Annotated in this window: 96 protein-coding genes, 2 tRNA genes, 3 pseudogenes and 1 riboswitch (1 of these 102 cut by a window edge); of the genes and pseudogenes, 58 read left to right on the forward strand and 43 right to left on the reverse strand. The window is 71.2% G+C overall.

Annotation, left to right across the window (positions count from 1 at the left end; genetic code table 11):
* Nucleotides 1–172 precede the first annotated feature (172 nt).
* Together AB0L95_RS05690 and AB0L95_RS05695 are read left to right on the forward strand one after the other, a co-directional pair.
* On the forward strand, nt 173–802 hold the full coding sequence (locus tag AB0L95_RS05690; RefSeq protein WP_365157397.1) for a SigE family RNA polymerase sigma factor: 630 nt from the start codon (nt 173–175) through the stop codon (nt 800–802).
* Nucleotides 799–1,137 carry a hypothetical protein gene (locus tag AB0L95_RS05695; RefSeq protein ID WP_365157400.1) on the forward strand — a complete coding sequence of 113 codons (339 nt, stop codon included), beginning with the start codon at nt 799–801 and terminating at the stop codon, nt 1,135–1,137. The genes AB0L95_RS05690 and AB0L95_RS05695 overlap by 4 nt, the downstream gene beginning before the upstream one ends.
* 257 nt (nt 1,138–1,394) lie before the next feature.
* On the opposite strand, the gene AB0L95_RS05700 is transcribed toward AB0L95_RS05695, so the two are convergent.
* Complete coding sequence (locus AB0L95_RS05700; RefSeq protein WP_365157403.1) at nt 1,395–1,709, reverse strand: hypothetical protein; 315 nt, start codon at nt 1,707–1,709, stop codon at nt 1,395–1,397.
* A 168-nt stretch (nt 1,710–1,877) separates the two neighbouring features.
* On the opposite strand from AB0L95_RS05700, the pseudogene AB0L95_RS05705 reads away from it, so the two are divergent.
* Together AB0L95_RS05705 and AB0L95_RS05710 are read left to right on the forward strand one after the other, a co-directional pair.
* A pseudogene (locus AB0L95_RS05705) lies at nt 1,878–2,995 on the forward strand (DUF4158 domain-containing protein); the annotation flags it as partial.
* Nucleotides 2,996–2,999: 4 nt separating this feature from the next.
* Nucleotides 3,000–3,203, forward strand: a complete 204-nt coding sequence (locus AB0L95_RS05710) for a Tn3 family transposase (RefSeq protein WP_365157406.1) — start codon at nt 3,000–3,002, stop codon at nt 3,201–3,203.
* Here the strand turns inward: AB0L95_RS05710 and AB0L95_RS05715 are convergent.
* Complete coding sequence (locus AB0L95_RS05715; protein WP_365157409.1) at nt 3,193–4,179, reverse strand: alpha/beta hydrolase; 987 nt, start codon at nt 4,177–4,179, stop codon at nt 3,193–3,195. The two genes, AB0L95_RS05710 and AB0L95_RS05715, sit on opposite strands and share 11 nt — an antisense overlap.
* 143 nt (nt 4,180–4,322) lie before the next feature.
* Here AB0L95_RS05715 and AB0L95_RS05720 point away from each other — a divergent pair, with 143 nt between their 5' ends.
* On the forward strand, nt 4,323–4,928 hold the full coding sequence (locus tag AB0L95_RS05720; RefSeq protein WP_365157412.1) for a helix-turn-helix transcriptional regulator: 606 nt from the start codon (nt 4,323–4,325) through the stop codon (nt 4,926–4,928).
* Nucleotides 4,929–4,973: 45 nt separating this feature from the next.
* Here the strand turns inward: AB0L95_RS05720 and AB0L95_RS05725 are convergent.
* A pseudogene (locus tag AB0L95_RS05725) lies at nt 4,974–5,969 on the reverse strand (Tn3 family transposase); the annotation flags it as partial.
* A gap of 143 nt (nt 5,970–6,112) precedes the next feature.
* Between AB0L95_RS05725 and AB0L95_RS05730 the strand changes: the two are divergent.
* Both AB0L95_RS05730 and AB0L95_RS05735 read left to right on the forward strand, forming a co-directional pair.
* The gene (locus AB0L95_RS05730) at nt 6,113–7,909 is read left to right on the forward strand and encodes an ABC-F family ATP-binding cassette domain-containing protein (RefSeq protein WP_365157415.1); all 1,797 of its coding nucleotides are present in this window, start codon (nt 6,113–6,115) and stop codon (nt 7,907–7,909) included.
* Nucleotides 7,910–8,205: 296 nt separating this feature from the next.
* Nucleotides 8,206–8,913 carry a LuxR C-terminal-related transcriptional regulator gene (locus AB0L95_RS05735; protein ID WP_365157774.1) on the forward strand — a complete coding sequence of 236 codons (708 nt, stop codon included), beginning with the start codon at nt 8,206–8,208 and terminating at the stop codon, nt 8,911–8,913.
* Between the two features lie 76 nt (nt 8,914–8,989).
* On the opposite strand, the gene AB0L95_RS05740 is transcribed toward AB0L95_RS05735, so the two are convergent.
* Entirely contained in the window at nt 8,990–9,298 is a 309-nt protein-coding gene (locus AB0L95_RS05740; RefSeq protein WP_365157418.1) for a hypothetical protein, read from the reverse strand.
* Between the two features lie 21 nt (nt 9,299–9,319).
* A complete protein-coding gene (locus AB0L95_RS05745; RefSeq protein WP_365157421.1) occupies nt 9,320–11,020 on the reverse strand; it encodes a sodium:solute symporter family protein in 1,701 nt (566 codons plus the stop codon).
* A gap of 201 nt (nt 11,021–11,221) precedes the next feature.
* Between AB0L95_RS05745 and galT the strand changes: the two genes are divergently transcribed.
* The 3 genes from galT to galK are packed head-to-tail and all read left to right on the forward strand — an operon-like array spanning nt 11,222 to nt 14,415.
* Nucleotides 11,222–12,295: a galactose-1-phosphate uridylyltransferase gene (gene galT, locus AB0L95_RS05750; RefSeq protein WP_365157424.1), complete on the forward strand. Its 1,074-nt coding sequence runs from the start codon at nt 11,222–11,224 to the stop codon at nt 12,293–12,295.
* Nucleotides 12,292–13,260 (forward strand): UDP-glucose 4-epimerase GalE, encoded by a 969-nt coding sequence (galE, locus tag AB0L95_RS05755; protein ID WP_365157427.1) that lies wholly within the window; start codon nt 12,292–12,294, stop codon nt 13,258–13,260. The genes galT and galE overlap by 4 nt, the downstream gene beginning before the upstream one ends.
* Nucleotides 13,261–14,415 carry a galactokinase gene (galK, locus tag AB0L95_RS05760; RefSeq protein ID WP_365157430.1) on the forward strand — a complete coding sequence of 385 codons (1,155 nt, stop codon included), beginning with the start codon at nt 13,261–13,263 and terminating at the stop codon, nt 14,413–14,415.
* Here the strand turns inward: galK and AB0L95_RS05765 are convergent.
* Nucleotides 14,345–14,851, reverse strand: a complete 507-nt coding sequence (locus AB0L95_RS05765; protein ID WP_365157777.1) for a GNAT family N-acetyltransferase — start codon at nt 14,849–14,851, stop codon at nt 14,345–14,347. The genes galK and AB0L95_RS05765 overlap by 71 nt on opposite strands.
* 250 nt (nt 14,852–15,101) lie before the next feature.
* Between AB0L95_RS05765 and AB0L95_RS05770 the strand changes: the two genes are divergently transcribed.
* Complete coding sequence (locus AB0L95_RS05770) at nt 15,102–15,869, forward strand: response regulator transcription factor (RefSeq protein WP_365157433.1); 768 nt, start codon at nt 15,102–15,104, stop codon at nt 15,867–15,869.
* On the opposite strand, the gene tamR is transcribed toward AB0L95_RS05770, so the two are convergent.
* Nucleotides 15,828–16,325, reverse strand: coding sequence for a MarR family transcriptional regulator TamR (gene tamR / locus AB0L95_RS05775; protein ID WP_365157435.1), 498 nt, complete (start codon nt 16,323–16,325; stop codon nt 15,828–15,830). The genes AB0L95_RS05770 and tamR overlap by 42 nt on opposite strands.
* A gap of 165 nt (nt 16,326–16,490) precedes the next feature.
* Here tamR and AB0L95_RS05780 point away from each other — a divergent pair, with 165 nt between their 5' ends.
* Both AB0L95_RS05780 and AB0L95_RS05785 read left to right on the forward strand, forming a co-directional pair.
* A complete protein-coding gene (locus AB0L95_RS05780) occupies nt 16,491–17,300 on the forward strand; it encodes a trans-aconitate 2-methyltransferase (RefSeq protein ID WP_365157438.1) in 810 nt (269 codons plus the stop codon).
* 3 nt (nt 17,301–17,303) lie between these two features.
* Nucleotides 17,304–17,675: a glyoxalase gene (locus AB0L95_RS05785; RefSeq protein ID WP_365157441.1), complete on the forward strand. Its 372-nt coding sequence runs from the start codon at nt 17,304–17,306 to the stop codon at nt 17,673–17,675.
* Here the strand turns inward: AB0L95_RS05785 and AB0L95_RS05790 are convergent.
* The 3 genes from AB0L95_RS05790 to AB0L95_RS05800 form a co-directional block, all read right to left on the reverse strand.
* Nucleotides 17,662–18,276, reverse strand: a complete 615-nt coding sequence (locus tag AB0L95_RS05790; RefSeq protein ID WP_365157444.1) for a Uma2 family endonuclease — start codon at nt 18,274–18,276, stop codon at nt 17,662–17,664. The genes AB0L95_RS05785 and AB0L95_RS05790 overlap by 14 nt on opposite strands.
* Nucleotides 18,277–18,375: 99 nt before the next feature.
* Nucleotides 18,376–19,050: a TetR/AcrR family transcriptional regulator gene (locus tag AB0L95_RS05795; protein ID WP_365157447.1), complete on the reverse strand. Its 675-nt coding sequence runs from the start codon at nt 19,048–19,050 to the stop codon at nt 18,376–18,378.
* Nucleotides 19,047–20,057 (reverse strand): fatty acid desaturase, encoded by a 1,011-nt coding sequence (locus AB0L95_RS05800; RefSeq protein WP_365157450.1) that lies wholly within the window; start codon nt 20,055–20,057, stop codon nt 19,047–19,049. The genes AB0L95_RS05795 and AB0L95_RS05800 overlap by 4 nt, the downstream gene beginning before the upstream one ends.
* A 360-nt stretch (nt 20,058–20,417) precedes the next feature.
* Between AB0L95_RS05800 and ppc the strand changes: the two genes are divergently transcribed.
* Nucleotides 20,418–23,150: a phosphoenolpyruvate carboxylase gene (ppc, locus tag AB0L95_RS05805; protein ID WP_365157453.1), complete on the forward strand. Its 2,733-nt coding sequence runs from the start codon at nt 20,418–20,420 to the stop codon at nt 23,148–23,150.
* Between the two features lie 89 nt (nt 23,151–23,239).
* Here ppc and AB0L95_RS05810 read toward each other — a convergent pair whose 3' ends face one another.
* The 7 genes from AB0L95_RS05810 to AB0L95_RS05840 all read right to left on the reverse strand — a co-directional run bounded on the left by AB0L95_RS05810 (nt 23,240) and on the right by AB0L95_RS05840 (nt 28,946).
* Nucleotides 23,240–23,731 carry a hypothetical protein gene (locus AB0L95_RS05810; protein ID WP_365157456.1) on the reverse strand — a complete coding sequence of 164 codons (492 nt, stop codon included), beginning with the start codon at nt 23,729–23,731 and terminating at the stop codon, nt 23,240–23,242.
* Nucleotides 23,732–23,796: 65 nt separating this feature from the next.
* The gene (pth, locus tag AB0L95_RS05815) at nt 23,797–24,399 is read right to left on the reverse strand and encodes an aminoacyl-tRNA hydrolase (RefSeq protein WP_365157459.1); all 603 of its coding nucleotides are present in this window, start codon (nt 24,397–24,399) and stop codon (nt 23,797–23,799) included.
* A 69-nt stretch (nt 24,400–24,468) separates the two neighbouring features.
* On the reverse strand, nt 24,469–25,062 hold the full coding sequence (locus AB0L95_RS05820; protein WP_365157462.1) for a 50S ribosomal protein L25/general stress protein Ctc: 594 nt from the start codon (nt 25,060–25,062) through the stop codon (nt 24,469–24,471).
* A 246-nt stretch (nt 25,063–25,308) separates the two neighbouring features.
* Complete coding sequence (locus AB0L95_RS05825; protein WP_365157464.1) at nt 25,309–26,283, reverse strand: ribose-phosphate diphosphokinase; 975 nt, start codon at nt 26,281–26,283, stop codon at nt 25,309–25,311.
* A 144-nt stretch (nt 26,284–26,427) separates the two neighbouring features.
* A complete protein-coding gene (gene glmU, locus AB0L95_RS05830) occupies nt 26,428–27,873 on the reverse strand; it encodes a bifunctional UDP-N-acetylglucosamine diphosphorylase/glucosamine-1-phosphate N-acetyltransferase GlmU (RefSeq protein ID WP_365157467.1) in 1,446 nt (481 codons plus the stop codon).
* A gap of 122 nt (nt 27,874–27,995) precedes the next feature.
* Nucleotides 27,996–28,071 (reverse strand) — tRNA-Gln (locus tag AB0L95_RS05835).
* 14 nt (nt 28,072–28,085) lie between these two features.
* Entirely contained in the window at nt 28,086–28,946 is an 861-nt protein-coding gene (locus AB0L95_RS05840) for a hypothetical protein (protein ID WP_365157469.1), read from the reverse strand.
* A gap of 166 nt (nt 28,947–29,112) precedes the next feature.
* On the opposite strand from AB0L95_RS05840, the gene AB0L95_RS05845 reads away from it, so the two are divergent.
* Nucleotides 29,113–30,432: a histidine kinase gene (locus tag AB0L95_RS05845; RefSeq protein ID WP_365157472.1), complete on the forward strand. Its 1,320-nt coding sequence runs from the start codon at nt 29,113–29,115 to the stop codon at nt 30,430–30,432.
* 46 nt (nt 30,433–30,478) lie between these two features.
* Here the strand turns inward: AB0L95_RS05845 and AB0L95_RS05850 are convergent, their stop codons facing one another.
* Together AB0L95_RS05850 and AB0L95_RS05855 are read right to left on the reverse strand one after the other, a co-directional pair.
* Entirely contained in the window at nt 30,479–30,973 is a 495-nt protein-coding gene (locus AB0L95_RS05850; RefSeq protein WP_365157475.1) for an SUKH-3 domain-containing protein, read from the reverse strand.
* Between the two features lie 78 nt (nt 30,974–31,051).
* The gene (locus tag AB0L95_RS05855; protein ID WP_365157478.1) at nt 31,052–31,552 is read right to left on the reverse strand and encodes a YwqJ-related putative deaminase; all 501 of its coding nucleotides are present in this window, start codon (nt 31,550–31,552) and stop codon (nt 31,052–31,054) included.
* 264 nt (nt 31,553–31,816) lie between these two features.
* Between AB0L95_RS05855 and AB0L95_RS05860 the strand changes: the two genes are divergently transcribed.
* The 3 genes from AB0L95_RS05860 to AB0L95_RS05870 all read left to right on the forward strand — a co-directional run bounded on the left by AB0L95_RS05860 (nt 31,817) and on the right by AB0L95_RS05870 (nt 36,546).
* Nucleotides 31,817–32,845 carry an SMI1/KNR4 family protein gene (locus AB0L95_RS05860; RefSeq protein WP_365157480.1) on the forward strand — a complete coding sequence of 343 codons (1,029 nt, stop codon included), beginning with the start codon at nt 31,817–31,819 and terminating at the stop codon, nt 32,843–32,845.
* Between the two features lie 9 nt (nt 32,846–32,854).
* Nucleotides 32,855–35,353 carry an SUKH-4 family immunity protein gene (locus AB0L95_RS05865; protein ID WP_365157483.1) on the forward strand — a complete coding sequence of 833 codons (2,499 nt, stop codon included), beginning with the start codon at nt 32,855–32,857 and terminating at the stop codon, nt 35,351–35,353.
* A gap of 308 nt (nt 35,354–35,661) precedes the next feature.
* Nucleotides 35,662–36,546, forward strand: coding sequence for a cellulose-binding protein (locus AB0L95_RS05870; RefSeq protein ID WP_365157486.1), 885 nt, complete (start codon nt 35,662–35,664; stop codon nt 36,544–36,546).
* 78 nt (nt 36,547–36,624) lie between these two features.
* Here AB0L95_RS05870 and AB0L95_RS05875 read toward each other — a convergent pair whose 3' ends face one another.
* The 4 genes from AB0L95_RS05875 to AB0L95_RS05890 all read right to left on the reverse strand — a co-directional run bounded on the left by AB0L95_RS05875 (nt 36,625) and on the right by AB0L95_RS05890 (nt 42,631).
* Nucleotides 36,625–38,205 carry a cation acetate symporter gene (locus tag AB0L95_RS05875; RefSeq protein WP_365157780.1) on the reverse strand — a complete coding sequence of 527 codons (1,581 nt, stop codon included), beginning with the start codon at nt 38,203–38,205 and terminating at the stop codon, nt 36,625–36,627.
* A gap of 80 nt (nt 38,206–38,285) precedes the next feature.
* Complete coding sequence (locus AB0L95_RS05880; protein WP_365157488.1) at nt 38,286–38,729, reverse strand: DUF485 domain-containing protein; 444 nt, start codon at nt 38,727–38,729, stop codon at nt 38,286–38,288.
* 210 nt (nt 38,730–38,939) lie between these two features.
* The gene (locus tag AB0L95_RS05885) at nt 38,940–40,982 is read right to left on the reverse strand and encodes a ricin-type beta-trefoil lectin domain protein (RefSeq protein WP_365157491.1); all 2,043 of its coding nucleotides are present in this window, start codon (nt 40,980–40,982) and stop codon (nt 38,940–38,942) included.
* Between the two features lie 152 nt (nt 40,983–41,134).
* The gene (locus AB0L95_RS05890; RefSeq protein ID WP_365157494.1) at nt 41,135–42,631 is read right to left on the reverse strand and encodes an MFS transporter; all 1,497 of its coding nucleotides are present in this window, start codon (nt 42,629–42,631) and stop codon (nt 41,135–41,137) included.
* Nucleotides 42,632–43,089: 458 nt separating this feature from the next.
* On the opposite strand from AB0L95_RS05890, the gene AB0L95_RS05895 reads away from it, so the two are divergent.
* From AB0L95_RS05895 to AB0L95_RS05910, 4 genes are all read left to right on the forward strand, one after another.
* Nucleotides 43,090–43,878: an ABC transporter ATP-binding protein gene (locus tag AB0L95_RS05895; protein ID WP_365157497.1), complete on the forward strand. Its 789-nt coding sequence runs from the start codon at nt 43,090–43,092 to the stop codon at nt 43,876–43,878.
* On the forward strand, nt 43,875–46,454 hold the full coding sequence (locus AB0L95_RS05900; RefSeq protein ID WP_365157499.1) for an FtsX-like permease family protein: 2,580 nt from the start codon (nt 43,875–43,877) through the stop codon (nt 46,452–46,454). The genes AB0L95_RS05895 and AB0L95_RS05900 overlap by 4 nt, the downstream gene beginning before the upstream one ends.
* A gap of 231 nt (nt 46,455–46,685) precedes the next feature.
* On the forward strand, nt 46,686–50,228 hold the full coding sequence (mfd, locus tag AB0L95_RS05905; RefSeq protein WP_365157502.1) for a transcription-repair coupling factor: 3,543 nt from the start codon (nt 46,686–46,688) through the stop codon (nt 50,226–50,228).
* A 192-nt stretch (nt 50,229–50,420) separates the two neighbouring features.
* The gene (locus AB0L95_RS05910; protein WP_365157505.1) at nt 50,421–51,185 is read left to right on the forward strand and encodes an HNH endonuclease family protein; all 765 of its coding nucleotides are present in this window, start codon (nt 50,421–50,423) and stop codon (nt 51,183–51,185) included.
* An 87-nt stretch (nt 51,186–51,272) separates the two neighbouring features.
* On the opposite strand, the gene AB0L95_RS05915 is transcribed toward AB0L95_RS05910, so the two are convergent.
* On the reverse strand, nt 51,273–52,022 hold the full coding sequence (locus AB0L95_RS05915; protein WP_365157507.1) for a hypothetical protein: 750 nt from the start codon (nt 52,020–52,022) through the stop codon (nt 51,273–51,275).
* 724 nt (nt 52,023–52,746) lie between these two features.
* Between AB0L95_RS05915 and AB0L95_RS05920 the strand changes: the two genes are divergently transcribed.
* From AB0L95_RS05920 to AB0L95_RS05930, 3 genes are all read left to right on the forward strand, one after another.
* Nucleotides 52,747–54,786, forward strand: coding sequence for an N-6 DNA methylase (locus AB0L95_RS05920; RefSeq protein ID WP_365157510.1), 2,040 nt, complete (start codon nt 52,747–52,749; stop codon nt 54,784–54,786).
* Between the two features lie 235 nt (nt 54,787–55,021).
* On the forward strand, nt 55,022–55,588 hold the full coding sequence (locus tag AB0L95_RS05925) for a hypothetical protein (protein ID WP_365157513.1): 567 nt from the start codon (nt 55,022–55,024) through the stop codon (nt 55,586–55,588).
* Nucleotides 55,589–55,626: 38 nt separating this feature from the next.
* A complete protein-coding gene (locus AB0L95_RS05930) occupies nt 55,627–57,108 on the forward strand; it encodes a protein kinase (RefSeq protein ID WP_365157783.1) in 1,482 nt (493 codons plus the stop codon).
* 92 nt (nt 57,109–57,200) lie between these two features.
* Here the strand turns inward: AB0L95_RS05930 and AB0L95_RS05935 are convergent, their stop codons facing one another.
* The gene (locus AB0L95_RS05935; protein ID WP_365157516.1) at nt 57,201–57,644 is read right to left on the reverse strand and encodes a hypothetical protein; all 444 of its coding nucleotides are present in this window, start codon (nt 57,642–57,644) and stop codon (nt 57,201–57,203) included.
* Between the two features lie 270 nt (nt 57,645–57,914).
* Between AB0L95_RS05935 and AB0L95_RS05940 the strand changes: the two genes are divergently transcribed.
* From AB0L95_RS05940 to AB0L95_RS06005, 14 genes are all read left to right on the forward strand, one after another.
* Nucleotides 57,915–58,871, forward strand: a complete 957-nt coding sequence (locus AB0L95_RS05940) for a hypothetical protein (RefSeq protein WP_365157518.1) — start codon at nt 57,915–57,917, stop codon at nt 58,869–58,871.
* A gap of 38 nt (nt 58,872–58,909) precedes the next feature.
* Complete coding sequence (locus AB0L95_RS05945; protein ID WP_365157521.1) at nt 58,910–60,640, forward strand: insulinase family protein; 1,731 nt, start codon at nt 58,910–58,912, stop codon at nt 60,638–60,640.
* Nucleotides 60,641–60,930: 290 nt separating this feature from the next.
* Nucleotides 60,931–61,758: a glycoside hydrolase domain-containing protein gene (locus tag AB0L95_RS05950; protein ID WP_365157524.1), complete on the forward strand. Its 828-nt coding sequence runs from the start codon at nt 60,931–60,933 to the stop codon at nt 61,756–61,758.
* Between the two features lie 213 nt (nt 61,759–61,971).
* Nucleotides 61,972–62,625 (forward strand): SurA N-terminal domain-containing protein, encoded by a 654-nt coding sequence (locus tag AB0L95_RS05955; RefSeq protein WP_365157527.1) that lies wholly within the window; start codon nt 61,972–61,974, stop codon nt 62,623–62,625.
* A 91-nt stretch (nt 62,626–62,716) separates the two neighbouring features.
* Entirely contained in the window at nt 62,717–63,799 is a 1,083-nt protein-coding gene (locus tag AB0L95_RS05960) for a nucleoside triphosphate pyrophosphohydrolase (protein ID WP_365157530.1), read from the forward strand.
* A 141-nt stretch (nt 63,800–63,940) separates the two neighbouring features.
* Nucleotides 63,941–65,260, forward strand: a complete 1,320-nt coding sequence (locus AB0L95_RS05965; protein WP_365157533.1) for a cytochrome P450 — start codon at nt 63,941–63,943, stop codon at nt 65,258–65,260.
* 178 nt (nt 65,261–65,438) lie between these two features.
* Nucleotides 65,439–66,539: a transglycosylase family protein gene (locus AB0L95_RS05970; protein ID WP_365157536.1), complete on the forward strand. Its 1,101-nt coding sequence runs from the start codon at nt 65,439–65,441 to the stop codon at nt 66,537–66,539.
* Nucleotides 66,540–66,749: 210 nt separating this feature from the next.
* Nucleotides 66,750–66,917, forward strand: a riboswitch (cyclic di-AMP (ydaO/yuaA leader).
* Between the two features lie 4 nt (nt 66,918–66,921).
* Nucleotides 66,922–67,626, forward strand: coding sequence for a transglycosylase family protein (locus AB0L95_RS05975; protein WP_365157539.1), 705 nt, complete (start codon nt 66,922–66,924; stop codon nt 67,624–67,626).
* A 299-nt stretch (nt 67,627–67,925) separates the two neighbouring features.
* On the forward strand, nt 67,926–69,212 hold the full coding sequence (gene eno / locus AB0L95_RS05980) for a phosphopyruvate hydratase (protein WP_365157786.1): 1,287 nt from the start codon (nt 67,926–67,928) through the stop codon (nt 69,210–69,212).
* A gap of 100 nt (nt 69,213–69,312) precedes the next feature.
* Nucleotides 69,313–69,789, forward strand: coding sequence for a septum formation initiator family protein (locus tag AB0L95_RS05985; protein ID WP_365157541.1), 477 nt, complete (start codon nt 69,313–69,315; stop codon nt 69,787–69,789).
* Between the two features lie 136 nt (nt 69,790–69,925).
* Complete coding sequence (locus AB0L95_RS05990; protein WP_365157544.1) at nt 69,926–70,561, forward strand: DUF501 domain-containing protein; 636 nt, start codon at nt 69,926–69,928, stop codon at nt 70,559–70,561.
* The gene (locus AB0L95_RS05995) at nt 70,558–71,499 is read left to right on the forward strand and encodes a Ppx/GppA phosphatase family protein (protein WP_365157547.1); all 942 of its coding nucleotides are present in this window, start codon (nt 70,558–70,560) and stop codon (nt 71,497–71,499) included. The genes AB0L95_RS05990 and AB0L95_RS05995 overlap by 4 nt, the downstream gene beginning before the upstream one ends.
* Nucleotides 71,500–72,173: 674 nt before the next feature.
* Entirely contained in the window at nt 72,174–73,553 is a 1,380-nt protein-coding gene (locus AB0L95_RS06000; RefSeq protein WP_365157550.1) for an NAD(P)/FAD-dependent oxidoreductase, read from the forward strand.
* 274 nt (nt 73,554–73,827) lie between these two features.
* Entirely contained in the window at nt 73,828–75,120 is a 1,293-nt protein-coding gene (locus AB0L95_RS06005; RefSeq protein WP_365157553.1) for a cyclopropane-fatty-acyl-phospholipid synthase family protein, read from the forward strand.
* Nucleotides 75,121–75,212: 92 nt separating this feature from the next.
* Here AB0L95_RS06005 and AB0L95_RS06010 read toward each other — a convergent pair whose 3' ends face one another.
* Nucleotides 75,213–77,741 (reverse strand): FtsX-like permease family protein, encoded by a 2,529-nt coding sequence (locus AB0L95_RS06010; protein WP_365157556.1) that lies wholly within the window; start codon nt 77,739–77,741, stop codon nt 75,213–75,215.
* A gap of 99 nt (nt 77,742–77,840) precedes the next feature.
* Nucleotides 77,841–78,611 carry an ABC transporter ATP-binding protein gene (locus AB0L95_RS06015; RefSeq protein WP_365157559.1) on the reverse strand — a complete coding sequence of 257 codons (771 nt, stop codon included), beginning with the start codon at nt 78,609–78,611 and terminating at the stop codon, nt 77,841–77,843.
* Nucleotides 78,612–79,039: 428 nt separating this feature from the next.
* Between AB0L95_RS06015 and AB0L95_RS06020 the strand changes: the two genes are divergently transcribed.
* A tRNA-Leu gene (locus tag AB0L95_RS06020) sits at nt 79,040–79,125 on the forward strand.
* A 133-nt stretch (nt 79,126–79,258) separates the two neighbouring features.
* On the opposite strand, the pseudogene AB0L95_RS06025 reads toward AB0L95_RS06020, so the two are convergent.
* Nucleotides 79,259–79,432: pseudogene (locus AB0L95_RS06025) on the reverse strand (hypothetical protein); the annotation flags it as partial.
* Between the two features lie 186 nt (nt 79,433–79,618).
* Nucleotides 79,619–80,671, reverse strand: a complete 1,053-nt coding sequence (locus AB0L95_RS06030; protein ID WP_365157561.1) for an alpha/beta hydrolase — start codon at nt 80,669–80,671, stop codon at nt 79,619–79,621.
* A gap of 472 nt (nt 80,672–81,143) precedes the next feature.
* Here AB0L95_RS06030 and AB0L95_RS06035 point away from each other — a divergent pair, with 472 nt between their 5' ends.
* Nucleotides 81,144–82,031 (forward strand): Bax inhibitor-1/YccA family protein, encoded by an 888-nt coding sequence (locus AB0L95_RS06035; RefSeq protein ID WP_365157564.1) that lies wholly within the window; start codon nt 81,144–81,146, stop codon nt 82,029–82,031.
* A 93-nt stretch (nt 82,032–82,124) separates the two neighbouring features.
* On the opposite strand, the gene AB0L95_RS06040 is transcribed toward AB0L95_RS06035, so the two are convergent.
* Nucleotides 82,125–82,352, reverse strand: coding sequence for a DUF4287 domain-containing protein (locus AB0L95_RS06040; RefSeq protein WP_365157567.1), 228 nt, complete (start codon nt 82,350–82,352; stop codon nt 82,125–82,127).
* A gap of 101 nt (nt 82,353–82,453) precedes the next feature.
* Between AB0L95_RS06040 and AB0L95_RS06045 the strand changes: the two genes are divergently transcribed.
* Entirely contained in the window at nt 82,454–82,765 is a 312-nt protein-coding gene (locus AB0L95_RS06045) for a hypothetical protein (protein WP_365157570.1), read from the forward strand.
* Nucleotides 82,766–82,836: 71 nt separating this feature from the next.
* On the opposite strand, the gene AB0L95_RS06050 is transcribed toward AB0L95_RS06045, so the two are convergent.
* The 3 genes from AB0L95_RS06050 to AB0L95_RS06060 form a co-directional block, all read right to left on the reverse strand.
* Nucleotides 82,837–83,649 (reverse strand): hypothetical protein, encoded by an 813-nt coding sequence (locus tag AB0L95_RS06050; protein WP_365157572.1) that lies wholly within the window; start codon nt 83,647–83,649, stop codon nt 82,837–82,839.
* 273 nt (nt 83,650–83,922) lie between these two features.
* Nucleotides 83,923–85,143: an acetyl-CoA C-acetyltransferase gene (locus AB0L95_RS06055; RefSeq protein ID WP_365157575.1), complete on the reverse strand. Its 1,221-nt coding sequence runs from the start codon at nt 85,141–85,143 to the stop codon at nt 83,923–83,925.
* Between the two features lie 294 nt (nt 85,144–85,437).
* Complete coding sequence (locus tag AB0L95_RS06060; RefSeq protein ID WP_365157578.1) at nt 85,438–86,469, reverse strand: SGNH/GDSL hydrolase family protein; 1,032 nt, start codon at nt 86,467–86,469, stop codon at nt 85,438–85,440.
* A 177-nt stretch (nt 86,470–86,646) separates the two neighbouring features.
* Between AB0L95_RS06060 and AB0L95_RS06065 the strand changes: the two genes are divergently transcribed.
* The gene (locus AB0L95_RS06065) at nt 86,647–88,035 is read left to right on the forward strand and encodes a cystathionine beta-synthase (RefSeq protein WP_365157581.1); all 1,389 of its coding nucleotides are present in this window, start codon (nt 86,647–86,649) and stop codon (nt 88,033–88,035) included.
* Between the two features lie 368 nt (nt 88,036–88,403).
* On the opposite strand, the gene AB0L95_RS06070 is transcribed toward AB0L95_RS06065, so the two are convergent.
* On the reverse strand, nt 88,404–88,838 hold the full coding sequence (locus AB0L95_RS06070) for a hypothetical protein (RefSeq protein WP_365157789.1): 435 nt from the start codon (nt 88,836–88,838) through the stop codon (nt 88,404–88,406).
* A gap of 478 nt (nt 88,839–89,316) precedes the next feature.
* Here AB0L95_RS06070 and AB0L95_RS06075 point away from each other — a divergent pair, with 478 nt between their 5' ends.
* Nucleotides 89,317–90,159 (forward strand): MurR/RpiR family transcriptional regulator, encoded by an 843-nt coding sequence (locus AB0L95_RS06075; protein WP_365157584.1) that lies wholly within the window; start codon nt 89,317–89,319, stop codon nt 90,157–90,159.
* Nucleotides 90,160–90,238: 79 nt separating this feature from the next.
* Complete coding sequence (locus AB0L95_RS06080) at nt 90,239–90,823, forward strand: hypothetical protein (protein WP_365157587.1); 585 nt, start codon at nt 90,239–90,241, stop codon at nt 90,821–90,823.
* Between the two features lie 29 nt (nt 90,824–90,852).
* Here AB0L95_RS06080 and AB0L95_RS06085 read toward each other — a convergent pair whose 3' ends face one another.
* From AB0L95_RS06085 to AB0L95_RS06105, 5 genes are all read right to left on the reverse strand, one after another.
* The gene (locus AB0L95_RS06085; RefSeq protein ID WP_365157590.1) at nt 90,853–91,227 is read right to left on the reverse strand and encodes a hypothetical protein; all 375 of its coding nucleotides are present in this window, start codon (nt 91,225–91,227) and stop codon (nt 90,853–90,855) included.
* Between the two features lie 17 nt (nt 91,228–91,244).
* Nucleotides 91,245–91,763, reverse strand: coding sequence for a roadblock/LC7 domain-containing protein (locus AB0L95_RS06090; protein ID WP_365157592.1), 519 nt, complete (start codon nt 91,761–91,763; stop codon nt 91,245–91,247).
* Between the two features lie 40 nt (nt 91,764–91,803).
* Nucleotides 91,804–92,793: a hypothetical protein gene (locus AB0L95_RS06095; protein ID WP_365157595.1), complete on the reverse strand. Its 990-nt coding sequence runs from the start codon at nt 92,791–92,793 to the stop codon at nt 91,804–91,806.
* Nucleotides 92,790–93,188 carry a hypothetical protein gene (locus AB0L95_RS06100; RefSeq protein WP_365157598.1) on the reverse strand — a complete coding sequence of 133 codons (399 nt, stop codon included), beginning with the start codon at nt 93,186–93,188 and terminating at the stop codon, nt 92,790–92,792. Before AB0L95_RS06100 ends, AB0L95_RS06095 begins: the two co-directional genes overlap by 4 nt.
* A 225-nt stretch (nt 93,189–93,413) precedes the next feature.
* Entirely contained in the window at nt 93,414–94,802 is a 1,389-nt protein-coding gene (locus AB0L95_RS06105) for a diaminopimelate decarboxylase (RefSeq protein WP_365157602.1), read from the reverse strand.
* 272 nt (nt 94,803–95,074) lie between these two features.
* On the opposite strand from AB0L95_RS06105, the gene hutU reads away from it, so the two are divergent.
* From hutU to hutI, 4 genes are all read left to right on the forward strand, one after another.
* Entirely contained in the window at nt 95,075–96,739 is a 1,665-nt protein-coding gene (gene hutU / locus AB0L95_RS06110; RefSeq protein WP_365157604.1) for a urocanate hydratase, read from the forward strand.
* Between the two features lie 68 nt (nt 96,740–96,807).
* Nucleotides 96,808–98,016, forward strand: coding sequence for an allantoate amidohydrolase (locus tag AB0L95_RS06115; protein WP_365157792.1), 1,209 nt, complete (start codon nt 96,808–96,810; stop codon nt 98,014–98,016).
* Complete coding sequence (locus tag AB0L95_RS06120; RefSeq protein WP_365157607.1) at nt 98,013–99,347, forward strand: formimidoylglutamate deiminase; 1,335 nt, start codon at nt 98,013–98,015, stop codon at nt 99,345–99,347. Before AB0L95_RS06115 ends, AB0L95_RS06120 begins: the two co-directional genes overlap by 4 nt.
* A gap of 35 nt (nt 99,348–99,382) precedes the next feature.
* Nucleotides 99,383–100,558 (forward strand): imidazolonepropionase, encoded by a 1,176-nt coding sequence (hutI, locus tag AB0L95_RS06125; RefSeq protein WP_365157610.1) that lies wholly within the window; start codon nt 99,383–99,385, stop codon nt 100,556–100,558.
* Nucleotides 100,559–100,561: 3 nt separating this feature from the next.
* Here hutI and AB0L95_RS06130 read toward each other — a convergent pair whose 3' ends face one another.
* The gene (locus AB0L95_RS06130; RefSeq protein WP_365157613.1) at nt 100,562–102,115 is read right to left on the reverse strand and encodes an RICIN domain-containing protein; all 1,554 of its coding nucleotides are present in this window, start codon (nt 102,113–102,115) and stop codon (nt 100,562–100,564) included.
* A gap of 192 nt (nt 102,116–102,307) precedes the next feature.
* The gene (locus AB0L95_RS06135) at nt 102,308–103,237 is read right to left on the reverse strand and encodes an RNA polymerase sigma factor SigF (RefSeq protein ID WP_365157616.1); all 930 of its coding nucleotides are present in this window, start codon (nt 103,235–103,237) and stop codon (nt 102,308–102,310) included.
* A gap of 250 nt (nt 103,238–103,487) precedes the next feature.
* Between AB0L95_RS06135 and AB0L95_RS06140 the strand changes: the two genes are divergently transcribed.
* From AB0L95_RS06140 to AB0L95_RS06155, 4 genes are all read left to right on the forward strand, one after another.
* The gene (locus AB0L95_RS06140; RefSeq protein ID WP_311700371.1) at nt 103,488–103,856 is read left to right on the forward strand and encodes an STAS domain-containing protein; all 369 of its coding nucleotides are present in this window, start codon (nt 103,488–103,490) and stop codon (nt 103,854–103,856) included.
* Nucleotides 103,857–104,106: 250 nt separating this feature from the next.
* Entirely contained in the window at nt 104,107–104,649 is a 543-nt protein-coding gene (locus tag AB0L95_RS06145; RefSeq protein WP_365157619.1) for an ATP-binding protein, read from the forward strand.
* Nucleotides 104,650–104,842: 193 nt separating this feature from the next.
* Nucleotides 104,843–105,523 carry an LPXTG cell wall anchor domain-containing protein gene (locus AB0L95_RS06150; RefSeq protein ID WP_365157621.1) on the forward strand — a complete coding sequence of 227 codons (681 nt, stop codon included), beginning with the start codon at nt 104,843–104,845 and terminating at the stop codon, nt 105,521–105,523.
* A gap of 110 nt (nt 105,524–105,633) precedes the next feature.
* Complete coding sequence (locus AB0L95_RS06155; RefSeq protein ID WP_365157624.1) at nt 105,634–106,665, forward strand: hypothetical protein; 1,032 nt, start codon at nt 105,634–105,636, stop codon at nt 106,663–106,665.
* A 63-nt stretch (nt 106,666–106,728) separates the two neighbouring features.
* On the opposite strand, the gene AB0L95_RS06160 is transcribed toward AB0L95_RS06155, so the two are convergent.
* Nucleotides 106,729–108,225, reverse strand: a complete 1,497-nt coding sequence (locus AB0L95_RS06160; RefSeq protein WP_365157627.1) for an oligopeptide:H+ symporter — start codon at nt 108,223–108,225, stop codon at nt 106,729–106,731.
* Between the two features lie 574 nt (nt 108,226–108,799).
* On the opposite strand from AB0L95_RS06160, the gene AB0L95_RS06165 reads away from it, so the two are divergent.
* Both AB0L95_RS06165 and AB0L95_RS06170 read left to right on the forward strand, forming a co-directional pair.
* Nucleotides 108,800–109,477, forward strand: coding sequence for a response regulator transcription factor (locus AB0L95_RS06165; protein WP_086747411.1), 678 nt, complete (start codon nt 108,800–108,802; stop codon nt 109,475–109,477).
* A 199-nt stretch (nt 109,478–109,676) separates the two neighbouring features.
* Nucleotides 109,677–110,954 carry an ATP-binding protein gene (locus tag AB0L95_RS06170; protein ID WP_365157630.1) on the forward strand — a complete coding sequence of 426 codons (1,278 nt, stop codon included), beginning with the start codon at nt 109,677–109,679 and terminating at the stop codon, nt 110,952–110,954.
* Between the two features lie 63 nt (nt 110,955–111,017).
* On the opposite strand, the gene AB0L95_RS06175 is transcribed toward AB0L95_RS06170, so the two are convergent.
* Nucleotides 111,018–111,560 (reverse strand): GtrA family protein, encoded by a 543-nt coding sequence (locus AB0L95_RS06175; protein ID WP_365157632.1) that lies wholly within the window; start codon nt 111,558–111,560, stop codon nt 111,018–111,020.
* A gap of 252 nt (nt 111,561–111,812) precedes the next feature.
* On the opposite strand from AB0L95_RS06175, the gene AB0L95_RS06180 reads away from it, so the two are divergent.
* The 3 genes in view from AB0L95_RS06180 to AB0L95_RS06190 are tightly spaced (at most 5 nt apart) and all read left to right on the forward strand, a layout consistent with a single transcriptional unit that may run on beyond the window.
* On the forward strand, nt 111,813–112,952 hold the full coding sequence (locus AB0L95_RS06180; RefSeq protein ID WP_365157635.1) for a 5-(carboxyamino)imidazole ribonucleotide synthase: 1,140 nt from the start codon (nt 111,813–111,815) through the stop codon (nt 112,950–112,952).
* Complete coding sequence (gene purE / locus AB0L95_RS06185; protein ID WP_365157638.1) at nt 112,949–113,479, forward strand: 5-(carboxyamino)imidazole ribonucleotide mutase; 531 nt, start codon at nt 112,949–112,951, stop codon at nt 113,477–113,479. The genes AB0L95_RS06180 and purE overlap by 4 nt, the downstream gene beginning before the upstream one ends.
* 5 nt (nt 113,480–113,484) lie before the next feature.
* Nucleotides 113,485–113,813, forward strand: partial view of a dipeptidase gene (locus tag AB0L95_RS06190; RefSeq protein WP_365157641.1) — the 5' end (the start) only. 853 nt of this gene lie beyond the right edge of the window; only the first 329 of its 1,182 coding nucleotides appear in the window; the start codon lies at nt 113,485–113,487; its stop codon lies off the right edge, out of view.

Consider the following 113,813-nt stretch of genomic DNA (forward strand, 5'->3'; position numbering starts at 1 on the left):
CGTGCCCTCCACCCCGGGGAAGCAGACGTCCACCGACACCGACCCGACTCCGGTCCCGGGTGACGCGAACGGCAAGCCCTACCCGGGCAACACCGGCCGCTGAGCCGCCGACCCTAGGCGTGGGGGCCGGACCGGAGCCGGCCCCGCCGTACCCCTGATCTGAACGAGGACGATGCAGCTCACCCTTGCCCCGCCCTGGTGGGCCCGGCTACTGCGCCGCGCCCGGACCACCCCGTCTCCGGCGTCGGGCGCGCCGCACCCCGGCCGACGATTCCGGCACCTGCGTTCGGTGGCCGACCGGGACGGCGAGGAAGATTCCCCCACACTCGCCGATCTGTACCGGACCCGGCGGCTCGACATGGTCCGGCTGGCGGCCTTCCTGGTGGACGACCTGCACACCGCCGAGGACGTCGTCCAGGATGCCTTCGCCGCCGTCTGCCGTCGGCACGGCGAACGGCTGGACGACCTCCAGGACGCGCACGCCTACCTCCACACCGCGGTGGTCAACGCCGCCCGCTCGGTGCTGCGTCGGCGGCGCACAGCGCGCGCGTACACCCCGCCGTACGAGGGCCCGGGGGCGCCGGTCGACGAGCTGCTGCTGCTCGCCGAGGAGCACCGGCAGGTCTTCGACGCGCTGGCACAGCTCACCGAACGCCAGCGCGAGGTACTCGTCCTGCGTTACTGGTCCGACCTGACCGAGGCGCAGATCGCCGAGACCCTCGGCGTGTCCCGTGGCACCGTCAAGTCGACCGCGAGCCGCGCGCTCGCCACTCTGGAAAAGCTTTTGGAGGTGGACCGATGAGTAATCGGGCGCCGCTCGAGGAACGGCTGCGTGCCGCGCTCGAAGCGCGCGGGCGGCTCATCAGCGCCCACGACCTGTCACCGGCCCGCCCGCCCACCGGAAGGACCTGGGGCACACGCCGGATCCGGCGGGTGCTGTCCATTGCCGTCGCCGCCACCGCGGCGGCCGCAGCCGCCGTCGTCCTCCTGCTGTCCTCCCACACCCCGGACCACCCCCGCCCGGCACCGCCCGCACAACATTCCACCCCCACCGTCGCCCCTACCTCCACCGTCCCGCATCCAGTGCCCTCCACCGCCCCGGACCCGGTGCCCTCCGCCGTCGCGTCCGGGCCCTAAAGGCGCAGAACGGCCGTACCGACCTTGCTGCGCCGACGCACTCAGTCCCTACCGGCGACAGCCCGTCCGCCACTCGCGAGGTGGCGGACGGGCCGTGCGTGTCGACCGCGTCCTGCTGCCGCGATCACCAAGGCCGGCCGTGAGGTGCCATCGGCCCGGGCCGGCCTGCTCCGAAAGACAGGCCCCAGGTGAACGACAGTTCTGATCGTGTCCCCGGGGCAGATCACGATGCTCCTTCGGGACCGCCGACTGGAGTGTCATGAATCGTTCCTGATAGACCCGCGTCGACCAGGTAACCCCTGTGGCATCCGTCGGCTTTGTGCCGATGCTGGCGTGATGATGATGGATGCTACGAACGCGCTGGCTGCGATCAGGGCTCTGGAGACGCAGAGGTCTGTGCCGCTGGTGTCGTCAAGGGCGGTGACGTTGATGCCGGTCTCCGGGATGTCGCTGTCGATCGCCGCGACGCGGCTGCCGCAGGTCGGGCAGAAGCCGCGCTTCGCCTCGCCTTCGAAGGTCTCGCACCAGGTCGGCTTGCTCTCGCCGGTCCAGGTGACCGTCGCGAAGCCCACCCACCACGTCGCCGGGGTGCCGCCGAGCTTCCGGCAATGCTCGCAGGCACAGGTGGGGATCGTCCGGGATAGCGGATGCCTCGTACACGGGGGTTGAGGAACATCGGAACGAAAACCGGCGCTAAGCCCCTGGAGGGCCTGAAAGCGCTTTGACCTGGGCTTCGGCTTAGGGAGTTCGCCGAGGCGGAGGCGGAGCTGCGGGGGTGGGTGGACGCGCGGGCCTGGACGACCGGGGAAGGCCCGAAGGCGCTGTTCGACGCGGCGGTGGGGTGGCTGCGCGAGCGGCGGGTGCTGCTGCCCGGGGTGACGACGCTGACCCGGCTGGTGGCCGCGCCGTGAGGGAGGTGGCGAATCAGCGGCTGTGGGACACCCTTTACGGTCTGCTTAGTACTGGTCAGCGGGCGGTGCTCGACTCCCTGCTGACGGTGCCGCCGGGCGCCCGGGTGTCGGAGTTGGACCGGCTGCGCCGGGGTCCGGTGCGGATCTCCGGGCCCCAGATGAAGTGGGCGCTGGAGCGGGCGGATGCGATCGCCGCCTTCGGGATGGCTGAGGTGGACGTGTCCGCGCTACCGCCGCGGCGGCTCGCGGAGTTGTCGCGGTACGGGATCGATGGCAAGGCGTCGCTGCTCAAGCGGCACGGTGATTCGTGGCGCCTGGCGGCGCTGCTGGCCACCGCCGTCTATCTGACGTCCCGGGCGGTCGATGACGCCCTGGACCTGCTCGAAGTGCTCATTGCCACGAAGCTGTTGGCCACGGCGGAGCGGGAGACGGCGAAGGAGAAGCTGAAGAGCCTGACGAGGGTGGAGCGGGCTTCGGCGAAGCTGGCCGCCGCGTTTCAGATCGTGTTCGACACCACGAGCGAGCAGGTCGACACGGACCCCGGGGAGAGCAGTCCGCCCGAGGTGGAGACGCTGGAGGCGATGTGGGAGCGGATCAAGCAGGTCGTGCCGCGTCATGAGTTGGCGGCGGCGATCGCCGCGCTGTTCGAGCTGACCCCGCCGCTCGACTCCGACGCGGACGAGGCATGGCGGACCCAGCTCGTCACCCGCTTTGGCACCGTGCGGCCGTTCCTGAGGCTCCTGGTGACGGTGGTCGATTTCGGCGCCACCCCGGAGGGCCTGCCTGTCCTCACCGCCCTGAAGTCTCTGCCGGATCTCATGGGACGCAAGAAGGTCGGTCCCGCCGAGGTCGACACCGGGCTGCTCACCGGCTCCTGGCGGCGGCTGGTGCTGTCAGCGCCGCACCTGGAGCCGAGCACGGCGGACTGGAAGGCGTACGCGTTCTGTCGGCTTGCTCACTCTCGCCGGGTTCGCGTACGCGCCGCAGCTCGCTGACCTGCCGGATCAGAAGATGTGGCGCATCGACCGCCCCGCCGACTACGGCGCTTTCCAGGACGCGGCCCGTGGCCGGGTAGACCTCGCCCGGATCGAGCGCCAGTGGGAGCACATCTTAGGCACCCCAAGCCCCGGCCGCGCCTGGCGGTTCAACCCGTGAGGGTGTTGAGCCAGCCGGTCAGCAGGCGGTTGATCTCATCGGGGCGTTCCTGCTGGATCCAGTGGCCGCAGCCCTCTACGAGGTGGGAGGCGGTCAGGCCGGGGAGGGTGGTGGGGAAGGCGTCGATAGCGTCGGACATCCAGGTGGTGGAGGCGTCCAGGGCGCCGCCGATGAACAGGGACGGCTGCTTGATCGGGGCTCCGCGGTGGGGGGCGAGGTCCTCCCAGTCGCGGTCCACGTTGCGGTAGCGGTTGAGGGCACCCGTCAGGCCCGTGCGCTCGAACTCTCCGGCGTAAACGTCGAGGTCGTCCTCGGCCAGCCAGGCCGGGAGGATGCCGGCGGGAAAACGGTCACGCAGCTGGCCGCCGTGGGCGACGAAGTGCGGGTCGGGCTCGCCCTGGGCGGGCATGGTGTCGGCGGACAGGGCGGCGTAGAAGCCCGCGAGCCAGCCCCGCACGTCAGGCTCGATCTCCGTCTCGGCGCGGCCGGGCTCCTGGAAGTAGGAGACGTAGAACTCCTGCTCGGGGCCGCCGATCTGGCCGAAGATATCGGTGGGGCGGGGGCCGCCGGGTGGCGCGTACGGGACGCTCAGCAGGGCGACGGCCCGGAAGACCTCGGGGTGGAGCAGGGCGGAGGCGGCGGCGATGTTGGAGCCCCAGTCGTGGCCGACGACCACCGCGTTCTCCTCGCCGAGGGCGTGCACGAGGGCGACGTTGTCCTCCACCAGGTCCAGCATCCGGTAGGCATCGGTCTCCGCAGGCTTGGAGGAGCGGCCGTAGCCGCGCACGTCGAGCGCCACCGCCCGGTAGCCGGCCGCGGCGAGGGCCGGGAGCTGGCGGCGCCAGGAGTACCAGGACTCGGGGAAGCCGTGCACGAGCAGGACCAGCGGGCCGGTGCCCTGCTCGACCAGGTGCAGGCGCCCGGCAGGGGCCTCGACGGTGCGGTGGCGGAGTGCGGCGGACGGCTCGGGCTGCATGGGGCCTTCTCTCGGTTCGCGGGTGGACGCAGGTACGCATCGATCATGCGGCGCAGCGACCGTCCACCGCGATTACCCTTGCCACTCTGGCAAACTTGCAGGACAGGATGGTGGAGCGGCACGTCCGGAAGGGGGCAGAGCGGGTGACAGGCGACGACGTGGCCGACATGCTGGCGGCGATGGGCCCCCGGCTGCGGGCCGCACGCGAACACCGCGGCTCCACGCTCACCGGCGTCAGCTGCGCGACCGGCATCTCCCCGAGCACGCTGTCGCGGATCGAGACCAGCCGACGCAAGCCCACCCTGGAAGTGGTGCTGCAGTTGGCGAAGGAGTACGGCGTCTCCCTGGACGAGTTGGCCGGCACCGCTCCCGCCGCCGAGCCCCGCACCTCCGCGCTCCAGCGTTTCGGCGACGACAAGGCGGTGCTGCCGCTGACCCGGTACGTCGGGGGCCTGCACGCCCACAAACACGTCCTACCCGCCGTCCAGGAGCCGCCCGCGCGGCCCCGACAGGTCTCCCACGACGGCTGGGAATGGCTGTGCGTCCTGTACGGGCGGCTGTGGCTCGCACTCGGCGACCAGGACCTCGTCCTGAGTGCCGGGGACGTCGCCGAGTTCGACACCCGCAATCCCCATGGGGTCGCGAACGCCGGCCCCGGCGGCCCGGTCGAGTACCTGATCATGTTCGGGCCGCAGGGAGAGCGCCTGCGACCGCGCACCCCGCCCGCCCCCGGCCCCAGGGCCCGGTAGCAAGCAGCGAACGAACGGCCTGACGTCCCGGATAGGCCCAGGATGTCAGGCCTCTTCCTCGTCGTCCTCAGCGGCGTCGGGGTCGCGGAAGGGGCGCAGGCCCTGGCCGGGGCCGCTGGCCTTGATGTTGAACAGGTAGCGGCCCAGGAAGTTGATGTGCCGGTCCTTGAGCGGGGAGAGCCGGGCGACGTCCTCGTCCTTGACGGCGTGGCCCTCGGCGCGGAGCCGGGCAACAGCAGCGTCCAAGTAGCGGGTGTTCCACAGCACGACGGCATTGAGAACGAGACCCAGACTGGCCAACTGATCCTCTTGGCCCTCGCGGTACGCCTGTCGGATCTGGCCCCGGCCGCCGTGGCAGATCGCGCGGGCCAGGCGGTGGCGGGACTCCTGCACGGTAAGCTGCCGGTTCATGAGCCGCCGGTAGGTGTCGTCCACCGGGTCGACCAGGGCGAGCAGGTGCATGGTCTTGTCGATCCGCCCGTACTCGGCGAACGCAGCCCCCAGCGGGGTGGGGTGGCCCTCACGGCCGAACATCCGCAGCAGGTCGTAGGTCCGGACCTGGTTCGTGATGAGCGACCCGGCGACCCGGAGCATGTCCGGCCAGTGCGTGGCGATCCGCTTGAGGTTGACCTTGTTGCAGGCGACGGCCTCCAGCGGCCCGTACCCGGCGGCCGGCGTCTCCCCGTCGTCGGGCAGGTCGGCCCGCCAGAACCGCTGGTCTTCCAGGTCCCGGAAGCGCGGGGCGAAGCGGAAGCCAAGCATCTTGTACAGGCCGAAGGCCATGTCCGAGTACGAGGCGTTGTCGGTTGCGACCATCTCCGGCTTCACCCCGCCGTCGAGGTTCAGCAGGGTGTCCGGGTGCGCCGCTCGGAGACATGGCCGAAGGCGTCGAGGAACCCGGGCCAGGAATGGACCTCGAACAGCAGGTCCGGCAGCTCGATCCGGGGAGCATCAGGTCGTCCACGGTGTAGCCGTCCATCGGCGGGGCATCGGCCAGCGAGACTGCTCGGTGGACTCGGCAATCATGGTTCCTCCCATGGACGGGATCCTGCGGCCTGCGCTCCCACCGCAGTCGCCGGTCACCGACCATGTCACCACAAAGAGTGACGGATCCCTCGCGCACCGTCCTCCGCCCTGGAGGCCCTACGCTTGAAGGCTGACCGACCCCCGCGAGCAGGAGTGAAATGGCCGTCAACCTGGTCAATGTCGAGAACGCCAGCAAGGTGTACGGCACCCGTGCCCTGCTCGACGGTGTCTCGCTCGGCGTGTCCGAAGGCGACCGGATCGGGGTCGTCGGACGCAACGGCGACGGCAAGACCACCCTGATCCGGATGCTCGCCAAGCTGGAGGAGGCCGACTCCGGGCGCGTCACCCACTCCGGCGGGCTGCGCCTCGGCGTGCTCACCCAGCACGACTCCCTCGACCCCGCCGCCACCGTCCGGCACGAGGTCATCCGGGACATGGCCGACCACGAGTGGGCGGGCAACGCCAAGGTCCGGGACGTCCTCACCGGTCTGTTCGGCGGGCTCGACCTGCCCGGCTTCCCGCAGGGCCTCGACACCGTCATCGGCCCGCTGTCCGGCGGCGAGCGGCGCCGTATCGCGCTCGCCAAGCTGCTGATCGCCGAGCAGGACCTGATCGTCCTCGACGAGCCCACCAACCACCTCGACGTCGAGGGCATCGCCTGGCTCGCGAACCATCTGCGCGAGCGCCGCTCCGCGCTGGTGTGCGTCACCCACGACCGCTGGTTCCTCGACCAGGTCTCCACCCGGATGTGGGACGTGCAGCGCGGCACGGTCCACGAGTACGAGGGCGGCTACTCCGACTACGTCTTCGCCCGTGCCGAGCGCGAGCGCATCGCCGCCACGGAGGAGGCCAAGCGGCAGAACCTGGTCCGCAAGGAGCTGGCCTGGCTGCGGCGCGGTGCGCCCGCCCGCACCTCCAAGCCCCGCTTCCGCGTCGAGGCCGCCAACGAGCTGATCAAGGACGTGCCGCCGCCCCGGGACAGCAGCGAGCTGATGAAGTTCGCCTCCTCCCGGCTCGGGAAGACAGTCTTCGACCTTCAGGACGTCACGGTGCAGGCCGGGCCCAAGGTGCTGATGAAGCACATCACCTGGCAGCTCGGTCCCGGCGACCGCATCGGTCTGGTCGGGGTGAACGGCGCCGGCAAGACCTCCCTGCTGCGTGCCCTGGCCGACGCCGCACGCAGCGAGGGGGAGCAGCAGCCCGTCGGCGGCCGGGTCGTCGTGGGCAGGACCGTCAAGCTCGCCTATCTGTCGCAGGAGGTCGCCGAACTCGACCCGAGCTGGCGGGTCCTGGAGGCTGTGCAGCAGGTGCGGGAGCGGGTCGACCTCGGCAAGGGGCGCGAGATGACCGCGGGGCAGCTGTGCGAGACGTTCGGCTTCACCAAGGAGAAGCAGTGGACGCCGGTGGGCGACCTCTCCGGTGGTGAGCGTCGGCGGCTTCAGCTGCTGCGCCTGCTGATGGACGAGCCGAACGTACTGTTCCTCGACGAGCCCACCAACGACCTCGACATCGAGACCCTCACCCAGCTCGAGGACGTGCTCGACGGCTGGCCCGGCTCGATGATCGTGATCTCCCACGACCGGTTCTTCGTCGAGCGCACGACCGACAAGGTGTACGCCCTTCTCGGCGACGCCACGCTGCGGATGCTGCCGCGCGGCATCGACGAGTACCTGGAGCGGCGGCACCGCATGGAGGAAGCGGCCGCGACCCCGGCGCCCGTGGCCGCGAAGAGCGCCGTCTCAGCCGCCGACGCCCGTGCCGCCAAGAAGGAACTCCAGCGGATCGAGCGGCAGCTGGACAAGCTCTCCGAGCGGGAGACCAAGCTCCACGAGCAGATCGCCGAGTCCGCGACAGACTTCGAGAAGGTGGCCAGGCTGGACGCCGAACTACGGGAGCTCGTCGGCGAGCGGGAGGAGCTGGAGCTGCGCTGGCTCGAAGTCGCCGAGGACGCCTGAGCGTTCCCGTGATCCGGCCGGCGCGCCCGCTTCGGCGTGAAGGAGCGCGCCCGGCGCGCGCAAGGAGGGCCTCGCTCCAGTTCAGGGGCGGGGTCCTGCACGTACCCCCCAACAGGCGCGAATGCGCTGGATTTCGGTAATCCGGGGCGCTTCTCACCGGTAAGGGAAGCGCAACGTCGAACAAGCGTGTAGCTTCCGGGGACATGGAGGGCGGGGGATGCGCCGGGGGGCCTCTGTCCGAGCGGGCCAGTGGGCATCCATAGTGGGCATCCATGGGGGGACTGGGGGGTTGCTCGATGGGAGTGCGGCTCATGGTGGTCGACGACCACCGGCTGCTCGCCGAGGCACTGGCCTCGGCGTTGAAGCTGCGGGGGCACCGGGTGCTCGCCGCGGCGGCACCCGCCGCGGGCGCGGCGGAACTGGTGATCACCAGGGCACCGGAGGTGTGCCTGCTGGGCACGGCGGCGCCCGCCGAGCCGGGGGTCTTCGACCCGGTGGTGCGCATCAAGCGGGAGCGCCCGCAGGTGGCGGTGCTGGTCCTCGGGCCGGTGCCGAACCCGCGGGGCATCGCGGCCGCGTTCGCCGCCGGCGCCGCGGGCTACGTACGCCACGACGAGCGCATCGAGGGCGTCGAGCGGGCCATCATGAAGGCGCGGGCCGGTGAGGCGGCCGTGGCGCCGCAGCTGTTGCAGGGCGCGTTCAGCGAGCTGCTCAACCCGGCGGCGCAGCCGGACGACGAGGGCCAGCGGCTGCTGCAGATGCTCACCCCGCGCGAGGTGGAGGTCCTGGTGCGGGTGGCGGACGGCGAGGACACACGGCTGATCGCGGCGGGGATGGGGATAGCCCCGTCGACGGCCCGGACCCATGTCCAGCGGGTCCTGATGAAACTGGGCGTCGGTTCCCGGCTGGAGGCGGCGGCCCTCGCGGCGAGGACCGGCCTGCTGGACCGGGCGGGCCCACCACCGGCGGCCCCGCCGGGAACGGGCCCCGGGGCTCCTCGGTAGCCGGGCGGTCAGGCCTCCCGGCAGGAGGGAAGAACGGGGCCGGGGTCCCGCTCGGAACCCCGGCCGGCCGTCCGGGTCACTCGGACGGCTTCTCCTCCGTCAGCGGCGGGGTCGGCGGAGCCGTCGGGCGCAGCTTGAGCCAGACCAGGAAGAACAGGCCGAGCAGCAGCATGCCCAGGCCCGTCCACAGATTGATGTTGACGCCCTCGGCCTTGGCGATCTCGGCGTCGGAGGCCGTGAAGCCCGCGATCGTGACGATGACGCCGTAGATCACGAACAGGCCGCCGATGATGCGGCGCAGGTCGAAGATGCGGGCCGCGGTCGCGGACTTGCCCTCCAGCTCGGTGACTTGGCGCTGGACGTCGTGCTCGGGGTACTCGGACATGGTTTTTCCATCCTCCCGCGGTCAGATCGAGAACGGGATGTAGCAGGCGGCGGCGATGACGACCGCGCCCCAGCCCAGCAGGGCCGGCTTGCGGTACCAGGCGTCGTCGCCCGCGGCGGGCGGCTCGGCCATGCCGGGGGACCTGGTGCCGTAGACGAGACCCCGCAGGCTCTCCTCCGACTTGGGCGCGGTGAACAGCGACACCGCCACCATGACCACCGCGCCGGCCACGAAACCGGCGATCGCGGAGACGAAGTTGGCGCCCTGGTCGGAGGGGATGCCGATGATGCCGTGCTTGTAGATGACGAAGTAGTTCACCATCGCGGTCACCGTGCCGGCGAGCAGGCCCCAGAAGCCGGACTTCGCGGACGCGCGCTTCCAGAACATGCCGACGATGAACACCACGAACATCGGCACGTTGAAGAAGGAGAACAGCGTCTGCAGGTAACTCATGATGTTCGAGAACGACGACGCCAGGAACGCCGTGCCGACCGACGCCAGCACGCCGACGGCCGTGATGAGGCGGCCGAACCGTACGTAGTACGCGTCCTCGCGGTCCTTGACCACGTACTTCGCCCAGATGTCGTTGGTGAAGACGGTGTTGAAGGACGAGACGTTGGCCGCCATGCCGGCCATGAAGGCGGCGAGCAGTCCGGTCACCGCGATGCCGAGCACGCCGTTGGGCAGCAGCTCCTGCATCAGGTACGGGATGGCGTCGTTGTACTGCAGGCCGGAGCCGGGGGTGCCGATCTTGGGGACCAGGGCGGCGGCGACCAGGCCCGGGATCATCACCAGGAACACGATGAAGATCTTCGGGAACGCGGCGATCAGCGGGGTGCGCTGGGCGGCGGAGAGGTTCTTCGCGGACAGGGCGCGCTGCACCTCGGCGAAGTTGGTCGTCCAGTAGCCGAAGGACAGCACGAAGCCGAGGCCGAGGACGATCGTCAGCCAGTTCGCGCCCAGCGGGTTGGCGTGGCCGATGCCGGTACCGCCCCACGCGGTGACGAAGTCATGGCCATGGGTCGCGCTGAGCTTGTCGGTCAGCCCGCCCCAGCCGCCGACCTTCTTCAGACCGAGCACGGTGAGAGGGATGAGGGCCGCGAGGATCACGAAGAACTGCAGCACCTCGTTGTAGATCGCGGACGACAGACCGCCGAGGGTGATGTAGGCGAGGACGAAGAAGCCGGCGACCACGATCGCCACCCACTGGGGCCAGCCGAGCAGCGCCTGGACGACGATCGCGAGGGCGTAGAGGTTCACCCCCGCGATCAGGATGGCGGCGAAGGCGAACAGGGCGGAACTGAGCAGATGGGCCGACTTGTCGAAGCGGAGCAGCAGGAACTCGGGGACCGAGCGGACCTTCGAGCCGTAGTAGAAGGGCATCATCACCAGGCCCAGGAACACCATGGCCGGGATGGCGCCGATCCAGTACCAGTGCACGGTGTAGGCACCGTACTGGGCGCTGTTGGCGGCCATGCCGAGGATCTCGGTGGCGGCCAGGTTCGCCGAGACGAACGCGAGACCCGTGATCCAGGCGGGCAGGGACCGCCCGGAGAGGAAGAAGTCGAGGCTGGTCTTCACGGAGCGGCGCGCGGCGAGGCCGATGCCCAGGACGACGGCGAAGTAGATCCCGAGGATCGTGTAGTCGAGGCCGTTGGTCGGGAGCCGTAGGCCGGCTGCCAGAAGTGTGGGGCCGGCGGCCGGATATGTGGGGGTCTGCATGATGACTCGCTTCGTTGCGTGAACCAATCAGTGCGGAACCTACGCCTCGGCGTTCGATATTTGAACACTTTTGATGATGCTCTTTGTTGGATTGTGATGTTGACTGGCGTGGTCGGTTGTGGTTTGTTGTGTTGGGTTATGTTTGAAGGGCGGATCCGAGTGGATGAGGCGCCCGGCCGCGCAGCAGAAAGGCAAGGTGTCGTGAAGAAGACCCCGACCCGGCTGGCCGACGGTCGTGAACTCATCTACTACGACCTGCGCGACGACGCCGTCCGGGACGCGGCCGACCGCCGGCCGCTGGAGCGGACCGTCACCACCTCGGAGATCCGCCGCGACGCGCTGCTCGGCGACGCGGTCGCCATCGCCTCGCACCGCCAGGGCCGCACCTACCTCCCGCCCGCCGACGAGTGCCCCCTGTGCCCCTCCCGCGAGGGCCGGCTCAGCGAGATCCCGGACTCCTCCTACGACGTCGTCGTCTTCGAGAACCGCTTCCCCTCGCTCGCCGGCGACTCCGGACGCTGCGAGGTCGTCTGCTTCACCTCCGACCACAACGCGTCCTTCGCCGATCTCACCGAGGAGCAGGCACGTCTGGTCCTGGACGCCTGGACCGACCGCACCGCGGAGCTGTCCCATCTGCCCTCCGTCGAGCAGGTTTTCTGCTTCGAGAACCGCGGCCGGGAGATCGGCGTCACCCTCGGTCACCCGCACGGCCAGATCTACGCCTACCCCTTCACCACCCCGCGTACCGCCCTCATGCTCCGCTCGCTCGCCGACCACAAGAAGGCCACCGGCGGCGAGAACCTCTTCGACACCGTCCTGGAACGCGAACTCGCCGACGAGCGGGTCGTCCTCACGGGTGAACACTGGGTCGCCTTCGTCCCCTACGCCGCGCACTGGCCGTACGAGGTCCACCTCTACCCCCGGCGCCGCGTCCCGGACCTGCTCGCACTGGACGAGGCCGCACGCACAGAGTTCCCCAAGGTCTATCTGGAACTCTTGGCGCGCTTCGACCGGATCTTCGGTGAGAGTGAGAGTGAGAGCGAGAGTCCGACGCCGTACATCGCCGCCTGGCACCAGGCGCCGTTCGGCGCCCTGACGGAGTTCGACGGCGTCACCCGTGACGACTTCGCGCTCCACCTCGAGCTTTTCACCATCCGCCGCACTTCCGGCAAGCTGAAGTTCCTCGCGGGTTCCGAGTCCGGCATGAATGTGTTCATCAACGACGTGCCGCCGGAAGCTGCGGCTCAGCGACTGCGAGAGGTAGCGAGTTCATGAGTGGGAAGTACCTGGTCACCGGCGGTGCGGGCTACGTGGGCAGCGTGGTCGCGCAGCACCTGCTGGAGGCGGGCCACGAGGTCGTCGTCCTCGACAACCTCTCCACCGGCTTCCGCGAGGGCGTGCCGGCGGGTGCCTCCCTCATCGAGGGCGACATCCGCGACGCCGCCAAGTGGCTGGACCCCACCTTCGACGCGGTCCTGCACTTCGCCGCGTTCTCGCAGGTCGGCGAGTCGGTCGTGAAGCCCGAGAAGTACTGGGACAACAACGTCGGCGGCACGATGGCGCTGCTCGGCGCGATGCGCGAGACGGGCGTGCGCAAGCTGGTCTTCTCCTCCACGGCGGCGACCTACGGCGAGCCCGAGCAGGTGCCGATCGTCGAGACCGCGCCGACGCGGCCCACCAACCCCTACGGCGCCTCGAAGCTCGCCGTCGACCACATGATCAGCGGCGAGGCCGCCGCGCACGGCCTGGGCGCGGTCTCCCTGCGCTACTTCAACGTCGCGGGTGCCTACGGCAGCAGCGGCGAGCGCCACGACCCGGAGTCCCACCTGATCCCGCTCGTCCTCCAGGTCGCGCAGGGCCGGCGGGAGACCATCTCGGTCTTCGGCGACGACTACGCCACGCCGGACGGCACCTGCGTCCGCGACTACATCCATGTCGCGGACCTCGCAGAGGCCCATCTGCTGGCCCTGGACGCCGCCACGCCCGGCGAGCACCTGATCTGCAACCTCGGCAACGGCAACGGCTTCTCGGTGCGCGAGGTCATCGAGACCGTCCGCCAGGTCACCGGACACCCGATCCCCGAGGTGGTGGCCCCGCGCCGGGGCGGCGACCCGGCGGTCCTCGTCGCCTCCGCGGCCACGGCCCGCGAGCGGCTCGGCTGGAACCCGTCCCGCGCGGACCTCGCGGGCATCGTCGCGGACGCCTGGCAGTTCGCGCAGAACATCTCCAGGGAGCAGTAGGTGGGCGTACGCGAGGCCTTCACGGAGCTGTACGGGACGACTCCCGAGGGTGTCTGGTCGGCACCGGGCCGGGTCAACCTGATCGGCGAGTACACGGACTTCAACGAGGGGTTCGTGATGCCGTTCGCCCTGCCGCACACGGCGGTCGCGGCGGTCTCCCGCCGCACCGACGGCGTGCTGCGGCTGCACTCGGCGGACATCGACGGCCCGGTCGTCGAACTGGACGTCGACGCGCTGGCCCCGCGGACGGACACCAGCTGGGCCGCCTATCCGGCGGGTGTCGTCTGGGCGCTGCGCGCGGCGGGCCACCCGGTCAACGGCGCCGACCTCCATCTCTCCTCGACGGTGCCGACGGGCGCGGGCCTGTCCTCGTCGGCGGCGCTGGAGGTGGTCACCGCCCTCGCGCTGAACGACCTGTACGGGCTTGGCCTGACCCGCCCCGAACTGGCCAGGCTCGCCCAGCGCGCCGAGAACGACTTCGTGGGCGTGCCGTGCGGTGTCATGGACCAGATGGCGTCGGCGTGCAGCACCGAGGGCCACGCCCTGCACCTCGACTGCCGGGACCTGTCCATCCGGCAGATCCCCTTCGACCTCGCCGCGCAGGGACTCGCGCTGCTCGTCGTCGACACCCGCGTGAAGCACGCGCTGGGCGACGGGGCGTACGCCGAGCGGCGTGAGGGGTGCGAGGAGGGCGCACGGCAGCTCGGGGTCTCGCATCTACGGGATGTCGCGTACGAGGACCTTCAGACCGCGCTCGGGCGCTTGTCGGACGAGCGGGTGCGCCGCTATGTGCGCCATGTCGTCTCCGACGACCACCGTGTCGACCGGGTCGTCGCCCTGCTGGACGCGGGCGACGTCCGGGCCATCGGGCCGGTGCTGACGGAAGGCCATGTCTCCCTGCGGGACGACCTGCGGATCTCCTGCCCGGAGCTGGACCTGGTGGTGGACACCGCGAACGCCTCCGGTGCGCTGGGCGCCCGGATGACGGGCGGCGGTTTCGGCGGCTCGGCGGTCGTCCTGACGGAGGCCGCCGAGGCGGACACGGTCACCAAGGCGATCGAGGAGGCGTTCGCCGCCGCCGGCTTCACGGCGCCCCGGGTGTTCCCGGCGGTTCCTTCGGCGGGGGCGCACCGGGTCGGCCGAAGCGCTTCGTAAGGGTGTACTCCGTGATCCCCGGCGGATAGTCGGGAATCACGCACACCACGTCGTAGCCCTGCTTCTTGTAGAACTCCGGGGCCTGGAAGTCCCAGGTCTCCAGGCGGGCGGCGGTGCAACCGCGCTCCTCGCACGCCATGCGCTCCGCCTCGGCGAGCAGCCGCGAGCCGAGCCCTGCGCCGCGGCGGCGGCCGTCCACCCACAGGTAGTCCACGTGCAGCCAGGCCGTCCAGGTGTGGCCGGCCAGTCCGCCCGCCAGCTCCCCCGCCGCGTCGAACGCCCAGACCTGGAGCGGGACTTCACGCTCCGCGGGGGTACCGCGCAGTGCGCGCAGCACCGGTGAGGCCGCGGTGTTCGCCTCCATCAGCCGTGTACGGAGCAGATCGCGCCGCTCCTTGTCGACTTCTGTCTCGATACGAAACATGCGGCACACCATAAACGCCCTGGCCAACCAGTTCTGCAAATTTCCTTCCGCTCCAGGCCGACGGCCCTACCCTGTGAACAGCGCCGGTGGGGGCCGGTGCTGATCAGGGGGCGAAACAGTCGGGTACGACGCCCGGGGTGGGGGTAGCAGTTCCAGCACGGCGGCGGCCGTGCGGCTGCGGCGCCCCGTCCCAGGCGGACAACCGGGGAACATGCCGGGCGCCGTGCTCGCGCCGGACGTCCCCCGAGCAGTGGGGGTTTCAGTGGTGCGCATCCGAGTCCTGGTCGTCGACGACCACCGCATCTTCGCCGAGTCGCTGGCGGCCGCCCTGGCCGCCGAGCCCGATGTCGACGTGTCCGCCGCAGGCAGCGGTCCGGCCGCCCTGCGCTGCCTGGACCGGGCGGCCGCGGAGGGCCGCAGATTCGATGTGATGCTCGTCGACGCGGACCTCGGCGGCAACCTTCCGGGTTCGCGCCCGGCGGTTCCCGTCCAGGAGGCCAACGAGGACGGGCTCGTCGACGGCATCTCCCTGGTCACAGGGGTCCGTTCCGCGCAGCCGGGGGTGCGGACCGTCGTCCTCGCCGAGAAGGACGACCCGCGCCGGGCGGCCCTCGCCCTCCAGGCGGGCGCCTCCGGCTGGGTCGCCAAGGACTGCTCGCTGTCCCGGCTGCTCACGGTCATCCGGGGCGTGCTGCGCGACGAGACGCACCTTCCGCCCGCCCTGCTCACCGGTGTCCTGCGCGAGTTGACCGCGGCCCGCAAGCACCGCACCGAGAGCGAGCGGCTGGTGGAGTCGCTGACGCCCCGGGAGCGGGAGGTCCTGCGCTGCATGGTTGCCGGACTGGGCCGCAAGGCTGTCGCCGAACGGCTGTTCCTCTCCCCGCACACTGTCCGCACCCATATGCAGAACGTGCTGGGGAAGCTGGGCGTCCACTCCACCCTCGCCGCCGTCGCCCTCGCGCGTCGGGCCGGGGTCGGACCGGTCGACCTAGCCGGGGATGTTGTCGAACGGGGCGGTCAGCTGGCGTAGCAGCGCGGCCAGTTCACCGCGCTGGGCCGAACTCAGTTCCGACAGGATCGCGCGCTCCTGGTCGAGCAGACCGGCGAGCGCCTGGTCCGCCCGGTCCCGGCCCTCGTCGGTGAGGCGCACCAGCACCCCGCGGCGGTCGCTGGGATCGGGCAGCCGCTCGACCAGACCCTTCTTCGTCAGGCGGTCGATGCGGTTGGTCATCGTGCCCGAGGTGACCAGCGTCTGGGTCAGCAACTGGCCAGGGGAGAGCTGGTAGGGGCTGCCGGCCCGGCGGAGCGCGGTGAGGACGTCGAACTCCCAGGGCTCCAGCTGGTGCTCGGAGAACGCCAGCCGACGCGCGCGGTCGAGGTGCCGGGCCAGCCTGCTCACCCGGCTGAGGACCTCGAGTGGTTCCACGTCGAGGTCCGGGCGCTCCCGGCGCCACGCCGCGACCAGCCGGTCGACCTCGTCCTCCATGACGATCAGTGTAGTGGTTGTGTCGACATGAAGTCTCTTGATGTGGAGTCTCTTGACGTCGAGATAGTTGGGGTACCAGGATTGCCCTGCGTACGGAGGCGTCGTCAAACGGGGGCGACGCCTCCGTACGAGAACGTCGAGCCGTTCACCCCGAGGAGGCCCACCATGTCCACCGCGCCCATCTGGGACCCCGCCCAGTACCTGCGCCACGCCGGCCACCGCGCCCGCCCCTTCGTCGACCTGCTCGCCCGCGTCCCCGAACCGGGCGGTGCGAACCCGCCCCGCATCGCCGACCTCGGCTGCGGCCCCGGCAACGTCACCGTCCTGCTCGCCGACCGCTGGCCCACCGCGCACATCACCGGCTACGACAACTCGCCCGAGATGCTCGATCAGGCCCACACCCATCACGAAGGCCCCACCGCGGGCGGTGGCCGCCTCGACTTCGCGCACGCCGACGCCCGCACCTGGACGCCCCCGGAGTCGTACGACCTGATCATCAGCAACGCCACCCTGCAATGGGTGCCCGACCACGCCGAGCGCTTCGCCGACTGGGTGGCCGCCCTCAAGCCGGGCGGCACCTTCGCCTTCCAGGTGCCCGGAAACTTCGACTCCCCCAGCCATCAGCTCCTGCGGGAGATCGTCCACTCCGCCCGCTGGAAGGACCGCCTCGCCCACACCCTGCGCCATGACGACGCCGTGCTCACGCCCCACGCCTACCTGGAGCACCTCACCGACCTCGGCTGTGAGACGGACGTCTGGGAGACGACGTACCTGCATCTCCTCCAGGGCGAGGACCCGGTCCTGGACTGGGTGAAGGGCACCGGGCTGCGGCCGGTCCTCACGGAGCTGGACGACGAGGCGGAGGAGTTCCTCGCCGACTACCGCACGGCCCTGCGCGAGGCGTACCCGCCCACCGCCCACGGCACGGTGTTCCCGTTCCGCCGCGTCTTCGCCGTCGCCACGAAGGGGGCCTGAGCGATGCTGGCCGCTGTCGACCACGTCCAGCTGGCGGCCCCGCCCGGCTCCGAGGACCTGCTGCGCGGCTACTACGCCGACGTCCTCGGCATGACGGAGATCCCCAAGCCCCCGGTGCTCGCCGCGCGCGGCGGCTGCTGGTTCCAGGCAGGGGCCGTCCAGCTGCACCTGGGCATCGAGGAGGACTTCCGGCCCGCACGAAAGGCACACCCGGGCCTGCGGGTCGCGGGGATCGAGGCCTACGCCGCCCGGCTCGCCGCGCGGGGAGCGCCCGTGACCTGGGACGACAACCTGCCGGGCCACCGGCGCTTCTACTCGGAGGACCCGGTGGGGAACCGGCTGGAGTTCCTTCAACCGGTGGCTACAGACGCCTGAGGGCGTCCAGCGTGATGTCGATGTCGACGGTGAACGGCTCGGAGAGTTCGAGCTTGTCGTGGTGGATGCAGGTGAGCGCGTAGGCCTTGGTGACCGGGTCCAGCTCGTAGGTGCGGACCACCGGGTGCTGATTGCCTTCGGCCATCTCGACCAGCCAGAAATGAGGGATCCCGGCGGCCGCGTACTTCAACGGCTTGGTGTTGTGGTCGCGGGCCTCGGAATCAGGGGAGACGACCTCAACGGCGAGTACGACATCCTCCGCCTGGAAGCGGGTCTGCTCGAGGCCGGTGTCTGCGTCCGCACGGATCACGCTGATGTCTGGTTCGGGAGCGTTGCGGCGATCGAGTACGACCGTCATCTCATGCTTGACCCTGAGATTGCCCGGTACCGTCAGCCGCAGCCCGTGAGCCAGCAAGTAGATCATCAGCATGTGGAAATTCCGCTGCGGACTCACGAAGACCAAGCTCCCGTCGATCAACTCGGTGTGCGGCGGGAGGTCCGGCAGGGTGAACAGGTCATCGACCGTGAAGCCTTCGGGTGGCGGCACGGGCAGGTGGATGCCGGCCTCAGACTCGTGTGCGGCGAACGGCTCGGCAGACATGGTGATTCCTCCCATGAACGGGATTCTCGGACCGTGTACCCACCGTAGCGGCCGAGACCGACAAAGGTCATCACATCGGGTGATCGCGCACCCCGCGCCTCAGCTCTTGCGATGACCGATCAGCCGCGGCTTCGGCTCCAGACCGTCCAGACCGTGCCACGCCAGGTTCACCAGATGCGCCGCGACCTCGGCCTTCTTCGGGCGGCGCACGTCCAGCCACCACTGGCCCGTCAGTGCCACCATGCCGACCAGCGCCTGCGCGTACAGCGGGGCCAGCTTCGGGTCGAAGCCGCGGCTCTTGAACTCGCGGCCCAGGATGTCCTCCACCTGCGTGGCGATGTCCGAGATGAGGGACGCGAAGGAACCCGTCGACTGCGGGATCGGCGAGTCACGGACCAGGATGCGGAACCCGTCCGTGGACTCCTCGATGTAGTCCAGCAGCGCGAAGGCCGCCTGTTCGCACAGCTCACGCGGATGCCCGGCGGTCAGCGAACTCGTCACCATGTCCAGCAGGCGCCGCATCTCGCGGTCCACCACCACCGCGTACAGGCCCTCCTTGCCGCCGAAGTGCTCGTAGACCACCGGCTTGGAGACCCCGGCCTTCGCCGCGATCTCCTCCACCGACGTGCCCTCGAACCCCTTCGCGGCGAACAGCGTGCGACCGATCTCCAGCAGCTGCTGGCGGCGCTCCGCCCCGGTCATCCGGGTGCGGCGAGTGCGCCTCGGCTTGTCGGTGCTGGGAGTACTGGAGTCGGTCGCCACATTGTCAATCATGCCGTGCCGGCGTTCGCCTTCCCGCGCCGGGAGTCGTCCCCGTCGCTGCTGCGGCGGGAATCGATGCGCGAGCGTGACGGCCAGCGCACGTCGTACGCCCATCCCAGCTGCTCGAACCAGCGGATGATCCGCGCCGAGGAGTCCAGCTGTCCCCGCTCCACACCGTGCCGCGCCGACGTCGGGTCCGCGTGGTGCAGGTTGTGCCAGGACTCACCGCACGACAAGATCGCCAGCCACCACACGTTCCCCGAACGGTCCCGCGACTTGAACGGGCGCTTGCCCACCGCGTGACAGATCGAGTTGATCGACCAGGTCACATGGTGCAGCAACGCCACCCGGACGAGGGACCCCCAGAAGAAGCCGGTGAAGGCGCCCCACCAGGACATCGTGACCAGACCGCCGATCAGCGGCGGCAGCATCAGCGACGCCCCCGTCCACAGCACGAACTGGCGGGAGATCGCCCGCAGGGCCGGGTCCTTGATCAGGTCCGGCGCGTACTTCTCCTGCGACGTCTGCTCCTCGTCGAACATCCAGGCGATATGGGCCCACCACAGGCCCTTCATCAGGGCGGGCACCGTCTCCCCGTAACGCCACGGGGAGTGCGGATCACCCTCGGCGTCCGAGAACTTGTGGTGCTTGCGGTGATCGGCGACCCATCGCACCAGCGGCCCCTCCACGGCCATCGACCCCGCGATCGCGAGAGCGATCTTCAAAGGCCGCTTCGCCTTGAACGAGCCATGCGTGAAGTGACGGTGGAAACCGATCGTGATGCCGTGACAGCCCAGGTAGTAGAAGAAGACCAGCAGGCCCAGATCGAGCCAGCTCACACCCCATCCCCAGGCCAGCGGCACCGCCGCCACGAGCGCCAGGAACGGGACGGTGATGAACAGCAGCAGAGTGATCTGCTCGATCGAGCGCTTCTGCTCGCCGCCCAGCGTCGCCGAGGGCCGCAGAGTGTCGTCGTTCGCCTGCGGGGCGTCTTCGATCACATCGGAGCTTGTGGTCATGGGGCGTCCCCTGTGGGGTCGAGGGTCGAGACAGGTGCCGGGCTACAGGTTCCAGGGTTCCCCCGGGGTCTGACCGGAGACCTTACGGTTCCGTAACCTACGGCGACGTAAGTATGGCAGTGCGTCGTCCAGCGGCAAGAGCCCAAGAGCCTGCGCGTCCGCATGGACACCTATCCTTGGAATCGGTCGGACAGCGCGGTCCGCTCTGTTTACTTCCCGGATGCCCGGTCCGTATGCGGCACCCGCCGCGCGGCACCCGTCCGGGTCCCCTCCCAGACGACCCCACCCGTCGCCCACCACCGCCCTTCCAGGGAGTCGCTGACGCGACGCACCTCCTGATTACTGCAAGGAGCCGCACCTGTGAGCAGTGCCGACGACCAGACCACGACGACCAACAGTGAGTTGCGCGCCGATATCCGCCGAATGGGTGATCTGCTCGGCGAGACCCTCGTCCGGCAGGAGGGCTCCGAACTCCTGGACCTGGTCGAGCGAGTCCGCCGGCTCACCCGCGAGGACGGAGAGGCCGCCGCGGAACTGCTGCGCGGCACCGAACTGGAGACCGCCGCCAAGCTGGTGCGCGCCTTCTCCACCTACTTCCACCTCGCCAACGTCACCGAGCAGGTCCACCGCGGCCGCGAACTGCGCGCCAAGCGCGCCGCCGAGGGCGGACTCCTCGCCCGCACCGCCGACCGGCTCAAGGACGCCGACCCCGACCACCTGCGCGACACCGTCCGCAACCTCAACGTGCGCCCGGTCTTCACCGCGCACCCCACGGAGGCGGCACGCCGCTCCGTCCTCAACAAGCTGCGGCGCATCGCCGCACTCCTGGAGACCCCGGTCCTCGACAGCGACCGCCGCCGCCACGACACCCGCCTCGCCGAGAACATCGACCTCGTCTGGCAGACCGACGAACTCAGGGTCGTCCGCCCGGAACCCGCCGACGAGGCCCGCAACGCCATCTACTACCTGGACGAACTCCACGCCGGCGCCGTCGGCGACGTCCTGGAGGACCTCACCGCCGAACTGGAGCGCGTCGGCGTCAAGCTCCCCGACGAGACCCGCCCCCTCACCTTCGGCACCTGGATCGGCGGCGACCGCGACGGCAACCCCAACGTGACCCCCCAGGTCACCTGGGACGTCCTCATCCTCCAGCACGAGCACGGCATCAACGACGCGCTGGAGACGGTCGACGAACTGCGCGGCCTGCTCTCCCAGTCCATCCGCTACACCGGCGCCACCGAGGAACTCCTCGCATCCCTCCAGGCCGACCTGGACCGGCTGCCCGGCATCAGCCCCCGCTACAAGCGCCTGAACGCCGAGGAGCCCTACCGCCTCAAGGCGACCTGCGTCCGCCAGAAGCTCGTCAACACCAAGAAGCGTCTCGCCAAGGGCACCGCGCACCAGCCCGGACGCGACTACCTCGGCACCACCGAACTCCTCACCGACCTGCGGATCATCCAGACCTCGCTGCGCGCCCACCGCGGCCACCTCATCGCCGACGGCCACCTCGCCCGCACCATCCGCACCCTGGCCGCCTTCGGCCTCCAGCTCGCCACCATGGACGTCCGCGAGCACGCCGACGCCCACCACCACGCCCTCGGCCAGCTCTTCGACCGGCTCGGCGAGGAATCCTGGCGCTACGACGACATGCCCCGCGAGTACCGGCACAAGCTCCTCGCCAAGGAACTCCGCTCCCGGCGGCCCCTCGCCCCCACCCCCGCCCCCCTCGACGCCGCCGGCGCCAAGACCCTCGGCGTCTTCGAGACCGCCAAGCGGGCCCTGGAGGTCTTCGGCCCCGAGGTCATCGAGTCCTACATCATCTCCATGTGCCAGGGCGCCGACGACGTGTTCGCCGCCGCCGTCCTCGCCCGCGAGGCCGGCCTCGTCGACCTGCACGCCGGCTGGGCGAAGATCGGCATCGTCCCCCTGCTGGAGACCACCGACGAGCTCAAGGCCGCCGACACCATCCTCGAGGACATGCTCGCCGACCCCTCCTACCGACGCCTCGTCGCCCTGCGCGGCGACGTCCAGGAGGTCATGCTCGGCTACAGCGACTCCTCCAAGTTCGGCGGCATCACCACCTCTCAGTGGGAGATCCACCGCGCCCAGCGCCGGCTGCGCGACGTCGCCCACCGCTACGGCGTACGCCTGCGCCTCTTCCACGGCCGCGGCGGCACCGTCGGCCGCGGCGGCGGCCCCACCCACGACGCGATCCTCGCCCAGCCCTGGGGCACCCTCGAAGGCGAGATCAAGGTCACCGAGCAGGGCGAGGTCATCTCCGACAAGTACCTCATCCCCTCCCTCGCCCGCGAGAACCTCGAACTCACCGTCGCCGCCACCCTCCAGGCATCCGCCCTGCACACCGCCCCCCGCCAGTCCGACGAGGCCCTTGCCCGCTGGGACGCCGCCATGGACGTCGTCTCCGATGCCGCCCACGCCGCCTACCGCCGACTGGTCGAGGACCCCGACCTGCCCGCCTACTTCTTCGCCTCCACCCCCGTCGACCAGCTCGCCGACCTCCACCTCGGCTCCCGCCCCTCCCGGCGCCCCGACTCCGGCGCCGGCCTCGACGGACTGCGCGCCATCCCCTGGGTCTTCGGCTGGACCCAGTCTCGGCAGATCGTCCCCGGCTGGTACGGCGTCGGCTCGGGTCTCAAGGCACTGCGTGAGGCGGGCCTCGACACCGTGCTCCACGAGATGCACGAACAGTGGCACTTCTTCCGCAATTTCGTCTCCAACGTCGAGATGACCCTCGCGAAGACCGACCTGCGGATCGCGCGCCACTACGTGGACACCCTCGTACCCGACGAGCTCAAGCACGTCTTCGACACCATCCAGGCCGAACACGAGCTCACCGTCCGCGAGGTCCTGCGGATCACCGGCGAGAGCGAACTGCTGGACGCCCAGCCCGTCCTCAAGCAGACCTTCGCCATCCGCGACGCCTACCTCGACCCGATCTCCTACCTCCAGGTCGCCCTGCTCAAGCGCCAGCGGGACGCCGCCGCCACCGGCGCCGAACCCGACCCGCTGCTCTCCCGTGCCCTGCTGCTGACGGTCAACGGCGTGGCGGCCGGCCTGCGCAACACCGGCTGAACCAGCACCACACAGCGCTCGGGGCGGTGCCCCCCGTACGACGTACGGGCGACACCGCCCCGAGCGCAGCAGGCCCTGCCACGCCAGGACTACTGCAAAGCGAAGAACGTCGCCGTCAGCAACGCGAGCCCCGTCCCCGCCATCACCCAGGCGGTACGCGTCATCCGCAGCCCGCCGGCCACCACCACCGAGGCCAGCAGCAGCGCACCGGCCAGCGGAAGCCAGGCATACAACATGCCCGCCGGGCCCGTCCGCACCACCTCGTCGGACTCCGGCTTCACCGCCACCGTGAGGACCTCACCCCGCCGCACGGCCACCGAGCTGCCGATCACGACACGCTTGCGGGCCGTCGACCCCGCGGACGACGGAACATACGGACCACTGCACGCGTCACCGGAACACCGGGCCACCGTCATCGTGCCCTGCTCGCGGCCCTTGGTCAGCATCACGTACTGCGCGGTGCCCCACGAACCCCAGACACCCGCCACGACGATCAGCGCGGCGACCGTACCCATCGCCGCGAGCCGCCCGAACCGCAGCACCGCGACGGCACCCTGAGAGGAGGACACGGCAGAAGGCATGGCCGCGATCCTTGGCCATGCCCGCACACCTGGTCAACTCCGGCCCCGTCCGGCGCCCGGACAAGTCAGGAGTTGTACGTGCTTTGCGCCCGCTCCAGCCCCTCGATGACCAGACACTCCACCGCGTCCGCCGCACGGTCCACGAAGTAGTCCAGCTCCTTGCGCTCCGCCGACGAGAAGTCCTTCAGCACGAAATCCGCGACCTGCATACGCCCCGGAGGACGCCCGATCCCGAACCGCACCCGGTGATAGTCCGCGCCCATCGCCTTCGTGATCGACTTCAGCCCGTTGTGCCCGTTGTCGCCACCGCCCAGCTTCAGCCGCAGCGTCCCGTAGTCGATGTCCAGCTCGTCGTGCACGGCCACGACATTGCCCACCGGCACCTTGTAGAAATCCCGCAAGGCGTTCACCGGGCCGCCCGACAGATTCATGTACGACATCGGCTTCGCCAGAACCACCCGGCGGTTCGCCGGCCCCGGCGGACCGATCCGCCCCTCCACGACCTGCGCCTGCGCCTTGCCCGCCCGCTTGAACTTCCCCCCGATCCGCCCGGCCAGCAGATCGGCCACCATGAACCCGACATTGTGCCGGTTCATCGCGTAATCAGGCCCCGGATTGCCGAGGCCCACGATCAGCCAGGGACCGCCCGCATCCGTCGTCACGTCCATGTCTCCTTGATACGCGCCAGCCGCTGCCCCTCCCGGGAACAGCGGCTGACAAAACGATGACGGTGAGGATCAGGCCTCGGCGGCCTCTTCGCCCTCGGCACCCTCAGCCGGCGCCTCCTCGGCCTGCGCGGCCAGGACCTGCAGCACGACGGCGTCGCCGTCGACGGCCAGCGTCACACCGCTCGGGAGGGGGATGTCCTTGGCGTGGACCGAGGCACCGGCCTCCAGGCCCTCCACCGAGACGGTGAACGCCTCGGGGATGTGCGTGGCCTCGGCCTCGACCGGCAGCGCGTTCAGGACGTGCTCCAGGAGGTTGCCACCCGCGGCCAGCTCGCCCTCGGTGTGAACCGGGATCTCGACGGTGACCTTCTCGCCGCGCTTCACCAGCAGCAGGTCGACGTGCTCCAGGAAGCCACGCAGCGGGTCACGCTGCACGGCCTTCGGGATGGCCAGCTCGTTGGTCTTGCCCTCGATGTCCAGCGAGATCAGGACGTTCGGCGTACGCAGCGCGAGCAGCAGCTCGTGGCCCGGCAGCGTCAGGTGCAGCGGCTCCGTACCGTGGCCGTACAGCACACCCGGAACCTTGTTCTCACGACGGACACGACGCGCGGCACCCTTGCCGAACTCGGTGCGCATCTGGGCGGCGATCTTCACCTCGGACATTTTCACTCCTCGTAGTAATCAACGAACGTTGGGGGTCCCCCCTGCTCCTTGGAGCTCGGGGGAGGTCACCCGGCCACGAACGGCCTGCTACGAAGAGCGCGTCGATAACGGACCGCCGTACTCCATGAGTACGGCCTCCCTCGCCGAGCAACTCGAGCAGTCTACTCGGAGGGGGAGGCCGCGCCCAAAAGGATCACCGTCCGGCCGCATCACCGGCCGGACGGCATCACCATCAGTCGAGCAGAATCACTGCTCGTCGAACAGGCTCGTCACCGAGCCGTCCTCGAACACCTCGCGCACCGCGCTCGCGATCGTCGGCGCGATCGACAGCACCGTGATCTTGTCCAGCTCCAGCTCACCCGGCGTCGGCAGCGTGTTCGTGAACACGAACTCGCTCACCTTCGAGTTCTTCAGCCGGTCCGCCGCCGGACCCGACAGCACACCGTGCGTGGCCGTCACGATGACGTCCTCCGCGCCATGCGCGAACAGCGCGTCCGCGGCCGCGCAGATCGTGCCACCCGTGTCGATCATGTCGTCGACCAGGACACAGATACGGCCCTTCACATCACCGACGACCTCGTGCACCGTCACCTGGTTCGCCACGTCCTTGTCGCGCCGCTTGTGCACGATCGCCAGCGGCGCACCCAGACGGTCGCACCAGCGGTCGGCGACTCGCACCCGGCCCGCGTCCGGCGACACCACGGTCAGCTTGTTCCGGTCCACCTTCTGGCCCACGTAGTCCGCCAGCAGCGGCAGCGCGAACAGATGGTCCACCGGGCCGTCGAAGAAGCCCTGGATCTGGTCCGTGTGCAGATCCACCGTGAGGATGCGGTCCGCACCGGCCGTCTTCATCAGGTCCGCGACCAGACGCGCCGAGATCGGTTCACGTCCCCGGTGCTTCTTGTCCTGCCGCGCGTAACCGTAGAAGGGCACGATCACCGTGATGGAACGAGCCGACGCCCGCTTCAACGCGTCGATCATGATCAGCTGCTCCATGACCCACTTGTTGATCGGCGCCGTGTGGCTCTGGATCAGGAAGCAGTCGGCACCACGCGCCGACTCCTCGTAGCGGACGTAGATCTCACCGTTCGCGAAGTCGAAGGCCTTCGTCGGGACGACCCCGACACCCAGCTGGTGGGCGACCTCCTCGGCAAGCTCGGGGTGGGCGCGGCCGGAGAAGAACATCAACTTCTTCTTGCCGGTCGTCTTGATCCCGGTCACAGCACTGTCTCCTCAGAGGTGTTCTCAGCTCGGTGCGAGAGGCCTTGCGCAGCCGCGTCCGCGGGATGCGAGCGGCTGTCCCGGCTGGTGGGGTAAGGGTGTGCACCTATCACGGTACGCCGTGTCAGACGCACCTGTTTCCACTCAGTCTTCGCCATCCGGCTCCCGGGACGCCGCCTCGGCCGCCTTCGCGGCCGCGCTCCCCGGACGCTTACGGGCCACCCAGCCCTCGATATTCCGCTGCTGGCCGCGGGCCACGGCCAGCGAACCGGGGGGCACATCCTTCGTGATCACGGACCCGGCGGCGGTGTACGCACCGTCCCCGACCGTGACAGGAGCCACAAACATGTTGTCCGAACCCGTACGGCAGTGAGACCCCACCGTCGTGTGGTGTTTGTCCTGTCCGTCATAGTTCACGAAGACACTGGCGGCACCGATGTTCGTGTACTCGCCGATCGTCGCGTCCCCCACATACGACAGATGCGGCACCTTCGTGCCCTCGCCGATCGAGGCGTTCTTGGTCTCCACATACGTGCCGACCTTCGACTTCAGCCCCAGGCGCGTGCCCGGACGGAGATACGCGTACGGCCCCACCGACGCCTGCGGCCCCACGACCGCGCCGTCGGAGACGGTGTTGTCCACCCGCGCCCCCGCGCCCACCCGGGTGTCCTTCAGCCGCGAGTTGGGACCGACCTCGGCCCCCTCGCCGATGTGCGTGGCCCCGGTCAGCTGCGTCCCCGGCTGCACCACCGCGTCCTGCTCGAAGGTGACCGTCACATCGATCCAGGTGGTCGCCGGATCCACGACCGTGACGCCCGCCAGCATCGCCTCGGTCAGCAGCCGGCTGTTGAGGATGCGGCGGGCCTCCCCCAGCTGCACCCGGTTGTTGATACCGGCGATCTCCCGGTGGTCGCCCGCGACGGACGCGCCGACCCGGTGCCCGGCCGACCGCAGGATGCCGAGGACGTCGGTCAGGTACTCCTCGCCCTGGCTGTTGTCCGTCCTGACCTGCTTCAGGGCCTCGGCGAGGAGCTGCCCGTCGAAAGCGAAGACACCGGAGTTGATCTCACGGATCGCGCGTTGGGTGTCGGAGGCGTCCTTGTGCTCGACGATGGCGGTGACGGCACCGGAGCCGTCCCGGACGATACGGCCGTAGCCGGTGGCGTCGGGAACCTCCGCGGTGAGCACCGTGACGGCGTTGCCGTCCTCCTGGTGGGTGCCGGCCAGGCGCCGGAGCGTCTCGCCGGTGAGCAGCGGGGTGTCTCCGCACACGACGACCACGGTCCCGTCGACGGAACCGCCCAGCTCCTCCAGGGCCATCCGGACGGCGTGGCCGGTGCCGTTCTGCTCCGCCTGGACCGCGGTGCGCACGCCGGGGTCGATCTCGGCGAGATGGGCGCCGACCTTCTCCCGGGCGTGGCCCACGACGACGACGAGGTTCTCGGGCTCCAACTCGCGCGCGGCGGCGAGTACATGCCCGACGAGGGAACGGCCGCAGATGTCGTGCAGGACCTTGGGTGTGGCCGACTTCATACGGGTGCCCTCACCCGCTGCGAGAACGACGACGGCGGCCGGGCGGATGGCGCTCACGGGATGCCCTTCGGCTTCATGGGGTGGGGTGGACATCCGCAGGATACCGGGGTGTTCCTGGGGGGACATGAGAGCGGGCCCTGACGGTGCTGTCAGGGCCCGAACCTGGGTCTTGTGTGCTGTGGCTCCCCCGCAAGGATTCGAACCTTGTCCTGCTGGTACCAAAAACCAGTGTGCTGCCAGTTACACCACGGGGGACAGCGATTCAGACCTTACCGGAGACGTGCCTGGGCTTGGGCCACGATTCCCTCCCACCAGCCCTCGATGCGGTTGTACAGATGGGCGCTCCTTGCCACGTGGATGACCAGGCAGCCGTGGTAGTCGTCGCCGGTGTTCTTCCGGACTGTCTTCGGGTTGTGTTTCTTGAGCGTCGGCTTCGCGAAGACCGATACGTCGACGTCGGCGATGTCGGCCCAGTAGCGCTGCGCGGCCTCCACGTCGGCGGATTCGTGGATGAGTACTCGGAAGCCCAGACGTTCCCGGTCGACCTCGAGCAGGTCGAGCCATGCGAGGTAGGTCTGGATCACCCCCGGGTCGCTGTTGACGAAGGCGACCCGCTCGCGCCGGTCGTAGGGTTTGCTCTTCGATCCCTCGGCCCAGTACAGAGCGATCCCTGCCATGAACAGTTCGCGGTCCGTCAGTGTCCCGATATCGCCACCCGCCGCGAGTTTGATCTTCGTGCGCTCTTCGTTCTCCGTGGCGCGGCGCCGTGCCAGCCCCTCGCGCATGAGTGCCTGTTGCTCTTCCGGCGTGTAGCGCGGCTCGGGCCTCGGCAGGTCCCGTACCCACGGTGAGACCGAGCTTCGCGAGCAGCCCGGCTCTGCCTCGATCCGGTCGTACGTCCAGCCCTGGAGTCGTAGTTCCCTCGCCCTCGCGCGCAGGTCGTCCTTGGCGTTCGGGCGCTTCGTCCGGGCCGGTGGGGGCTCGCCCTTCACCAGTTGGTTGAGGATGTCGTTGTTGAAGATGTTCAGCTCGTCGCGGATCTGCCGAAGGCTGTGGCCGGACCGGCGCAGTGCCACCGCCCGCTCCCGTAACCCCTCGAAGTCCGCGTACTTGCCCTGTGCGTGTGCCATGGGCACAACCTCGGACGGAATCCGGCCTTCCAGGGTCGAACAGTGTGCGATTCAGCAGTTCGAGGGATTCCGGATGGTTTCGCTTCTGTTCGATTACGGAGTGTGGTGTGACGCGGCCGTGGAAACTCACCGGAAAACCCCCGCTGCGCGCCCGTAGGCTGGAGCCATGACCACGACGGGGGAAGTCCGCGCGGGGGCCGAGGAGGGCCCCTGGTGGTGGGGGCGGTGGCGTAGTGCCGTGCTCGACATCTCGCTCGCCGCACTGTCGGCCATGGAGTGCGCGATCGAGGGGATCCAGTTCTCGCAGGACGCCGGTCTGTTCGTCCCCGTGGGGATGGTGTTCGGGCTGTTCGCCGGCCTCACCCTGCTGCTGCGGCGCCGCTGGCCGGTCGCCGTCGTCCTCGTGTCCGTCGCGATCACGCCCGCCCAGATGGGGTTTCTGATGGGCGTGGTCGGGCTGTACACCCTGGCGGCCTCGGAGCTGCCCCGGCGGATCACCGCCGCCCTCACGGGCATGTCGTTCGTGGGGATGTTCATCGTGACGTATGTGCGGGCGCATCAGGGGGTGGTCCGGGGCGATCTGTCGATCGCCGGCGGGTTCATCCCTTTTCTGTCCGTCACCACGGCGCTCGGTATGACGGCTCCGCCGGTGCTGCTCGGGCTGTACATCGGTGCCCGGCGCCGGCTGATGGAGAGCCTGCGGGAGCGGGCCGACTCGCTGGAGCGGGAGCTGATGCTGCTCGCGGAGCGGGCGGAGGAGCGGGCCGAGTGGGCGCGGAACGAGGAGCGGACCCGGATCGCCCGGGAGATGCATGACGTCGTGGCGCACCGGGTGAGTCTGATGGTCGTACATGCGGCCGCGTTGCAGGCCGTGGCCCGGAAGGATCCCGAGAAGGCGGTGAGGAACGCCGCGCTGGTCGGGGACATGGGGCGGCAGGCGCTGACCGAGTTGCGGGAGATGCTCGGGGTGCTGCGGACGGGGGAGGGTGCCGTGGCGCGGCCTGCTCCGTCCGCGGTGCCGTTGGCGGCCGTGGGGGTGGCGGCCGCTGCGGCGGCGTCGCGGGTGGCCGAGGAGTCCTCCGAGGGGCCGTGCCTGGCCGAGTTGGAGGAGCTGGTCGGGCAGTCGGCCGCGGCCGGGATGGTCGTGAACCTGTCGGTGGAGGGCGAGGTGCGGTCGTACGCGCCGACGGTCGAGCAGACCGCGTACCGGGTGGTGCAGGAGGCGCTGACCAACGTGCACAAGCATGCGGCGGGTGCGAAGACGCATGTGCGGCTCGCGCACCGTACGGCGGAGATCGCGATGCAGGTGGAGAACGAGCCGCCGCCGGAGCCGGGGTCGGCTCGGGCCGTGCGGCTGCCCAGCGGGGGCAATGGCCTGGTGGGCATGAAGGAGCGGGTCAGCGCGCTGGGCGGGGTGTTCGTGTCGGGGCCGACGGACGCGGGCGGGTTCCGGGTGTCGGCGGTGATTCCGGCCCAGGCGGCGTAGCGGGGTGTCGTGGGGCCGGTCGCGTGTCGTCGTACGGCTTGTGTCGTCACCCGGCGGTGAGGCGTACCGGCTCGATGCCGGTCAGCAGGGTGGCGAGGCCGTGGTCGATGTCGGGGCCCGCGTACCAGTCGCCGGTGTGGTCGAGGGAGTAGACGCGGCCCTCGGTGTCGATGGCGAGCAGGGCGCGGCTGTCGGACTCCTCGCCGAGGGGGCAGACCTGGGTGTCGAGGGCGCGGCCGAGGTCGCCGAGGGTGCGGGCCATGTGGAGGCCGTGCAGGGGGTCGAGGTGGAGGGTGGCCGGGGCGAGCTGGCGGCCGGGTCCCTGTGCGGTGATGTGGAGGCCGCCGAATTCGGCCCATGCTTCGACGGCCGCGGGGAACACCGTGTGCCGGTGGCCCGCGGGTGAGGTGTGGCCGCGCAGGGTGTCGGCCCAGAGTTCGGCCTGTTTTATGTTCCAGCGGCCCGGTTGCCAGCCGGCGGTGCGCAGTGCTGCGTCCACGGGGACGGGGAAACGTGTGCTTGAGGAGCGGTCGGCGTGCATCTGCCCTTCGTTCGTCGAGTGCCGTGGACCGGCGCGTGCGCCGTCGTGCGGTGTGCAGTGGTTCCAGGCCGGGGAGTGTCAGTTCTGCGCCGTGGGATCGACGATGCGTACGCCGAAGTGGTTGCTGAGGGCGGTGCAGGCGCGACACGGCGCGGCGAAGCTGCCGTGCAGCGGGTCGCCGTCCTCGCGGATGCGGCGGGCGGTGAGTTTGGCCTGTTTGAGGACCTTGCGGGCCTCGCCGTTGGTCATCGGTTTGCGGGAGGCGCGTTTGCTGCGGGTGGCGTCGGCGGCGGTGATGTGGCGGGAGATGAGGATCGCCTCGGCGCACCGTCCGGTGAAGCGGTCGCGCTGGCCGCTGGTGAGGCTGTCGAGGAAGTCCTGGACGAGCGGGTGCAGGGCGGGGGGCTGGTCGCCGCGTGCGGCGGTGCCGGTGAGGGTGGCGCCGCGGACGGAGAGGGCGGCGGCGACGGTCGGGAGTATGCCGTCGCGGCGGTGAAGCAGGGTGGGGGCGGGGGCGGCCTCGGCGGAGCTCCAGCCGATGCGTGGGTCGCCTGACGTGTCTGTTTGTGTCGCGTTCATGATCTTTTTCCCTCCCCTTGCATCCCCCCGGCGGGAACACAGACTGCCAAATGCCGTGCCGGGTGCGGAAGCTGGGGCACCACGACACGCCAGGGCTTCGGCGTACGGTCACGGCCGGGTGACGGCTGGTCACGGTACCGGCGGGCGGTCGGCGGGGGTGGCTCCGGCGGCCCGGTGACCGGTGTCGTCGTACCGCATAGGCTGTCGACGTCCGTGAAGACACCGCCGTACAGGCCAGACAGATCGCCGCAGGGGGCAACCGTCATGACGACAGGTCGGCTCGGGCTGGGGGTACCTCCCGGCAGCCAGGCCGGGGGACGCGCCGCACCGCCCAACGCGGCCTACGCGGGGCAGGTCGTGCACTTTCCGGACCCGGTCCGGGCTGCTCGTCATCCGAGGGGGGTGCGGATGGACGCGTACGGCTATCCCGACTTCTCGCCCTACGCCCGTGCCGTCGCGGAGATCGCGGACCCTCCGGAGGGTTTCGGCGTCGACGAGTTGCGGCTGACCGACTATGTGTCGGCGAACGCAGCGCTGGCGCTGTCCGGGCATGAGTTGTGGGACGCGACTTCGGCGGTGGCGACGCCGCACGGCTGGACGTGGCATCACGTCCGCGGGTCGCGTCGGCTGGAGTTGGTTCCGGTCGAGGTGAAGGCGTTGCTGCGGCACCACGGCGGGATCGCGACGGCGGCCGTCGACCAGGGCAAGCGGGGGACGCGGCCGTTGCAGGAGAAGCGTCCGGCGCACTTCGGGCTGCCGAAGTCCGCGGTGGCGGTGACCGAGCAGCAGGTCCAGGGTGTCGAGGAGGATCTGGGCTATCGGCTGCCGGGCGCGTACCGGTCGTTCCTGAAAGCGGCGGGTGGTTGCGCGCCGGTGGGCGCGGCGCTGGACGTGGAGTTGGGGCTGCTGGTCGACCAGCCGTTCCTGACGGTGCGCGACGAGGCGGCGGTCAACGACCTGGTGTATGTGAACAAGTGTCTGCGGGACCATCTGACGAAGGACTACCTGGGCGTCGGTTTCGTGCAGGGTGGTCTGCTGGCCGTGAAGGTGAAAGGTGACCGGATCGGTTCGGTCTGGTTCTGTGCGTACGACGACGCGCGTGACGTGGATGCGTCGTGGACGCCTGCCGAGCGGGTGGAGCGGCTGTTGCTGCCGTGCGGTGACGACTTCGACGCCTTCCTGTCCCGGCTCGCCGGTCGTCCGCCGGAGTTGGAGACTGTGGCGAATCTGATGGTGGACGGCGGGTTCGCGCGTGCGGTGCCGGTGGCGTCGGCGTCCGAGACGGGGGAGTGAGTTCGGGCGATGGTGACGTTCGCTCAGGCGCAGGATCGCGCGGAGGAGTGGATCAACGGGGACGTCCCGTCGTACCAGCATCGCGAGGTGCTGGTGCGGGAGTTCGGGCTCGGTTTCGTGGTGTGGGCGGAGGACCGGGCCGAGGGGCCGCGGTCGGACGGGGGCGCGCAGCGGATCGTCATCGCGCGGGACAGCGGTGAGGCGACGCTGTGGCCGGGTCTGCCGGTGGGGGAGGTGATCCGCCGTTACGAGGAGGAGTACGGGACGCAGGAGACGGCGGCGCAGCCGGCGCCGGCGCCGGAGGCCCGGTCGGATCTGAACCAGACGTCGTTCCTGCTGACCCCGCCGGAGTGGGGCGAGGAGGCGGACCGGAGGGGGACTCCGGAGCAGCGACAGGGCGGCGGGGGGCCGACGGGGGCGGATGCTTCCGCGCCTGCGCCTGCGCCTGCGTCTGTGCCGGGGGCTGCGGCGTCTACGGCCTCTGGTGCCGCTGCCGCTGCGGGTGCGGGTGCGCGGGACGTCTCCGGTACGTCGGGAGGCGCTGGGAGCGCGGGTCCGGCGTCCGCGGCGTCGTGGCCCGCGGCCGGGGGCGGTGACGAGGTCCGGGACGCGGTGCCGGTCGCGTCCGAGGGGGTGACTCCGTGGGCGGGGACCGACATCAGCGCCGAGGCGGGCGAGGACGGTTCGGTGCCGCTGCCGGAGACCGTGTTCGCGCCTCAGCTGAGCGACGCCGACAGGGGTACGACGCCGGTCGCGCCACCTGCGCCGCCCGGGTCGGCCGCCTCGGTCGCGGCGGCCTCGAAGACGCCGGCGCCTCCGGGTGCGCCGGGGGCGCCGGGGGTGCCTGCGGCTTCGGGGGTGCCGGGGGTGCCGGGGGTGCCTACGGCTTCGGGTGTGCCGCAGGGTCCGCCTCCGCCGCCCGGGTCTGCTCCGGTCGGTGGGCCGCAGCCTCCGGGTGTGCCGCAGCCGCCGTTCGGTCCGGCCGCCCCCGGGCCGCGGCGGGCGCCGAACGCCGATGACATCGCGGACGCCGCTACCAGCAAGGCGGCGCCGCCGCGGGTCGCGCGCGCTGGTGGTGCGCCGCACGCGCCGGGGGCGCCGGGGGCGCGGCCCGGTGCCACGCCTCCGCCGCCGGGCGCTCCCGTGGGCGGTTACGCGCCCACACAAGTTGTCTCGCAGTTCCCGGACGGTCCGGGCGCGCCTCCGGCCGCGGGCGCGCCGAACCCGTCGGCCGGTACGCCCGGTGGTGCGGACCACGCGGCCACGATGCTCGCGGGTCCGCCCGTCGGTCCGGGGGTGCCGCCGGGCGTCCCGAACCCGCCGGGCGCGCCCAACCCTTCCGGTGCCCCTGCCGCGCCCGCCCCCGGTGCCGTGCACCACGCCGAGACCATGCTGGCCGGGCGTCCCGCGGGTGGCCCGGGTGCACCCCCGCCGCCGCCCCCGGGGGGTCCGGGCGTGCCGCCGGGGGCTCCGCAGCCGGTGCCGGGGCAGCCGGTGCCCGGGCAGCAGCCCTCGTACGGCTATCCGCAGAGCGGGCCGACCGTCGGCCCCGGCTACCAGGCCGTGCTGCGCTACCGCGCGCAGGACGGTTCGGAGCAGCAGCTGATCCGGCGTTCGGCGCCGGGCACCCCGCACCCGGAGTGGCAGATCTTCCATGAGCTGCGCGCCATGAACGTGCCGTCGGGCCAGGTGCTGGAACTGCACACGGAGCTGGAGTCGTGCGAGCTGCCGGGTGCCTACTGTGCGCGGATGATCCGGGAGAACTGGCCGCAGGCCAGGATCGCGAGCATCGCCCCGTACGGCACCGACCATGCCTCGCGTCAGCAGGGTATGCAGCAACTGCTCGCGCACCAGGGTGAGTTGCACCAGGTCGCGGACGGTCCGGCGCGCCCGGGTCCGGTGCGTGCGCCGCTGCCGCCCGTGCAGCCCGCGCCGCCGATCCCGCCGGAGGGCATCGCGCAGGAGCTGGCCGCCGCCTTCGGGCCGGGGATCTTCCGGTTCGAGCCGGCCGCGGTCTCCCGGCAGGGTGTGCCGCCGATCGTGGCGCAGCTTCTGATGGTGGCGGGGCTGCCGCTGGACATGGGTCCGTTCTTCTGGGCGCAGTCCCAGCCGGGGCGGCCGATGCCGACGCTGGCCGAGCTGGCGCAGGAGCGCGGGTTGCCGCCGGCCTCGGACGCGGGCTCGTATCTCGTGCTGGGCAGCGACTTCGGCAAGGCGATCTGTGTGCAGTACGGCACGGCGAACATCGTCGCGGTGCCTGTGGAGGCCGGGCCGGGTGGTGGTCCCGTACCGCCGCAGTATGTGAACACGGGGCTGCCGGAGTTCGTGCGCTGTCTGGCGCTGCTCGGTCGGATGTGGCGGCTGAGGTACGGGCTCAACCAGGAGCAGGCGGGCCGTTGGACGGTCGACTTCCAGGCGCAGTTGGCGGCTCTCGATCCGGCGGCGCTCGGTTCTCCGGACAGCTGGTGGTCGGTGCTGCTGGAGCAGATGTGGGACGGTCTGCTGTGACGGCTTGCTGCTGACGTTCCGTCAAGGGCCGGGCCCGGTCGCACTCTTTCGTGCGACCGGGCCCGGCCTTTTCCGTGTCGGTGGACACGGGGCGGTGGCGCAGATGATGCGCTGTGCGGGCACCGTGGCGTGCGACGGCGTGCGGGGTCCTCGGTGTGACGGTGCGCGCGATGCCCCGCGTGCGCCTCCCGGCCTGTCCCTGTCCATTGCCTATGTGCGGAGTGTCGTGTTATGAACACTTCCGTCTGATCCACAAGGATGTGCGCGAATCGTCGCTTCGTGTGGGTCAGGTGGAGAGGGGTTCCACGATGAGCAGCGCATCGGGGTCGCCGCACGGCTTTGTGTCCGTGCGGCGCGGCTACCGTCCCGACCAGGTCGACGCGTATACCGCGGCCCTCTCGCGGGAGCGTGACGACGCCTGGGAGCGGGCCGCCCGGCTGACCGTGCTGGCCAAGGACATGGAGGCCGGACTGGCGCGGCTGCGCGAGACGGTGGGGCAGTTGCCCGCGCAGACCTATGAGGCGCTCGGCGACGGGGCCCGGCGGGTGTTCGGCCTGGTGCAGGAGGAGGCCGAGGCGGTACGGGAGGGTGCCCGGCAGGACACGGTCCGCCGGGTCACGGAGGCGGAGGAGTCCGGGCGGCGGGTGCGCCTGGCCGCGCAGGCGTACGCCGACGAGGTCCGAGGCGAGGCCGAGGAGCTGATCCGTACCCGGCTGCTGGCGGCGCGGGCCGAGGCCGACGACGTACGGGTCGCGGCGCGGCGCGAGGTCAAGGAGGGGCGCGCGCAGGCGCTGGCGGTGCTGCGGGAGGTGCGACAGCGTACCGAGGCCCTGCTTGTCGAGCAGGAGCGGGAGCAGGCCGAGCGGTGGGAGGGCGAGGAGCGCGCGGAGGCGGAACGGCTCGCGGAGCTCCAGGAGTGGGAGGAGGGGCGGGTGGCGCAGGCGGAGGCCGCTCTGGCGGAGGCGGAGCGAGCGCTCGCCGAGGCCGGGGAGTCGTCCCGGCGGGTGCAGGGGGACGCTCAGGCGCGCGCGGCGGAGCTGGTCGCCGAGGCGCGGCTGCGGGAGGACCGGATCGCGCGGGAGACGGAGCGGGTGCTGCGGGAGCATGGCGAGATGTGGGACTGCGTGCAGGCGCAGATGGACCATGTGCGCAACAGTCTCGCCATGCTGACGGGCCGGGCGGCGGCGGAATAGGTCCCTGCGGGGCCGGCGAAGTAGGTGCCTGCGGGGCCGGCGGAGCAGGAGGGCCCCGCAGGGGACCGTCTGTGCGGGTCAGCCGCTTCTGCGGGTCGCCCCGGCCAGGATCCAGCCCTCCACCGCCTCGTACTGGCGGCGCTGCTCGGCGGCCTGGCGGCGGCCGGAGGCGATCGTGCCCAGCCAGCCGTAGGCGAAGCCCAGCGGGATGGAGACCAGCCCGGTGGTGGTGAAGGGGAACCAGTTGAAGTCGGCGTCGGGGAAGAAGGCGGTCGGCGAGCCGGAGACCAGATTGGTGCCGGTCATCAGGAGCAGCACCGTCAGTGTGCCGCCGATCAGCGTCCACAGCAGCCCGGTCCGGGTGTAGCGGCGCCAGAAGAGCCCGTACACGAGGGCCGGTGCGAGCGCGGACGCGCCGATGCAGAAGGAGAGCATCACCAGCGGCTGCAGTCCGCGGTACTGGACGAGGGTGGCGAGCAGGATCGCCGGGGCGCCCACCGCCAGCGCCGACAGACGGGCCAGGGCCATCTCGCGGCGTGGCGGCATCTCCTGTACCCGGGCCGCGAACACGTCGTGCGCCAGGGAGTTGGCGCAGGCGAGGATCATCCCGGCGACGGAGGCGAGCAGGGTCAGGAAGATCGCCGTGGCCACCGCGGTGAACAGCACGGTCCCCGCGGTGGACACGGTCGTGCCGAACGCGGCCCGGCTGCCCAGCAGATAGGCGGTGTTGCCCTGGGGGTCGGCCGCCATGATGGTCTCGCGTCCGACCAGGGCGGTCGCGCCGAACCCGACCACCGCGATGACCGGGACGAACAGGGTCACCGAGGGCACCGCCCAGGACAGCGAACGGCGCACCTGCCGGGCGCTGTTCGCGGTGTACATCCGCATGGTGATGTGCGGTAGGCAGGCGCCGCCGAGCACAACCGTCAGCTCCGAGCTGATCATGTCGAGGCGGGGGGCCGGACCGCCCGCGAACTCCAGGCCCGAGTGCAGAAAGGCGTGGCCGGCCCCGCTGTTGCCGGCGGCGGCCGTGAGCAGCGCGCCCGGGTCCCAGTCGAAGCGCCGCAGGATCAGCGCGGCGACGGCGATGCCGGTGCCGAGCAGCATCACGATCTTCAGGATCTGGATGAGGGCGGTGCCCTTCATGCCGCCGATCGCCGCGTAACTGATCATCAGGGCGCCGAGGCCGATGATGCAGCCGGTCTTCAGGGAGTCGCCGGAGAATCCGAGGAGGAAGGCGAGCAGGTTGCCGGTGCCGGCGAGCTGGACGAGCATCATCGGCAGCAGCGCGGCGAGGGTCACGCCGCAGGCGGCCATCCGTACCGCCCGGCCCGGCATGCGCCGTGCCAGCACGTCGCCCATGGTGAACCGGCCCGCGTTGCGCAGGGGTTCGGCCAGCAGGAACATCAGCAGCATCAGCGACAGGGCCGTGCTCAGGGCGAGGACGACACCGTCGTAGCCGGTGAGGGCGATGATCCCGCCGGTGCCGAGGACAGTCGCGGCGGAGATGTAGTCCCCGGCGATGGCGAGGCCGTTGCGCATCGGGGACAGGGAGTTGTAGCCGGTGTAGAACTCGTCGAGGTCGTCGCGGTCGGGTCCGGTCATCACGCACAGCAGCAGCGTGATCGTGGCGATGGCGGTGAACGCCACCAGCGACATGGTCTGCGCGGAGTCGCTGAATCCGGTGAATCCGACGGCCGGGCCCGCCGCGTTCGTGGTGCCGAGCGCGTGCGCGGCCGTCATCGCGCGTTCTCCCGCCTGGCGTCCAGGGCCGCCTGTCGGCGGATGCGATCGGCGATCGGGTCGACGGAGTGGCGTGCGGTGTACTCGTAGAGGCCGATCGCGAGGCAGGTGACGGGGACCTGGAACAGGCCCAGCAGCAGGCCCGTGGTCAGACCGCCGGAGACAGGGGTGGCCATGAAGGACGGGGCGAACGCGGACAGGATCAGGAACAGCGTGAAGTAGCCGAGCGCGGTGAGGGTGGCCACGCGCCGCTGCCGGCGGTAGGCGGTGCGCAGCACCCTCAGGTCGCTGTGGTGCCCGAGGGGCGGGTGGGTCGGCGGCCGCCGCCGCGCCTGCGGGGCGGGCTGCGGCTGCCAGGGGTAGGTGGGATACGGCGGTGCGGAGTGGTGCGGCGGAGGGTGCTCGGGGTACGAGTGTGGCGACCAGAATGCGTCGGGCATCCCGTTTCTCCTTGCGTGGCTCGGGTCCGTGGCGGCGGACCGCAGGGAGCGGTGGGCGGCGACGCACGCTACTCGCGGCGATCGGGGGCGCGCAGGGTTTTCACCGAACTGACCGGTAGGTATGCGCTTACTGCGCTGACCTGCGGTCTTACCCGCGTTTACTCCAATTCTGAACGGCCCCCGATGCCGGTCGGGTTGTCGGTCGCGGGCCTACGGCACCGTCCACCTCTGGTTGTCGCCGCCGTTGCAGGACCACAGGACGAGGTTCGTCCCCTCGGACGTGGCCGCGTCGTAGGCGTCCAGGCACAGGCCCGCATGGACGTTGGTGATCGTGCCCTCGGAGTTGACGGTCCACTTCTGGTTGTCCTGGCCGTTGCAGTCCCAGATGACGACCTTCGTGCCGTTGGTCGTACCGAGGTTGTAGGCGTCCAGGCACTTGGTGCCGTACACCACCAGTTCCTTGCGGGAGGTGTGGGTCCAGAACTGGTTCTGGCCGCCGTTGCAGTCCCAGAGTTCGGCCTGGGTGCCGTTGGTGATGGTGTTGTTGTGGACGTCGGCGCAGCGGCCGGACTGCTTGCCGATGAGCAGGGAGCCGTTCGTGCCGGGGATCGGGCTGACGGCGATCGTGCCCAGCGTGGGCGGTGAACTGCCGGACAGGGTAAGCGTGTTGACGCCCCCCTTGGAGAGGGCGACCTGGACGGAGACGGTGCGCGAGGCGGCGCCGGTGGGCGGGAAGGAGACGGTCGTGGAGGTCTGCCCGTTCACCTGGAGGGTCGCCGCGCGGGCGGTGGAGTCGGGGTTGGTGTAGGCGATGTCGACGACGTTCAGACCGGTGCTCGAGGCGCTCACGCCGGTGTAGTGACCGGTGGAGGCGGCACTGTAGCCGGTGCTGCCCGCCTCGGTGCCATCGCTGACCCTGAGCATGACCGAGCCGCCCGCCGGCACGGCGGCGGTGTAGCTCGTCGCGTACGAGCCCAGGTCCCTCTGCGCCCACAGGTCGCGGACGGTCGCGGAGGCGCCGGTGAGGCCGAGGTCGGACCAGCGGACGGTGATGTTCTGGGCGGAGGAGGTGCGGTTGAGCAGGACGACCGCGCGGTTGCCGGTGCCGGCGAGGACCTTGCCGTAGACCTGGAGCCCCGTGGTGTCCTCGGCGACCTTGACGCCCTGGAGGCCGCGCGGGTCCTGGTCGACGGCGACGACGTCGGAGTTCTTGAGGACGGCGGCCGTCTCGGCGGTCATGGTGGTGAGGTCGTTGCCGGCCAGCAGCGGGGCGCCGGAGATCGCCCAGAGGGCCATGTGGGTGCGGTTCTGGGCGGCGGTGAGGCCGGACATGCCGACCATCAGCATGTCGGGGTCGTTGTAGTAGCCCGTGTGCTGGGAGGCCGGGTGCAGGGCCTGGTCGAAGTTGGACAGCATGGTCGTCTGTGACGGCGCGTTGCCGTAGTAGACGATGTCCGTGCTGGTCCGCCACATCGGGGCGAGGCCCGGCGCCCAGTTCCAGGGGTTCTGGTCGCCCCAGTTGCAGATCGACAGGGCGAGCGGGCGCCCGGTGGTGGCGGCTGCGGTGCCGGCGGCGGAGCTGATCGACCTGTAGGTCGTCTCCGCGTCCAGACCTTCGGCGTCCCCGCCGCACCAGTCGACCTTCACGAAGTCGAAGCCCCACCGGGAGAACTGGAGCATGTCCTGGTCGTAGTGGCCCTCGCTGCCGGTGTTCGGGGCGGCGGGGCGGCCGGTCGGGTAGTAGTAGCCGCAGCCGTTCCTGCCGGCGTCGGTGTAGATGCCTGCCTTGAGCCCCTTGCTGTGGATGTAGTCGGCGATGGCGCGCATGCCGCCGGGCCACTCGCCGGTGTCGACGGTGATGTTGCCGCCGCTGTCACGGGTGCCCTGCCACCAGCCCTCGTCGATGTCGACGTACCGGTATCCGGCGGCGGGGAGGCCCTCCGCGACGAATGCGTCGACCTGCTGCTTGATGACGCTGTAGTCGATCTTCGCGGCGAAGCTGTTCCAGGAGGCCCAGCCCATCGGGGCGGTGGGTACGGATGTCTGGCCGACCGCGGCGGTCGTCGTGGCGGTCGTGGTCGATGTGGCCGTCGTGGTCGCCCGGACCGGTCCGGGCTGGGTGAACAGGAGGGCGGCCGTCGCGGTCAGGGCGAGGGCGAGGACGCGTACGGTGGTGGCTCCGCACCGGCGCAGGAGGCTGCGGTGGCGAGGTGGGGATGGGGGTGGGGGCGGGGGTGGGGGTGGGGGAAACATACGACTCCTTGTTTGTGCGGGATGTCGAACAAGGATCGGTGAATCGAACGTTGGGCGGCGCTGAAGGTAGAGCCGGGGGAAGGTGAAGTCAACAGGTGTGACAGGAGCGGGAGTTGGTGCTGTCTGCAGGTCGGGCCCGGAGCGGGCGCGGCTCAGTCCTTGAGGACCGGGAAGCTGCGCGGCGCCACGAACAGCAGCACCAGGAACGCCAGCGCCGCCGCGCACGACGCGCCCAGATACACCGCGTGGACCGCGTCCGCGACCGCCCGGCGCGTCGTCTCCGGGACGGTGCCCGAGTCCAGGCCCCGGGTGACCGCGTCCAGATCGCCCGCGCCTCCCAGACGTGCGGCCAGCACACCGTTGGCGATCGCGCCGAACACCGCCGCCCCGACGGTCTGACCGGTCTGCCGGCAGAAGAGGACGGACGCGGTCGTCGTACCGCGCTCCGCCCAGCCCACCGTCGACTGCACGCCGACGATGAGCGGGAGCTGGAACAGGCCCAGCGCGCCGCCCAGCAGCAGCATCAGCAGGGTCGGCTGCCACGCCTGGCCCGGGTACGGCAGGAACGGGAACGCCAGCAGGATCAGCGTCGCCGTGCCGATGCCGAGCACAGCCGTGTTGCGGAAGCCGATGCGCCGGTACACATGCTGGCTGAGCGCCGCCGACACCGGCCAGCTCAACGTCCATACGGACAGCACGAATCCGGCGGCGACGGGCGCCAGTCCGAGGACCGCCTGCGCGTACGTCGGCAGAAAGACCGTGGGTGCCACCATCAGCAGGCCCAGCGCGCCGAGGGCGAGGTTGACCGCGGCGATCGTGCGGCGGCGCCACACCCACCCCGGGATGATCGGCTCGGCGGCCCGGCGTTCGATCACCACGACGAGCGCGGCGAGCGCGAGACCCGCACCGAACAGGGCGAGTGAGGGCGCCGACAGCCACGGCCAGGCGACCCCGCCCTGCACCAGGGCGGTGAGCAGGACACCGCCGCAGGCGAACACCGCCAGCGCGCCCGCCCAGTCGACGCGCGGGCGGGAGCCGGTGGCGCGGCGGCCGGGTTCGTGGAGGTGGCGGACGAGCAGCCACAGGGCGACCGAGCCGATGGGCAGGTTGACGAGGAAGATCCACCGCCAGTCCACGTACGCGGCGAGGATCCCGCCGAGCGCCGGGCCCGCGATCGCGGACACCGCCCACACCGTGGACAGCTTGGCCTGGATCTTCGGGCGTTCCTTCAGCGGGTACAGGTCGGCGGCGAGGGTCTGGACCGTGCCCTGGAGCGCGCCGCCGCCCAGGCCCTGCACGATACGGAAGGCGATCAGCGCCCCCATGTTCCAGGCGAGCGCGCACAGCAGCGAGCCGAGCAGGAAGACGAAGGCGCCCGCGACCAGCACCGGTTTGCGGCCGAAGGTGTCGGAGAGCTTGCCGTAGACGGGCAGCGTCACCGTCACGGCCAGCAGATATCCCGAGAACAGCCAGGAGAAGACGGAGAAGCCGCCTAGGTCGCCGACGATCTGCGGGACGGCCGTCGACACGATCGTCGAGTCGAGCGCGGCGAGCGCCATCGCCAGCATCAGGGCCGCGACCACGGCACCGCGCCGGTCGGCCCCGACGCTCCGTGCGGTGTCGCGCAGCGCGGGCTTCGTGCTGTCCACCGGTGCCCCCCTTGTCTGTTGTCCCCCGCACGCAAGCTTCTCACTTGACCCTGACGCGGCGGGAGGGTGGAAGCTCGGTCCGCCGGAGGGTGGACCCAACCCTGAGAAGGGCTCCACCCGTCGGTGGACAGCCCTTAGGGGTACCTCCGTACAAGGGCTCGGGGAGGGTTCGTCCCGGCGGAGGACGAGAGAGCGGGCGGGTCGTCCTTAACCTGGCTTTACGCCGCTGGGGAGCGGCCGGGACGGACGGGGGTCGTGCCGGCCGTAGCGGAGGGGGTGGGGTTTTCCCCAGTGGAAGACGGGGCCGGGCACCAGCGCGGCCCCGCCCCCTCCGCCGCCAGACTGATCGACGTAGCCGGTCATTCACTCACCGGGCGCGGTTGTGCGCGTCCCGTCCCATGCCACCACCCGACGCGACACCGCGCGTCTCATTCGCTGATCGACAGAGGAGATATGTCATGACAACGGCCGTAACCATTCCCAGGCACGGGGGTACTGGAGGGCGTACGGCCGTTGCGGCGCGAGCGCGACAGGTCGTCAAGGCGTACGGCACCGGGGAGACCCGGGTCGTCGCCCTCGACCACGTCGACGTGGACATCGCCCGCGGCCAGTTCACCGCGATCATGGGACCCTCCGGGTCCGGCAAGTCCACGCTGATGCACTGCCTCGCCGGCCTGGACACCGTGACGGGCGGTCAGATCTACCTCGACGAGACCGAGATAACCGGCCTGAAGGACAAGAAGCTCACGCAGCTGCGCCGGGACCGGATCGGCTTCATCTTCCAGGCGTTCAACCTGCTGCCGACGCTGAACGCGCTCGAGAACATCACGCTGCCCATGGACATCGCGGGCCGCAGGCCCGACCGCGCCTGGCTGGACCGGGTCGTGGAGACCGTCGGCCTGGCGGGCCGCCTCAAGCACCGGCCCGCCCAGCTCTCCGGCGGCCAGCAGCAGCGTGTCGCCGTGGCCCGGGCACTGGCCGCCCGCCCCGAGATCATCTTCGGTGACGAGCCCACCGGGAACCTGGACTCGCGGGCCGGCGCGGAGGTACTGGGCTTCCTGCGCCGCTCGGTCGACGAACTGGGCCAGACCATCGTGATGGTCACGCACGACCCGGTCGCCGCGTCCTACGCCGACCGGGTGCTGTATCTGGCCGACGGCCGGATCGTCGACGAGATGCACCAGCCCACCGCGGACCAGGTCCTGGACCGCATGAAGGACTTCGACGCCCGGGGGCGTACGTCATGACCGTGCTGAAGACCTCTCTGCGCAACTTCCTCGCGCACAAGGGACGCATGGCCCTGTCAGCCGTCGCGGTCCTGCTGTCGGTGGCGTTCGTCTGCGGCACGCTCGTCTTCACCGACACGATGAACACGACGTTCGACAAACTCTTCCAGGCGACCGCGTCCGACGTCACGGTCAGCGGGAAGGGCGCCTCGGACACCGGCGAGACCCGCTCCGGCAACGGCAAGCCCCCCGTCCTGCCCGCCTCCGTGCTCGGTGAGGTGCGCGGCATCACCGGCGTGAAGTCGGCGGAGGGCACGGTCTTCTCGACCTCGGTGACCGTCGTCGACGCGGACAAGCACAGCCTGTCGCCCACCAGCGGCGCGCCCACCATCGTGGGCAGCTGGAACCGCAACGACGCCCGCACCATGAAGATCACCTCCGGTGCGGCACCGCGCGGCTCCGGTCAGGTGATGGTCGACGAGGACACCGCCGACAAGCACCATCTGAGGCTCGGTGACGAGATCGGCGTGATCAGCGCGGTCGGCACCCACACCGCGAAGATCTCGGGCATCGCCGCGTTCACCGTCACCAACCCCGGTGCCGCGATCTTCTACGAGGACACCAGGACCGCCCAGCAGACCCTGGTCGGCAGGACCGGCGTCTACACGAACGTCAATGTCACCGCCGCCTCCGGCGTGAGCGACGCACAGCTGAAGCGGAACGTGGTGGCCCGGCTCGGCGGCGGCTACAAGGTGCAGACCGCCAAGGAGGTCGCCGACGCCAACCAGAAGAGCATCGCGGGCTTCCTGAACGTGATGAAGTACGCGATGCTCGGCTTCGCCGGGATCGCCTTCCTCGTCGGCATCTTCCTGATCATCAACACCTTCTCCATGCTGGTCGCCCAACGCACCCGCGAGATCGGCCTGATGCGGGCCATCGGCTCCTCGCGCCGGCAGGTCAACCGCTCCGTCCTGGTGGAGGCCCTGCTGCTCGGTGTGTTCGGGTCGGTGCTCGGCGTCGGCGCGGGCATCGGCATCGCGGTCGGTCTGATGAAGCTCATGGGGTCGATGGGCATGCATCTGTCCACCGACGACCTGACGGTCGCCTGGACGACGCCGGTGGTCGGCCTCGTCCTGGGCGTCCTGGTCACGATCCTGGCCGCGTATGTGCCGGCCCGGCGTGCCGGGAAGGTCTCCCCGATGGCCGCGCTGCGCGACGCGGGCGCTCCTGCGGACGCGAAGGCCGGCCGGGTGCGGGCCGCGCTCGGAGTGGTCCTCACCGGTGCCGGCGGTGCTGCCCTGTATCTGGCCGCCGCGGACGACCGGGCCAAGGACGGCTCGCTGTGGCTCGGCCTCGGTGTGGTCCTCTCGCTCATCGGCTTCGTCGTCGTCGGCCCGCTGCTCGCGGGCGGCGTGGTCCGGGCGCTGGCCGCGATCCTTCTGCGGGTCTTCGGACCCGTCGGACGCATGGCCGAGCGCAACGCCCTGCGCAATCCGCGCCGCACCGGCGCGACGGGCGCCGCGCTGATGATCGGTCTCGCACTGGTCGCCTGTCTGTCGGTGGTGGGCTCCTCGATGGTGGCCTCGGCCACGGACCAGCTCGACAAGACGGTCGGCACCGACTTCATCGTGCAGTCCGACAGCGGCCAGCTGATCACCTCGCAGGCGGTGCGGGCGGTGAAGTCGACGCCGGGCCTGAAGCGGGTCACCGAGTACAGGCTGCTGGACGTCTCGCTGACCACCCCCGACGGGCGTACGACCGCGAAGGAAACGGTCAACGCCGCCGACCCGACATACGCCCAGGACCTGCGGACCAAGACGGTCGCCGGCAACCTCGCGGACGCCTACCGGCCCGAGTCGATGTCCGTCTTCGAGGGCTTCGCCAAGAAGCACGGCATCCGGCTCGGCTCGAAGGTCACGGTCGCCTTCGAGGCCGGCAGGACGGCCCGGCTGACCGTCCGTGCGATCACCAGCGACGACGCGGTGATCGACAAGGGCGCGATGTATGTGTCGACCGCGACGGCGGCGAAGTACGTGCCGGCCGACAGGATGCCGCTCGACGCGCTGGTCTTCGCCTCGGCCAAGGACGGGCAGCAGGCCGCCGCGTACAAGTCGCTGAAGTCGGCGCTGCACGACTATCCGCAGTACACGGTCCGTGACCAGACCGACTACAAGAAGGCGCTGAAGGACCAGATCGGCCAGCTGCTGAACATGATCTACGGCCTGCTGGCCCTCGCGATCATCGTCGCGGTCCTGGGCGTGGTGAACACGCTGGCACTGTCGGTGGTGGAGCGCACGCGGGAGATCGGCCTGATGCGCGCGATCGGCCTCTCACGCCGCCAGCTGCGCCGGATGATCCGCCTGGAGTCGGTGGTGATCGCCCTCTTCGGCGCCCTGCTGGGCCTGGGGCTGGGCATGGGCTGGGGCGCGACGGCCCAGAAGCTCCTCGCCCTGCAGGGGCTGACCGTCCTGGAGATCCCGTGGTCCACGATCATCACGGTGTTCATCGGTTCGGCGTTCGTGGGCCTGCTCGCGGCCCTGGTCCCGGCATTCCGGGCGGGCCGGATGAACATACTGAACGCGATCGCCACGGAGTAGCCCGGCGCCACGGGGGCAGGGGGGTGTGCGTCGACGGGCCGGGGTATTCCCCGGCCCGTTCCGCATGGTGGGGGCGCCACTCGGGTCACTCCCGCTGCTCGCCCTTACGGGCAGTCGGTTGTCTACAGCCCCGGCATCGGCGAATCCGGCGTCGTACGCTGGACACCCCCGGCCCCCGAAAACCTCGTGGCCGGGCGTTCGTGTTGCCCACCCGGGACGGGATACCCCCTCATGAGCCTGCACGGTCTGCTCGACGCCGTCGTCAAGGACGCCGCACTCGCGGAAGCGGTCAAGACCGCGACCGACGGCAACCGGATGCATGTCGACCTGGTCGGCCCCCCGGCCGCGCGCCCCTTCGCCGTGGCCGCGCTGGCCCGGGACGCGGGCAGGCCCGTCCTCGCCGTGACCGCGACGGGACGCGAGGCCGAGGACCTCGCCGCCGGGCTGCGCTCCCTGCTGCCGTCGGACGCCGTCGTGGAGTACCCCGCCTGGGAGACGCTCCCGCACGAGCGGCTCAGCCCGCGCAGCGACACCGTGGGCCGCCGCCTCGCCGTCCTTCGACGCCTCGCCCACCCCAGTCAGGACGACCCGGAGACCGGCCCGGTCTCCGTCGTCGTCGCCCCCATCCGCTCCGTGCTCCAGCCGCAGGTCAAGGGCCTGGGTGACCTGGAGCCGGTCGCCCTGCGCAGCGGACAGCAGGCCGATCTGAACGAGGTGGTGGACGCCCTCGCGGCGGCCGCGTACTCCCGGGTGGAGCTGGTCGAGAAGCGCGGCGAGTTCGCCGTGCGTGGCGGCATCCTGGATGTCTTCCCGCCCACCGAGGAACACCCGCTGCGCATCGAGTTCTGGGGCGACGACGTCGAGGAGATCCGCTACTTCAAGATCGCCGACCAGCGCTCCCTGGAGGTCGCCGAGCACGGCCTGTGGGCGCCGCCGTGCCGTGAGCTGCTGCTCACCGAAGAGGTGCGGGGGCGGGCCGCCGCGCTCGCCGAACAGCACCCCGAGCTGGGCGAGCTGCTCGGCAAGATCGCCGAGGGCATCGCCGTGGAGGGCATGGAGTCCCTCGCGCCCGTGCTCGTCGACGACATGGAGCTGCTGCTCGACGTCCTGCCCCAGGGCTCGATGGCCGTCGTCTGCGACCCGGAGCGGGTGCGGACGCGGGCCGCCGACCTGGTGGCGACCAGCCAGGAGTTCCTGCAGGCGTCCTGGGCGGCCACGGCGGGCGGCGGCGACGCCCCGATCGACGTCGGCGCGGCATCCCTGTGGTCCATCGCGGACGTCCGTGAGCGCGCCCGTGAGCTGGGCATGATGTGGTGGTCGGTGTCGCCGTTCGCGGCGGGCGACGACGACCTGGACTCCCTTGACGGGGACACCCTCAAGCTCGGTATGCACGCCCCGGAGACCTACCGCGGCGACACCGCGAAGGCGCTCGCCGACACCAAGGGCTGGCTCGCCGACGGCTGGCGGGCGGTGTTCGTGACGGAGGGCCACGGTCCGGCGACCCGCACGGTCGAGGTGCTGGGCAACGAGGGCATCGCGGCACGCCTGGACGCCGACCTCGGGGTGCCGTCCCCGTCGGTGGTGCACGTGGCGTGCGGCTCGATCGAGTACGGCTTCGTGGACCCGGCCCTCAAGCTCGCCGTCCTCACCGAGACCGACCTCTCCGGTCAGAAGACCGTCGGCCGCGACGGCGCCCGGATGCCGGCCCGCCGCCGTAAGACGATCGACCCGCTGACCCTGGAGCCCGGCGACTACATCGTCCATGAGCAGCACGGCGTGGGCCGCTACATCGAGATGGTGCAGCGCACGGTCCAGGGCGCGACCCGCGAGTACCTGGTGGTGGAGTACGCCCCGGCCAAGCGCGGCCAGCCCGGCGACCGGCTCTACATCCCCACCGACCAGCTGGAGCAGATCACCAAGTACGTCGGCGGCGAGGCCCCCACCCTGCACCGCCTGGGCGGCGCGGACTGGACGAAGACGAAGGCGCGCGCGAAGAAGGCGGTCAAGGAGATCGCCGCGGACCTGATCAAGCTGTACAGCGCGCGGATGGCGGCGCCCGGCCATGCCTTCGGCTCGGACACACCGTGGCAGCGGGAGCTGGAGGACGCGTTCCCGTACGCGGAGACCCCGGACCAGCTGACCACGATCGCCGAGGTCAAGGAGGACATGGAGAAGTCGATCCCGATGGACCGCCTGGTCTGCGGCGACGTGGGCTACGGCAAGACGGAGATCGCGGTGCGGGCCGCCTTCAAGGCGGTGCAGGACGGCAAGCAGGTCGCGGTCCTCGTGCCCACCACGCTGCTGGTGCAGCAGCACTTCGGCACGTTCTCCGAGCGCTACTCCCAGTTCCCGGTGAACGTGAAGGCGCTGTCCCGCTTCCAGACCGACACGGAGGCGAAGGCAGTCCTGGAGGGCCTGCGCGAGGGCGCGGTGGACCTCGTGATCGGCACGCACCGGCTGTTCTCGTCGGAGACGAAGTTCAAGGATCTCGGCCTCGTCATCGTCGACGAGGAGCAGCGCTTCGGTGTCGAGCACAAGGAGCAACTGAAGAAGCTGCGCGCGAACGTCGACGTGCTGACCATGTCCGCGACCCCCATTCCCCGGACCCTGGAGATGGCGGTGACGGGCATCCGCGAGATGTCCACGATCACGACGCCGCCGGAGGAGCGCCACCCGGTGCTCACCTTCGTCGGGCCGTACGAGGAGAAGCAGATCGGCGCCGCCATCCGTCGCGAACTGCTGCGGGAGGGCCAGGTCTTCTACATCCACAACCGGGTGGAGTCGATCGACCGGGCCGCGGCGCGGCTGCGGGAGATCGTCCCGGAGGCACGTATCGCCACGGCCCACGGCCAGATGTCGGAACAGACGCTGGAGCAGGTGGTCGTGGACTTCTGGGAGAAGAAGTACGACGTCCTGGTCTCCACCACGATCGTCGAGTCGGGCATCGACATCTCCAACGCCAACACGCTGATCGTGGAGCGCGGCGACAACTTCGGCCTCTCCCAGCTGCACCAGCTCCGCGGCCGTGTCGGCCGGGGCCGTGAGCGCGGCTACGCCTACTTCCTGTACCCGCCGGAGAAGCCGCTGACGGAGACGGCCCACGAGCGCCTGGCGACCATCGCCCAGCACACGGAGATGGGTGCGGGCATGTATGTGGCGATGAAGGACCTGGAGATCCGCGGCGCGGGCAATCTGCTCGGCGGCGAGCAGTCGGGTCATATCGCGGGCGTCGGGTTCGACTTGTACGTACGGATGGTCGGCGAGGCGGTCGCGGACTACCGCGCATCCCTGGAGGGCGGCGTGGAGGAGGAACCGCCGCTCGAGGTCAAGATCGAGCTGCCGGTCGACGCGCACGTCCCGCACGACTACGCGCCCGGCGAGCGACTGCGCCTCCAGGCCTACCGCGCGATCGCCTCCGTGAACTCGGAGGAGGACATCAAGCACGTACGCGAGGAACTCGTCGACCGCTACGGCAAACTCCCCGAGCCCGTCGAGAACCTGCTGCTGGTGGCCGGCCTGCGCATGCTCGCCCGCGCGTGCGGGGTCGGCGAGATCGTTCTGCAGGGCTCCAACATCCGCTTCGCCCCGGTGGAGCTGAGGGAGTCCCAGGAGCTGCGGCTCAAGCGCCTGTACCCGGGGACCGTCATCAAGCCGGCACTGCACCAGGTCCTGGTGCCCCGCCCCAAGACCGCGAAGGTGGGCGGAAAGCCGCTGGTCGGCCGGGAACTGCTGGGCTGGGTCGGGGAGTTCCTGACGTCGATCCTGGGGTCGTAGGCGCAAGCGCGCGCTCCGGCCACGGTCCGGGAGGCGGTGCGCTCGGCTCACCACCGGCCGCACGCCCGGCGTGCATCCGTCGCCATGGGGCAGTCGTAGGAGCATGACCTGCGGACGGCTACCGTGAGGGCGGGCACGCCGCGCCCGTGCGGGGCGGTCCGGACGAGTGGTTTGGGCAGGGGAGGGCTTCGCGTGCAGCAGTTGAGGGGTGGGGTCGTCGTCGCGGCCCTGGTCGTGGTCACCGTGACCGGCTGCCAGGGGATCGATGTGCCCGAGGCCGGTTCGGCCTCCGGGTCCTCCGCGGCCGGGGCCGGTGACGGTCATGCCGTGAGCCCGCTGGACAACGCGGACGGCACCAAGCCCGGACTGGCACCCATCACCTCGGATGCCGACCGGGCGAAGGCGCGGGCGCTGATCGGGAAGGTGGCCACCAAGGGACGCGGCCCCAAGACGGGCTACGCCCGGGACGAGTTCGGGTACGCGTGGATGGACTCGGCCCCCGGTGGCATCCCGTACGCGCACAACGGGTGCGACACCCGGAACGACCTCCTCAAGCGTGACGGGCAGAGCGTCCGGTTCCGGTCCGGTTCGAACTGTGTCGTGGTCTCCATGACACTGCACGACCCGTACACCACGAAGACGATCGAGTGGGCCAAGTCCCGTGCCACCACGGTCCAGATCGACCATGTCATGCCGCTGTCGTACGACTGGCAGATGGGCGCTTCCCGCTGGCCGAAGGGCAAGCGGGAGGACATCGCCAACGACCCGCTCAATCTGCTTCCGGTGGACGGACCGACCAACGGGGCCAAGAGCGACTCCGGTCCGGCGACCTGGCTTCCCCCGAACAAGCAGATCCGCTGCTCCTACTCGGTGCGCGTCGCCCAGGTGTCACTGAAGTACGAGCTTCCCGTGACGGCGGCCGACAAGCGGATGATGCTGGAGCAGTGCGGCGGTTGACCCGCCGGGCCGACGGCCCCCGGGGCGCACCGTCCCCGTGTGCCACCGCACGGGTGGCACACGGGGAGAGGGACCGACCCCTGCGGGTCAGCCGCCCAGCTTGTCCAGGTCGAGGACCTTGCCCTTGGGCGCGTCGGCCGGCACCGGCTTCTCGAAGTCGGTGAAGGTGATCGTGCCCGGGTCCTTCGCGGAGGTGCTCGTGACCTTCAGGAGGTACGGCTTGCCCTGGGTGGCGACGTAGAGCGTGTAACGGTCCTTGCCGTCCTTCTCGTGCAGAACGACCGCCGGGGTGCCGTCGACCGTGGTCGTCGCGCCCCGCGTCGCGTCGGAGTTCACGTTCTCGGCGTCGGCCAGCACCGAGTCCAGGTCGCAGAAGCCCGCGATGTCCTTGGCGTCCTTGCCCTTCGCCGACATCTTGGTCCACTTGCCGGCCATCATGGCCACGACCGCGTCGGTGTCCGACTTGGAGTCGTCCTTGCCCTGCGCACGCAGGAACGCCTCGTCGTACTTCATGTAGACGGTGTCACCGGTCTTGATCAGGTCGGCCTTGCCCTGCCCGCCCATGGCCATCGTGCCCGCGCACTCGCCCTTCTTGTTCAGGGCCATGTCGATCCGGATGGTGCCGCTGCTCTCGTCGTCGCGGACATCGCCCGTCATACGCAGCGACGTGGCACCGGTGGTGGCCTTCATGGCGCGGTCGGCGATGTCGCCGCCGGTGAGCCCGGCGAACGGGCCCTTGGGCTTGTCGTCCGCAGAGTTCTGGCCGGGCAGGCAGCCGGTGAGTCCCGCGGTGGCCGCGGCGGCCAGGCAGAGAGCGGCAAGTGCGGTGCGACGCATGAGAGTTCCTTGAGGTGAAGTGGCGTGCGTGGTGACGGCGTGAGCTGAAGGGGTGTGCGTGCGGCGTGCGCGGCGACGGCGTGCGTGCGCGGTGACGGCGTGCGGTGAGTGGTGCGCGCGCGGAGACGGCGCGCGAGAGCTGAGCGGGGGAGCGGGGTGGGGGAGGGTGCGGTGTGACGGGTCGGCCCGGTCAGCGGGCCGTTGTCACCCGGGGCGTCCCCGGCGCGCCGCCGTTCCCGGCCGTGCGGCCTGACGTACCCCCACCCGCGCGGCCGGACGTACCCCCGTCCGCCCGGCCTGACGCGGGTCCGGGGTGCTGACCGGCGGACATGGACGGGGGCGCGTCGTTGTCGCTCCGGGGCGCCCCCGTTCCGGCCGTCCTGTCCGCGTGGGCCGAGACCGTGCCGATGACGACGAGGCCGACGACGGCCCCGAAGGTGATTCTTCCCTTCATGGACACGGCTGTTCCCTCCCCTGTTCGGGGCGTTCGCCGCTGTGGCGCGTCGCCCGTTCACGAGGCCAATAAGACCAGAGGCTGTGAACCGAGTCAACACGTAATCCTGTATGGACCCTGTACACGGACGTGAAGGGGTGGATCTTGCGCATCTCGGTATGCTCGGCGCCACAGGGACGTAGTGCCGGGGCCGAGAGCCGAAGGCCGAGGGCGCCGTGACCGAGCGCCGGACGGCGACGGTGCCGCACAGGGCAGAGGGGAGCCGGGCGGGTGCAGGACAACGGGACAGAGGTGACCGCCGCCGGAATCGCCCGGCTCGCGGGGGTCGGCCGCGCCGCCGTCAGCAACTGGCGCCGACGCCACGCCGACTTCCCCAAACCGGTGGGAGGCACCGAGACCAGCCCCTCCTTCGCGCTCGCCGAGATCGAGAACTGGCTGCGCCGACAGGGCAAGCTCGCCGAGGTGCCTCTGCGGGAGCGGGTGTGGCAGCAGGTCGCCGGCCACCCGGAGGGACCCGTCACGGCGCTCGTCCACGCCGGCTGTGTCCTCGTGCTCGTCCATGACCGGCCGACGGTCTGGCAGGAGGCGAGCGCCGGCTCCGACGCCCGCCTGGCCGCCCTGCTGCCCACCGCTCTCGAGCAGGTACTGACCCCCCGCTTCGGCACCCCCCGGGGGCCCGCCACGCCCTTCCCGACACCGGCGGAACTCCTCCCGTCGGCCCCGCTGCTGCGCGGCGCCGCGGATCTCGCCGCGGAACTGGGCGCCCAGCAGGCGTATGAGTTCCTGCTCGGCCGGCATCTCGACGCCAACCCCCGCCAGTACACGCTCACCCCTGCCGACCTGGCCGCACTGATGGCCGAGCTCGCCGGACCCGCCCGCAGCGTCCTCGACCCGGCCTGCGGGACCGGCGCCCTGCTGCGTGCCGTCGCCGCCGTGCCCGGCCGGGAGCCCGACGGACAGGAACTCCACGGCCAGGACAGCGATCCGGGACTGGCCGCGCTCACCGGTCTGCGCCTGACGCTGCAGACCAGGGCCGTCGTGTGCACGGCCGCGGGTGACAGCCTCCGGGCCGACGCGTTCGACACCCTCAGGGCGGACGCCGTGCTGTGCCATCCGCCGTTCAACGAGCGCAACTGGGGCCACGACGAACTCGCCTACGACCCCCGCTGGGAGTACGGCTTCCCGGCGCGCACGGAGTCCGAACTCGCCTGGGTGCAGCATGCGCTGGCCCGGCTGCGGGAGGGCGGCACCGCCGTGCTGCTGATGCCGCCCGCCGCCGCCTCCCGGCGCTCGGGCCGCCGTATCCGCGCCGACCTGCTGCGCCGCGGCGCCCTGCGCGCCGTGATCGCCCTGCCGGTCGGCGTGGCGCCCCCGTACAACATCCCGCTGCACCTGTGGGTGCTGCGCCGGCCCGAGAAGGCGCCCGCGCAGCCGGAGTTGCTGCTCACGGACGTCGGCGCGCTCGACCCCGAGGGGCGCGGCGGTCCGGACTGGCCGGCCGTGCGGGACGCCGTCCTCGGCGCCTGGCGCCCGTTCGCCCGGACCGGAACCGCGCCTGAGGTGCCGGGCGTGAGCCGGTCCGTGCCGGTCATCGAACTCCTCGACGACGACGTGGACCTGGCCCCCGCCCGTCACCTCCCGCCGCCCTCGGCCGGCGGCGGGGCCCAGGAGCTCACGGCCCTGCGCGCCCGTCTCGACGAGACCCTCCGGCTCACCGTCGACCTCAACCCGTCCGCGCACGACACCGCGGATCAGACCCGCTGGCCGCTCACGACCGTCGGCGAACTCGCCCGGGGCGGCGCCCTGGTGATGCGCACCGGTGGAAACGGCCCCCACACGCGCGTGCTCACCGACCACGACGTCCTCGCCGGCACCGCACCCTCCGGGATCCTGCCCGGGACGGGGGAGGAACCGGTCCTCGTCGCGGAGGGCGACGTGGTCGTGCCCGTGCTCGGCGGCGGTGCCGTCGCGCGCGTGATCGACGGGGCGACCGCGGGAGCCGCACTCGGGCGCAATCTGACGCTGCTGCGCCCGGACCCGGCGGCGCTCGACTCCTGGTTCCTCGCCGGCTTCCTGCGCGGCACCGCCAACAACCGGCAGGCCAGCAGCTACGCCTCCACCGCGACCCGGCTCGATGTGCGCCGGCTCCAACTGCCCCGGCTCCCCCTGGACCAGCAGCGCCGCTACGGCGGGCGGTTCCGGGCGCTCGCCGGGTTCGAGGAGGCCCTGCGCCTGGCCGGCCGCCTCGGCGAACAACTCGTCCGCGGCCTGTACGACGGACTGACGGACGGCACGGTCGCGCCGGACTGACGGCACCGTCCGCCCGAACCGAACCCACCGTCCGCCCGAACGGACAGCACCGGACGCCCGGACCGACCGCAGCGGACTCCCGGCCTGCGCGCCGGTGCCGTTGTGCGGCCCCCGCCCGCACCTCGGACGCGGTACGACTACGGTTCCGTACAACCCGGACCGTCCGTCGCAGCCGGGCTATACGCTCGGACGTCGACACTCGTACGTCCGTCCTCATCCGGTCCCAGGAGCAGTCATGTACGGCCACGGCGCGCCGCCGCCCACCCGCACTTCGGGCACGGTCATCACCCTGCGGGTGCTGCTCGCCATCGCCGGCTTCCTCAGCTGCGGACTGCTCGCGTGCATCCCGCTGTTCCGGGTCGCCGTGCTGCGCGGCAGAGGCGCGGACTGGCTCCTGGCCTGGATCAGCCTGCCCGTGTCCATCGGCTGCCTCGCGGTCGTCGGCTCCGTCCCGGAGAGTGACCACAAGGGAGACTGGGCGCTGGCGACCGTGCTCATCCTCGGCGCCTTCAGCGGGGCGTACTTCCTGGTGTTCGACATACGCCACCACCGCGCCCTGCCGCCCTCCGGGGCGACGCCCCCGCCCGCTGCCCCCTACGCACCGCACCAGCCGGGGTACGGCTACCCGGCCCCGGCGCCCTACCCCGCCGCCCCGCCGGCCCAGACCCCCTCGGTCCAGACCCCGCCGCCCCCGTACCCGCCCCCGCAGCCGCAGCGTCCCGCGCCCGCCCGTATAGACCAGGTCCGGGCCGAACTCGACGAACTGAGCGACTATCTGCGCAGGCACGAGGACGGCAGGTGAGCGCGACGGCCGGACGCATCGTCGCGCAGCGCTACGAGTTGTCCACACTCATCGGCCAGGGCGGCATGGGCCAGGTCTGGACGGCGTACGACCAGCGCCTGGACCGGCGCGTGGCCGTCAAGCTGCTGCGGCCGGACAAGGTCGCGGGCCAGGAGGCCGACGAACTGCGCCGCCGGTTCATGCGGGAGTGCCGGGTCACCGCGCAGGTCGACCACCCCGGTCTCGTCACCGTCCATGACGCGGGCAGCGAGGGCGAGGAGCTGTACCTCGTGATGCAGTACGTCGACGGGGCCGACCTCGCCGACCACCTCGCCGAGCACGACCCGTACCCCTGGCCGTGGGTGGTGGCCGTCGCGGCGCAACTGTGCGCCGTGCTGTCCGCCGTGCACGCGGTGCCGATCGTCCACCGCGATCTGAAGCCCCGCAACGTCATGGTCAAGCAGGACGGCACGGTCACCGTGCTCGACCTCGGTGTGGCGTCGGTGATGGACACGGACACGACCCGCCTCACCCACACCGGCTCCCCGATCGGCTCGCCCGCCTATATGGCGCCCGAGCAGGCGATGGGCGGCGCGGTCGGCCCGTACACCGATCTCTACGCGCTCGGCGTGCTCATGCACGAACTGCTCAGCGGCGATGTGCCGTTCGCGGGCTCGACCGCGCTCGGCGTACTGCACCGCCATCTGTACGAGCCCCCGCTGCCGGTGCGCCGGCTGCGACCCGAAGTGCCCGAGGCACTGGAGTCGCTCGTTCTGCGGCTGCTCGCCAAGGACCCCCAGCACCGCCCGGCCTCGGCGCAGGAGACGTACGAGCACTTGCTCCCGCTGCTGCCCGCACGCGGTATGCCCTCGGGAGCCCCCCTCGACCCCACACGCCCCTTCCTGCGCCCGCACGCCCCCTGGCCGGACCGGGCACGCACTCCGGCGTCCCAGCCGCAGGCCGCGCCGACGGTCGTGAAACCGGATGTCGTGGGCGCCGTCGACGAGGTCAAGCGCCTTCTCGGGGAGGGCCGTATCACCCAGGCCGTGGACATCCTCGGCGCGATCCTCCCGGCGGCGGCCGCCCAGCACGGGGAGCACTCACCGGTCGTCCGCAGCCTGCGCAAGCAGTACGCGGCCACCCTCATGGACGACGGCCAGTACCGGCGCGCACTGCCCGAACTGCGCCGCCTCGCCGACGAACGCGCGACCGAGTCCGGCCAGGCCGACCCCCAGTCCCTGCGCTTCCGTTACGAGATCGCGCAGTGCCTGGAGCAACTGGGCGAACCGGCGTCGGCGCTCGCCGAGTACCGGGCGCTGCTGCCGTACTACGAGAACCAGTACGTCGCGGGGGACCCGGAACTCGCCCATGACGTCCGCCGTCGTATCGGCCATCTGCTGCTCGCTCTCGGCGACCGCGCCGCCGCCCATGACACCCTCGTACGGCTGCTGCACGACGTCGAGCGCCTGCGCGGACCGGGGCATCCGCTGGCCGGGGACATCCGGCGGACCCTGCAGTGGCTGGGACAGGTCCGCGGCTGAGAGCTGTTCGGAGCGCTGAGGCGGTCTGGCGTCCTTCGATGTCGCTCAGCGTTCAGCGTCTCTCGACGTCGTTCAGCTTCCCTCGACGTCGTTCAGCGCGTGACGGGCAGCGCCGACACGAACCGCGGTCCGTCGCCGCGGTGCTGGACCGGGAACGTGACCTTGAGGCCCTTCTCCTGGCCGTCCACCGACAGGCGGGTCACGTACTGCAGGCCCAGGAACGCCTTCTTCGAGCCGCCCGCGGAGACGTACGGGCGAGGCAGGTTGAGCATGAGCTTGCCGGGCTTGCCGCCGCGGTTGCCGTCGAAGAAGAGCACACGCTGGTCGGTCAGGACTATGTACATCGGGCGGGGCGTGACCGTGGCCATCACGGTGCCCGCGCTGAGCACGCCGACCACGGCCGCGGTGACCGCCTGCCTGCGCACGGAGACCGACCCGACGCCCGCGAGGGTCGTCATCTGCACCTGCTCGCCCTGCAGGAGCAAGGGGGCGACGGCCTCCTGCAGTTGCCTGGTGCGGCGGGCGTTGAGGGCCATGAGGACTCCTGGTGCGAGAAAGGACGTGGGGCCGCGCGGGCTGCCCGCACGCACACAGGGGCGTTCGGCAGGGCATCGACGAGCAGGGCCGGCGAGAGCGGCGCGCGGATCACGGCGGTGATCGAGACGGGCGGACGCTACGGAGGGGTGGTTAACGTGAGGTGAAGGAGTGGTGTGGGAACGGTCAAGGGGGAGTTGTCTTTCTCCCTGCCGGGGGCCCGGTTTCCCCCGTCGGCGCGGGTGTCATGGCTCTCGCCTAGGATCCGCCGCATGCCGCACGCTTCCGCCTCCGCCCTGCCGCCTCCCGACTTCGCGACCGCCTCCGCCTTCCCCGAGGTCACCTGGCTGAAGCAGGCAGCCGCCGCGTGGGACTGGGCATCGATCCGGAACTACGTCGACGGGCTGCCGCGGGAGACGAACCGCAGCTTCGCCGTCGGTGTGCTGTCCGAAGTGGCCGGAGTCGAGGAGTGGATGCGCGAGATCCTCGCCGCGACACCCGACGACGTGCTCGCCCTCACCGTCCTTGGCGGCCGCGAGGTGCGCATCGGCTGGGAGATCCGGACCGCGGCGCCCGCCACGCAGGTCAGCCGGGAGCAGTTCGCCGGGCTGCACGCGCATCTGCGCCAGGCCGAGCAACTGCTGATCCGGGCCACCGCCCTCGACCCGTCGTTCGACGCGGCCTGGGCCGAGCGCCTCACCACGGCCATGGGTCTGCAACTCGGGCAGAACGAGGCGCGACGCCGCTACGACCGACTGGCCGCGCACCACCCGCACCACTTCACGGCACAGGGCCGGCTGCTCCAGAAGCTCTGCCCCAAGTGGGGCGGGAACTGGGAGGCGGCCCACACCTTCGCCCGGGAATGCCTGCTGGCCGCGCCTGAAGGCGCCGTGAACGGCGGGCTGGTGGCCGAGGTGCACATGGAACACTGGCTCGCCCTGCGGGGCGCCGAGCGCGAGGGGTATCTGCGCCAGGACCCGGTGCGGGCCGAACTCGTCGAGGCCGCCGAGCGGTCCGCGCTCCATCCCGGATTCCGGCGCGCCTACGGCTGGGTCACCGCCCAGGGCTATTTCGCCGCGGTGTTCTCCCTCATGGGGGACCTGCCACGGGCCGCCGCCTGCTTCCGCGTGCTCGGCAACCTCGCCTCCGAGTACCCGTGGGCCGATCTGGGCGGCGACGCCGCCGCGGCCTACGTCAAACACCGCGACGCCGCCCTCGCCCGAGGCTGACCCTCCATGCCGACGAACACGCCGAACAGAGGCCGAAGATGAACCCCCAGGCCGCCATCCACCCCACCGAGGTCGACGGCATACCCACCCTTTTCGCGTACGCCGCCGGACCCGTGCGCGCCGGACTCGTCTTCCGTGTCGGGGTCGCCGACGAGACGCTCGCCCGGGCCGGGGTCACCCACCTCGTCGAGCACCTCGCCCTGCACCGGCAGGGCCTGGCCGACTACCACTTCAACGGCGCGACCAAGGCCGCCTTCACCCACTTCCATGTGGAGGGCGCCGAGCACGAGGTCGTGGCCTACCTCCAGGGTGTCTGCGCCTCCCTGACCGATCTGCCCATGGAGCGGCTGGAGACCGAGAAGGAGATCCTGCGCACCGAGGAGTCCCGGCGCGATGTCGGGCCGCTCCCGCTGTGGCGCTACGGGGCCCAGGGGCACGGCCTGGTCAGCTATCCGGAGTGGGGCGTCAGGAACCTTCGCCCGGAGGACGTACGGGACTGGGCGCGGACCTGGTTCACCCAGGGCAACGCCGTGCTCTGGGTGGCCGGCGAGCGGCTGCCGGCCGGACTCAGCCTCAGGCTGCCCGCCGGTGGACGCCACCCCCTGCCCGCCGTCACCTCCGCGCTGCCCGCCGCCCCCGCCTACTTCTCCGAGGGCAAGGGCGGTGTCCTGCTGGACGCCGTCGTCAGGGACACCACCGCCGCCTGGGTGTACGCGGGCGTCCTGGAGCGCGAACTCTCCCGCGCGCTGCGCCAGGAGGGCGGCTACTCCTACACGACCGCCACCGACTACGCCTCCCGCCGCGACGGATTCGCCCTGGTGACCGCCTTCGCGGACGCCCTGCCCGCCAAGCAGGACGCGGTGCTCGGCGGCTTCGTCGACGTCCTCGCCGGGCTCCAGGTGGGCCGGATCGGCCAGGCCGACCTGGAGGCGGTGCGTACCCGGGCCGACGGGGGCCTCACCGCGCCCGACGCGGCCGTACGCCGGCTGCCCGGGGCGGCGGAGGATCTGCTCGCCGGTCGTCCGGTGCGCAGCGCCGACGAACTCAGGTCGGAGCTGTGGGCGGTGACGCCGGGCCATCTGCACGCGGTGGCCCTGGAGGCCGCCGGGACGGCCCTGCTCCAGGTGCCCGGGGGGCACCGCGCGGACTGGGCCGGGTACACGGAGGCCCCCACCAGCTCGACGTACGCGGTGACCGGGCGCCGGTTCGCCTCGGTGCGCGGTGACGGGACGGCGCTGGTGGTGGGGGACGAGGGCATCAGCGTGACGGCCCGGGCGAAGGACGGGACGGAGGAAGCGGTGACCGTGCTCTACCGCGCCTGTGCCGCGATGCTGAGCTGGCCCGACGGCGGCCGCCGGCTCGTCGGCACCGACGCCCTGGTCATCGAGGTGGAGCCGGGGCTGTACGGCGTGGACGCACACACGATGGCGACCGTCGACGCCGCCGTACCGCCGAACGCGGTGGTGTCGCTGCCGCCCCGGCAGGAGCGGCCGGCGCCGCGGACGGCCCCGGCGCCCGGGACGGACACCGGGACGTCCGGGCGGCCCGCTCCGACCCGGCGCACCGGGCGGCAGACGGCCGCGGTGGTCGCCTTCGGCCTCCTCGGCGGCCTCTTCGCCTTCTTCGCCCTGCTGCTGACGGTGTTCGGCGCCGGCGACCCGGAGACGACCACCGGCGAGTGGCTGTCCATCTCGGGCTTCCTGTGGGGCGTCGCCGCGTTGCTGGCCTGGCCCGCCGTACGGATCCTGCGGCGCACCCGGCGGGCGTGAGCGGCAGCCGTCGGAGGTGAGGCACGCGCGGCAGGCGTCACGGAGTCCCGGGCGGCACACAGGTCACGCACAGATGTGTGAATCGTCAAAGATTCGTCAAGCCGGACGTTGTGAACCGAGTTCACGCTCACGTGGGGGCCTGAAGGGGGTGTAGGTTTCAGCCATCCCCGGACGCCTGTGCGGACGCCGTCGAGGGCGCTGTCGCCCCGGACGCGCGCCGCCGCCCGGGGCTCAGGGATTCTTCCGGCGGACGCCGCGCGCGTGCCGCCTGTCGTGAAGTGGGGTGGGGGATGGCCGGCCATCGGCAGTCCAAGAAGTTCCGATACATCTCATGGGCGGTGGCGGGGGCCGCCGTCGTCGCGGGCGCCGGCATCGCGGCGCAGAGCTCCATGGCCGCGACGACCTGGCCCGCGCAGAAGACGTTCACCGGACACGCCTTCGACACCTGTACCGCGCCGTCGCTGTCCGCGATGAAGGCCTGGCACGACGGTTTCTACGGGGCCGCCGCCGTGTACGTGGGCGGCAAGAACCGCGGCTGTGCCCAGCCGAACCTGACCGCGTCCTGGGTGAAGTCGGTCAGCTCCGTCGGCTGGAAGCTCATCCCGCTCTACGTCGGCGCCCAGCCGCCCTGCCAGACCAGCTCCAACCCCGAGAAGCTCACCGCCGCCAACGCCACCTCCCTCGGGACGAGCGACGCCTCGGACGCGGTGGCCAAGGCGTCGGCGCTCGGCATCAAGGCCGGCAGCCCGATCTACCTCGACATGGAGCCGTACGACACCACCAACACGTCGTGCAACAACGCCGTGCTGGCCTATGTGCGCGCCTTCGACAAGCAGGTGCACGCCAAGACCTACCGTGCCGGCTTCTACGGCTTCACCAGCTCCAGCGCCAAGGCCATCGCCACTGCGAAGGACAAGACCGACCTGCCGGGCAACCTCTGGTACGCCCTGTGGGACAAGAGCTACACCACCACCACGGACTGGCCGTGGGGCTCCACCCAGTACACCAACCACAGCCGTGGCCACCAGTACATGGTCAACAGCAAGGAGACCCGCGGGGGTTACACGCTCACCGTCGACCGTGACGCCTGGGACGCGCCCGTCGCCATCACCGGCTGAACCGGCTGAACTCGCCTGAACCGGCCGCAGGGGCCGGACCGAGGGCCCGGGCGGCGGCCGGGCAACCGGCGAAGTGAGGGGCGCGCCGTGACGACGGTGCCCGAAGTCCCGGTGAATCGTTGGTCGTACGGGTTGGCCAGAGCTGGGCCACTGCCTACCATCGATCACCGCAAGACCTTGTGCACCGTCGCACAATCTCCTCGGGAGGCCACCTTGCACCGCCGTCGCACCGCGATCGCCGTCAGCGCCGCCCTCGTCGCGGCTCCCGTCCTCACCGCGTGCGGTGAAACCGAGCACCCGGGTGCCGCGGCCGTCGTCGGAGGCGAGCGGATCACGGTCGCCCAGCTGGAGGGCCGGGTGAAGGAGGTGCGCACGGCCCAGCGCGCCGCCACCCCGGACGACACCCAGTACCAGCAGACGATCGCCCGGACCAGCAGCCTCGCCCGTGACACGCTCCACAGCCTGGTCCTCGACCGGGTCCTGGACCGCGCGGCCAAGGACGCGGGCGTCTCGGTCAGCCGCCGGGACGTCGAGCAGCTGCGGACGAGCCTCGAACAGCAGGCGGGCAGCGCGCGGGCGCTGCAGTCGATCTGGCTGGAGCAGTACGGGGTGCCGCCCCGGCGCATTGACGACAACCTGCGCACCGAAGCCGAGGCGCAGAAGCTGTCCGCCGCGCTCGGCGCCGACATGAACACGACGGACGGCAAGGCCACGTTCTGGAAGGCGATGGCTCAGGCGTCCAAGGAACTGAACATCGACCTCAATCCGCGCTACGGCACCTGGGACGTGCAGAAGAGCAGCCGGGTGGATGCGAAGACGCCCTGGGTCAAGGAGGCCACGGCGGCCGCGGCGCCGGAGCCGGCGTAGCGGGGACGACCGGTGCCGGAGCCCGGCAGGGCCGCGCGCCGGTCTGTGGAAAACTTCCGGAGCCGTCGGTGCCGTGGGTTACGTTCGAAGGGTGAACGCAACCAGCTTCGAAGGCGCCCCCGACCAGGGCCGGGACGCGGAGGCATCCGCCGCCCCCGGCCGGGTCGTCCTGCTCACCACCAGCCACCGGGTCGCCCCCGGGCTGCTGTCCTGGCCCGCGTGGCAGGCGCTGCGCGACGCCGACCGGGTGCTGTGCGCGGACGGCGCGCACCCGCAGCTGCCGTATCTGCGCGAGGCGGGCATAGCCGTCGAACAGGACGCCCCGAGCGCCCAGGGCCTGGTCGACGCCTGTGCCGGCGGCCGCACGGTGGTCGTCGTCGTGACCGGCGAGGGCGAGCCGCACCTCACCGACGGCCTCGCCCGGCTGGCGGGCTCGGGGCGGGTGCGGATGCCGGAGCTGGAGCTGCTCCCCGCCTCCTACGACCTTCCGGGCTCCCGTCTGCTCGACCTGGTGCAGGTCATGGACCGCATCCGTGCCGAGTGCCCCTGGTCCTCGCGGCAGACCCACAAGGGCCTCGCCAAGTACGGCATCGAGGAGGCGTACGAGCTGGTCGAGGCGATCGAGGCGGGCGACCGGGAGGAACTGCGCGAGGAACTGGGCGACGTCCTGCTCCAGGTCGTCTTCCACGCCCGGATAGCCGAGGAGGACCCCGAGGCCCCCTTCTCCATCGACGACGTGGCGGGCGGCATCGTCGCCAAGCTGATCCACCGCCATCCGCATGTCTTCGGCGACGAGACCGCGACGACGCCGGAGGAGGTCAAGGAGCACTGGCTGCGCACCAAGGCGATCGAGAAGCAGCGCACATCGGTGACGGAGGGCGTGCCCCTGGGCCAGCCGGGCCTGGCCCTGGCGGCGAAGCTGTCCTCCCGGGTGCGCTCGGCGGGCCTCGACGTGCCGCTCCCGCAAGGCGAGGGCCTCGGGTACGAACTGCTGGCGCTCGCCGCGCACGCGGAGGCGGAGGGGGTGGACCCGGAGGCGGCCCTGCGTGCCGCCGCCCGCGCCTACCGCGACGCCGTGCGGGCCGCCGAGGGACTCGGGCCCGGCACCGAGGAGACGGGGCCGGAGGCCGGGGAGCCCGGGCCGGAGGGCGAGGGGCTCGGGTCGGAGGTCTAGGAACTGCCGCAGGGAACCCCGCCGTAGGCCGGGGAGCCGGGGTCGAGGCCGGCGGTTCGTCGGCCGAAGGCCCCGGGGGCCCCGGGGGCCGAGGGCGGACCTGGCAGGGCGGGACGGGGCGGCCGTGGATACGGTCGGGGAGTGACCGACCAGCACCAGCCCGCCCGCCCCGCTTCCACCCCTGGCCCCGAACTCTTCACCTGGGAGTTCGCCGCCGACCCCTACCCCGCCTACGCCTGGCTCCGCGAGCACGCCCCCGTGCACCGGACGCGGCTGCCGAGCGGTGTGGAGGCCTGGCTGGTCACCCGCTACGCCGACGCCAAGCAGGCCCTGGCCGACCAACGGCTCAGCAAGAACCCGGCACACCACGACGAGCCCGCGCACGCCAAGGGGAAGACCGGCATCCCCGGCGAGCGCAAGGCCGAGCTCATGACGCACCTGCTCAACATCGACCCGCCGGACCACACCCGGCTGCGCCGACTGGTCTCCAAGGCGTTCACGCCCCGCCGCGTCGCCGAGTTCGCGCCCCGGGTGCAGGAGCTGGCCGATCAGCTCATCGACCGGTTCGCGGACCGCGGATCCGCCGACCTCATCCACGAGTTCGCCTTCCCGCTCCCCATCTACGCGATCTGCGACATGCTCGGCGTCCCCCGCGAGGACCAGGACGACTTCCGGGACTGGGCGGGCATGATGATCCGCCACGGCAAAGGCCCCCGGGGCGGGGTCGCGCGGTCCGTGAAGAAGATGCGCGGCTACCTCGCCGACCTCATCCACCGCAAGCGCGAGGCACTGTCCGAGACACCCGGCCCCGGCGAGGACCTCATCTCCGGGCTGATCCGCGCCTCCGACCACGGCGAGCACCTCACCGAGAACGAGGCCGCCGCCATGGCCTTCATCCTGCTCTTCGCCGGGTTCGAGACCACCGTCAACCTCATCGGCAACGGGACGTACGCCCTGCTCACCCACCCCGGGCAGCGGTCCCGCCTCCAGACCTCGCTCAGCCGTGGCGAGAGGGACCTCCTGGAGACCGGCGTCGAGGAACTCCTGCGCTACGACGGCCCGGTCGAGCTGGCGACCTGGCGGTTCGCGACCCGGCCGCTCTCCATCGGCGGGCAGGACATCGCCGCGGGTGATCCCGTCCTCGTGGTGCTCGCCGCCGCGGACCGGGATCCTGAGCGGTTCGCCGATCCCGATGTCCTCGACCTCTCCCGCCGTGACAATCAGCACCTCGGCTACGGGCACGGCATCCACTACTGCCTCGGTGCGCCCCTCGCCCGGCTGGAGGGACAGACCGCGCTCGCCACGCTCCTCACCCGACTCCCGGACCTGCGACTCGCGGCGGATTCTGCCGATTTGCGCTGGCGTGGAGGACTCATTATGCGCGGATTGCGCACGCTTCCGGTGGAGTTCACACCGATTCCGAAGGAAGATCACCGCTGTACCGCCGACGCTGCGGACTGAGGTGGCGGACACGCCGACGGTCACGAAAAGGTGACATTTTCTCAACTCCGTAATCTTCACGTGATCTGTGCTGCATTAACTTGTGACAAGTGATCGACTGCGGATACCTTCACGCAGCAACGCGGCGGTACGCCACAGCCGCCGCGTTGGCCCCTGCAGTCGTGTGAAAGGCAACCGCATGCTCTCCGGGAACGGCCGACACCGTCGCCCCCGCCAGGCTCCGGCACTCCTCGTCGCCGCAGGGGTCACCGGCTCAGCGATCGCGATCCCGCTCCTGGCCGCCACCGGTGCGAGCGCGGCCAGCGGTACGACCTGGGACCGCGTCGCGGAGTGCGAGAGCGGTGGTTCCTGGAGCGCCGACCACGGCAACGGCCACTACGGCGGACTCCAGTTGACGCAGGAGGACTGGGACAAGTACGGCGGCCTCGACTACGCCCCCAGTCCCGACCAGGCGAGCCGCTCCCAGCAGATAGCCGTCGCCGAGAAGGTCCTGGACCACCGGGGCGTCTCCGCCTGGGGTACCTGTGGCGTGGTCTCCGGCCTGGGCAAGGACTCGGCCGCCGCGGACGTCGACACGGGGGTGGGCGACCACTCCTCCGGCGGCGGCGCCGTCTTCTTCTCGGACACCGGGGTGGGCTTCGGGCCGTCCGACGCGTCTGACGGATCCCAGTCGTCCACGTCCCACCACTCGTCGGGGGCGTCGGACTCGGCCAAGCCGTCGGACTCGTCGGACTCGCCGTCGACATCGCCTTCGTCGTCTTCTTCTTCCTCCGAGTCGCCGTCGTCCTCCTCGTCTCCGTCTTCCTCCGACTCCCCGTCGTCCTCGCCTTCCTCCTCCTCGCCGTCCTCGACGGCGACGGACGACTCGACCGGGGGCGACGAGAGCGAGAGCGGATCGGACGGCCTTCTCGGCACGCTCTCGGGCACGACGAAGAGCGACGAGTCGGACAAGGTCGGGCAGAGCGGGGCGTCTTCGTCCTCCGGTGCCGGCCGCCACCGCGGCGACAACGCCGACGAGGGCGACGCGGACGGCCGCACCGGCGAGTCGGCCGGCCGTCATGCCTCGCGCGGCTCCGCCGCCGGGCGCGAGACCGTCGACGACTCGTACCTCGTCCGCCTCGGAGACACTCTGTCGGGCATCGCCGACTTCCTTGACCTCAAGGGTGGTTGGCACGCGCTGTACGACGCGAACAAGAAGGAGATCGGCGCCGACCCCAACCGCATCGTGCCCGGTCTGAGTCTTGTGGTGACGTCCGGGCTGTCCGGCGACGGGTCCTGAACCGCCGTCCGAACTGCCGCCTCGACGAGGCCACTTCACGCCCCGCTTCGCGCTGAATGTCCGGTTTGGCGAGAGTGAGACATGAGTCTCATAAGCCTTGATCGTCTTTGAAATTCGGTGCGTCGCCTGCTTACGGTCGTGACCGCTCGCCATAGCGGGCCCCGACGGTCGCAACGCCGAATCCTGCCAGCGGCCGTACGGGAACAGTCGACGCTTCGAGCGCCGTAGGCAGGAGCGGGGGACCCAAGGTAGGTGCCGTGCCCGGGAGTTGACCGGGTGCGGCTAGGGGTGGAGCCGTGCGCCGGGGAGGCGCGCGGCCGGGCAACTCAACCGGCCCGAACCCGACAGCTCACCTCGCAGGCGTCGGTGAGGGGATCGAACCATGCTGTGTTCAGGCAAGGGCAAGCACCGCCGTCCGTCCAAGGCCGTCCGCGCCATCGCGCTCGCCGGTGTCACCGGCGCCGCTGTCGCCGGCCCGCTGATGGCGGCCGGCAGCGCCTCCGCCGCCACCGCCTCCCAGTGGGACGCCGTCGCGCAGTGCGAGTCCGGCGGCAACTGGTCCATCAACACGGGCAACGGCTTCTACGGCGGCCTGCAGTTCACCAACTCGACCTGGGCCGCCTACGGGGGCACCGCCTACGCCCCGCGCGCCGACCAGGCCTCCAAGGGTCAGCAGATAGCCGTCGCCGAGAAGGTCCTCTCGGGCCAGGGCAAGGGTGCCTGGCCGGTCTGCGGCACCGGTCTGACCAGCGCCCCCTACAACGGTGCCGCGGCCTCCACGGGCACCTCCACCGGTTCCACCGGCTCCGGCGACTCCGTGAAGAGCACCACCACCCGCTCGACCGAGCAGCAGGCGGCGGGCCGTTCCGCGCAGCGCCCGGCCCCCCGGACGACCGTCACCACCCCGACCGGCAAGAAGGTCAAGAAGGGCGACGGCGAGTACAAGGTGGTCCAGGGCGACACCCTCAGCGCGATCGCCCAGAAGCACCACGTCCAGGGCGGCTGGGAGAAGCTGTTCCAGCTGAACAAGGACATCGTCGAGAACGCCGACCTCATCTACCCGGGCCAGCAGCTGCACCTGAAGTGACAGCTCTTCGGCGTCCGGCCCGCGGCTTCCCCCCGGCCGCACCCCCCACGGTCGGCGCCGCCTGAGGACCCGCCCCGTCCCCACGGGCCCCCCGCTCCGGTGCGTGCACCCCCGAACGCACCGGAGCGGGGCTTTTTGCCTCGGCGTCCCTCCTTCGTCACCCGCTCTTTGTTCCGCGATGGAACAATGTGTACCGTCACCCTGTCCGCGGGACGGTCGGTCGGCTGGCCGATGCCCCGGGACGGTTAGGCTCTAGTCGCAAGGTGCCCCGCACCCCCAGCGTCACATCCATGAAGGAGATGCTCGTGCCGTCCATCGACGTCGTCGTAGCCCGGGAAATCCTGGACTCCCGAGGCAACCCCACGGTCGAGGTCGAGGTCGGCCTCGACGACGGCAGCACGGGTCGTGCCGCCGTTCCGTCCGGCGCCTCCACCGGCGCCTTCGAGGCCATCGAGCTCCGCGACGGCGACCCCAACCGCTACCAGGGCAAGGGTGTCGAGAAGGCCGTCCTCGCGGTCATCGAGCAGATCGGCCCGGAGCTCGTCGGCTACGACGCCACCGAGCAGCGCCTGATCGATCAGGCGATGTTCGACCTGGACGCCACCGACAACAAGGGCTCCCTCGGCGCCAACGCCATCCTCGGCGTCTCCCTCGCCGTGGCCCACGCCGCCTCCGAGGCCAGCGACCTCCCGCTCTTCCGCTACCTGGGCGGCCCGAACGCGCACCTGCTGCCGGTGCCGATGATGAACATCCTCAACGGCGGCTCGCACGCCGACTCCAACGTGGACATCCAGGAGTTCATGATCGCCCCGATCGGCGCGGAGTCCTTCTCCGAGGCCCTGCGCTGGGGTACCGAGGTCTACCACACCCTCAAGAAGGTGCTGAAGCGCAAGGGCCTGTCCACCGGCCTCGGCGACGAGGGCGGCTTCGCCCCGAACCTCGGCTCCAACCGTGAGGCCCTCGACCTGATCCTCGAGGCCATCAAGGAAGCCGGCTACGCCCCCGGTGAGCAGATCGCCCTCGCCCTCGACGTCGCCGCCTCCGAGTTCTACAAGGAGGGCAAGTACCTCTTCGAGGGCAAGGAGCGCTCCGCCGCCGAGATGACGGAGTACTACGAGGAGCTCGTCGCGGCCTACCCGCTCGTCTCCATCGAGGACCCGCTGTTCGAGGACGACTGGGCCGGCTGGAAGGTCATCACCGACCGTCTCGGCGACAAGGTCCAGCTCGTCGGTGACGACCTGTTCGTCACCAACCCCGAGCGCCTCGCCCGCGGCATCGAGGAGGGCACCGCCAACGCCCTGCTGGTCAAGGTCAACCAGATCGGTTCGCTGACCGAGACCCTCGACGCCGTCGAGCTGGCCCAGCGCAGCGGCTTCAAGTGCATGATGTCCCACCGCTCCGGTGAGACCGAGGACGTCACCATCGCCGACCTGGCCGTCGCCACCAACTGCGGCCAGATCAAGACCGGTGCCCCGGCCCGCTCGGAGCGCGTCGCCAAGTACAACCAGCTGCTGCGCATCGAGGAGATCCTCGACGACGCCGCGGTGTACGCCGGCCGGAGCGCGTTCCCGCGCTTCAAGGGCTGAGCACGCAGGGCAACGCCTTAGCCAGTCGTCCGTACGTCCCCGTACGCGGTCCCGTACCGTGTGCGGGGACGTACGCACGTGTGAAGGGGAGGCGGAAGACATGGCCGTGAAGGACCGTGACCGGTTCTCCACCGCGACCAGGCTGCGGCTGCTCGGCGAGCAGACGGCGGCCCGGGTCTACCGTTCCCAGACCAGACGGCAGGCCCGCCGTTCCCGGCTCACCGGCCGGGCCGCGCTGCTCGCCCTCGTGCTGTGCTCGCTGATCGTGGCGCTCGCGTACCCGATACGGCAGTACGTCTCCCAGCGTGCCGAGATCGCCGGCCTGGAGCGGCAGCGCCAGGAGGCCCGCGACCGGGTCGAGCAACTGCGCGACCTCAAGGCGCGCTGGCAGGACGACGCGTACGCGGAGCAGCAGATCCGGCAGCGGCTGCACTATGTGATGCCGGGCGAGACCGGGTACATCGTGGTCGACCCGGACCCGGCCAGACAGTCACGCGTGCACCGGACGGCCTTCGCACGCCCCTGGTACACCGGCGTCTGGGACGGGGTGGACAAGGCCGACGCGTCGGACCGCTGACCCGCCGAACCCCTCCCGCCGACCCGCCGGACCCCGCCCGCCGCACCTGCCGAATCCCGCCGGATCCCGCCATCCCGTCGGATCCCGCCACATCCCGGCAGAGACACAACAGAGACCAAGAGAGACTTCGTACCGCATGGAAACGCCCCCGCCGCCCACCCCGCCCACCGAGCCCACGGACGCGGATGTCGAGGCCATCCAGCAGCAGCTCGGCCGCACCCCGCGCGGGCTGCGCGCGATCGCGCACCGCTGCCCGTGCGGGCAGCCGGACGTCGTGGAGACGGCGCCGCGGCTCCCCGACGGCACCCCCTTCCCGACGACGTACTACCTGACGTGTCCGCGCGCCGCCTCCGCGATCGGCACGCTGGAGGCCAACGGCGTCATGAAGGAGATGACGGAGCGTCTGGGGGCCGACCCGGAGCTGGCCGCCGCCTATCGCGCCGCGCACGAGGACTACATCGCCCGCCGCGACACCATCGAGGTCCTGGAGGGCTTCCCGAGCGCGGGCGGCATGCCGGACCGGGTGAAGTGCCTGCATGTGCTCGTGGCCCACTCGCTGGCCGCCGGGCCGGGGGTCAACCCGCTCGGCGACGAGGCGATCGCGATGCTGCCGGAGTGGTGGCGCAAGGGGTCGTGTGTGACGCCCGCGGGGCCGCCGTCCGGCGACGAGTGGGAGGTGGAGACGACGGACACCGGCTGGTTCGCCGTCCAGCCCGTCCAGGCTCCGGCCTCCGAGGAGAGCCAGGCCGCGGAGAAGGAGAAGGACAAGTGACACGCGTCGCCGCCGTCGACTGCGGTACGAACTCCATCCGGCTCCTGGTGGCGGACGCCGATCCCGCCAGTGGTGAACTCGTCGAGCTGGACCGGCGGATGACCATCGTCCGGCTCGGCCAGGGCGTGGACCGGACCGGGCGGCTCGCCCCGGAGGCCCTGGAGCGTACGTTCGCCGCCTGCCGTGAGTACGCGGAGATCATCAAGGGGTACGGCGCCGAGCGGGTGCGTTTCGTCGCCACGTCCGCCTCCCGGGACGCCGAGAACCGGGACGAGTTCGTCCGCGGGGTCCTGGACATCCTCGGTGTCGAGCCCGAGGTCATCTCCGGCGACCAGGAGGCGGAGTTCTCCTTCATGGGCGCGACCAAGGAGCTGGCGGGCCGGGAGGACCTCCCCAGGCCCTGTCTGGTCGTGGACATCGGCGGCGGCTCCACGGAGTTCGTCGTCGGCGACGACCGGGTGGACGGTGCCCGGTCCGTCGACATCGGCTGTGTCCGTATGACGGAGCGTCACCTCGTGCACCACGGTGTCGTCACCGACCCGCCCACCGAGGAGCAGATCGCCGCCATACGGTCCGACATCGCGGCCGCGCTGGACCTGGTGGAGCAGACCGTGCCGCTGCACGAGGCGCACACGCTGGTCGGCCTCGCGGGCTCGGTCACCACCGTCTCGGCGATCGCCCAGGACCTCCCCGAGTACGACTCCACGAAGATCCATCATTCCCGCATCTCCCTGGACCGCGTCCGCGAGATCACCGAGTGGCTCCTCAGGTCCACCCACGCCGAGCGGGCGGCGATCCCCTCCATGCATCCCGGACGCGTGGACGTCATCGGCGCGGGCGCCCTCGTCCTGCTCGCGATCATGGAACGGATCGGGGCCGCCGAGGTCGTGGTCAGCGAACACGACATCCTCGACGGCATCGCGTGGTCGGTGGCGTAGAAGCCGCCGACGGCCGGCTCCTCCGACGGGCCCGCAGGCCCGGCTCCCCCTTGGACGGGAGCCGGGCCTGCGGTGGTTTCCGGTCGCTTCGCCGTCCCGGGCACGGTCGTGTCCGGGACGGCTCCGGCCGGTGTGCGGGCCAGTGATCACCAGGGCGGGCGGGACCCGATGGCAGCGCGACCGTCAGGCCGGCGGCGCAGTCGGCGGAGGGTCGCCGGCCGGTGGCGTGGCTCTCTTTTGTTACTCGTCGGTAGTCAACGGCTGAGCAGGTCGGATAACGTCTGAGCAAGGCCGACGGGGCCTCCGGGGCGCCTCGCCGACCTCCGGTCGGAAAACTTCGTGAACTTCTTCACAAGGAAATCCGTCCCGCGCCGCCGCGAAAGGGGGCCGGTTGGCTCTTCCGGGGGGTCGTGAGTCGTTTGAACATGTTCAGTCGGTAGGTGTGAGAGGGGTCCGGAAGGGAAGGTTCCGAGGGTGTTCCGGCATCCTCGCCATCGCCTCGTACGACCAGAGGGGCAGCTCACGCGGCGTTGACAACGGGTCGGGGTGCGCCGCGGTTCCCGTCCGCCGTCATGACCTGCGTCACGCGGGCCGCGGAGTGTAGCACGGGCCCTCAAGAAGCTTGTGAAGGGGCGCACGAGCGACCCCCCGGGGGCGGGTGGATACTCGATGGCATGAGCACCACGGAGCGTCCCAGGATCCTCGTAGTAGGCGGTGGGTACGTAGGCCTGTACGCAGCTCGACGCATTCTGAAGAAGATGCGCTACGGCGAGGCGACCGTCACGGTCGTCGACCCGCGCTCGTACATGACCTACCAGCCCTTCCTCCCCGAAGCCGCCGCCGGCAGCATCTCCCCCCGGCATGTCGTCGTCCCGCTGCGACGCGTCCTGCCCAAGGCGGAGGTCCTCACCGGTCGGGTCACCACCATCGACCAGGACCGCAAGGTCGCCACCATCGCCCCGCTGGTGGGCGAGGCGTACGAGCTGCCCTTCGACTACCTGGTCATCGCGCTCGGCGCGGTCTCCCGCACCTTCCCGATCCCCGGCCTCGCCGAGCAGGGCATCGGCATGAAGGGCATCGAGGAGGCCATCGGCCTGCGCAACCACGTCCTCGAGCAGCTCGACAAGGCCGACTCCACGACCGACGAGGAGATCCGCCGCAAGGCGCTCACCTTCGTCTTCATCGGCGGTGGTTTCGCCGGTGCGGAGACCATCGGCGAGGTCGAGGACATGGCCCGGGACGCGGCCAAGTACTACAAGAACGTGTCTCGCGAGGACATGCGCTTCGTTCTCGTCGACGCCGCCGACAAGATCCTCCCCGAGGTCGGCCCCAAGCTCGGCCAGTACGGCAAGCAGCACCTTGAGGGCCGCGGTGTCGAGGTCTACCTGTCGACCTCGATGGAGTCCTGCGTAGACGGCCACGTGGTGCTCAAGAACGGCCTCGAGGTCGACTCCAACACCATCGTGTGGACGGCCGGCGTCAAGCCGAACCCGGCGCTCGCGCGCTTCGGCCTCCCGCTCGGTCCGCGCGGTCACGTGGACACCGCCGCCACCCTCCAGGTCCAGGGCACCGACTACATCTGGGCCGCGGGTGACAACGCCCAGGTGCCCGACCTCGTCGGCCGCAAGGCGGGCAACGAGAACGCCTGGTGCCCGCCGAACGCGCAGCACGCGCTGCGTCAGGCCAGGGTCCTCGGCGACAACGTGGTCTCCGGCATGCGGGGCTTCCCGCAGAAGGAGTACAGCCACGCCAACAAGGGCGCGGTCGCGGGCCTCGGCCTGCACAAGGGCGTCGCGATGATCGTCATGGGCAAGACGAAGATCAAGCTCAAGGGACGTCTCGCCTGGTACATGCACCGTGGCTACCACGGTCTGGCGATGCCGACCTGGAACCGCAAGATCCGGATCTTCGCGGACTGGACGCTCGGCATGTTCCTCAAGCGCGAGGTCGTCTCGCTCGGCGCCATCGAGTCTCCGCGCGAGGAGTTCTACGAGGCCGCCAAGCCGGTGCCGGTCGCCGCGGCCAAGACCGAGGAGAAGGCCAAGGCCTCCTGACCTGAAGGTCACCGATCCAGCCGAAGGGCCTCCCGCCATCCGTGGTGCGGGAGGCCCTTCGGCGTTCGGCGTGCTTTCGGTGCCTGACCTCGTGATGCGGTGCCGACCGGCCTCGTACACGGGCATTTTGCCCAGCCGTAATGCCACCGGGGGACTGCGGTCCGGCCCCGCAGGTGTTTACGTGGTGTCGGACATCCCGGAATCCTTCCCCGGGCTCCCCGTGCGGCTCTCCGTCCGGTGCGAGCAGGGGATATCCCCATCGGAGGTGTGCACCATGGCCGACGCCGCGCCGCGGCTGAAGAGCCTCGTCGAACAGTTGCTGGGGGTACCGCTCCCCGTGCGCATCCGCGCCTGGGACGGTTCGGAAGCCGGCCCCCCGGGCGCCCCCGCACTCGTTGTACGCAACCGCCGTGCCCTGCGCCGCCTGCTGTGGAAGCCGGGGGAGTTGGGGCTCGTCCGCGGCTGGGTCGCCGGGGACCTCACCATCGAGGGCGACCTGTACACCGCCCTCGATCTGATGGCCGGTCTCGTCTGGGAGCGCGGCGAGGACGCCCGCACCCTCGCCCAGGCGGTCCGCGACCCGGAGGTGCGCGCCGCCGTCCGCGGGCTCGCCCGGCTGGCCGGACCCTTCCCGCCGCCTCCGCCGCCCGCGGAGGAGATCCGCAGGGTCCGCCACCTCCACACCCGCCGCAGCGACAAACGCGCCATCAGCCACCACTACGACGTGGGGAACGACTTCTACGAGATCGTCCTGGGCCCGTCCATGGTCTACTCGTGCGCCTACTGGGAGGCGCCCGGGGCCACCCTGGAGGACGCCCAGCGCGACAAGCTCGAACTCGTCTGCCGCAAACTCGGTCTGAAGCCCGGTCAGCGCCTTCTCGACGTCGGCTGCGGCTGGGGCTCCATGGCGATCCACGCGGCCCGCGAGCACGGGGTGAGCGTCGTCGGCGTCACCCTCTCCCAGGAGCAGGCCACCTACGCCCGCAAGCGGATCGCCGAGGAGGGCCTCGCCGACCGAGTCGAGATCCGGGTGCAGGACTACCGGGACGTCGTCGACGGCCCCTATGACGCGATCTCCTCCATCGGCATGGCCGAGCACGTCGGCGCCGAACGGTACCTGGAGTACGCCCGCCATCTGTACGGCCTGCTGAAGCCCGGCGGGCGGCTGCTCAACCACCAGATCGGGCGGCGCCCCCAGCAGGACGAGTCCGCGTACTCCGTCGACGCGTTCATCGACGCCTATGTCTTCCCGGACGGTGAACTCGCCCCCGTCGGCACCACCGTGACCCAGCTGGAGCGCGCCGGGTTCGAGGTCCGCGACGTGGAGTCGCTCCGCGAGCACTACGCCCTCACCCTGCGCACCTGGATCGCCGGCCTGGAGGCGCAGTGGGGGCGTGCGCAGTCTCTCGTCGGCCCCGGCCGCGCCCGTGTGTGGCGTCTGTACATGGCCGCCTCCGCCCTCGCCTTCGAACACAACCGCATCGGCGTCAACCAGGTCCTCGCCGTGCGGACACCGGAGTCGGGCGCGTCCGGGCTGCCGCTGCGTCCCCGCACCTGGCACGGCTGACCCCGGTACGGGCGAGGCCGTAGGAGGCGGTGAAGGTACGACGAAGGGGCCCCGTTCCGGTGTGGAACGGGGCCCCTTCGTGACGGTTGCCGCTACTCCGACTTGATCGCCGCCAGCATGTTCAGACGGGCCGCCCGACGGGCCGGCCACAGGGCGGCCAGGACGCCGACCACTCCCGCCAGGACGAGGAAGACGGCCATCCGGCCCCAGGGCAGGACCAGCTCGTACGTCGACATCTTGGTGCCGAGCAGTTCACCTGCCGCCCAGCCGAAGAACACGCCCAGGCCGATGCCGAGCACTCCGCCGAACAGCGAGATGACCAGGGACTCCAGCCGGACCATCCGCTTGATGCCCTTGCGGTCCAGGCCGATCGCCCGCAGCATGCCGATCTCCTGCGAGCGCTCGAAGACCGACATGGCCAGGGTGTTGATGACTCCGAGGACGGCGACGATCACCGCCATGGCCAGCAGGCCGTAGAGCATGTTCAGCATCAGCGTGAAGATCTGCGCGATGCTGTTGGAGATGTCCTTCTTGTCCTGGACCAGGATGGCCGGGTTGTGGCCGAGCGCCTTCTGCAGCGCGCTCTTGGCCGACGCGGTGGCGCCGTCCGACATCTTCACCATGACCTGCATGTCGGCCGGGCGGCTCAGATGCGGAGAGAGCGTCGCGTTGTCGAGCATGATGCCGCGCATCATCTCGGTGCTCTGGTAGACGCCGGCGACCGTCAGCTGCTGCTTGCGGCCGTCCTCGTAGGCGATCGTGAACCGCGAGCCCGCCGTCCAGTGGTGGTCCTTGGCCGTCTCGTCGTCCACGACGACCTGGCCGCCGCCGACCTTGAAGGTGCCGGCGTCGACCGTCAGGTCCGTCAGCTTGCCGATGGCGGCGCCGTTGACGCCGGTCACGTACTCGGTCCCGCCCTCGATACGGGCGGGAGCGTTGCGCAGCGGGCTGATCGCGGTGACGCCGTCCGTCGTCCGGAGCGTCTTCTCGACGTCGGGCGACAGCTCGTTGCGGTTCGCCATGGACACCACGTAGTCCGCCTTGAGAGCGGAGGACGCCATCTTGTCGATCGCGGTCTGCAGGCTGCCCGCCATCACCGTCAGACCGGTGATCAGGGTCAGGCCGATCATCAGGGCCGAGGCGGTGGCCGCGGTGCGGCGCGGGTTGCGCACCGAGTTCTGCCGGGCCAGCTTCCCGGCGATCCCGAAGACACGCATCAGCGGCGCGGCGGCCGCGATCAGCGGACGGGACAGCAGCGGGGTGAGCACGAAGACACCGATGATGAGGAGGACCGCGCCGAGGCCCATCGGGGCCTGGCCGTCCGAGGAGTTCAGCGTGGTGGCGTACAGCACGGTGGCGATGCCGGCCGCGGCCAACAGGGCGCCGATGGTGTTCCGTACGACCAGGGACTTGGTGGTGGCCTTCGCGTGGACGCTGCTCATCGCGGCGACCGGCGGGATCTTCGCCGCGCGGCGGCCCGGCAGCCAGGCGGCCAGCATGGTGATCAGGATGCCGACGGCGAGAGCGGCGGCGACCGTGCCCGGGGTGATGACGAGAGGCCCGTCCGGAACCGTCCCGCCCAGCGAACCCACCAGCGAGCGCAGCCCCGCGCCGATGCCGATACCGGCCACCAGACCGGTGACGGCCGCGACCGCGCCGACCACGAACGCCTCGATGAGCACGGACCGGGTGACCTGACGGCGGGAGGCGCCGACCGCGCGCAGCAGCGCCAGCTCCTTGGTGCGCTGGGCGACCAGCATGGTGAAGGTGTTGGCGATGATGAACGTGCCGACGAACAGCGCGATACCGGCGAACACCAGCAGCGCGGTACGCATGCTGCTCGTGGCGTCGGCGATCTGCTGGGCCTGGTCGTCGGCGAGCTGCTTGCCGGTGATGGTGGAGGCGGTGTCCTTCGGCAGGATCTCGTCGAGGGCGTTCCGCAGCGCGATCTGGCCGGTGCCCGAGGCCGCCTTCACATCGATCTCGTCGTAGGCGCCGGGCTTGTGGAACAGGCGCTGGGCGGTGGCCGTGTCGAAGAGGACGAGGCTGCCGCCGGCCGCCACGTTGCCGTCGTCGGTGGTGAAGACGCCGGCGACCCTCGGGGACAGCACCGGGCCGTCGATCGACAGCCGCACGGTGTCGCCCACCTTGTATCCGGTGCGCTCGGCGGTGTTGGAGTCGATGAGGATCTCGTCCGCGCCCTTCGGGGCGTGCCCGCTGAGGATCGGGTACCGGGGGTCCTGGGTCTTCCAGTAGTTCCCGCCCTGGGACTGGAAGCCGTCGCCGACGAGCTTGCCGTCCTTGTCGGCGACGGCGGTGAAGCCGCTGACCACGCCGACGGCCGACCCGGCGCCCTGTACCTCGGCGGCCTTGTCGAGGAGGGCCTGGGTGAGCTGGGGCTCCTTGCCGATCTTGTCGCCGGTGTCCTGGCGGCCCTCGGGCCGGATGGCCACGTCGACCTGGTCGAAGCCCTTGGCCGAACTCTTCTGGTAGGCGTCCGAGATGGTGTTGGTGAAGACCAGGGTGCCCGACACGAACGCGACGCCGAGCATCACGGCGAGGACGGTCATGAGCAGCCTGGCCTTGTGCGCGAGCACATTGCGCAGGGCGGTACGGAACATTTCTCTTCCTGGACTGGGGGCGGGACGGGGGGAGGGAACGGGCCGGTCAGGCCGACAGAGGTCCTGGGACGCAGACCCCGGGGGCGGGACGCGGGGACCTCAGCTCGTACGGCCCTTGGCGTCGAACTGCTTCATGCGGTCGAGCACCGCGTCGGCGCTCGGCTCGTACAGCTCGTCCACGATCCGGCCGTCCGCCAGGAAGATCACCCGGTCCGCGTAGGCCGCCGCGACCGGGTCGTGCGTGACCATCACGACCGTCTGCCCCAGCTCCCGCACGGAGTTGCGCAGGAAGCCCAGCACCTCCGCGCCCGAACGCGAGTCCAGGTTTCCGGTGGGCTCGTCACCGAAGATGATGTCCGGCTTGGACGCGAGCGCCCGCGCCACCGCGACACGCTGCTGCTGACCGCCGGACAGCTGTGCGGGCCGGTGGCTCAGCCGGTCCGCGAGCCCGATCATCCGGATCACGGTGTCCAGCCACGCCTTGTCCGGCTTACGGCCCGCGATGTCCATCGGGAGGGTGATGTTCTCCAGTGCGGTCAGAGTGGGCAGCAGGTTGAACGCCTGGAAGATGAAGCCGATCTTGTCCCGGCGCAGCTTGGTGAGCTGCTTGTCCTTCAGCGAGCCCAGTTCGACGTCGCCGATGCGGACGGAGCCGGACGAGAAGGTGTCGAGCCCGGCGACGCAGTGCATGAGCGTCGACTTGCCGGAGCCCGAGGGCCCCATGATGGCCGTGAACTGGGCCTGCTGGAAGTCGACGGTCACCCGGTCCAGGGCCACTACCTGGGTTTCGCCCAGTCCGTAGACCTTCGACAGATCCGTGGCGCGGGCGGCCACCGTGGTGGTCCGGTCGGCGAGGGGGGTGCTGGTCACGGGCGGGTGCTCCTGTCGGGACGACGACGGTCAAGGGGACGTGTTCCATCGTCGCGGCCCAACGGTCCCGTGGAGTCAGCCGCTGTTCCCGTTCCCGGGGCAGCCTCGAGTCGGACCGGGCCCGCCGGTGTCATACCTGGGGATGAGGGGCGTCCCTGAGAGTGCCCCCGAGTCCGCCCAGAGCGGAAAGCGGTTGGTCAGCCGATACATGCAGGTCGCAGTGCCCTCCTTCAGGGCGGTGAAATTCCGTCATTTCGCATACACGGCTCATGGTTGCCCGAAAGGCTATTGGCAAGTGCGGATGGCCCGTACCGGGTGCTGATGCTCCCTCAGACATCAATAAAATAAGACAACATCGCACCGTGCGCCCGCTGTTCGGGGGATGCCTCCCGATAGGCTCGGAACGCTCGATGCGGAGCCCATGGCCTGCCCGGATGGTGGAATGCAGACACGGCGAGCTTAAACCTCGCTGCCCCTCGCGGGCGTACCGGTTCAAGTCCGGTTCCGGGCACCATCCGTTCCTGTACCGCAGGGTACGGACCCCATTTCTGTTCGTCTCCATCAGCGGTCCTGCGGCAGGCCTGACGGCACCGTCCGGAAGCCGGGGCTTTCCTCTGTCCGGCCCGGCCATGGGTGGCGGGCCGGACGATACGGCCGAAGTCCTCGGCGGAGATGCGGCCGGAGGCCGGTGCGGCCTCGCGCAGGGTGGTGTCCTCGTCGTCGGCCTCGTGGGCGATGGCTGAGGCCTTGTCGTAGCCGATCACGGGCGAGAGCGCGGTGACCGGGGTGAAGGCCACGCCGCGGTTACGCAGCGGATCCACCGGAACGCTCGGGGCGGCCGGGGTCCGTGTGCCTCCCGGTCATCGGATCTCCCTCTGTGCGGATGCCGTGTCGGCTCCGACCCGCGAGCACACGGCCCGCTCCAGGCCACGGCCGCCGGCACGGCAAGGGGCGGCGAGGGCGTCCTTCCCCCGGTCGGCGAACCGTGCCACGCCCCTCGTGCGGTGTCACATGCCGTCGGCTTCCAGGACCGCCTGGGCGAACGCCTCGGGCGCCTCCTGCGGAACGTTGTGGCCGATGCCCTTCAGCGTGCGGTGGGCGTAGGGGCCGGTGAACCTGCCGCGGTAGGCGGCGCCGTCGCCGGGCGGGGTGAAGGGATCCAGCGCACCGTCGAGGGTGACGGTGGGCACGTGCACGGGCGGGCCTTCGGCGAGCCTCGCCTCAAGGGCGTCGTGGCGCGGGTCGCCCGGTGCGAGGCCGAGCCGCCAGCGGTAATTGTGGATCACGATGCGGACGTAGTCCGGGTTGTCGAACGCCTGGGCGGTGCGGTCGAAGGCGGCGTCGCTGAAGTGCCAGGTCGGCGAGACGTTGTGCCAGATGAGCCTGGCGAAGTCCTTCCGGTGCTCCGCAAGGCCCAGCTCGCCTCGTTCGGTGGAGAAGTAGTACTGGTACCACCACGCCCACTCGGCCGCCGGGGGCAGCGGCAGCCGCTGCTGCTTCCGGTCGGTGATGAGATAGCCGCTCACGGAGACCAGGGCCTTGCAGCGCTCCGGCCACAGCACGGCGATGATGTCGGCGGTGCGGGATCCCCAGTCGAAGCCGCCGAGGACGGCCCGCTCGATCCGCAGGGCGTCCATGAGCGCGATGACGTCCAGCGCGAACGCCGCCTGCTCGGCGTTGCGGAACGTCTTCGGGGACAGGAAGGTCGTCGTCCCGTAGCCGCGCAGATAGGGGACGATGACGCGGTAGCCGTGCGTGGCCAGCAGCGGTGTCACCTCGACGTAGCTGTGGATGTCGTACGGCCAGCCGTGCAGCAGGAGCACCGCGGGACCGTGGGCGGGTCCCGCTTCGACGTAGCCGATGCTCAACTCGCCGGCGCGAATCCGCTTCAACGCGCCGAAGGAGGGGGTCCCTCGCGCCTTGTCGGGCCCGGCCGCTCCCGCGCCCGTACGGGCGGTTGCCGAGACGGAGGAGGAGGCGGGCGTTCCCGCCGATGAGGCAGCCGCCGTGCTCGTCGTGCCCGCGCCGAGGACCTTGCCGAAAGTCCGCCTGTTCATCACCTGGGAACCGTCCTGTCGTGTCCGCTGGTCGGGGGAGGGGTCGTCGCGGTCCGCGCCTCCCCGGTCCGACAGGCCCCCGGGTCGAATGTCACAAAGCCACTGCCGACGTGCCCACCGGTCGCGTCCGAACGGGGGACGTCGGAATGGGCTGTTCCGGGCTCTGGCCCACGCCCGGACCGCTCGCCGGTCGGTGTCGCCCTCGGGGTGGGTCCGGCGAGGCCTCTCGGGTGAATGCGCCGGCGGCCGATGTCGCCCGTCCGGGTGAAGGACCGCCCGTGCTGGGTCCATGGCCGGTCTCGACTCTGTTCCGACTCGGTCATGGATGGGGTGTACGCGTGCCGGGAATCACGCAGTTGCGTAGCGTGTTGCGCGCAAGGACGAGGGAAAGATCCTCCTCAAGCAGTAGGGTCAATCCTTTGCCTACCTATTACTCTTGAGCCAAGGCCACGCAGGGTGGCCATGGAGGAGTGAAATGAGGAGCAGCAACCCGGTCTTCTCGCGACGGGGGTTCAGCCGCGACAACGGCTACGCGAGCTTCAACACCGCGCCGCAGGCCGGGGGAGCCGCTGTCGGCACGCAGGGCAACCCGTACGCGCAGAACCCGTACGCGGGCGGTAACCCCTACACGCAGAACCCCTACGCCCAGCAGACCCAGTACGGCGCCCCGCCGCAGGCCCCGGCCTCCACCGGCCGGATGACGATGGACGACGTCGTCATGCGCTCGGCGATGACGCTCGGCACGGTCGCCGTCGGCGCGATCCTCGCGTGGACACTGCTGCCGATCTCGTCGACCAGCTACGGCCTCGCGGTCGGCTCCGCCCTGATCGCGTTCGTGCTGGCGATGGTGCAGTCCTTCAAGCGCACCCCCTCGCCCGCGCTGATCCTGGGGTACGCCGCCTTCGAGGGCGTCTTCCTCGGCGTCATCAGCGAGATGTACAACGCACAGTGGTCCGGCGCACCCTTCCAGGCGGTGCTCGGCACCATGGCGGTGTCCGGCGCGACCCTGTTCGTCTACAAGGCGGGCTGGATCCGGGTCACCGCGCGATACGCCCGTATCGGCATGGCCATCGCCATCGCGTTCGTGCTGGTGATGGCGGTCAACCTGCTGCTGGTCGCGTTCGGCGCCGCCCCCGACGGCGGGCTGCGTAGCATGGGCCCGCTGGGCGCGCTCGTCGGCATCATCGCGATCCTGCTCGGCGCGTTCTTCCTCACCCTCGACTTCAAGCAGATCGAGGACGGTATCGCGTACGGCGCGCCGCGCGAGGAGTCCTGGCTGGCCGCGTTCGGCCTGACCATGACCCTGGTGTGGATCTACGTGGAGATGCTGCGGCTGGTCGCCATCTTCAGCAGTAACGACTAGTACCGGTCCGTTCCGGCCAGTCTCTGCCGAAGGGCCCCCGAACCACGGTTCGGGGGCCCTTCGGCGTGGGGAGTCGGGTGCGACGGTGCGCGCTCAGGCGAGTTTGCGCGCGGCCCTTCTCAGGTCGTACTCGTGGATGAGTGCCTTGGCGTGGCCGTAGGCGAGACTGTGCTCGTGCCGGAGCCAGCTGACCTTCTCCTCGAAGCAGAGAGCGGGCCCCTCGGCGACGGTGGTGAGCCAGTCGGACACTTCACGACCGGTGCAGTGCGGGATGCGGGCGAGCAGATTGCGATGGGTCTCCTCGGAGAAGACTTGGGACATCGGCGCCTCCGGACGCATTCGACGAAGCCGGTCCTTCAAGTCACCGTGCCTGAGTGTTCGCCTGTTGGCAACAGTCCTGCCGCGACGCGTAGTCTCGCCGCGTGCTTGATACGACGCCTTTGACCCAGGCCGTGGATCACTTCGCCGACCGCCTGCGGGCCGCTCCCCAGAGCCGGCTGCAACGGAGCGCCGCGGCCGAGGCGCTCGGCCTGGCAAGGGAGTTGGCGCGCCGCGCTCAGCTCCTGGAGGACCCCTCGGCCGAGCCCCGCGACATGCCGGACGCGGGTATGTTCGCGGTCGCCGACCAGATCACGGTCGCCGCTCACGATCTCGCGGTCGTCCTGAGCGACGAGGAAGAACTCGCCCAGGCGTTGACGCTCGTGCAGGAGGCACAGCAACGCGCCGGGGTCTGAGGTGCTTCCGCCTTCGGTGCGGTCGGCCCCCCTGGACCCGTGCCGGTGGCCGCCTTGTGCCACCGGCCCTGTCACAGGGTCGCGATGACGCGGTCCGCCAGGATGTAGACGCTCTCGTCGCCGCACTCGAACGTCAGCGCGTACGCCCCCGAGACACCCGAGCCGCCGAGCAGGACCGGCGCGCGGCCGGCGTCCAGGGCCGCGGTCAGGCGTTCCGCCGTCTCGCGGTGGCCCGGCGTCATGCACAGCGTCGTACCGTCCGCGAAGACATAGACGTCGAGGGTCCCCAGCGGACCGGGGCGCACATCGGCGAGTTCCGTACGGGCTGCGGCCAGCTCCTCCAGACGGGCGACCGTGTGCTCGTGGTCGTTGACCACGGGGGACGGGGACGGGACGAAGTCCGGGTGCGAGGGGTGCCGGCGGCGGGCGGCGGCCAGTTCGGGGGAGTCCCCCGCGAGGCCCTCGTCCGGGGAGGAGTTCTGGGTGAACTCGTTCTTCTCCAGGAAGGGTTCCGCCACCGGCTCCAGGCTGTCGTGCTCCAGGCCCGCGAAGTCCGACTGGTGCGGCACGAACAGCTCGCTGTCGGGCAGGCCGAACAGGGAGGGGGCGTCGGCGATGTCCCGGGCCTCCTGGGCGGCCCAGAAGGCCCGTGCCTCGGCCAGCTCACGTTCCCGCTCCTCGGCCAGCGCCTCGGCCACGGCGGTGCGTATCTCCTCCGCGTCCGCGCTGGGGCGGGCGGCGGGCACCAGGCCCTGCGCGGCGCGGCCCTCGGCGAGTTCGCTGTGCAGGGCCGCGACCTGTCGGCGCAGCGCACGCACGCTGCACAGGACGGCGACACCCACGCCCGCGGTGGCGGTCGTGGTGAGCAGCAGAGCAATCGGCATGGCGCTCACTGATGTACTCCCGGTTCAAGGTCGGCCCCGGACTTCCTACATCAGCTTGAAGGGGGGACTAACCAGCTGTCAGTGCGTAACGTCACGAAACGGACAGCGTCCGGGTGTGCATACCTCCCCCTGAAACGGCTCTGACCTGGGTAAACCCTAGTCGGAGGGAGATAGGTCACATCCTGGGGGAGATTGGATCACAGAACGGCCCGAAACCCGTGAGGGACAGGGGCTTCGGGCCGTTGTCGCGAGGGTGTGAGGGACCCGAGGCCGTCAGCTCAGGCGCTCGATGACCATCGCCATGCCCTGGCCGCCGCCGACACACATCGTCTCCAGGCCGAACTGCTTGTCGTGCCACTGGAGAGAGTTGATCAGCGTGGTGGTGATGCGGGCGCCGGTCATGCCGAAGGGGTGGCCCACGGCGATGGCACCGCCGTTGACGTTCAGCTTGTCCAGCGGGATGTCCAGGTCGCGGTAGGAGGGGATCACCTGGGCCGCGAACGCCTCGTTGATCTCGACGAGGTCGATGTCGCCGATGGTGAGGCCGGCACGCTTGAGGGCCTGCTTGGTGGCCTCTACGGGGCCGTAACCCATGATCTCGGGGGAGAGCCCGGAGACACCGGTGGAGACGATCCGGGCGAGCGGCGTGAGCCCCAGTTCCCGGGCCTTGGTGTCGCTCATGATGACCAGGGCGGCGGCGCCGTCGTTGAGGGGGCAGCAGTTGCCGGCGGTGACACGGCCGTCGGGGCGGAAGACGGGCTTGAGCCCGGCCACGCCCTCCAGGGTCACGCCGGCGCGCGGACCGTCGTCCTTGCTGACGACCGTCCCGTCGGGGAGGGTCACCGGGGTGATCTCGCGCTCCCAGAAGCCCTTGGCGATGGCCTGCTCGGCGAGGTTCTGCGAGCGGACGCCGAACTCGTCCATCTCCTCGCGGGTGATGCCCTTGAGGCGGGCGAGGTTCTCCGCGGTCTGGCCCATCGCGATGTACGGGTCGGGCAGCAGGCCGTCCTCACGCGGGTCGTGCCACGCGTCGCTCCCGGACTCGGCGACGGCGGCGGTGCGCGCCTCGGCCTCGGCGAAGAGGGGGTTGCGGGTGTCCGGGAGTCCGTCGGAGCTGCCCTTGAAGAAGCGGGAGACCGTCTCGACACCGGCCGAGATGAAGACGTCGCCCTCGCCGGCCTTGATGGCGTGCAGGGCCATGCGGGAGGTCTGCAGCGAGGAGGAGCAGTAACGGGTGACCGTGCAGCCCGGCAGATGGTCCATGCCCATCTGCACGGCCACGATCCGGCCGAGGTTGTAGCCCTGCTCGCCGCCGGGGAGCCCGCAGCCGAGCATCAGGTCGTCGATGTCCTTCGGGTCAAGCTCGGGGATCTTGGAGAGCGCCGCCTGGATGATGGTCGCGGTCAGGTCGTCGGGGCGCAGGTCCTTGAGGGAACCCTTGCCGGCGCGGCCGATGGGGGAGCGGGCGGTCGAGACGATGACGGCTTCAGGCATCACGGCTCCAGTGCACGAGGGGGCAGGCCTGTGGGGGAAGTTACCCGTACGTACGGTGGAGGTCACGGGCTGTGGGGTGTGACTCGGACCGCACTTTTCTAAGCGCTTGCTTTTTTCGGGAGGGGGGAGCCGGGAGCCGGGAGGAGCGGGCGCCGGGCGTCGGAAGCCGGGAGCGGGCGCGCCCCGGCCCCCGTCCCGGTCCGGGTCGCTCCGGGGCGATCCGGACCGGGGCGGGACGAGGGCACGGCCGGGTGACGGCGGCCGGAGGCCTGGGCGGACGGGTCCGGGGGCCCGTCAGGGCAGCGGTTCCCGCTCGGCGGCCGGGCTCGCGTCCGGGGTCGGCAGCCGGCGACGGCGCCGCTTGAGCAGGGCCCAGGGGCCCCGGGGACCCGTCGGCAGAGCGGCCGTGACCTCGGTGCCTGCCTCCGAGGCCGCCTCCGCCGCCGCACGGGCCACCGGCAGGAAGCCCTCCCGGCGGGACGCGTCCGGGCGCTCCTCGTCCGCCGGCCACAGGCCCAGGGCCGCGCAGAGCGTCGGCAGGACCGCCATCGCCGCCGTGGCATATCCCTCGGCCGAGGGGTGGTAGTTGTCGGGGCCGAAGAGTTCGCGCGGGTTCGCCTCGAACTCCGGGCCCAGCAGATCGCCCAGCGACACCGTACGGCCGCCCTGCTCGACGACGCCGATCGTCTGCGCCGCGGCCAGCTGGCGGGAGGCGCGGCGGGCCAGCCAGCGCAGCGGCTGCTGGACGGGCTCGATGGTCCCGAGGTCGGGGCAGGTGCCCACCACGACCTCCGCGCCCGCTGTGCGAAGCCGGCGCACGGCCGCCGCCAGATGGCGCACCGAGCGGGTCGGGGGCATGCGATGCGTCACATCGTTCGCGCCGACTATGATCACGCAGATGTCCGGGACCTGGTCCGGCCCCTCCAGTGCCGACGACACCTGACGGTCGAGGTCGTCCGACTGCGCTCCGGGGAGCGCCACCACCCGCAGCTCCACCGGGCGCTCCGCCACCGCCGCGAGACCCGAGGCCAGCAGCGCGCCCGGGGTCTGGCGGAAGCGGCGCACGCCCTGCCCCGCGGATGTGGAGTCGCCGAGCATCATCAGCCTCAGCGGCGGTCCGTCCGTACCGGCGTACCCTCGCCCGTACAGGCCGTCGGCGCTCGGCGGGCAGGGGCTGTGCCCATTGCCCACATGGCGCTTGGCCATCTGTACCTCGGCCAGCAGCAGCCCGGCGGCGGCTGCTCCGACCAAGCCGATTCCGCCGCCGCCGTACGCTGCGCCCGCCGCGATGCGCCGGGCCACTCTCGCCCTCGACATGCTCGACATGCGTCGCCGCCACCTCCTCGTAGCCGTACACCCACTGCTTGCCCCGTACGCACCGTCGTCCAATCTCAACGGCGCGTGAACGCCCGGACCTCCGCTGTTGCGGACCGTCCTGACGCGGGAGCGCTTACGCTGGCGGCACCATCACGACCACTCTTTGGCAAGCAACCGGAGACAACGGTGCAATTCCACGACTCGATGATCAGCCTGGTCGGCAATACCCCGCTGGTCAGACTCAACCGCGTGACCGCCGGCATCCAGGCGACCGTCCTCGCGAAGGTCGAGTACTTCAATCCCGGCGGTTCCGTGAAGGACCGCATCGCCCTGCGCATGATCGAGGCGGCCGAGCAGAGCGGCGAGCTCAAGCCGGGCGGCACGATCGTCGAGCCGACCAGCGGCAACACGGGCGTGGGCCTCGCGATCGTGGCCCAGCAGAAGGGCTACAAGTGCATCTTCGTGTGCCCTGACAAGGTCTCCACCGACAAGATCAACGTCCTGCGCGCGTACGGCGCCGAAGTGGTCGTGTGCCCGACGGCGGTCGCCCCGGAGCACCCGGACTCGTATTACAACGTCTCCGACCGGCTCGTCCGGGAGACCCCCGGCGCCTGGAAGCCGGACCAGTACTCCAACCCGAACAACCCCCTTTCGCACTATCACTCGACCGGCCCCGAGCTGTGGGAGCAGACGGAGGGGAAGATCACCCACTTCGTCGCGGGCGTGGGCACGGGCGGCACGATCTCCGGCACCGGGCGCTACCTGAAGGAGGCCAGCGACGGCCAGGTCAAGGTCATCGGCGCCGACCCCGAGGGCTCGGTGTACTCGGGCGGCTCCGGGCGGCCGTACCTCGTCGAGGGTGTCGGTGAGGACTTCTGGCCGACCGCGTACGACCGGACCGTCACCGACGAGATCGTCGCCGTGTCCGACAAGGACTCCTTCCAGATGACCCGGCGGCTGGCCAAGGAGGAGGGCCTGCTGGTCGGCGGCTCCTGCGGTATGGCCGTCGTGGCGGCGCTGCGGGTCGCCGAGCGGCTGGGGCCGGACGATGTCGTGGTCGTGCTGCTGCCGGACAGCGGGCGCGGCTACCTCACCAAGATCTTCAACGACGAGTGGATGGCCGACTACGGCTTCCTGGAGGACGCCGGTCCGAGCGCCCGTGTCGCGGACGTGCTGAACGACAAGGAGGGCGGCATCCCCTCCCTCGTCCATATGCATCCCGACGAGACGGTCGGCCAGGCCATCGAGGTGCTGCGCGAGTACGGCGTCTCGCAGATGCCGATCGTGAAGCCGGGCGCCGGGCACCCCGACGTCATGGCGGCCGAGGTCGTGGGCTCCGTCGTCGAGCGCGAACTGCTGGACGCGCTGTTCACCAAGCGCGCCTCGCTGGACGACCCGCTGGAGAAGCACATGTCCGCGCCGCTGCCGCAGGTCGGCTCCGGCGAGCCGGTCGCGGACCTGATGTCCGTGCTGGGTACGGCCGACGCGGCGATTGTCATCGTCGAGGGCAAGCCGACCGGCGTGGTCAGTCGGCAGGACCTGCTGTCGTTCCTGGCCAAGGGCGGAAAGCAGTGACGAACGTCCGGTGAACCGGGCGTGTCACCGGGGAACGTGCGGTGACCTGCGGGGGCGGGGCTTTTCGGAAGTGGTACGAGCGCGTCACGTCCGCGCAGCACCCGCTTAACATGCGTCCGGCACATTAGAGGTGTCGGCAGGGCGGGAGCGGCTCCCCGCCCCGGCCGGCAACCGAAACGGCGCCAGGAACCTCCGGAGCGGCTCCCGGACCTCCATGGACGCCATGGACGCGCAAGCCCGGCCCTGACCCGGCCCGCGTCCCTCGCGGGGACCGCCGTCGTCCCGCCCCCCGGCAACGGGGGTGCGGCGGTCCCCGCGCATTTCTCTTTCGGGGGTCGTGAACCGGCTGCGGGCGGTCCTCCGGCGCGTCAGTCCTGGCCGCTCTCCCCGTCGCCGTCCCCCGGGGACCGGTGGCGACGGACGAAGAGGCCGGGAGTGGTGCGCGCGGCCTGGACCGCGTTGACCCCGACGATGCCCGCCCAGGCGATCAGCAGACCAGGCAGGTGGCCGACGCCGCCGCCGATCGCCGAGAGCGGTATCGCCAGCACCAGCGAGACGATGCCGAAGCCGAAGCGCTCCCCCCAGGAGTCCGTGACACGCGGGGACCGCGCGCCGCGCGCCACCACCATCTGCTGCTCGGCCAGTTGTCTGCGCAGCCGGCGGTCGACCGCGCTGTCGATGCGCTGGTCGACCTTCTCGAGGAAGGACTCGACCAGCGCCGCGTCGTACTCCTCGCCCAGTTCCCTGCGGGCCCCCAAGGTGGCGTCCAGTTCCTTCTTGAGGTCGGCGCCCCGCCCGTCCATTCCCGTCATGTGCACCACGTTAGGGAGCCGGGGTGCCCGCGGCACTGGGGAAAGCCCCCGTCTTCAGAGTGGGGCTCGCCTAAGGGTCCTGGTGCGCCGCGCCCATCGGGGGCATTGAGCGCGACGCGTGTTCACCGTAGGCACTCGCGTGGTGACCGTATGTGCCGGTTTAGGGATGCTTGGTGGATTCGTCGTCGGATCATCGCCGCCGCGATACCGGGGCTTGGTCGTCAGCCGGCGTATCCGTCCGCATGCTCCGGAGCGTGCGCCGTACAACGGGCGCACGCCCCCGCCTGCATATCGCCATGCAGAGGTCTTGGTGTTTGAATAGGTGGGCACGGCCCGGACGAGGGCCCGGACGTGAGACACCGCGTGCCCGCGGCGCGTACCGTCTGGTGGCCGACTGCTGCCGTGGCCGCCCGAACCCGTCGCGTCGGTGCCGGCCCGGTGCGCGGAACATCTGGAGGGGGAGGACGTGATGAGCGTGACCGAAAGCCCTGCGGCACGGCTGCAGACGCTCTTCGAGGGGCACCGGCTCACGCCGACCCAGCGGCGTATCGCGCACAGCATGGTGCGGCGCGCCGCCGACGTGCCGTTCCTGTCGAGCGTGGAGCTGGCCGAACTCGCCGGGGTGAGCCAGCCGTCGGTCACCCGGTTCGCGGTCGCCCTCGGCTTCGACGGCTACCCGGCGCTGCGCAAGCACCTGCGCGAGGTCGCGCCCGCGGAACAGGCGGCGGACCCCGGCGCGTACAACGAGTACCAGCAGGCGGTCGAGGCCGAGATCGAGAACCTGAAGCACCTGGCCGAGGTGCTGGCCGACCCGCGGCCCGTGCAGCAGGCCGGACGGATCCTCGCCGCCTCGCGCCCCCTGCCCGTGCTCGGCCTGCGGGCCGCAGCCTCCCAGGCGTACGGCTTCGCGTACTTCGCCGCCAAGGTCCATCCGGACGTACGGCTGCTGGACGAGGGCGGCACGATGCTGAACGACCGCATCGACGCGGCCGTACGGGCCGGTGCGAGCGCCCTGCTGTGCTTCGCGCTGCCTCGGCATCCACGCGAGGTCCTGGACACCCTCGCCTATGCCCGGGAGGCGGATCTGACGGTGGTCACGGTCGCCGACTCGGTGTTCGCCCCGGTGGCCAAGGTCTCGGACCTGCTGCTGCCGGCCGCCGTCGGCACGGGACTCGCCTTCGACACCGCCTGCGCGCCGATGCTGCTCGGCCGGGTCCTTCTGGAGGCGATGTGCGACGACCTGCCGGACGCCCAGGCGCGCCTGGAGGAGTTCGACACCCGGGCGGCGGCCCGGGGGCTGTTCGTGGAGTAGCCCTTTTTCAGACTCGTCTCACGTTCGCTCGTTAGCCTGCGCGCACCAGGCGCTGGACCAGGTGAGACGGGAGGCCGAGGTGGCGCGCGGAGGTCAGGGACTGGCACGGGTGGCCGTCGTCGTACGAGCCGGAGCCGCACCGCTGTGGTGGCTCGGGGTGTTCGCGGCCGGCATCGGGATCCTGGTGCCCGGAGTGACGGGACGCCGTGTCGGCGTCATGGCGGGCGCCGCACTGTTCGTCGTGGCCGCGGCGGTGGTCGCCCGCGTGCGCCGCAAGCGGTACACGGCCCTCGGGAGGGGTGCCGCCCGCGCCGGCAAGTACGACGTGCTCCAGGACCGCCATGTCACCATGCGGATCTGGCGGCGCGGGCACCGCTGGTGGCTGCTCGCCGCCTTCGCCGCCGCGCTCGCCTGCTCCTTCGCGGTGCCCGCCGCCGGCGGGATGCTGCTCGCCGGGACGGGCGCCGGGCTGTGGCTGAAGGCCGCCTGGCTCGGCCGCGTCGAGCGCGCCGACGACGCACTGCTGTGGGTGCGCGTGGACTGGCTCGGCCGCCGCGGCGGCGCGCCCGCGGGCAAGCCGGTCAGGGGCTACCGCGGCACCGGCCTCGCGGCCGGCGACGCGGCCCCGGGCGGGGCGCGCCGCCGTACCGCGGAGCTGGTGTAGCGGGGGCCTGGAGCGGACGGACCGTGAGGTCAGACCTCCAGGTCCTCCTCGATCTTCTTCAGCTGGTGGCGGGCCATCGCCAGGTTGGCGCGCTTGGCGTCGAGGACCAGATAGAGGAACAGGCCGTTGCCGCCGCGGCCGGTGAGCAGCCGGATCAGGTGGTACTGGTCGGACAGCGTGATCAGGATGTCCTCGATCTGCCCCTTGAGTCCGAGGTGCTCCATGGTGCGCAGCTTGGCCCGGACGACATCGGTGTTGCCTGCGGCCGCGACCGTGAGGTCGAAGCCCTTGCTGCCGCCCATCGTGCCCAGCGCCATGCCGCTGGTGTAGTCGACGAGGGCGGCTCCGGTCGCGCCCTCGATGGAGGCGAGCGCCTCTTTCAGCGTGGTTTCGGTGTTGGCCATTTTCGGGGTGTGTCCTTTCAACTTTCCGTGGTGGTGCGCGCGTTCGCGGCCGAGCGTGGGCTCGCGGGGGCGCGCGGGGTGCGGGTCCGCAAGGGGGCGGACCTGGAGGTGGCAGTGGTGGGGGTCCTGGCGGTGCGGGACTGCGGCGGCGGCTCGGCCCGCAGGACGGCCTCGTCGATCAGCTCGCCGATCCGGGTGCTGGCGCGGCGGCCCTCCAGATGCAGCCGGCCGACGTTGACCCGGTCCTGGGCGAGCAGCGTGAGCACGGCGCTGCGGCCGGCCGCGTACGTGGCGACGTAGCCGTGGACGCCGCGGACGAGCAGTTCGCGGAAGTCGCCCTGTCCCGTCGCCTCCGCCAGCCGCAGGGCGACGCCGAGCGCGGCGGCGGTGAGCGCGGCGACGCCCTCCGGTTCGACGCCGGCGGTGTCCTGGGCGAGGACGAGTCCGTCGACGCTGGCCGCGAGGGCACCGGTCAACTGGGGGATACGGGTTCTCAGGCGGCGGAGTTCGTCGAGGACCTCGGGCTCCGCGTCCATCAGGGGTCTCCTCTCGGCGGGGCGGGGGCGGTCGAGCCGGTCAAAGGGCCTCCAGCGCATCCCTCAGCCTCTTCAGCAACGTGACGTGGGGGTCGGCGAACGGCGGCAGCACGTCGGCGGGCACGGGCGCCCCGGCCGCCGGTGCGGGCGACGGCGCCTGCGCGGGAGGCAGCGGGCTCGGTTCCGGTGCCGGGCCGGGAGCCGCGAGCGGGTCTGGGGCCGGGAACGCGTCCGCAACCGGGTTCGGCAACGGGTCCGCAACCGGGTTCGGCAACGGGTCCGGAACCGGGCTCGGCAACGGGTCCGGGCCGGGGGCCTGGTGCGGACGGGCCGTGACGGCGCCCGCCGCCGCCAGCCGTCGTACGTCGACCAGCGTGTGGAACGCCGGGCGGCCCAGCGCCCGGGAGATGTCCGCCGCCGTGCGTGCTCCGTCGATCAGGTCGAGCACCTCCCCCTGGCGGGGGGTGACCGCCGGGCCGGCCGGGCGGTCGGTGCGCCGGAGCGGGGCCTCGTCGATGGCCGGGTCGGGCCAGATGTGCCGCAGCAGCTCGCGGCGGCGCAGCGTCTCGCGTTCCACCCCGGCCACGGGGACCGGGTGCACCGGGCCCAGCCAGTGCGCCTCGCCGTAGCGGAAGCGGGCGGGGGCGCTGCTCGGGCCCAGGACGAAGTACGCCGCGTCGTAGAGCGCCCCCAGATGGCACAGCTCCAGGGCGCCCTTGCTGATCCGGCCGCTGTCGACCAGGAACCGTCCCACCCGCCGTCGTGTCGCCGCCTCGGCGACCGCCTCCCGCCAGCCGTCCTCGTCGAGGGCGCCGTGCGCGATGAGCAGGACGTCGAGGCCCGGGGTCGCGGGGCTCTCGGCGTACACCACCTGGCCGTCGACCAGATGAAGCAGACCGCCCTCGCGCATCAGCACTCCGGTGGCCCGTTCGACGGCGAGCCTGCCGAGCATGGGGGACAGGCCGCCGCTCGGGATCTGCGTGCGCTGCCGCACGGGCAGCGGGGGCGGAGGAGTCGCGACCACCGTCATCCCAGCACCAGCCGCCCGGCCATCTCGCCGAGCCGGATGCGGGCGAGGGCGAGGTTCCCTTCCGAGCGGGCCAGCCACAGATGCAGGAAGACGCTGCTGTCGAACGTCGTCGGGACGAACCGCAGCAGGTGGTAGCTGTCCCGGTTGGCGATGATCAGGTCCTCGACCGGGCATGCGTCGTCGGACCAGTCGGCGTCCTCCTCCGGGGCGAACGCGCGGTGTTCGGCGGCCAGCCGGGCCAGCTCCGCGGCCTCCGCCGCGGTCGTCTCGTGGTCACCGCCGGGCGACTCCCCGACTGTGCCCAGCGCGAGCCCGCTGGTCCAGTCGACCACCGCGGCGCCCCTGGCGCCGGGCAGTCGCATGGCTTCCAACAGGCACTCGTCGATTCCGGGCACCGTGGCTCCCCTCCCGCCTCGGGTACGGCTGAGTGACCCTGACGTTACGCAACGTGTGCGCGGGGAGTGAGGCTTCCGGCATTTTCCGGTGGAACATGCGCGGGATCGCTAAGGTAGGTCAACTGACCTTGTTCACGGGCTCGTTGGGGTGGACCGGGCGCCCCGGTGCTGACCAGCGCAGATGCGGGCGGCGCGCATCCGTGGGGGCGCCGCCCCGCGCGCTTCTCACAGCTCCGTCAATGCGCCTACGCGCCCCCCGCCCGATTCGGCGACGATCTCCTCGACGGTCTGCGGATCCCGTACGACCGCGAACCGCGTCCCTCCGCCCTCGCCCGGCGCATAGCCGTACACCCCCGGCCGGGCCAGGGAGTTGTACGCGTAGTGGTGCGCGAAGTAGTACGCCCCGGTGTCCAGGGCCGCCACATGGTCGCCCGGCTCCAGCAGCGGCAGCGGGTGCGCCACGGCCAGCAGGTCGCCCGCGAAGCACGCCGGGCCCGCCACGTCCTGCGCCACGACGGGCCCTTCCTTCGGGTGTCCCTTGGCGTCGTACGCAGCGATCCGCAGCGGCCAGGCCCCCGGCGCGTACACCGTGCGGGTCGCGACCTGCACGCCCGCATGGGTGATCGCCACCGCCCGGCCGCCCGCGTGTTTGGCGTACTCCACCCGCGCCACCACGGTCCCGTGCTTGGCCAGCAGCGACCGGCCGAACTCCGTGACCAGTCCGTACCGCCCGTCGAACAGTCCCGGCACCGCCTCCGCCAGCAGCCGTGCGTACTGCGCGTACGTCGGGGTCGTCGTGTCCGACGCGAAGTTGACCGGCAGCCCGCCGCCGATGTCGATCGTGTCGATCTGGCGGCGGCCGATCCGGCGGTTGATCTCCTCGGCGAGCGCGTAGCACTCCGAGATGCCCCGTGCCATCAGCGAGAGCGGGATCCCCTGCGAGCCGGAGTGCGCGTGCAGCCGGGTCAGCCAGGGCCGCTCGGCATAGGCGCGGACCAGCCAATCGCGCGCCCCCTCGTCCCGTAGCGCCACGCCGAACTTGGAGGTCGCGGTCGCCGTGGACAGGGCGTCGATCGCCCCCGCGCCGAGCTGCGGGTTCACCCGCATCCCGAGCGGGGAGGACGTCGTCGTCTCCCGGACGAGGGCGTCGATCCGCTCCAGCTCCTGGGGGTTGTCCGCGTTCACGGCGATGCCCAGCGCCAGTGCCTCGCGCAGCTCCCGAGCCGTCTTGGCGGGCGAGTCCAGCACCGTCCGTTGCAGCTCCACTCCGGCCGCGCGGGCCAGCGCCAGTTCCCCGGGGCTCGCCACCTCCGCGCCGATGCCCGCCTCCCGCAGCAGCCGCAGCACCGGGACCAGCGGGGCCGCCTTCACCGCGAAGGCGTGCAGCACCGCCGTGCCCGGCGCGACCACCGCGTTGAAGGCCGCCCGCAGCGCCGCCGCCGCGTCCCGGATGCCAACGACGTCCAGCAGGCCCACGAGGGGCGTGTCCGGCCCCAGAAGTCCCTGCTCCACGGCGCCGCGCACGGCCTCGTCCCGGCGCGCCACCCGCTCGGCGTCGTCGGGGCGTCCGTCCCCGTGGTGGCGGTTGTTGTGTTTCGTCCCGCTGTGCCTCATATTCACCGCGTCCCCCGTCCCGCCGTGCCTCATGTCCACCGCGCCCCCGTTCCCCCGTGTGGCAGTCCGCGGGCCCCTGTTCTCGGGCGTGTTCCGGCTCGGAACCCCGGCCGCCGCGGCTCTGTCTCCAGCCAAACATCCCGGCTGCTTCGGTGCTGGCGCAAGAACGTATTGACTAGCTCTATTCAGGAAGCGAGGATGTGAATAACCGCTGCAACAGTCCCCGCGCGCCCCCTCCGGGCCGCGTGCGGCCGTCCACCAGGAGGCAGACCATGTCAGGACCCCGCCCCGTCCGATCGCCGCGCGGCACGGAACCGAGCGCCCTGGGATGGCAGCAGGAGGCCGCCCTGCGGATGCTGCAGAACAACCTCGACCCCGAGGTCGCCGAGCACCCCGACAAGCTGGTCGTCTACGGCGGCACCGGCAAGGCCGCGCGCGACTGGCGCTCCTTCGACGCGATGGTCCGCACGCTGAGGACCCTCAAGCAGGACGAGACGATGCTCGTCCAGTCCGGCCGTCCCGTCGGCGTCATGCAGACCCACGAGTGGGCGCCCCGCGTCCTCATCGCCAACTCCAACCTCGTCGGCGACTGGGCCAACTGGGAGGAGTTCCGCCGTCTGGAGGCCCTCGGCCTGACCATGTACGGGCAGATGACCGCCGGTTCATGGATCTACATCGGCACCCAGGGCATCCTCCAGGGCACCTACGAGACCTTCGCCGCCGTCGCCGCCAAGAAGTTCAACGGCACCCTCGCCGGGACGATCACCCTGACCGCCGGCCTCGGCGGCATGGGCGGCGCCCAGCCGCTCGCCGTCACGATGAACGACGGCGTCGCGATCTGCATCGACTGCGACCCGCGCGCCATCGAGCGCCGCATCGAGCACCGCTATCTGGACGTGAAGGCCGACTCCCTGGAGCACGCCCTCCAGCTGGCCGTCGAGGCACGCGACCAGCGCAAGCCGCTGTCCATCGGCGTCCTCGGCAACGCCGCCGAACTCGTCCCGCAGCTGCTCGCCATGAGCGCCCCCATCGACATCGTCACCGACCAGACCTCGGCCCACGACCCGCTGGCGTATCTGCCGCTCGGTGTCGCCTTCGAGGACATGACCTCCTACGCCGCCAAGGACCCGGCCGGCTTCACCACCCGGGCCCGCGAGTCGATGGCCCGGCACGTCGAGGCGATGGTCGGCTTCATGGACGCCGGCGCGGAGGTCTTCGACTACGGCAACTCGATCCGCGGCGAGGCCCAACTGGCCGGATACGACCGTGCCTTCGCCTTCCCCGGCTTCGTGCCCGCCTACATCCGGCCGCTGTTCTGCGAGGGCAAGGGCCCCTTCCGCTGGGCGGCGCTGTCCGGCGACCCGGCCGACATCGCGAAGACCGACCGGGCGATCCTCGATCTGTTCCCCGAGAACGAGTCCCTCGCCCGCTGGATCAAGCTGGCCGGTGAGCGGGTCCACTTCCAGGGTCTGCCCGCCCGCATCTGCTGGCTCGGCTACGGCGAGCGGGACAAGGCCGGTGAGCGGTTCAACGACATGGTGGCGAGCGGGGAGCTGGCCGCGCCGATCGTCATCGGCCGCGACCACCTCGACTGCGGATCCGTCGCCTCGCCCTACCGCGAGACCGAGGCGATGCTCGACGGCTCCGACGCGATCGCGGACTGGCCGCTGCTCAACGCCATGGTCAACGTGGCCTCCGGCGCGTCCTGGGTGTCCATCCACCACGGCGGCGGGGTCGGCATGGGCCGGTCCATCCACGCCGGTCAGGTGACGGTGGCCGACGGCACGCAGCTGGCCGGGGAGAAGATCCGCCGCGTGCTCACCAACGACCCCGGCATGGGCGTCATCCGCCACGTCGACGCGGGCTACGACATCGCGGAGTCGGTGGCCGGGGAGCGGGGCGTGCGGGTTCCGATGCGTGAAGGTGACGGCGCGTGACGCACGAGGCAGCCGGACGGGACGGGGCCGTGGCGCCCCGGCCCGTCTCCGGCAGTTCCTTCCACGCAATGTGGCGGGAGCTTCGACCCATCGGCCGCCACCCTGCCTCCGGCGGCTACCGGCGCTTCGCCTGGACCGGTGCCGACGCCGAGTGCCGGGCCTGGTTCGAGGAGCAGGCCCGGGCCCGGGGACTGGTGCACGAGGTGGACCGGAACGGCAACCAGTGGGCCTGGTTCGGTGACCCCGCCGCCGGGGACGCCGTGGTCACCGGGTCGCATCTGGACTCCGTGCCCGACGGCGGCGCCTTCGACGGCCCCCTGGGCGTGGTGTCCTCCTTCGCCGCCCTCGACGAACTGCGGGCCCGGGGAACCGAGTTCGCCAAGCCCTTCGCCGTCGTCAACTTCGGGGACGAGGAGGGCGCCCGGTTCGGGCTCGCCTGCGTCGGGTCGCGGCTGACCGCCGGGCAGCTCACCGTCGAGCAGGCGCACCGGCTCACGGACGGCGACGGGATCACCCTGCCGCGCGCCATGGAGGCCGCCGGGTACGACCCCGACGCCATCGGGCCCGACCCCGAGCGGCTCGGCCGGATCGGCGCGTTCGTCGAGCTGCATGTCGAGCAGGGCAGGGCGCTGGACCTGAGCGGTGACCGCGTGGGCGTCGCCAGCGCGATCTGGCCGCACGGACGGTGGCGGTTCGACTTCCGGGGCGAGGCCAACCATGCCGGCACCACCCGGCTCATGGACCGCCGCGACCCCATGCTGTCGTACGCCGAGACCGTCCTCGCCGCCCGCCGGGAGGCCGAACTCGCCGGTGCCGTCGCCACCTTCGGCAAGATCGCCGTGGAGCCGAACGGCGTCAACGCCATCCCCTCCCTCGTGCGCGGCTGGCTCGACTCCCGGGCCGCCGGCCAGGAGAGCCTGGACACCGTCGTCGCCGGCATCGAGAAGGCGGCCCGGGAGCACGCGGACGCCCACGGCATCGAACTCGACGTCGTGCGCGAGTCCTTCACGCCCGTCGTGGAGTTCGACCACGCGCTGCGCGACGAACTGGCCCGCATCCTCGGCCGGGACCGGGACCCGGGACTGACCGTCCCCGTCCTGGGTACCGGTGCCGGACACGACGCCGGAATCCTCTCCGGCAGCATCCCGACCGCCATGCTGTTCGTGCGTAATCCCACGGGCGTCTCCCACTCGCCGGCCGAGCACGCCGCCGAGGACGACTGCCTGGCCGGGGTGACCGCACTCGCCGACGTACTGGAAGGGCTGGTCCGCAGGTGACGCAGACGTACTGGCTGGAGCACGCCTGGCTCGACCCCGCCGCCGAGCCGGGCGTCGCCCTGGAGGTCGCCGACGGCCGCATCGCCTCGGTCCGCACCGGCGTCGACACCCCGCCGCCCGGCGCCGAGATCCTGCGCGGACTCACCCTGCCCGGGCTCGCCGACGCCCACTCGCACGCCTTCCACCGCGCCCTGCGCTCCACGGTCCAGGTCGGCTCCGGCACCTTCTGGACCTGGCGGGAGGCCATGTACGCGTGCGCCGACCGGCTCACCCCCGAGACGTACCACGCGCTCGCCCGCGCCGTGTACGCGGAGATGGCGCTGGCCGGAATCACCGCCGTCGGCGAGTTCCACTACGTCCACCACACCCCGGACGGCACCCCGTACGCCGACCCCAACGCCATGGGCGAGGCCCTCATCGACGCCGCCGCCGAGGCCGGCATCCGCATCACCCTCCTCGACACCGTCTATCTGTCCTCCGGCTTCGGCCGGCCGCCCAACGCCCATCAGCGCCGCTTCTCCGACGGCAGCGCCGAGGCCTGGGCCGAACGCTGTTCAGTTCTCAAGGAACGGGAGCACGCGCGGATCGGCGCGGCCATCCACTCCGTACGGGCCGTGCCCGCCGACCAGTTGGCGACCGTGGCGCGGTGGGCCGAGGAGCGGCGGGCCCCGCTGCATGTCCATCTGTCCGAGCAGACGGCGGAGAACGACGCCTGCCGGCAGGTCCACGGCCGCACCCCGACCCGCCTCCTCGCCGACCACGGCGTCCTCGGGCCGCGCACCACCGGCGTCCACAACACCCATCTCACGGACGAGGACATCCGGCTGATCGGCTCCACCTCCACCGGCACCTGTATGTGCCCGACCACCGAACGGGACCTCGCGGACGGCATCGGCCCGGCCGTGGCCCTGCAGGCGGCCGGCTCCCCGCTCTCGCTGGGCTCCGACAGCCACGCCGTCATCGACCTGTTCGAGGAGGCGCGCGCCATGGAGCTCAACGAGCGGCTGCGCACCCGCACCCGCGGTCACTGGACGGCGGCGGCGCTGCTGCGGGCCGCCTCCGCCGACGGGCATGCCGCGCTCGGCTGGGAGGACGCGGGCGTCCTGGAGGCCGGCGCGCCCGCCGATTTCACGACGGTCGCGCTCGACTCGGTCAGGACCGCGGGACCGCTGCCGCGGCTGGGCGCCGAGACGGCCGTATTCGCCGCGACGGCCGCGGATGTGCGCCATACGGTCGTGGGCGGACGCCATGTCGTCCGCGACGGGGCGCACACCCGCGTACCGGATGTGCCGCGGGCGCTGGCGGACGCCGTCGAAGCCCTGCGCGCCTGACGCCCACCACCGGCCCGGCCACCCACGAGGAACCCATGAGCAGCAGCACGGTCATCACCAACATCGCCAGCCTGGTCACCAACGACCCCTCCTTCGGTGACACCTCCCCTCTCGGACTGATCCGGGACGCGGCCGTCGTCGTCGACGGCGACCGCGTCGCGTGGATCGGTGAGTCAAGCAAAGCACCGGCCACTGACAACCGGGTCGACGCCGACGGCCGGGCGGTGATCCCGGGCTTCGTGGACTCCCACTCGCACCTCGTCTTCGCGGGCGACCGCACCGAGGAGTTCAACGCCCGTATGTCGGGCCGCGGCTACTCGGCGGGCGGCATCCGTACGACCGTCGCGGCGACCCGCGCCGCGACGGACGCGGAGCTGGAGGCGGGCCTCGTCCGCTACCTCGCCGAGGCGCTTCGCCAGGGCACCACCACCTTCGAGACGAAGTCCGGCTACGGCCTCACCGTCCAGGACGAGGCGCGCGCCCTGCGCATCGCGTCCGCGCACACGGACGAGGTCACCTACCTCGGCGCGCACATCGTCTCCCCGGACTACGCCGACGACCCCGCCGCCTACGTGGCCCTGGTCACCGGTGAGATGCTCGACGCCTGTGCCCCGTACGCCCGGTGGATCGACGTGTTCTGCGAGAAGGGCGCCTTCGACGGCGACCAGGCCCGCGCGATCCTCACCGCGGGCAAGGCGAAGGGCCTGCACCCGCGCATCCACGCCAACCAGCTGTCGTACGGCCCCGGTGTGCAGCTCGCCGTCGAACTCGACGCGGCCAGCGCCGACCACTGCACCCATCTCACGGACGCCGACGTGGACGCGCTGGCAGGCAGCGCCACGGTCGCCACGCTGCTGCCGGGCGCCGAGTTCTCCACCCGGGCGCAGTGGCCCGACGCCCGCCGGCTGCTCGACGCGGGCGTCACGGTGGCCCTGTCCACGGACTGCAACCCGGGTTCGTCCTTCACGTCCTCGGTGCCGTTCTGCGTCGCACTGGCCGTCCGGGACATGGGGATGACCCCCGACGAGGCCCTCTGGTCGGCGACGGCGGGCGGAGCACGGGCCCTGCGCCGTACGGACATCGGCCGGCTCACCCCGGGCGCGTACGCGGACCTGGCGCTCCTCGACGCCCCGAGCCATGTCCATCTCGCCTACCGGCCGGGCGTACCGCTCGTCACCGGTGTGTGGCGGCGCGGCGTCCGGGTGGTCTGACCCTCAGGTCGCGCCCGCCCGCCACCGCTGGTCCGCGTCCGCGGTCAGCGGGGACAGCGACAGGCCGCCGTAGTCGTCGGCGGTGAGCGCGGTGTCGTAGTCGATGGCCGGGCTGATCACGCCGTTGTCGTCCACGCTGAACTTCAGGTTTTCGCCGTGGCGGCCGTAGACCGAGTCGCACTCCCAGATGCCGACACCGTTGTCCACCGAGCCGCGGCTGTCCAGGCAGTAGTCGGGATCGGCGGACGACTGCAGGACGTCGCGCTCGGAGTCGACGCGCCAGCGTTGGCTGGGGGAGGACGTGCAGGGCACGGTCACCACGTCCGTGCCGTTGTCGAAGTCCCCGGCGACCTCCAGACACAGGCCCGAGGCGACGTTCACCACCTGCGCGAAGGTGCCGTTCGGGGCGTGTGCGGGGACGGGGTGCGGGGTCGGCGCGGGGGACGGCTTCGGGGGCGCCGTCCTCGACGGTGGTGGACTCGGGGTCGCGGAAGGGGACGGGGAGGTCCGGGAGGGCTTCGGCTTCGGCGGGGACGCCGAGACCGTCGCCGTCACCGTGACCGGCGGCGGGCTCGCGGGTGCCGCGGTCGCGGCGGTCTGGACGGAGTGCCGCTGCGGCGAGTTGCCGGACGCGACCAGGAACAGGAGCAGCGGGACGAGGGCCACGCCGAGGCCCGCCGAGGCCAGGGCCAGCCGGCGGGAGTGCGACCAGGTGGCCGTGGCGGCGCGGGTCCCGGCCGGGGGCTCGGTCTCGCGGCGGGTGACGTAGGCCGCACCGCCCCAGGGCAGCAGCCCCTCCGCGAGTGCCGTGCGCGGCTGGTCACGCAGCGCCGACAGTTCCTCGAACGCGGCCGTGCAGTGCGGACAGATCGCCATGTGGGCGTGCAGGTCGGTGCTGTGACGCGGGTTGTCCGGCCGTACGGACTCCTCGATCAGCCGGCGGAAGTCCGCGCAGTGCGGGTCGGGGGAGGCGGCCAGCCGGGATCTGAGGGACGCCTGAGCGAGGGCCGCCGTCGCCTGCGGGATGCCGTGGGCGACGTCCTCGCGGGTCAGGCCGAGGAGGATTGCCGTGCGGTCCTCGGGTTCCCGCTCCACGATCCCGTACCAGAGGAGCCCTTGGGAGCGGGACGGCAGGTACTGGTACGCGGCCAGCATCGGCGGGACGGGGCCGTCGCCCCCCGCTGGTCCGAGGGCCACCAGGAAGGCGGGGTCGAGGCCGCCCGCCCGCTCGTCGCGGGCCCAGGAGGCGGCCAGCCGCGCGGTGAGCAGCAGGAGCCGGTGTCTGAGCGGGACACCGGGGTCGCTGCCGCGTGCCGTCTCCCGGGCGGCGAGGGTGAACGCCTGCGCGGCGAGCTGCCGTGCCGCCGACTCGCTCGTCGTGCACAGACGGGCGTACCGGAGCACGGACGGCCGGTGCCGCGCGCGCACCTCCTGCAACGCCGGATAGACGTCGGGCGTCTTGGCCTGCAGCAGTTCGGTGAGCTGCCCGTCGGACGCGTCCGCGTGCATCCCGCCTGTGGCCTCGACGTCGTTGTCGGTCCCGTCGGCCCGGGCCATCCACCCGCCTCCTCGCGCACTGGCGGCCACCCGCCGTGTTGCTGACGAACCAGCCAGTTTGGTGGGTGACCATAGTGGTGGAAGAGCACTCCTGTGGAAAGGGGTGTCCCGGGGTAACTCAAGGTGTGCTGGCGGGGCCGCCCTGCGGCAACCCCCCTCCGTGCGGGCGGGGTTGCCGCAGAGCGGCCTCGTTCACTCCTCGACCGTGAGTCCCTTGCGCAGCCGTACCAGCGTCCGGGACAGCAGGCGCGAGACATGCATCTGCGAGATGCCCAGCTCCTCGCCGATCTCCGACTGCGTCATGTTGGCCACGAAGCGCAGCGACAGGATCTGCCGGTCCCGGGGCGGCAGATCGGCGATCAGCGGCTTCAAAGACTCGACGTACTCGATGCCTTCGAGTCCGTGGTCCTCGTACCCGATACGGTCCGCGAGCGCGCCCTCGGACTCGTCCTCCTCCGGCTGTGCGTCCAGGGAGCTCGCCGTGTAGGCGTTGGAGGCCGCCATGCCCTCGACGACCTCGTCCCTCGACAGGCCGAGGCGCTCCGCCAGTTCCGTCACGGTGGGCGCGCGGTCGAGCTGCTGGGCGAGTTCGTCGCCGGCCTTCGCCAGATCGAGGCGGAGTTCCTGCAGCCGTCGCGGGACGCGCACGGACCACGAGGTGTCACGGAAGAAGCGCTTGATCTCACCGATGATCGTCGGCATCGCGAAGGTGGGGAACTCCACCCCCCGGCTGAGCTCGAAGCGGTCGATGGCCTTGATCAGACCGATCGTGCCGACCTGGATGATGTCCTCCATCGGCTCGCTGCGGGAGCGGAAGCGGGAGGCGGCGAACTTGACCAGGGCCAGGTTGAGCTCGACGAGGGTGTTGCGGACGTACGAGTACTCGTGCGTGCCCTCCTCGAGCGACTCCAGGCGTTCGAAGAGCGTCTTGGACAGGGCCCGTGCATCCACGGCCCCCACCTCGTCGTACGGGGGGATCTCCGGGAGATCGTCGACCGGACCGCGCGGCGTGGGGACGTGGTCGTGGTGTGCCGGGCCGGTTGTGGGGTACGCGTCCGGTCGTACCGGAGAGGGTGCCGACGTCGCCCTCTGGGTCTGCGATGCGTCGAGCCGGGGTGACATGAATGTCCTCCATCGTTCTCGGCGTATGGCCGCCGATGCCTGTACGTGCACTGCGGTGTGCGGCGCCTCCAAAGCCGGCCGTGTCGTACGGGTGTCTCTACTAGCCCTACCCGCTTTCGTCGGCCGCCCGCAAGTGCATTTCATTGAGAAATGTCCGTTTTAGTGGGGTTGTTCGGGTGTCGGGAAGCGTGAGGAAGGCGTAGTGTTCGAGGGCGTCCATCAACAGCGACGACGTCGGGAGAGACACGGCATGGACCGCGGGACGGTCGGCAGCGCACAGTCGGGCCGGCTTCTGGTCGAGGTGCGACAAGAGGGCACGAGTGCCGTCGTGACTCCGGCGGGTGAGCTGGATCACCACACCGCCGATTTGTTGCGCGAACCGCTCGAGAACTGCCTCGGGAAGGGCTTCGCGCGCCTGGTCGTGGACTGCTCACGACTGGAGTTCTGCGACTCCACCGGACTGAACGTGCTGCTCGCCGCCCGGCTGAAGGCCGAGGCCGCGGGCGGTGGGATCCATCTGGCCGGGATGCAGCCGGTGGTGGCCCGTGTGTTCGAGATCACCGGGGCGGACGCCGTCTTCACTGTCCATGACACGTTGGACGCGGCCCTGTCCGAGTGACGCGGTGTGCGCGCGCCCCGGGACGCCCCTGTGTGACCGTTGCGTTACGGGTGTCACAGGTTCCGGCCGAATCCGTGGGTGTTCCAGCGGTCCGCTCGGGCAGGAGACATGCTGAGCATGTCAGCGGCCCGATGGAGGGTCGCAGAAGGAGAGCCCCGCGCGCAGCTTGAGTGACAACCGGCGACAACGCCGTACATCCCTGTACTGAGACTTCAATCGTGAACTGGTGAATCGGTGAGGTGAAGCGCTGATGAGCACCACCCGGCCCTGCTCGCCGGGCGACCGCGGACCCGAGCCCAGCGGCGCTTCCGGAACGTCCGCGCAGGAGCCGCCCGCCGAGGGCGCCTCGCCCGGCGGGCCCGGCGAGGGGGCGCCGGACCGCGCCCGGCAGGCCCGCAGGCTGAGCTTCGAGGGTCAGAGCGGCGTCGTCCCGCTCGCCCGCGACTTCACCCGCCAGGCGCTGTACGCATGGGGCTGGCTGCCCGCCGCCACCGCCGACCAGCGGGCCGCCGCCGAGGATGTGCTGCTCGTCGTCTCCGAACTCGTCACCAACGCGTGTCTGCACGCCGAGGGCCCGCAGGAGCTGCGGATCGGCTGCGACAACAAGGTGCTGCGCGTGGAGGTCGCCGACCGCGGTCCGGGACAGCCCGCCCCGCGCACCCCGCACCGCGCCGGGCGCCCGGGCGGCCATGGGATGTTCATCGTGCAGCGGCTCTGTCTGGACTGGGGGGTCGTGCGCACGCCCGGTCTGGCGGGCAAGACCGTATGGGCGGAGCTCGGCGCTCCCGCCTGACCCAGGCTCAGGAGCGCACCGCCGGTGGGGACTCCTTCTCCTTGCGGTACGAGCGCCTCACGCGAACAGCACAGGCACCTCACTCGATACGCGCCGGATCGCCACGGATCCGGCGCGCACTGTGTCTTCCCTCCACGACCTGCCGGGCGTACCTTGACGGCCCATCTGATGTGCCGTCAGGAATGAGGGGACCGTGTCGTACCACAAGCGAACCGCCGCCCTCGCGTCCGCCGCGGCCCTGGCCGGCTCGGCGGTCCTGCTGGCCGCGCCGACGGCCCGGGCCGATGTCGTCGACGTCGACTACCGCTGCCAGACGCCGATCGGCGTCAAGACCGCCGTGTCGCCCATCGACATCAAGGGCGTCAGGAGCGGCGTCGGCTACAAGATCACCATGTCCTGGCAGAAGGGCGTCTCCTCCAGCCCGGTCGAACTGGGCAAGGGCGCGATGAACCCGAGCGCCACCATCGTGCTGGGCGGCGCCGGCAGCGGCACCATGACGGTGACCGGTCCCGCCAACCAGACGGCGATTCCCGCGAACACCCCCATCAAGGTCAACGACCTCAGTGGCACCTACACACCGAAGAAGGCCGGCAAGGTCACCTTCACCGCGGGCGTGCTGTCCATCAAGGCGCTCGGCACGACCACCACCTGCTCGCCCACCAACAGCCCGGGCCCGTCCCTGCGCCTGGACGCCACCGCCGCGGGCGGCGGGTCCTCCGGCTCCGCCCCGAGCGGCACCGACCCGAGCGGGCAGCTCCCGCGGACCGGCCCCGACGACTCCGTCCTCGCCCTCGGCACCCTCGGCGGCACGGTCCTGCTGGCCGGCGCGGCCGGGGTGCTGTGGCTGACCCGTCGTCAGCCGGCAGGCCGCTGACCGCACCGGCCCGGAACGCGGTCGTACGACGTCGGGGGCGCCGCCGCCCGCCGGAGCCGGGAGCCTACGGAACTGTCGTGCAGCAAGGTCGAGTTGACGGGAGCAGTGAGGTGAAGCGGAGTATCTCGGCGCTGGCGGCGGTGCTCGCGCTCGCCCCGGTGGCGCTGGCGGCGCCCGCCCGGGCCGCCGCCGGACCGACCGTCGGCCTGTCCGCCTCCCAGGGCGGAACGGGCGGTTCGATCACCGTGACCGGCGGCGGCTGGCGGCCCGAGGCCCTGCTCACGATCCTGATCTGCGGACAGTCCGTGCCCTCCCGCGGGGTGGCCGGCTCCACCGGCTCCTGCGCCGACGGCGACGGGCGGGCCGTCACCACCGACGCACGGGGAACGTTCCGCCAAAAGCTGCCGGTTGCCGAACCGCCCGTCCCCTGCCCCTGCGTGGTGCACGTCGCCACGGTCACCGGGGCCGAGGCGGACGCCGACGCGGCCTTCCGGGTCGCCGGGCACGCGGTGGAGCCACTGCCCGCCGAGTCCGCCTCCGGACGCCTGTCGGTGCTGACGGACACCAGGCTCGACGGCACCGACGGCCTGCTGACCCGGTTCGGAGCGCCGGCGTCCCGCACGCTTCAATTCACCGTCGGCAACGTCGGCCCCTCGCCGGTGAAGGATCCGGTCTTCCGGGTCGGCACCTCCCACGGGGTGTTCGCACCGCAGTGGGACGAGCAGCAGTGGCACGGCACCCTCGCGCCCGGCGGCCGGGCGCGCATCGCACTGCCGGTGGAGCTGCCGGCGGGCGCCCACGGTGACTACACGGTCTCCCTGGAGTACGGCGGAAGAGTCCTCGCCGAGCAGCCGTGGGGCGTGGGCCGCCCCTGGGGCGTCACCGTCTTCTGGATCCTGGCCTGCGTGGTCGTGCCGACCGCCGTGTTCCGGCTCGGCATGGCCGTCGTGAACCGGATCCGGCCGCGGGGACCGCAGGGGCGACGCGCACGCGGCCGTGGCCCACGACGGCCGTCGCTCGTCCGGCGCCCGCCGGGGTCGCGCCTCTCCCGGCCCGCCCCCGCGCCCCGCTCCGCCGCGGCACTGCCCTGGTTCACCCCGGACACGGACCGGACGAGCGCGACGGAGACGGACGCCCCGTAACGCGGGAAAGGGCCGCCGCACCCGAGACGGGTACGGCGGCCCTCCAAAAGCCCGGGACCGGCGTCAGTGAACGTCGCCCATGAGCTCCTTGACCTTCTTGCGGTACATCCACACCGCGACACCGGCGACCGCGGCGACCGCGGCCTCCAGGGTGACGATGCCCGTCGTGTTCAGGTCGACGCCCGCGATGGAGAGCAGACCGGTCGTGGCGTCACCGGCGGTGACGGCCAGGAACCAGACACCCATCATCTGGGAGGCGTACTTCGCCGGCGCCATCTTCGTGGTGACGGAGAGGCCGACCGGGGAGAGCGTCAGCTCACCGACGGTCTGCACGAAGTAGATCGCGACGAGCCACAGCGCCGCGGCCTTGTGGCCGCCGTCGGCGATCCCCAGCGGGGCGAGGAACAGGAAGAAGGAGGCACCGATCAGGACCAGACCGGAGGCGAACTTCACCGTCGTGCTCGGCTCCTTGCCGCGGCGGTTCAGCGCCAGCCACATCCAGGCGAAGACCGGGGCCAGCGCCATGATCATGACCGGGTTGACCGACTGGTACCAGGAGACGGGGAAGTTCCAGCCGAAGATCGTGTTCTTGGCGTGGGAGTCGGCGAAGATCGACAGGGTCGAGCCACCCTGGTCGTAGATCATCCAGAACACGGCCGCGGCGACGAAGAACCAGATGTAGGCGGTCATCTTGGACTGCTCGACGCCGTCCAGGTCCTTGTCCCGCTTGATCCGCGCGATGACCAGGACCGGAATGATCAGACCGGCGACGGTGATCGGGACCAGCAGCCAGTTCAGGGTGTAGACACCGGAGAAGCCGACGATCGCGTAGAAGACGACCGCGACGGCCGCCCACAGCGCCGACTTGCGCAGCGTCGAGGCCTTCTCCGCGGCGGACAGCGGCGTCGGGACCACCTTCGAGCGCTCGCTCAGGTGACGGCCGCCGAGCAGGTACTGGCCGAGGCCGAGCGCCATGCCGACCGCGGCGAGCGCGAAGCCCAGGTGCCAGTTGACGTTCTCGCCGACGGTGCCGATGACCAGCGGCGCGGCGAAGGCGCCCAGGTTGATGCCGACGTAGAAGATCGTGAAGCCGCCGTCGCGGCGCGCGTCGTCCGGGCCGTCGTAGAGGTGGCCGACCATCGTCGAGATGTTGGCCTTCAGCAGACCCGAGCCGATGGCCACGAGGCCGAGACCGGCGTAGAAGGTCCCGGCGGACGGCAGGGCCAGCGTGAGGTGGCCCAGCATGATGATGAGGCCCGACACGGCGACCGTCTTGCGCGGGCCGAGGACACGGTCGGCGAACCAGCCGCCCGGCAGGGCGAGCAGGTACACGAGCGACACGTACACCGAGTAGATCGCGGTCGCGGTCGCCGCGTTCAGGTGCAGGCCGCCAGGAGCGACCAGGTACAGCGGGAGAAGGGCCCTCATGCCGTAGTAGGAGAACCTCTCCCACATCTCGGTCATGAAGAGGGTGGCCAGTCCGCGGGGGTGGCCGAAGAAGGTCTTCTCGGACCCGGGTGTGCCCGGGCGGACCGAGTCCTTCGTCAGGCTGGACGCCATGGTCGTTCCTTGCTGGTCGGGGCGCGCTGCCATGGGGGTCCCTCAGCTCGGGCGGAGCCGAGAGCTCAAGGGGCATGCGCACCCGGTATGGGCGGCCGGCACCGGCGGGACCGTTCGTCCACCCCACGCCCACGGGGTGTCCGCCCCGGATCACGGAGCGGCGGACGGCGGTCACCGGGATCCACGCCCCTGAGCGCGTTCGTGCGCCCCGGGGCCCGGCCCTAGGTCATTCCTTCCAAGACTGGTGAGAACCAGCCCGCACGACAAAAGAGACCTTCAGCGTCGAGTGCCCGCCAAAGGTCCCTGGTGGTGCTAGAGGCGTTTCGGTCACCCTACGACATGACAGTGCCGGATATGGAAGGACTTGAGACCGGGATCACAGGCGATGTCGGAACCCTGGATGTTCATTCGAAGGTCTCTGCCAGGATGACACCCCGAAGGCGCAGGCGCGAATGCGCTCCGTGACGGAGGAGGGGGCCGCCGGATGATGGCAGCCGAAGGTAAGAACGGCCGTGCGCCGGTCTCACCCGCGATCACACCTTTGCTCAGGTCGTGGGCGGACTACCATCACCCCATGACCCGTGTACTGCTCGCCGAGGACGACGCGTCCATCTCGGAGCCGCTGGCCCGTGCCCTCCGTCGGGAGGGATACGAGGTCGAAGTGCGCGAGGACGGACCCACCGCGCTCGACGCCGGAATGCAGGGCGGCGTCGACCTGGTCGTGCTGGACCTCGGGCTGCCCGGTATGGACGGCCTGGAGGTGGCCCGCCGGCTGCGTGCGGAGGGCCACACCGTTCCCATCCTCATCCTGACCGCACGGGCCGACGAGGTGGACACCGTCGTCGGTCTCGACGCGGGCGCCGACGACTATGTCACCAAGCCCTTCCGGCTCGCCGAACTGCTGGCTCGCGTACGGGCCCTGCTGCGGCGCGGCGCCACCGAGCCCGCGCAGCCGCCCGCCACGCACGGGGTGCGCATCGACGTCGAGTCCCACCGCGCGTGGATGGGCGACGAGGAGCTGCAGCTCACGGCGAAGGAGTTCGACCTGCTGCGGGTCCTGGTCCGGGACGCGGGCCGGGTCGTCACACGCGACCAGCTGATGCGGGAGGTCTGGGACACGACGTGGTGGTCGTCCACCAAGACCCTCGACATGCACATCTCCTGGCTGCGCAAGAAGCTGGGCGACGACGCGGCCAACCCGCGGTACATCGCCACGGTGCGGGGAGTGGGCTTCCGCTTCGAGAAGAACTAGAAGGGTGTCCGACTCGGGGCACGGCCGGACGGACGGGACGCGGCGCGTGTGGCTACGCGCGTCACCCCGCCACGGCCGCACCCACGACGGCCTGGCCGTACGACGGCACGGCTCGGCCGTCGAAGGCCGCCGCCCCTGGCCGGGCGCGGGCGTACCCGGGGCACACTGGTCGTCGTAAAGCCATCGCCCGGAGGGCCCCGTGCGTCGTCGTCTCATCCAGTCCACCCTCGCCGTCGTCCTCGTCGTGATCGCCGTCTTCGGTGTCTCCCTCGTGATCGTCGAGACCCGGACGATCAGCAACAGCGCTCAGGAACGCGTCGACTCCGAGGCACTGCGGCTCGCGAGCATCGTGGACAGCCGGCTCCTCGGCAACGAGAAGGTCAACCGCGAGGTCTTCAAGGCCCAGGTCACCGGGGACCGATACGCGCTCATCGACATCCCCGGCCAGGCCCCCATCCAGGTCGGCGCCAAACCGGCCGGCGACGTCATCCACTCCACGGCCAAGGGCGAGCAGGGCGAGAGCGTACGGGTCGAGGAGCCCCGCTCCGCCGTCACCCGTGAGGTCGGCCGTACGCTGCTGATCATCGCGCTGGTGGCGCTGCTCGCGATCATCGCCGCGGTCCTCCTCGCCGTGCGCCAGGCCAACCGCCTGGCCTCCCCGCTCACCGACCTCGCGGAGACCGCGGAGCGCCTCGGCTCCGGCGATCCGCGCCCGCGCCACAAGCGGTACAGCGTCCCCGAGCTGGACCGGGTCGCCGATGTCCTGGACGCCTCCGCCGAGCGGATCGGGCGCATGCTGACGGCCGAGCGACGGCTCGCCGCCGACGCCTCCCACCAGCTGCGCACGCCGCTCACCGCCCTGTCGATGCGTCTGGAGGAGATCACCCTCACGGATGACCCCGACACCGTGAAAGAGGAGGCGACCATCGCGCTGACGCAGGTGGAGCGGCTCACGGACGTGGTGGAACGGCTGCTCACGAACGCCCGCGACCCGCGTACCGGCTCCGCCGTCTCCTTCGACCTCGACGAGGTCATCCAGCAGCAGCTCGCCGAGTGGCGCCCCGCCTACCGCAGCGCGGGACGGGCGATCGTCAGCTCGGGCAAGCGTCATCTGCGGGCCGTGGGCACACCGGGCGCGGTCGCTCAGGTGCTGGCCGCCCTGATCGAGAACTCGCTCATGCACGGCGGTGGCACGGTGGCGCTGCGCACCCGCGTCACCGGCAACCAGGCAGTCGTGGAGGTCACCGACGAGGGGCCGGGCGTCCCGCCGGAGCTGGGCTCCCGCATCTTCGAGCGCACGATCAGCGGCCGCAACTCCACGGGCATCGGCCTCGCGGTCGCCCGGGACCTCGCGGAGGCCGACGGCGGCCGCCTGGAGATGCTCCAGGCCAAGCCCCCGGTCTTCGGCCTGTTCCTGTCCCGCACCCCGCTCAGGCTGCCCCCGCCGGACGACGAACCGGAGCCGATGGTCAGGTGAGCCGGGAGGCCCGAGGGAACGCAGCGCCCGTAGAAGCGCCGCGGGGGGAGAGCGGACCCGGGGTCAGCGGTTGATGCGCTGGTCCTGGTGCCGGCCCTGTTCCGCCTGCTCGAGTATCGACTCCGCGCCCGCCACGGCCTCCCCGGCCGGCATCGTCCGGAAGACCCACGAGCGGTACGACCAGAAGCGGAAGAGGGTGCCGAGGCCGATGCCGAGGAACTTGAAGATGTTGCTCTGCAGCGGGCTGTCCCAGCCGAACCCGTACGTCGCCGCGTACAGCACGCCGTTCTCGATCAGCAGGCCCGCGGCGCTGAACAGCAGGAAGAGCCCCACCTCGCGAGTGCGGCCGTTCTTGTCCCGGTCCCGGTAGGTGAAGTAGCGGAACCCGATGTAGTTGAAGACGATCGCGACGACCGTGGCGATGACACTCGCCCGGACCACCTGCAGACCGGTGACGTTGCGCACCAGGTTGAAGACCAGCAGGTTGACCAGCAGTCCTGCCCCGCCGACCGCCCCGAACTTGGCGATCTCGCGCATCAGCTGCTCGACCTGCCGGCGCACCGCGCCTCGGGGTTTGTCCTGCAGGCCCGTGGAACCACTGCCCATGGTGTTGCCAGCCCCCGTCGGGTCGGTCGAATCGGTCGTTGACAGCGGCCGGACGCATCGATCGGATGCGCCGATCGGATGCATCGGTCCGTCGCATCGGCCGGTCGGCACGGCGCGGCGAGCCGTACTGTCAACCCCGCCATGCTAACCAGCGGCCGTCGACGACGCCCGTGGACGAGTACATGAGGACGGAAAGAAAGCCCGGCGAGGGACGGAATCCGGCCTCGGTGGCGCGGCCGATACCCTAGGGGCGTGACGTTCCCGGTAGTCGGCATGGTCGGCGGGGGCCAGCTCGCTCGTATGACACACGAGGCAGGCATCCCGCTCGGCATCAGGTTCAAGCTCCTCAGTGACACCCCCCAGGACTCCGCGGCACAAGTCGTCCATGACGTGGTCATCGGCGACTACCGCGACCTGGACACGCTGCGTGCCTTCGCGCGGGGCTGCGACGTGATCACGTTCGATCACGAGCATGTGCCCACCGAGCATCTGCGGGCCCTGGAGGCGGACGGCATCCCCGTGCGCCCCGGCCCGGACGCGCTCGTGCACGCGCAGGACAAGGGCGTGATGCGGGCGAAGCTCGACGCGATCGGGGTGCCGTGCCCCCGGCACCGGATCGTGAGCGACCCGGCGGACGTGGCGGCGTTCGCCGCGGAGGGCGACGGTTTCCCGGTCGTCCTGAAGACCGTCCGCGGCGGCTACGACGGCAAGGGCGTGTGGGTCGTACGGTCGGCCGAGGAGGCCGCCGATCCGTTCCGCGCCGGTGTGCCCGTCCTCGCCGAGGAGAAGGTCGACTTCGTCCGGGAGCTGGCCGCCAACGTCGTACGCTCGCCGCACGGCCAGGCCGTGGCCTACCCGGTCGTGGAGTCGCAGCAGGTCAACGGGGTCTGTGACACCGTGATCGCCCCCGCTCCCGGCCTCGACGAGGAACTGGCGCTCAAGGCCGAGGAACTGGCCCTGAGGATCGCCAAGGAACTCGGTGTCGTCGGGCACCTCGCCGTCGAGCTGTTCCAGACCCGCGACGGCCGCATCCTCGTCAACGAGCTGGCGATGCGCCCGCACAACTCCGGCCACTGGAGCCAGGACGGCGCGATCACCTCGCAGTTCGCCAACCATGTACGGGCGGTCCTCGACCTCCCGCTCGGCGACCCCCGCCCGCGCGCCAGGTGGACCGTCATGGTCAACGTGCTCGGCGGCGACTACCCCGACATGTACTCCGCCTACCTGCACTGCATGGCCCGCGACCCTCAGCTGAAGATCCACATGTACGGCAAGGACGTGAAGCCGGGTCGTAAGGTGGGCCATGTCAACACCTACGGCGACGACCTCGACGACGTGCTGGAGCGCGCCCGTCACGCTGCCGGCTATCTGAGAGGGACGATCACAGAATGAGCCCGGTCGTAGGCATTGTCATGGGGTCGGACTCCGACTGGCCCGTCATGGAGGCCGCCGCCAAGGCCCTAGACGAGTTCGAGATCGGCTACGAGGTCGACGTCGTCTCAGCGCACCGCATGCCGCGCGAGATGATCGCCTATGGCGAGCACGCCGCGGACCGCGGTCTGAAGGTGATCATCGCCGGCGCCGGCGGTGCCGCCCACCTGCCGGGCATGCTGGCCTCCGTCACCCCGCTGCCGGTCATCGGTGTCCCCGTCCCGCTGAAGTACCTCGACGGCATGGACTCGCTGCTGTCGATCGTGCAGATGCCGGCCGGCGTGCCCGTCGCCACGGTCTCGGTGGGCGGCGCCCGCAACGCCGGTTTGCTCGCGGCCCGTATCCTCGCCGCGCACGACGAGGAACTCCTCGGCAAGGTACGGGACTTCCAGCACGACCTGAACGACCAGGCCACCGAGAAGGGCAAGCGGCTGCGCGCCAAGGTCGACGGCGCGGCCGCCGGGTTCGGCTTCGGCTCGGGGAAGTGACCTCGGTGAGCAGCTCTCTCGATGCGGCGCGGGAACTCCTGCGCGCGTTCCCGGTCGTCGACGGACACAACGACCTGCCCTGGGCCCTGCGCGAACAGGTTCGCTACGACCTCGACGCCCGTGACATCGCCACGCACCAGAACGCCCATCTGCACACCGACATCCCGCGGCTGCGCGAGGGCGGCGTCGGTGCGCAGTACTGGTCGGTGTACGTCCGCGCCGATCTGCCCGACGCGGTCCCGGCGACCCTCGAACAGATCGACTGCGTACGTCAGTTGATAGCCCGTCATCCGGCGGACCTGCGTGCGGCGCTGACGGCCGCCGACATGGAGGC

Source organism: Streptomyces sp. NPDC052036, assembly GCF_040680495.1.
Lineage (GTDB): Bacteria > Actinomycetota > Actinomycetes > Streptomycetales > Streptomycetaceae > Streptomyces.

Excerpts from the sequence above, each read along its gene's own strand:
- tamR (WP_365157435.1), bottom strand. The coding sequence starts at position 16,325 with ATGGAGGACGAGGTCGACCGGCTGGTCGCGGCGTGGCGCCGGGAGCGC.
- AB0L95_RS05715 (WP_365157409.1), bottom strand. The coding sequence starts at position 4,179 with ATGCAGCCCGAGCCGTCCGCCGCACTCCGCCACCGCACCGTCGAGGCC.
- AB0L95_RS05740 (WP_365157418.1), bottom strand. The coding sequence starts at position 9,298 with ATGTCCGAGTACCCCGAGCACGACGTCCAGCGCCAAGTCACCGAGCTG.
- AB0L95_RS06090 (WP_365157592.1), bottom strand. The coding sequence starts at position 91,763 with ATGGACGCGGAGCCCGAGGTCCTCGACGAACTCCGCCGCCTGAGAACC.
- AB0L95_RS06095 (WP_365157595.1), bottom strand. The coding sequence starts at position 92,793 with ATGACGGTGGTCGCGACTCCTCCGCCCCCGCTGCCCGTGCGGCAGCGC.
- AB0L95_RS06050 (WP_365157572.1), bottom strand. The coding sequence starts at position 83,649 with ATGCCGATTGCTCTGCTGCTCACCACGACCGCCACCGCGGGCGTGGGT.
- AB0L95_RS05765 (WP_365157777.1), bottom strand. The coding sequence starts at position 14,851 with ATGGTGTGCCGCATGTTTCGTATCGAGACAGAAGTCGACAAGGAGCGG.
- AB0L95_RS05895 (WP_365157497.1), top strand. The coding sequence starts at position 43,090 with ATGACAACGGCCGTAACCATTCCCAGGCACGGGGGTACTGGAGGGCGT.
- AB0L95_RS05745 (WP_365157421.1), bottom strand. The coding sequence starts at position 11,020 with ATGCAGACCCCCACATATCCGGCCGCCGGCCCCACACTTCTGGCAGCC.
- AB0L95_RS05850 (WP_365157475.1), bottom strand. The coding sequence starts at position 30,973 with ATGCACGCCGACCGCTCCTCAAGCACACGTTTCCCCGTCCCCGTGGAC.
- AB0L95_RS05860 (WP_365157480.1), top strand. The coding sequence starts at position 31,817 with ATGACGACAGGTCGGCTCGGGCTGGGGGTACCTCCCGGCAGCCAGGCC.
- AB0L95_RS06070 (WP_365157789.1), bottom strand. The coding sequence starts at position 88,838 with ATGGACGGGCGGGGCGCCGACCTCAAGAAGGAACTGGACGCCACCTTG.
- AB0L95_RS05735 (WP_365157774.1), top strand. The coding sequence starts at position 8,206 with ATGGGAGTGCGGCTCATGGTGGTCGACGACCACCGGCTGCTCGCCGAG.
- AB0L95_RS05970 (WP_365157536.1), top strand. The coding sequence starts at position 65,439 with ATGCTCTCCGGGAACGGCCGACACCGTCGCCCCCGCCAGGCTCCGGCA.
- AB0L95_RS06010 (WP_365157556.1), bottom strand. The coding sequence starts at position 77,741 with ATGTTCCGTACCGCCCTGCGCAATGTGCTCGCGCACAAGGCCAGGCTG.
- hutU (WP_365157604.1), top strand. The coding sequence starts at position 95,075 with ATGTCAGGACCCCGCCCCGTCCGATCGCCGCGCGGCACGGAACCGAGC.
- AB0L95_RS06115 (WP_365157792.1), top strand. The coding sequence starts at position 96,808 with ATGTGGCGGGAGCTTCGACCCATCGGCCGCCACCCTGCCTCCGGCGGC.
- galE (WP_365157427.1), top strand. The coding sequence starts at position 12,292 with ATGAGTGGGAAGTACCTGGTCACCGGCGGTGCGGGCTACGTGGGCAGC.
- AB0L95_RS06085 (WP_365157590.1), bottom strand. The coding sequence starts at position 91,227 with ATGGCCAACACCGAAACCACGCTGAAAGAGGCGCTCGCCTCCATCGAG.
- AB0L95_RS05880 (WP_365157488.1), bottom strand. The coding sequence starts at position 38,729 with ATGCCCGACGCATTCTGGTCGCCACACTCGTACCCCGAGCACCCTCCG.
- AB0L95_RS06105 (WP_365157602.1), bottom strand. The coding sequence starts at position 94,802 with ATGAGGCACAGCGGGACGAAACACAACAACCGCCACCACGGGGACGGA.
- AB0L95_RS06075 (WP_365157584.1), top strand. The coding sequence starts at position 89,317 with ATGAGCGTGACCGAAAGCCCTGCGGCACGGCTGCAGACGCTCTTCGAG.
- AB0L95_RS06175 (WP_365157632.1), bottom strand. The coding sequence starts at position 111,560 with ATGGGCAGTGGTTCCACGGGCCTGCAGGACAAACCCCGAGGCGCGGTG.
- AB0L95_RS05870 (WP_365157486.1), top strand. The coding sequence starts at position 35,662 with ATGAGCAGCGCATCGGGGTCGCCGCACGGCTTTGTGTCCGTGCGGCGC.
- AB0L95_RS05925 (WP_365157513.1), top strand. The coding sequence starts at position 55,022 with ATGTACGGCCACGGCGCGCCGCCGCCCACCCGCACTTCGGGCACGGTC.
- purE (WP_365157638.1), top strand. The coding sequence starts at position 112,949 with ATGAGCCCGGTCGTAGGCATTGTCATGGGGTCGGACTCCGACTGGCCC.
- AB0L95_RS06055 (WP_365157575.1), bottom strand. The coding sequence starts at position 85,143 with ATGCCTGAAGCCGTCATCGTCTCGACCGCCCGCTCCCCCATCGGCCGC.
- AB0L95_RS06035 (WP_365157564.1), top strand. The coding sequence starts at position 81,144 with ATGAGGAGCAGCAACCCGGTCTTCTCGCGACGGGGGTTCAGCCGCGAC.
- AB0L95_RS05985 (WP_365157541.1), top strand. The coding sequence starts at position 69,313 with ATGGCCGTGAAGGACCGTGACCGGTTCTCCACCGCGACCAGGCTGCGG.
- AB0L95_RS06140 (WP_311700371.1), top strand. The coding sequence starts at position 103,488 with ATGGACCGCGGGACGGTCGGCAGCGCACAGTCGGGCCGGCTTCTGGTC.
- AB0L95_RS05820 (WP_365157462.1), bottom strand. The coding sequence starts at position 25,062 with ATGTCCGAGGTGAAGATCGCCGCCCAGATGCGCACCGAGTTCGGCAAG.
- AB0L95_RS05935 (WP_365157516.1), bottom strand. The coding sequence starts at position 57,644 with ATGGCCCTCAACGCCCGCCGCACCAGGCAACTGCAGGAGGCCGTCGCC.
- AB0L95_RS05975 (WP_365157539.1), top strand. The coding sequence starts at position 66,922 with ATGCTGTGTTCAGGCAAGGGCAAGCACCGCCGTCCGTCCAAGGCCGTC.
- mfd (WP_365157502.1), top strand. The coding sequence starts at position 46,686 with ATGAGCCTGCACGGTCTGCTCGACGCCGTCGTCAAGGACGCCGCACTC.
- AB0L95_RS05940 (WP_365157518.1), top strand. The coding sequence starts at position 57,915 with ATGCCGCACGCTTCCGCCTCCGCCCTGCCGCCTCCCGACTTCGCGACC.
- AB0L95_RS05795 (WP_365157447.1), bottom strand. The coding sequence starts at position 19,050 with ATGATTGACAATGTGGCGACCGACTCCAGTACTCCCAGCACCGACAAG.
- AB0L95_RS05945 (WP_365157521.1), top strand. The coding sequence starts at position 58,910 with ATGAACCCCCAGGCCGCCATCCACCCCACCGAGGTCGACGGCATACCC.
- AB0L95_RS05990 (WP_365157544.1), top strand. The coding sequence starts at position 69,926 with ATGGAAACGCCCCCGCCGCCCACCCCGCCCACCGAGCCCACGGACGCG.
- AB0L95_RS05690 (WP_365157397.1), top strand. The coding sequence starts at position 173 with ATGCAGCTCACCCTTGCCCCGCCCTGGTGGGCCCGGCTACTGCGCCGC.
- AB0L95_RS06040 (WP_365157567.1), bottom strand. The coding sequence starts at position 82,352 with ATGTCCCAAGTCTTCTCCGAGGAGACCCATCGCAATCTGCTCGCCCGC.
- AB0L95_RS06130 (WP_365157613.1), bottom strand. The coding sequence starts at position 102,115 with ATGGCCCGGGCCGACGGGACCGACAACGACGTCGAGGCCACAGGCGGG.
- AB0L95_RS05950 (WP_365157524.1), top strand. The coding sequence starts at position 60,931 with ATGGCCGGCCATCGGCAGTCCAAGAAGTTCCGATACATCTCATGGGCG.
- hutI (WP_365157610.1), top strand. The coding sequence starts at position 99,383 with ATGAGCAGCAGCACGGTCATCACCAACATCGCCAGCCTGGTCACCAAC.
- AB0L95_RS05785 (WP_365157441.1), top strand. The coding sequence starts at position 17,304 with ATGCTGGCCGCTGTCGACCACGTCCAGCTGGCGGCCCCGCCCGGCTCC.
- AB0L95_RS06145 (WP_365157619.1), top strand. The coding sequence starts at position 104,107 with ATGAGCACCACCCGGCCCTGCTCGCCGGGCGACCGCGGACCCGAGCCC.
- AB0L95_RS05790 (WP_365157444.1), bottom strand. The coding sequence starts at position 18,276 with ATGTCTGCCGAGCCGTTCGCCGCACACGAGTCTGAGGCCGGCATCCAC.
- AB0L95_RS05885 (WP_365157491.1), bottom strand. The coding sequence starts at position 40,982 with ATGTTTCCCCCACCCCCACCCCCGCCCCCACCCCCATCCCCACCTCGC.
- AB0L95_RS06165 (WP_086747411.1), top strand. The coding sequence starts at position 108,800 with ATGACCCGTGTACTGCTCGCCGAGGACGACGCGTCCATCTCGGAGCCG.
- AB0L95_RS06000 (WP_365157550.1), top strand. The coding sequence starts at position 72,174 with ATGAGCACCACGGAGCGTCCCAGGATCCTCGTAGTAGGCGGTGGGTAC.
- AB0L95_RS06060 (WP_365157578.1), bottom strand. The coding sequence starts at position 86,469 with ATGTCGAGCATGTCGAGGGCGAGAGTGGCCCGGCGCATCGCGGCGGGC.
- eno (WP_365157786.1), top strand. The coding sequence starts at position 67,926 with ATGCTCGTGCCGTCCATCGACGTCGTCGTAGCCCGGGAAATCCTGGAC.
- pth (WP_365157459.1), bottom strand. The coding sequence starts at position 24,399 with ATGGACGTGACGACGGATGCGGGCGGTCCCTGGCTGATCGTGGGCCTC.
- AB0L95_RS05915 (WP_365157507.1), bottom strand. The coding sequence starts at position 52,022 with ATGCGTCGCACCGCACTTGCCGCTCTCTGCCTGGCCGCCGCGGCCACC.
- AB0L95_RS05855 (WP_365157478.1), bottom strand. The coding sequence starts at position 31,552 with ATGAACGCGACACAAACAGACACGTCAGGCGACCCACGCATCGGCTGG.
- AB0L95_RS05865 (WP_365157483.1), top strand. The coding sequence starts at position 32,855 with ATGGTGACGTTCGCTCAGGCGCAGGATCGCGCGGAGGAGTGGATCAAC.
- AB0L95_RS06160 (WP_365157627.1), bottom strand. The coding sequence starts at position 108,225 with ATGGCGTCCAGCCTGACGAAGGACTCGGTCCGCCCGGGCACACCCGGG.
- AB0L95_RS06135 (WP_365157616.1), bottom strand. The coding sequence starts at position 103,237 with ATGTCACCCCGGCTCGACGCATCGCAGACCCAGAGGGCGACGTCGGCA.
- AB0L95_RS05800 (WP_365157450.1), bottom strand. The coding sequence starts at position 20,057 with ATGACCACAAGCTCCGATGTGATCGAAGACGCCCCGCAGGCGAACGAC.
- AB0L95_RS06005 (WP_365157553.1), top strand. The coding sequence starts at position 73,828 with ATGGCCGACGCCGCGCCGCGGCTGAAGAGCCTCGTCGAACAGTTGCTG.
- AB0L95_RS05730 (WP_365157415.1), top strand. The coding sequence starts at position 6,113 with ATGGCCGTCAACCTGGTCAATGTCGAGAACGCCAGCAAGGTGTACGGC.
- AB0L95_RS05900 (WP_365157499.1), top strand. The coding sequence starts at position 43,875 with ATGACCGTGCTGAAGACCTCTCTGCGCAACTTCCTCGCGCACAAGGGA.
- AB0L95_RS05845 (WP_365157472.1), top strand. The coding sequence starts at position 29,113 with ATGACCACGACGGGGGAAGTCCGCGCGGGGGCCGAGGAGGGCCCCTGG.
- AB0L95_RS05840 (WP_365157469.1), bottom strand. The coding sequence starts at position 28,946 with ATGGCACACGCACAGGGCAAGTACGCGGACTTCGAGGGGTTACGGGAG.
- AB0L95_RS05875 (WP_365157780.1), bottom strand. The coding sequence starts at position 38,205 with ATGTCGCTGGTGGCGTTCACCGCCATCGCCACGATCACGCTGCTGCTG.
- AB0L95_RS05780 (WP_365157438.1), top strand. The coding sequence starts at position 16,491 with ATGTCCACCGCGCCCATCTGGGACCCCGCCCAGTACCTGCGCCACGCC.
- AB0L95_RS05695 (WP_365157400.1), top strand. The coding sequence starts at position 799 with ATGAGTAATCGGGCGCCGCTCGAGGAACGGCTGCGTGCCGCGCTCGAA.
- AB0L95_RS05810 (WP_365157456.1), bottom strand. The coding sequence starts at position 23,731 with ATGCCTTCTGCCGTGTCCTCCTCTCAGGGTGCCGTCGCGGTGCTGCGG.